Origin of the sequence: Streptomyces sp. NPDC020780, from assembly GCF_044334475.1 — a bacterium.
GTDB lineage: Bacteria > Actinomycetota > Actinomycetes > Streptomycetales > Streptomycetaceae > Streptomyces.
Genome location: NZ_JBIRTB010000017.1, coordinates 57,672 through 149,134 on the forward strand (window position 1 = coordinate 57,672; position 91,463 = coordinate 149,134).

General features: G+C 71.3%; 86 protein-coding genes and 3 pseudogenes (1 of these 89 only partly in view). 32 read left to right on the forward strand and 57 right to left on the reverse strand.

All coding sequences use genetic code 11. From position 1 onward, the window contains the following. From ACH4VO_RS27555 to ACH4VO_RS27565, 3 genes are all read right to left on the reverse strand, one after another. Positions 1-50 carry the start of an aspartate aminotransferase family protein gene (locus ACH4VO_RS27555; RefSeq protein ID WP_360993542.1) on the reverse strand. Its footprint begins 1,234 nt before the window's first position, so the window shows 50 of its 1,284 coding nt (coding positions 1-50); the start codon lies at positions 48-50; the stop codon falls past the left edge of the window. Continuing rightward, positions 47-889: a nitrilase-related carbon-nitrogen hydrolase gene (locus tag ACH4VO_RS27560; protein WP_360993539.1), complete on the reverse strand. Its 843-nt coding sequence runs from the start codon at positions 887-889 to the stop codon at positions 47-49. The genes ACH4VO_RS27555 and ACH4VO_RS27560 overlap by 4 nt, the downstream gene beginning before the upstream one ends. Before the next feature lie 631 nt (positions 890-1,520). Continuing rightward, positions 1,521-2,921 (reverse strand): NAD(P)-binding domain-containing protein, encoded by a 1,401-nt coding sequence (locus ACH4VO_RS27565; RefSeq protein WP_360993536.1) that lies wholly within the window; start codon positions 2,919-2,921, stop codon positions 1,521-1,523. Positions 2,922-3,085: 164 nt separating this feature from the next. Between ACH4VO_RS27565 and ACH4VO_RS27570 the strand changes: the two genes are divergently transcribed. Then, the gene (locus tag ACH4VO_RS27570) at positions 3,086-3,460 is read left to right on the forward strand and encodes a metalloregulator ArsR/SmtB family transcription factor (protein WP_360993533.1); all 375 of its coding nucleotides are present in this window, start codon (positions 3,086-3,088) and stop codon (positions 3,458-3,460) included. A gap of 329 nt (positions 3,461-3,789) precedes the next feature. On the opposite strand, the gene ACH4VO_RS27575 is transcribed toward ACH4VO_RS27570, so the two are convergent. Genes ACH4VO_RS27575 through ACH4VO_RS27585 form a run of 3 tightly spaced genes read right to left on the reverse strand, consistent with a single transcriptional unit; the run spans position 3,790 to position 6,268 of the window. Beyond that, positions 3,790-4,848 carry an ArsO family NAD(P)H-dependent flavin-containing monooxygenase gene (locus tag ACH4VO_RS27575; protein WP_360993530.1) on the reverse strand — a complete coding sequence of 353 codons (1,059 nt, stop codon included), beginning with the start codon at positions 4,846-4,848 and terminating at the stop codon, positions 3,790-3,792. Next, positions 4,845-5,963: an ACR3 family arsenite efflux transporter gene (gene arsB, locus ACH4VO_RS27580; RefSeq protein WP_360993528.1), complete on the reverse strand. Its 1,119-nt coding sequence runs from the start codon at positions 5,961-5,963 to the stop codon at positions 4,845-4,847. Before arsB ends, ACH4VO_RS27575 begins: the two co-directional genes overlap by 4 nt. After that, positions 5,960-6,268, reverse strand: coding sequence for a metalloregulator ArsR/SmtB family transcription factor (locus ACH4VO_RS27585; protein ID WP_360993526.1), 309 nt, complete (start codon positions 6,266-6,268; stop codon positions 5,960-5,962). The genes arsB and ACH4VO_RS27585 overlap by 4 nt, the downstream gene beginning before the upstream one ends. A gap of 94 nt (positions 6,269-6,362) precedes the next feature. Here ACH4VO_RS27585 and ACH4VO_RS27590 point away from each other — a divergent pair, with 94 nt between their 5' ends. After that, positions 6,363-6,776: an arsenate reductase ArsC gene (locus ACH4VO_RS27590; RefSeq protein WP_360993523.1), complete on the forward strand. Its 414-nt coding sequence runs from the start codon at positions 6,363-6,365 to the stop codon at positions 6,774-6,776. A gap of 159 nt (positions 6,777-6,935) precedes the next feature. Here ACH4VO_RS27590 and ACH4VO_RS27595 read toward each other — a convergent pair whose 3' ends face one another. Continuing rightward, positions 6,936-7,316, reverse strand: coding sequence for a PPOX class F420-dependent oxidoreductase (locus ACH4VO_RS27595; protein WP_360993520.1), 381 nt, complete (start codon positions 7,314-7,316; stop codon positions 6,936-6,938). Between the two features lie 227 nt (positions 7,317-7,543). Beyond that, on the reverse strand, positions 7,544-9,361 hold the full coding sequence (ggt, locus tag ACH4VO_RS27600; protein ID WP_360993517.1) for a gamma-glutamyltransferase: 1,818 nt from the start codon (positions 9,359-9,361) through the stop codon (positions 7,544-7,546). A 363-nt stretch (positions 9,362-9,724) separates the two neighbouring features. Here ggt and ACH4VO_RS27605 point away from each other — a divergent pair, with 363 nt between their 5' ends. Then, entirely contained in the window at positions 9,725-10,279 is a 555-nt protein-coding gene (locus ACH4VO_RS27605) for a M23 family metallopeptidase (protein ID WP_360993514.1), read from the forward strand. Between the two features lie 118 nt (positions 10,280-10,397). Here the strand turns inward: ACH4VO_RS27605 and ACH4VO_RS27610 are convergent, their stop codons facing one another. After that, entirely contained in the window at positions 10,398-11,960 is a 1,563-nt protein-coding gene (locus ACH4VO_RS27610; protein ID WP_360993511.1) for a N,N-dimethylformamidase beta subunit family domain-containing protein, read from the reverse strand. Positions 11,961-12,296: 336 nt separating this feature from the next. Here ACH4VO_RS27610 and ACH4VO_RS27615 point away from each other — a divergent pair, with 336 nt between their 5' ends. Beyond that, positions 12,297-13,082, forward strand: coding sequence for an SAM-dependent methyltransferase (locus ACH4VO_RS27615; RefSeq protein ID WP_360993508.1), 786 nt, complete (start codon positions 12,297-12,299; stop codon positions 13,080-13,082). A 383-nt stretch (positions 13,083-13,465) separates the two neighbouring features. On the opposite strand, the gene ACH4VO_RS27620 is transcribed toward ACH4VO_RS27615, so the two are convergent. The 5 genes from ACH4VO_RS27620 to ACH4VO_RS27640 all read right to left on the reverse strand — a co-directional run bounded on the left by ACH4VO_RS27620 (position 13,466) and on the right by ACH4VO_RS27640 (position 17,225). After that, on the reverse strand, positions 13,466-14,338 hold the full coding sequence (locus ACH4VO_RS27620) for an amino acid ABC transporter permease (RefSeq protein ID WP_360993505.1): 873 nt from the start codon (positions 14,336-14,338) through the stop codon (positions 13,466-13,468). After that, positions 14,335-14,979: an amino acid ABC transporter permease gene (locus ACH4VO_RS27625; protein ID WP_360993502.1), complete on the reverse strand. Its 645-nt coding sequence runs from the start codon at positions 14,977-14,979 to the stop codon at positions 14,335-14,337. The genes ACH4VO_RS27620 and ACH4VO_RS27625 overlap by 4 nt, the downstream gene beginning before the upstream one ends. Before the next feature lie 13 nt (positions 14,980-14,992). Then, positions 14,993-15,907: a glutamate ABC transporter substrate-binding protein gene (locus ACH4VO_RS27630; RefSeq protein ID WP_360993499.1), complete on the reverse strand. Its 915-nt coding sequence runs from the start codon at positions 15,905-15,907 to the stop codon at positions 14,993-14,995. Between the two features lie 11 nt (positions 15,908-15,918). Continuing rightward, entirely contained in the window at positions 15,919-16,662 is a 744-nt protein-coding gene (locus ACH4VO_RS27635) for an amino acid ABC transporter ATP-binding protein (protein WP_360993496.1), read from the reverse strand. 101 nt (positions 16,663-16,763) lie between these two features. Then, complete coding sequence (locus ACH4VO_RS27640) at positions 16,764-17,225, reverse strand: DUF6278 family protein (protein ID WP_360993493.1); 462 nt, start codon at positions 17,223-17,225, stop codon at positions 16,764-16,766. A 105-nt stretch (positions 17,226-17,330) separates the two neighbouring features. Between ACH4VO_RS27640 and ACH4VO_RS27645 the strand changes: the two genes are divergently transcribed. Then, entirely contained in the window at positions 17,331-18,110 is a 780-nt protein-coding gene (locus tag ACH4VO_RS27645; RefSeq protein WP_360993491.1) for an SDR family oxidoreductase, read from the forward strand. A gap of 219 nt (positions 18,111-18,329) precedes the next feature. Here the strand turns inward: ACH4VO_RS27645 and ACH4VO_RS27650 are convergent, their stop codons facing one another. From ACH4VO_RS27650 to ACH4VO_RS27680, 7 genes and pseudogenes are all read right to left on the reverse strand, one after another. Further along, positions 18,330-19,109 (reverse strand): exodeoxyribonuclease III, encoded by a 780-nt coding sequence (locus ACH4VO_RS27650; RefSeq protein WP_360993489.1) that lies wholly within the window; start codon positions 19,107-19,109, stop codon positions 18,330-18,332. Between the two features lie 55 nt (positions 19,110-19,164). After that, positions 19,165-19,812, reverse strand: coding sequence for an MBL fold metallo-hydrolase (locus ACH4VO_RS27655; protein WP_360993486.1), 648 nt, complete (start codon positions 19,810-19,812; stop codon positions 19,165-19,167). A 12-nt stretch (positions 19,813-19,824) separates the two neighbouring features. After that, entirely contained in the window at positions 19,825-21,108 is a 1,284-nt protein-coding gene (locus tag ACH4VO_RS27660; protein WP_360993483.1) for an alpha/beta fold hydrolase, read from the reverse strand. A 264-nt stretch (positions 21,109-21,372) separates the two neighbouring features. Beyond that, positions 21,373-21,543: pseudogene (locus ACH4VO_RS27665) on the reverse strand (transporter); the annotation flags it as partial. Positions 21,544-21,771: 228 nt separating this feature from the next. Continuing rightward, on the reverse strand, positions 21,772-22,248 hold the full coding sequence (locus ACH4VO_RS27670; protein ID WP_360993480.1) for a hypothetical protein: 477 nt from the start codon (positions 22,246-22,248) through the stop codon (positions 21,772-21,774). Positions 22,249-22,481: 233 nt separating this feature from the next. Beyond that, positions 22,482-23,501: an aldo/keto reductase gene (locus ACH4VO_RS27675; RefSeq protein ID WP_360993477.1), complete on the reverse strand. Its 1,020-nt coding sequence runs from the start codon at positions 23,499-23,501 to the stop codon at positions 22,482-22,484. A 33-nt stretch (positions 23,502-23,534) separates the two neighbouring features. Next, positions 23,535-24,431 (reverse strand): helix-turn-helix transcriptional regulator, encoded by an 897-nt coding sequence (locus ACH4VO_RS27680; RefSeq protein ID WP_360993475.1) that lies wholly within the window; start codon positions 24,429-24,431, stop codon positions 23,535-23,537. Positions 24,432-24,817: 386 nt separating this feature from the next. Between ACH4VO_RS27680 and ACH4VO_RS27685 the strand changes: the two genes are divergently transcribed. The 5 genes from ACH4VO_RS27685 (at position 24,818) to ACH4VO_RS27705 (ending at position 30,936) form a co-directional block, all read left to right on the forward strand. Next, positions 24,818-26,359 (forward strand): MFS transporter, encoded by a 1,542-nt coding sequence (locus tag ACH4VO_RS27685; RefSeq protein ID WP_360993472.1) that lies wholly within the window; start codon positions 24,818-24,820, stop codon positions 26,357-26,359. Beyond that, positions 26,359-27,243, forward strand: a complete 885-nt coding sequence (locus ACH4VO_RS27690; RefSeq protein ID WP_360993469.1) for an aldo/keto reductase — start codon at positions 26,359-26,361, stop codon at positions 27,241-27,243. Before ACH4VO_RS27685 ends, ACH4VO_RS27690 begins: the two co-directional genes overlap by 1 nt. Positions 27,244-27,578: 335 nt before the next feature. Next, positions 27,579-27,950, forward strand: coding sequence for a DUF2255 family protein (locus ACH4VO_RS27695; protein ID WP_360993466.1), 372 nt, complete (start codon positions 27,579-27,581; stop codon positions 27,948-27,950). 43 nt (positions 27,951-27,993) lie between these two features. Beyond that, complete coding sequence (locus ACH4VO_RS27700) at positions 27,994-29,028, forward strand: zinc-dependent alcohol dehydrogenase family protein (protein ID WP_360993463.1); 1,035 nt, start codon at positions 27,994-27,996, stop codon at positions 29,026-29,028. Between the two features lie 306 nt (positions 29,029-29,334). Beyond that, positions 29,335-30,936 carry a Na+/H+ antiporter gene (locus ACH4VO_RS27705; protein ID WP_360993460.1) on the forward strand — a complete coding sequence of 534 codons (1,602 nt, stop codon included), beginning with the start codon at positions 29,335-29,337 and terminating at the stop codon, positions 30,934-30,936. A 168-nt stretch (positions 30,937-31,104) separates the two neighbouring features. On the opposite strand, the gene ACH4VO_RS27710 is transcribed toward ACH4VO_RS27705, so the two are convergent. The 5 genes from ACH4VO_RS27710 to ACH4VO_RS27730 are packed head-to-tail and all read right to left on the reverse strand — an operon-like array spanning position 31,105 to position 35,653. Then, a complete protein-coding gene (locus ACH4VO_RS27710) occupies positions 31,105-32,373 on the reverse strand; it encodes a cytochrome P450 (RefSeq protein ID WP_360993457.1) in 1,269 nt (422 codons plus the stop codon). Between the two features lie 21 nt (positions 32,374-32,394). Further along, a complete protein-coding gene (locus ACH4VO_RS27715; RefSeq protein ID WP_360993455.1) occupies positions 32,395-33,588 on the reverse strand; it encodes an FAD-dependent oxidoreductase in 1,194 nt (397 codons plus the stop codon). Further along, positions 33,585-33,785, reverse strand: a complete 201-nt coding sequence (locus ACH4VO_RS27720; protein ID WP_360993452.1) for a ferredoxin — start codon at positions 33,783-33,785, stop codon at positions 33,585-33,587. The genes ACH4VO_RS27715 and ACH4VO_RS27720 overlap by 4 nt, the downstream gene beginning before the upstream one ends. Before the next feature lie 12 nt (positions 33,786-33,797). After that, a complete protein-coding gene (locus ACH4VO_RS27725; RefSeq protein ID WP_360993449.1) occupies positions 33,798-34,451 on the reverse strand; it encodes a TetR family transcriptional regulator in 654 nt (217 codons plus the stop codon). An 11-nt stretch (positions 34,452-34,462) separates the two neighbouring features. Next, complete coding sequence (locus tag ACH4VO_RS27730; protein ID WP_360993644.1) at positions 34,463-35,653, reverse strand: cytochrome P450; 1,191 nt, start codon at positions 35,651-35,653, stop codon at positions 34,463-34,465. Between the two features lie 485 nt (positions 35,654-36,138). Here ACH4VO_RS27730 and ACH4VO_RS27735 point away from each other — a divergent pair. Continuing rightward, positions 36,139-36,654 (forward strand): annotated as a pseudogene (locus tag ACH4VO_RS27735) (transposase); the annotation flags it as partial. A 15-nt stretch (positions 36,655-36,669) separates the two neighbouring features. Here the strand turns inward: ACH4VO_RS27735 and ACH4VO_RS27740 are convergent. After that, a complete protein-coding gene (locus ACH4VO_RS27740) occupies positions 36,670-37,848 on the reverse strand; it encodes a PP2C family protein-serine/threonine phosphatase (RefSeq protein ID WP_360993446.1) in 1,179 nt (392 codons plus the stop codon). Between the two features lie 321 nt (positions 37,849-38,169). After that, a complete protein-coding gene (locus ACH4VO_RS27745; RefSeq protein WP_360993444.1) occupies positions 38,170-38,262 on the reverse strand; it encodes a DUF397 domain-containing protein in 93 nt (30 codons plus the stop codon). Positions 38,263-38,725: 463 nt separating this feature from the next. On the opposite strand from ACH4VO_RS27745, the gene ACH4VO_RS27750 reads away from it, so the two are divergent. Then, complete coding sequence (locus ACH4VO_RS27750) at positions 38,726-39,805, forward strand: MarR family transcriptional regulator (RefSeq protein WP_360993442.1); 1,080 nt, start codon at positions 38,726-38,728, stop codon at positions 39,803-39,805. Positions 39,806-40,003: 198 nt separating this feature from the next. Beyond that, on the forward strand, positions 40,004-40,483 hold the full coding sequence (locus tag ACH4VO_RS27755) for an ATP-binding protein (RefSeq protein ID WP_360993439.1): 480 nt from the start codon (positions 40,004-40,006) through the stop codon (positions 40,481-40,483). A gap of 262 nt (positions 40,484-40,745) precedes the next feature. On the opposite strand, the gene ACH4VO_RS27760 is transcribed toward ACH4VO_RS27755, so the two are convergent. From ACH4VO_RS27760 to ACH4VO_RS27770, 3 genes are all read right to left on the reverse strand, one after another. Then, on the reverse strand, positions 40,746-41,114 hold the full coding sequence (locus ACH4VO_RS27760; protein WP_360993436.1) for an immunity 53 family protein: 369 nt from the start codon (positions 41,112-41,114) through the stop codon (positions 40,746-40,748). 74 nt (positions 41,115-41,188) lie between these two features. Beyond that, positions 41,189-42,166 carry a transposase family protein gene (locus tag ACH4VO_RS27765; protein WP_360993433.1) on the reverse strand — a complete coding sequence of 326 codons (978 nt, stop codon included), beginning with the start codon at positions 42,164-42,166 and terminating at the stop codon, positions 41,189-41,191. A 76-nt stretch (positions 42,167-42,242) separates the two neighbouring features. After that, a complete protein-coding gene (locus ACH4VO_RS27770) occupies positions 42,243-42,806 on the reverse strand; it encodes a GNAT family protein (protein ID WP_360993430.1) in 564 nt (187 codons plus the stop codon). Between the two features lie 130 nt (positions 42,807-42,936). On the opposite strand from ACH4VO_RS27770, the pseudogene ACH4VO_RS27775 reads away from it, so the two are divergent. Together ACH4VO_RS27775 and ACH4VO_RS27780 are read left to right on the forward strand one after the other, a co-directional pair. Continuing rightward, a pseudogene (locus tag ACH4VO_RS27775) lies at positions 42,937-43,619 on the forward strand (helix-turn-helix domain-containing protein); the annotation flags it as partial. 278 nt (positions 43,620-43,897) lie between these two features. After that, on the forward strand, positions 43,898-44,314 hold the full coding sequence (locus tag ACH4VO_RS27780) for an SMI1/KNR4 family protein (RefSeq protein WP_360993427.1): 417 nt from the start codon (positions 43,898-43,900) through the stop codon (positions 44,312-44,314). 93 nt (positions 44,315-44,407) lie between these two features. Here ACH4VO_RS27780 and ACH4VO_RS27785 read toward each other — a convergent pair whose 3' ends face one another. The 6 genes from ACH4VO_RS27785 to ACH4VO_RS27810 form a co-directional block, all read right to left on the reverse strand. Continuing rightward, positions 44,408-44,797 carry a hypothetical protein gene (locus ACH4VO_RS27785; RefSeq protein ID WP_360993425.1) on the reverse strand — a complete coding sequence of 130 codons (390 nt, stop codon included), beginning with the start codon at positions 44,795-44,797 and terminating at the stop codon, positions 44,408-44,410. 326 nt (positions 44,798-45,123) lie between these two features. Next, on the reverse strand, positions 45,124-45,762 hold the full coding sequence (locus ACH4VO_RS27790) for a hypothetical protein (protein WP_360993423.1): 639 nt from the start codon (positions 45,760-45,762) through the stop codon (positions 45,124-45,126). 71 nt (positions 45,763-45,833) lie between these two features. After that, entirely contained in the window at positions 45,834-47,000 is a 1,167-nt protein-coding gene (locus ACH4VO_RS27795; RefSeq protein ID WP_069169556.1) for an ROK family glucokinase, read from the reverse strand. Positions 47,001-47,131: 131 nt separating this feature from the next. Next, positions 47,132-47,992, reverse strand: coding sequence for an ATP-binding cassette domain-containing protein (locus tag ACH4VO_RS27800; RefSeq protein ID WP_360993418.1), 861 nt, complete (start codon positions 47,990-47,992; stop codon positions 47,132-47,134). Then, positions 47,989-49,041, reverse strand: coding sequence for an ABC transporter permease (locus ACH4VO_RS27805; RefSeq protein ID WP_360993416.1), 1,053 nt, complete (start codon positions 49,039-49,041; stop codon positions 47,989-47,991). Before ACH4VO_RS27805 ends, ACH4VO_RS27800 begins: the two co-directional genes overlap by 4 nt. Beyond that, positions 49,038-50,021, reverse strand: a complete 984-nt coding sequence (locus ACH4VO_RS27810; protein ID WP_360993413.1) for a sugar ABC transporter substrate-binding protein — start codon at positions 50,019-50,021, stop codon at positions 49,038-49,040. Before ACH4VO_RS27810 ends, ACH4VO_RS27805 begins: the two co-directional genes overlap by 4 nt. 348 nt (positions 50,022-50,369) lie before the next feature. Between ACH4VO_RS27810 and ACH4VO_RS27815 the strand changes: the two genes are divergently transcribed. After that, a complete protein-coding gene (locus ACH4VO_RS27815; protein ID WP_360993412.1) occupies positions 50,370-51,374 on the forward strand; it encodes a Gfo/Idh/MocA family oxidoreductase in 1,005 nt (334 codons plus the stop codon). Between the two features lie 59 nt (positions 51,375-51,433). Here the strand turns inward: ACH4VO_RS27815 and ACH4VO_RS27820 are convergent, their stop codons facing one another. From ACH4VO_RS27820 to ACH4VO_RS27830, 3 genes are all read right to left on the reverse strand, one after another. Further along, on the reverse strand, positions 51,434-52,630 hold the full coding sequence (locus tag ACH4VO_RS27820) for a cytochrome P450 (protein WP_360993409.1): 1,197 nt from the start codon (positions 52,628-52,630) through the stop codon (positions 51,434-51,436). Positions 52,631-52,641: 11 nt separating this feature from the next. Continuing rightward, positions 52,642-53,061: a PaaI family thioesterase gene (locus tag ACH4VO_RS27825; RefSeq protein WP_360993406.1), complete on the reverse strand. Its 420-nt coding sequence runs from the start codon at positions 53,059-53,061 to the stop codon at positions 52,642-52,644. A gap of 339 nt (positions 53,062-53,400) precedes the next feature. Continuing rightward, entirely contained in the window at positions 53,401-54,321 is a 921-nt protein-coding gene (locus tag ACH4VO_RS27830; protein ID WP_360993404.1) for a DMT family transporter, read from the reverse strand. A 222-nt stretch (positions 54,322-54,543) separates the two neighbouring features. Between ACH4VO_RS27830 and ACH4VO_RS27835 the strand changes: the two genes are divergently transcribed. From ACH4VO_RS27835 to ACH4VO_RS27845, 3 genes are all read left to right on the forward strand, one after another. Further along, positions 54,544-55,188 (forward strand): TetR/AcrR family transcriptional regulator, encoded by a 645-nt coding sequence (locus tag ACH4VO_RS27835; RefSeq protein ID WP_360993401.1) that lies wholly within the window; start codon positions 54,544-54,546, stop codon positions 55,186-55,188. Positions 55,189-55,435: 247 nt separating this feature from the next. Continuing rightward, complete coding sequence (locus ACH4VO_RS27840; RefSeq protein ID WP_360993398.1) at positions 55,436-56,173, forward strand: SDR family oxidoreductase; 738 nt, start codon at positions 55,436-55,438, stop codon at positions 56,171-56,173. Positions 56,174-56,249: 76 nt separating this feature from the next. Beyond that, positions 56,250-57,086 carry an aldo/keto reductase gene (locus tag ACH4VO_RS27845; RefSeq protein WP_360993396.1) on the forward strand — a complete coding sequence of 279 codons (837 nt, stop codon included), beginning with the start codon at positions 56,250-56,252 and terminating at the stop codon, positions 57,084-57,086. 248 nt (positions 57,087-57,334) lie between these two features. Here ACH4VO_RS27845 and ACH4VO_RS27850 read toward each other — a convergent pair whose 3' ends face one another. The 3 genes from ACH4VO_RS27850 to allB all read right to left on the reverse strand — a co-directional run bounded on the left by ACH4VO_RS27850 (position 57,335) and on the right by allB (position 60,424). Beyond that, a complete protein-coding gene (locus ACH4VO_RS27850) occupies positions 57,335-57,664 on the reverse strand; it encodes a putative quinol monooxygenase (protein WP_360993393.1) in 330 nt (109 codons plus the stop codon). Between the two features lie 283 nt (positions 57,665-57,947). Next, positions 57,948-59,063 (reverse strand): allantoicase, encoded by a 1,116-nt coding sequence (gene alc, locus ACH4VO_RS27855; RefSeq protein ID WP_360993390.1) that lies wholly within the window; start codon positions 59,061-59,063, stop codon positions 57,948-57,950. 2 nt (positions 59,064-59,065) lie between these two features. Beyond that, complete coding sequence (gene allB / locus ACH4VO_RS27860; RefSeq protein WP_360993641.1) at positions 59,066-60,424, reverse strand: allantoinase AllB; 1,359 nt, start codon at positions 60,422-60,424, stop codon at positions 59,066-59,068. Between the two features lie 397 nt (positions 60,425-60,821). Between allB and ACH4VO_RS27865 the strand changes: the two genes are divergently transcribed. Next, the gene (locus tag ACH4VO_RS27865) at positions 60,822-61,625 is read left to right on the forward strand and encodes an IclR family transcriptional regulator (RefSeq protein ID WP_360993388.1); all 804 of its coding nucleotides are present in this window, start codon (positions 60,822-60,824) and stop codon (positions 61,623-61,625) included. 252 nt (positions 61,626-61,877) lie between these two features. Here the strand turns inward: ACH4VO_RS27865 and ACH4VO_RS27870 are convergent, their stop codons facing one another. Then, entirely contained in the window at positions 61,878-62,558 is a 681-nt protein-coding gene (locus ACH4VO_RS27870; RefSeq protein ID WP_360993385.1) for an ABC transporter ATP-binding protein, read from the reverse strand. Continuing rightward, positions 62,555-63,637, reverse strand: coding sequence for an FtsX-like permease family protein (locus tag ACH4VO_RS27875; RefSeq protein ID WP_360993382.1), 1,083 nt, complete (start codon positions 63,635-63,637; stop codon positions 62,555-62,557). The genes ACH4VO_RS27870 and ACH4VO_RS27875 overlap by 4 nt, the downstream gene beginning before the upstream one ends. A gap of 110 nt (positions 63,638-63,747) precedes the next feature. On the opposite strand from ACH4VO_RS27875, the gene ACH4VO_RS27880 reads away from it, so the two are divergent. Both ACH4VO_RS27880 and ACH4VO_RS27885 read left to right on the forward strand, forming a co-directional pair. Next, positions 63,748-65,073, forward strand: coding sequence for a sensor histidine kinase (locus tag ACH4VO_RS27880; protein ID WP_398441588.1), 1,326 nt, complete (start codon positions 63,748-63,750; stop codon positions 65,071-65,073). Continuing rightward, on the forward strand, positions 65,070-65,702 hold the full coding sequence (locus tag ACH4VO_RS27885) for a response regulator transcription factor (RefSeq protein WP_360993376.1): 633 nt from the start codon (positions 65,070-65,072) through the stop codon (positions 65,700-65,702). Before ACH4VO_RS27880 ends, ACH4VO_RS27885 begins: the two co-directional genes overlap by 4 nt. 51 nt (positions 65,703-65,753) lie before the next feature. Here ACH4VO_RS27885 and ACH4VO_RS27890 read toward each other — a convergent pair whose 3' ends face one another. Further along, the gene (locus ACH4VO_RS27890; protein ID WP_360993373.1) at positions 65,754-66,068 is read right to left on the reverse strand and encodes a DUF5955 family protein; all 315 of its coding nucleotides are present in this window, start codon (positions 66,066-66,068) and stop codon (positions 65,754-65,756) included. A 252-nt stretch (positions 66,069-66,320) separates the two neighbouring features. Between ACH4VO_RS27890 and ACH4VO_RS27895 the strand changes: the two genes are divergently transcribed. After that, a complete protein-coding gene (locus ACH4VO_RS27895; protein WP_360993370.1) occupies positions 66,321-66,926 on the forward strand; it encodes a nucleotidyltransferase family protein in 606 nt (201 codons plus the stop codon). 264 nt (positions 66,927-67,190) lie between these two features. After that, positions 67,191-68,813, forward strand: coding sequence for a malate synthase A (gene aceB / locus ACH4VO_RS27900; RefSeq protein ID WP_360993367.1), 1,623 nt, complete (start codon positions 67,191-67,193; stop codon positions 68,811-68,813). Between the two features lie 218 nt (positions 68,814-69,031). Here aceB and ACH4VO_RS27905 read toward each other — a convergent pair whose 3' ends face one another. Next, complete coding sequence (locus ACH4VO_RS27905) at positions 69,032-72,499, reverse strand: ATP-binding protein (RefSeq protein WP_360993364.1); 3,468 nt, start codon at positions 72,497-72,499, stop codon at positions 69,032-69,034. A gap of 720 nt (positions 72,500-73,219) precedes the next feature. On the opposite strand from ACH4VO_RS27905, the gene ACH4VO_RS27910 reads away from it, so the two are divergent. Beyond that, positions 73,220-74,056, forward strand: a complete 837-nt coding sequence (locus ACH4VO_RS27910) for a helix-turn-helix transcriptional regulator (RefSeq protein WP_360993361.1) — start codon at positions 73,220-73,222, stop codon at positions 74,054-74,056. Further along, entirely contained in the window at positions 74,053-74,259 is a 207-nt protein-coding gene (locus tag ACH4VO_RS27915) for a DUF397 domain-containing protein (protein ID WP_079159345.1), read from the forward strand. The genes ACH4VO_RS27910 and ACH4VO_RS27915 overlap by 4 nt, the downstream gene beginning before the upstream one ends. Positions 74,260-74,841: 582 nt before the next feature. On the opposite strand, the gene ACH4VO_RS27920 is transcribed toward ACH4VO_RS27915, so the two are convergent. Next, positions 74,842-75,276 carry a DUF2267 domain-containing protein gene (locus tag ACH4VO_RS27920; protein WP_069169536.1) on the reverse strand — a complete coding sequence of 145 codons (435 nt, stop codon included), beginning with the start codon at positions 75,274-75,276 and terminating at the stop codon, positions 74,842-74,844. Between the two features lie 186 nt (positions 75,277-75,462). Here ACH4VO_RS27920 and ACH4VO_RS27925 point away from each other — a divergent pair, with 186 nt between their 5' ends. Next, positions 75,463-76,752, forward strand: coding sequence for a M48 family metallopeptidase (locus tag ACH4VO_RS27925; RefSeq protein WP_360993357.1), 1,290 nt, complete (start codon positions 75,463-75,465; stop codon positions 76,750-76,752). A 254-nt stretch (positions 76,753-77,006) separates the two neighbouring features. Here ACH4VO_RS27925 and ACH4VO_RS27930 read toward each other — a convergent pair whose 3' ends face one another. Beyond that, positions 77,007-77,984, reverse strand: coding sequence for a fibronectin type III domain-containing protein (locus ACH4VO_RS27930; RefSeq protein WP_360993355.1), 978 nt, complete (start codon positions 77,982-77,984; stop codon positions 77,007-77,009). 138 nt (positions 77,985-78,122) lie between these two features. Here ACH4VO_RS27930 and ACH4VO_RS27935 point away from each other — a divergent pair, with 138 nt between their 5' ends. Next, positions 78,123-78,737 (forward strand): TIGR03086 family metal-binding protein, encoded by a 615-nt coding sequence (locus tag ACH4VO_RS27935; RefSeq protein WP_360993352.1) that lies wholly within the window; start codon positions 78,123-78,125, stop codon positions 78,735-78,737. Between the two features lie 205 nt (positions 78,738-78,942). On the opposite strand, the gene ACH4VO_RS27940 is transcribed toward ACH4VO_RS27935, so the two are convergent. Further along, on the reverse strand, positions 78,943-79,626 hold the full coding sequence (locus ACH4VO_RS27940; protein ID WP_360993349.1) for an alpha/beta hydrolase: 684 nt from the start codon (positions 79,624-79,626) through the stop codon (positions 78,943-78,945). Between the two features lie 294 nt (positions 79,627-79,920). Between ACH4VO_RS27940 and ACH4VO_RS27945 the strand changes: the two genes are divergently transcribed. After that, positions 79,921-80,799, forward strand: coding sequence for a chitosanase (locus tag ACH4VO_RS27945; protein ID WP_360993346.1), 879 nt, complete (start codon positions 79,921-79,923; stop codon positions 80,797-80,799). A 61-nt stretch (positions 80,800-80,860) separates the two neighbouring features. On the opposite strand, the gene ACH4VO_RS27950 is transcribed toward ACH4VO_RS27945, so the two are convergent. The 7 genes from ACH4VO_RS27950 to ACH4VO_RS27980 form a co-directional block, all read right to left on the reverse strand. Further along, positions 80,861-82,327 (reverse strand): nucleobase:cation symporter-2 family protein, encoded by a 1,467-nt coding sequence (locus ACH4VO_RS27950; protein ID WP_360993344.1) that lies wholly within the window; start codon positions 82,325-82,327, stop codon positions 80,861-80,863. A 218-nt stretch (positions 82,328-82,545) separates the two neighbouring features. After that, on the reverse strand, positions 82,546-83,934 hold the full coding sequence (locus ACH4VO_RS27955; RefSeq protein ID WP_360993341.1) for an 8-oxoguanine deaminase: 1,389 nt from the start codon (positions 83,932-83,934) through the stop codon (positions 82,546-82,548). Between the two features lie 245 nt (positions 83,935-84,179). Beyond that, complete coding sequence (gene pucL / locus ACH4VO_RS27960) at positions 84,180-85,103, reverse strand: factor-independent urate hydroxylase (RefSeq protein WP_360993339.1); 924 nt, start codon at positions 85,101-85,103, stop codon at positions 84,180-84,182. A gap of 6 nt (positions 85,104-85,109) precedes the next feature. Continuing rightward, on the reverse strand, positions 85,110-85,502 hold the full coding sequence (gene uraH, locus ACH4VO_RS27965) for a hydroxyisourate hydrolase (protein WP_360993336.1): 393 nt from the start codon (positions 85,500-85,502) through the stop codon (positions 85,110-85,112). A 92-nt stretch (positions 85,503-85,594) separates the two neighbouring features. Then, a complete protein-coding gene (gene uraD, locus ACH4VO_RS27970; RefSeq protein WP_360993333.1) occupies positions 85,595-86,101 on the reverse strand; it encodes a 2-oxo-4-hydroxy-4-carboxy-5-ureidoimidazoline decarboxylase in 507 nt (168 codons plus the stop codon). 255 nt (positions 86,102-86,356) lie between these two features. Beyond that, entirely contained in the window at positions 86,357-86,758 is a 402-nt protein-coding gene (locus tag ACH4VO_RS27975; RefSeq protein WP_360993332.1) for a helix-turn-helix domain-containing protein, read from the reverse strand. Continuing rightward, positions 86,755-87,006 carry a thiamine-binding protein gene (locus ACH4VO_RS27980; protein WP_360993329.1) on the reverse strand — a complete coding sequence of 84 codons (252 nt, stop codon included), beginning with the start codon at positions 87,004-87,006 and terminating at the stop codon, positions 86,755-86,757. The genes ACH4VO_RS27975 and ACH4VO_RS27980 overlap by 4 nt, the downstream gene beginning before the upstream one ends. Positions 87,007-87,327: 321 nt before the next feature. Between ACH4VO_RS27980 and ACH4VO_RS27985 the strand changes: the two genes are divergently transcribed. From ACH4VO_RS27985 to ACH4VO_RS27995, 3 genes are all read left to right on the forward strand, one after another. Next, positions 87,328-88,170: a TIM barrel protein gene (locus ACH4VO_RS27985; protein ID WP_360993638.1), complete on the forward strand. Its 843-nt coding sequence runs from the start codon at positions 87,328-87,330 to the stop codon at positions 88,168-88,170. 449 nt (positions 88,171-88,619) lie between these two features. Then, positions 88,620-89,513 carry a 2-hydroxy-3-oxopropionate reductase gene (locus tag ACH4VO_RS27990; RefSeq protein WP_360993326.1) on the forward strand — a complete coding sequence of 298 codons (894 nt, stop codon included), beginning with the start codon at positions 88,620-88,622 and terminating at the stop codon, positions 89,511-89,513. A 184-nt stretch (positions 89,514-89,697) separates the two neighbouring features. Further along, positions 89,698-91,155: a catalase gene (locus ACH4VO_RS27995; protein WP_360993323.1), complete on the forward strand. Its 1,458-nt coding sequence runs from the start codon at positions 89,698-89,700 to the stop codon at positions 91,153-91,155. Positions 91,156-91,463 lie beyond the last annotated feature (308 nt).

Below are 91,463 nucleotides of genomic sequence, written 5' to 3' on the forward strand. Positions count from 1 at the left end.
GCCAGCCAGTCGGGGCTGACGGCGCGGTGCCGCTCGTACAGTCCGCTCACGGCTCCACCAGCCCGTCGTACGCGTCCGGCCGGCGGTCCCGGTAGAACGCCCACTGCCGGCGGACCTGCTCGATCATCCCGAAGTCGAGGTCGCGTACGAGGAGTTCCTCCTCCTTGTCGCTGGCCACGTCGCCGACGAACTGTCCGCGCGGGTCGACGAAGTAGCTGGTGCCGTAGAAGTCGTTGTCGCCGTACTCCTCCTGCCCGACCCGGTTGATCGCGGCGATGAAGTACTCGTTGGCAACGGCTGAGGCGGGCTGTTCCAGCTGCCACAGGTAACCGGAGAGGCCGCGCGAGGTGGCCGACGGGTTGTAGACCAACTGGGCTCCGTTGAGGCCGAGTTGACGCCAACCCTCGGGGAAGTGCCGGTCGTAGCAGATGTATACGCCGACCTTGCCGACCGCCGTGTCGAAGACCGGCCAGCCGGCGTTGCCCGGCTTGAAGTAGTACTTCTCCCAGAAGCCCTTGACCTGGGGGATGTGGTGCTTGCGGTACTTGCCGAGGTAGGAGCCGTCGGCGTCGATGACGGCGGCGGTGTTGTAGTAGAAGCCCGACTGCTCGAACTCGAAGACCGGCACGACGATCACCATGCCCGTCTCACGGGCCAGGTCCCGCATCCGCCGGACGGTGGGACCGTCCGGGACCGCCTCGGCCCACCGGTAGTGCTCGGGGTCCTGCACCTGGCAGAAGTAGGGGGCGTTGAACACCTCCTGGAAGCCGATGATCTTCGCTCCCTGCCGGGCGGCTTCGCGGGCATGGTCCTCATGCTTGGCGATCATGGATTCGGTGTCGCCGGTCCAGGTCGCCTGGACGAGTGCGGCGCGTACGACGTGGGACATGAGCTGCTCCTTCGACGTGGCGTCAGAGAGCCTCAACACATGCTCTACGCACGTAGACACAGTACGTAGGAGGAGAACGTAAGCCCCGCCACACGGCGGGGCAAGACCATCGCCGTGAACCGGCGGAGTCGATCATGTTTCACACCCGAGCGGTCCACACCCGCCCGGGGGCATGAGCGGCACCCATGCGCGGCCGTACCGCACGGGGACGTGACGCGCTCGGGCGGCGACGCCGCGTACCCGACCCGCTGCCACCCCGCGCACGGGCGAGTACGTGGCCCGGTGATCTCCGCCCACGTGGAGGCGGAGGGCCGGGAGTGCCGGGGCGGTGGCGGCTCCGAGTGTGGACGGGTCAGTCCGGGGAAGCCCGCGCACGGGGTGCTGAACCGGCCGCCGCGCGGAACACAGGCGAGCCTCCGAGCGGGGCGCAACGGACGGAGCCCCCGCTCAGGATCTGCGGGACGCCCAGGGCGGACAGCGCGGCGCGGGGGCGCGACCGGTACCCCGCAGGCCGGTCACGGCCCCGCGTGCCCACGTGCCCAGGCCGGTCACGGCCCCACGTGCCCACGTGCCCAGGCCGGTCACGGCCCCATGTGCGCAGGCCGGTCACGGCCCCACGTGCCCACGTCTGTCAGGAGCCGCAGCAGCCGCCCGCCGGGGTCTGATCGGCAGCCGCTCCGGCCGGGGCGGGGGCGGCGAGCCGGATGAGTTGCGGGGCGGGTGTGCAGCAGCCGCCGTCGCCCTGCTGGGCCTCGGGGACGTCGAACAGGCCGGCGCCGCCGCACACCCCGGTCTCCGGGAGGGTGAGTTCCACACGGTCGGCGGAGGCGAGGTCGCCGGCGATCGCGGCGGCGACCGAGCGGACCTGCTCGTAGCCGGTCATGGCCAGGAACGTCGGGGCGCGGCCGTAGGACTTCATACCGACCACGTAGAGGCCCTGCTCGGGGTGGGAGAGCTCGCGGTGGCCGTGCGGGTGGACGGTGCCGCAGGAGTGCTGGTTGGGGTCGATCAGCGGAGCCAGTAGGGCCGGCGCCTGCAGGCGTTCGTCGAGGCCCAGACGCAACTCGTCAAGGAAGGACAGGTCCGGACGGAAGCCCGTCAGCACGATCGCCTCGTCGACCGCGTCCAGGCGGCGCCCACCCTCGCCCACCAGAACCAGGCGGCCGTCCGCGTCGCGCTCGATCTCCTCGATGCGGAAGCCGGTGACCGCGTCCGCGTGACCGGCGTCGACGGCGGCCTTCGCCGCCAGACCCAACGCGCCGCGCGCCGGGAGCTGGTCGGCTTCTCCACCGCCGAAGGTGGAACCCGAGATGCCCCGGCGCAGGACCCACACGCCCTTCGTCCCCGCGCCTCCGTCGGACTTCGCCAGGTCGGCGAGGTAGGCGAGGGCCGTGAAAGCGGAGGCGCCGGAGCCGATCACCGCGGTGCGCCTGCCGGTGTAACGGGCGCGGACGGCCGGGTCCTTGAGGTCCGGGACGCGGTAGGTGATCCGGTCGGCCGCCGCGCGCTCGCCGAGGGCGGCAAGGCCACTGCCGCCGGCCGGGGACGGCGTGGCCCAGGTGCCGGAGGCGTCGATGACGGCGCGCGCGAGGACGCGCTCCTCACGGTCGCCGGCGAGGGCGACGTGGACGACGAAGGGCTGCCGCTCGCGGTCGGCGTCGACGATCCTGTCCCGGCCGGCCCGGGAGACACCGGTGACCGTCGCGCCGAGGTGGACGCGGTCGCCGAGCACGTCGGCGAGCGGTTGCAGGTAGAGGTCGGCCCAGTCGCGACCGGAGGGGTAGGCAGCCGGGTCGGGCCGCGTCCATCCGGTGGGGGCGAGGAGCTCCTCCGCGGCCGGGTCGACGATCTCCCCCCAGGGGGAGAACAGGCGCACGTGCGACCACTCGCGCACCGCGGCACCGGCGGTGGGCCCGGCTTCCAGGACCAGAGGCTCGAGACCCTGGTCGAGCAGGTGGGCGGCGGCGGCCAGCCCGGCGGGTCCGGCCCCGATCACGACGACGGGCAGCTCGGTGGTGGCGAGCGCGTTCACGGCGACTCCTTGCGTATTTCGACAATCGTCGATGGCTTGCGGAGCCCAGCATGGCACCTGCATTGACGGGCGTCAACATAGACAGACTTCGAAATGATGGGCTCGCCGGAGGAGCGCCACGACGGGTCCTCCCGCACTGATTCGACGTGTGTCAACATAGGCGTATGTCGCATGTGAAGGTGCCGCCGCTGCTCGAAACCGCCGACGGCCGAGGGGGAGCGCCTTGCTGTCCGCCCCTGGCCGAGCGCCCCATGAGCGCCCCGGAGGCCGAGACTGCCGCGCGGATGTTCAAGGCGCTCGGTGACCCCGTCCGGCTGCGCCTGTTCTCCGCCGTGGCCTCGCACGAGGACGGGGAGGCGTGCGTGTGCGACATCAGCGATGTGGGCGTCTCCCAGCCCACGGTGTCCCACCACCTGAAGAAGCTCAAGGAGGCCGGTCTGCTCACCTCCGAGCGGCGCGGCACGTGGGTCTACTACCGGGTCGAGCCGTCCGTCCTGGCCGCGATGGGCAAGCTGCTTACCCTTCCGGCCGCCGCCTGACCGCAACGGCGAAGGGAGGGGGCTCCTTGCCGGGCCGCCGCCGAGCAGGTCCCGGAGCGGCACGCGGACGCGGGCGTGGACGAGCGCGCGGTCCTCGTCCACGCCGCCCGCCCGCGGGTCACCTCCGCCTCGTTCGAGGTGCTGGTCGGCTCCCCCGGGCAGGCGGGGTCCGGAGCGTCCGGGCCGGGATCATGCCCGGGCGCACCGGGGGTCCTGCCGTTCACCGGCGGGCCTGATCCCGTGTCATCGGCATCCGGGGGCGGGCACCGGCGCGACGGCCTGCGCGACCTCGGCTTCGTCGAGTCCCGCAGCCCTGTCATCCGTGGCCGTCAGCTCAGTCGGGCGATCTCGCGGGCGGCGTCGCGGGCGGGGCGGCCTACGCCGATGAGGGTGGCGGAGGCCGGGCCGGTCCAGTCGCCGTAGCCGACCAGGTGCAGCCGCGGCTCGCCGAGCGCGCGGGTGCCGTCGGTGGGGATGTGTCCGCGTGGGCCGCGCAGGTTCAGCGGGGCCAGATGGGCCAGGGCCGGGCGGAAGCCGGTGCACCAGATCACCGCGTCCACCTCCGTGTGGCTGCCGTCGGCCCATCGGACACCGTCGGCGGTCAGCCTCGCGAAGGCCGGCTCCGCCTGGAGGAGTCCGGCGTCGCGGGCCGCGCGTACGGGCGGCACGGAGACGATGTCACCGAGCGAGGCCACCCCGCCGGTGTCGCCCCGGCCTGCTTCGAGGGCGCGGCGGCGGGCGGTGGCGACGTCGAACAGGGCGCGGCCGTCGATGTCGTCCGGCAGGAAGCGCGGCGGCCGCCTGGTCACCCACCTCACATCGACACCGCCGTCCAGGGCGAGATCGGCGGCGATCTGCGCGCCGGAGTTCCCGCCGCCGACCACGATGACGCGTCGGTCGGCGAAGTCGGCCGGAGAGCGGTAGTCCACCGTGTGCAGCTGCCGTCCGGTGAAGCCGCCGCGGCCCGCCGCGGCGGGGAGGAAGGGCCGTGACCAGGTGCCGGTGGCGCTGATGACCGCGCGGGCCAGCCAGGTGCCGGAGTTCGCTTCGACCAGGAGCCGGCCCGCCTCGCGGCGTACGGAACGCACGCGGGTGCCGTGCTGGACGGGCAGGCCGTAGCGCTTCTCGTAGTCGGCGAGGTAGTCCACCACGTGTCCGGCGTCCGGGTAGGTCTCGCCGGGCTGGGCGGGCATGAGGCGGCCGGGCAGGGAGGAGTACCCGGCCGGGGAGAACAGGTGCAGGGAGTCCCACATGTGCTGCCAGGAACCGCCCGGTGCCGCGTCCGCGTCCAGGATGACGTGGTCGAGCCCCTGCCGGCTCAGGTGATAGCCGGCGGCGAGCCCTGCCTGGCCGCCTCCGATCACCACCACGTCCGTGCGCCGCGTCATGGGGCCGTCGTCACCGCGTCGGCGGCGAACTTCCTCCGCCAGGCGAGCGCGACGTGGACCAGGCCGATCAGCACCGGGACTTCGATGAGCGGGCCGACGACGCCGGACAGCGCCTGCCCGCTCGTGACGCCGAAGGTGGCGACGGCGACCGCGATGGCCAGCTCGAAGTTGTTGCCCGCCGCGGTGAAGGCGAGGGTCGCGGTGCGGTCGTAGGCCAGCCCGAGGCCCCTGCCGAGCAGGAACGTACCGAAGAACATGATCGCGAAGTAGACCAGCAGCGGCAGCGCGATCCGGGCGACGTCCAGCGGGCGGGAGGTGATGGTCGCGCCCTGCAGGGCGAAGAGGATGACGATCGTGAAGAGTAGCCCGTACAGCGCCCACGGGCCGATCTTCGGCAGGAACCCCGTCTCGTAGCCGGAGCGGCCCAGCTTCCGCTCGCCGACGCGGCGGGTGACGAAGCCGGCCAGCAGCGGGATGCCGAGGAAGATGACGACGTTCAGCGCGATGTGCCACACGGACACGTCCAGGCCCTGGCCGTCACCGAGGTTCATCCAGCGCGGCAGCAGGTCGAGGTAGAACCAGCCCAGCAGGCCGAAGGCGAGCACCTGGAACACCGAGTTCAGCGCGACCAGGACGGCGGCGGCCTCGCGGTCACCGCAGGCGAGGTCGTTCCAGATGATGACCATGGCGATACAGCGGGCGAGCCCGACGATGATCAGGCCGGTGCGGTACTCGGGCAGGTCCGGCAGGAAGATCCAGGCGAGGGCGAACATCACCGCGGGGCCGACGATCCAGTTGATGACCAGCGAGGAGACCATCAGCTTCCGGTCGCCGGTCACGCGGTCGAGCCGGTCGTAGCGGACCTTGGCGAGGACCGGGTACATCATGACGAGCAGGCCGAGCGCGATCGGCAGGGAGATCCCGCCGATCTCGATCTTCGCGAGCGCGTCGTTCATCCCCGGGATCAGGCGGCCCAGGCCCAGGCCGACGGCCATGGCGAGCAGGATCCACACCGCGAGGTAGCGGTCGAGGGTGGAGAGCTTCCTGACGACCGAGTCGTCCCCGGAGAGACGCGCACCCTGGGCGGGGGCGGTGGTGGGCTCCGTGGCCGTCACGGGCACGCCCTCCTGTTCCCGGCAGCGGTGCGGGCGGAGGCGGCGAGTGCGGCGAACCGCTCGGACAGGCCGGCCAGGACCTCGGGCTTGAGTGTGTAGTAGACGAAGCGGCCGCACGGCTCGGTCTCCACCAGTCCGGCCTCGCGCAGCACCTTCATGTGGTTGGACAGGTTGGTCTGCTTAGCTCCGGTCTCCTCGACCAGGTGCGTCATGCAGAGGGTCTCGCGCGCCAGCAGGGTCACGATCCGGAGGCGGAGCGGATCGCCCAGCACCCGGATCACATCAGGATCGACTGAAGTCAGCATGCGCTGATACTGTCACATCGTCACTGCTGCCGCCATCAAGGGCTGAAGTCATCGGCGGCGGGGTTCCGCCGTGCGACGGGAGAGAACGATCACCATGGCCGACAAGCCGTCCGTCCTGTTCGTCTGCGTCCACAACGCCGGCCGCTCCCAGATGGCCGCCGCGTGGCTGAACCACCTGGCCGGAGACCGCGTCGAGGTTCGCTCCGCCGGCTCCGACCCCGGAGACCGGGTCAATCCGGCCGCCGTCGAGGCCATGGCCGAGGTCGGCATCGACATCTCCGAGGAGATGCCGAAGATCCTCACCGTCGATGCGGTACGCGAGTCGGACGTGTGCGTCACCATGGGCTGCGGTGACACCTGTCCCGTCTTCCCCGGCAAGCGGTACCTGGACTGGAAGCTCGCGGACCCGGCCGGCCAGGGCGTCGAAGCCGTGCGCCCGATCCGCGACGAGATCAGGGCTCTGGTCGAGGGCCTGATCGCCGAGACCGCCCCGGAGGAGACGGCGTGAGCGGGATACGCGGCTGGTGCTCCGTCACGTCGCTTTCACCGGCCCGACGCCCGGGAGCCGTTCCGGCCGACGGCAGCGCACCGCCGGCCTGTGACGGAAGGACCCCGCGCGCTCCACGGCCGTGGGACACCTGAGGGCGCGGGGTCCGGCGCGTCCCGCTCAGAAGGTGACGGCGATCCCGGTGTGGGGCCGCTTGCCGAACCGTACGAGGGCGGCCGGAAGGTCCACGATCCAGAACTTCCAGGTGTACTTGCGGGCCAGTACCTTGCGGACCGCGGCGGTCTCCGCCGCGTCGAGCAGGCGGGCCGTGCCCTCGGCGCTGGGCGCGCCCTCCGCGATCCGGCCACGGACGTCGCAGACGGTGACGCGCACCCGGCTGTCGCGGCGCAGCCGCTTGACCTTCCAGGAATCGGACCGGGTCCAGATGTACAGCACGCCGTCCTCGGCGGCCGCCCAGACCGGGGTGGCCACGGGGGTACCGTCCTTGCGGTAGGTGGTCAGACTGACGTACTCGCTGCGGGCGAAGTCCTGGAGAGTCACGGTGGCGACCCTACTCCGTTTCCCGTCCGCGGAGTTGGGGGACCTCCCGCCCGCGGCCCTGCCCGCGCCCGGTGCGGCGCCCCGGGCGCACGAGTCCGGCAGGTCCGGACGGAACGCGGCTCGCAGGCCCGTCCTGGCCGACGTGGCCGACGTGGCCGGAGGGCCCCGGGCCGGTGCGCGGGGCTGCCCCGTCGCACCGGCCCGGCGTCACGGAGCGGACCGTACTGTCACGGACGGCCGCCCGGCCGCACCACCATCGCCGAGCCACCGCCCCTGCGCACCTTTTCCGCGGCCGCGAGCCAGCGTCCGTCCGGCAGCCGCTGGACACCCGTGGCCGCCCCGATCTCCGGGTTCGCCTTGAAGACGTGGCCGAGCGCCTCCAACTGCCCGCGCACCGGGCTGTTCCACAGCCCCGGCTCGATCTCGGTGGTGGCCGAGTTGCGCTGGCTGGCACGTGGCGCCGCGATCGCCTCGACGAGGGGAAGCCCCCGGTCCAGGTGGCCGGTCAGCGACTGCAGCACGGTGGTGATGATCGTCGCGCCGCCCGGCGAGCCCAGGGCAAGCACCGGCCTGCCGTGCTCCAGCACGATGGTCGGCGAGATGGACGACCTCGGCCGCTTGCCCGGACCGGGCAGGTTCGGGTCGTGCACCGCCGGAGCGGCGGGCGCGAAGGAGAAGTCCGTCAGTTCGTTGTTGAGCAGGAAACCCCGCCCCGGCACAGTGATGCCGCTGCCGCCCGTCGACTCGATGGTCAGCGTGTACGCGACGACGTTGCCCCACTTGTCGGCCGTGGTCAGGTGGGTCGTGTTCTCGCCCTCGAACGTCGTCGGGGCAGCCGTGCCACCGGCCGCGCAGCGCGTGGGGTGGCGCGGATCGCCGGGGGCGAGCGGGCTGGTGAGGACGGCGTCGTCCTTGATGAGGCACTCGCGCGAGTCGGCGAAGCGCTGGCTGAGCAGCCCACGGGTGGGCACGTCCTCGAATGCCGGGTCGCCGACCCAGCGCCCCCGGTCGGCGAAGGCGATCCGGCTCGCCTCGATCAGCCGGTGCAGGTACCGCGCCTCGCTCGCCTTCGAGAGGTCGGTGGACTCGAGGATGTTGAGTGCCTCGCCCACACTCGTACCGCCCGAGGAGGAGGGGGCCATGCCGTAGACGTCCAGGCCCCGGTAGCCGACCTTCGTCGGCGCCCGGTGCAGTGCGTGGTACGCCTTCAGGTCGTCGGCCGTGAGGTCGCCGGGGCGCACCACCCGGGTCGCGTCCGGGGCGACGGGGGGCTTGCGAACCGTCGAGACGATGTCCCGGGCCAGTTCGCCACGGTACAGCTCGTCGATACCCTCACGGCCCAGGGTCTCGTACGTCCGGGCCAGGTCGGGGTTCTTGAAGACGGAGCCGACGGCCGGGAGTTCACCGCCCGGCAGGAAGAGCTTCGCGGAGGCCGGGAAGTCGGCGAACCTGGCCTGGTTGCCCGCGGTCTGTGAGCGGAAGGTGTCGTCGACGACGAACCCGTCGCGTGCCAGCCGTTCGGCCGGTTTCAGCAGCGTGCCCAGCGGGACGCTGCCCCACGCGTCGAGCGCCTTGTCCCAGGTGGCCGGTGTGCCCGGGGTGCCGACGCCGAGGCCGCTGGTGACGGCGTCGTTGAACGGGATCGGCCGCCCGTTCTCCAGGAACAGCGAGGAGTCCGCGCTGCGTGGCGCGGTCTCCCGGCCGTCGATGGTCCGTACGGTGCGCTCGGCGGCGTCGTAGTGGACGAAGTAGCCCCCGCCTCCGATGCCCGCCGAGTACGGCTCGGTGACCCCCAGGGCGGCAGCCGTCGCCACGGCCGCGTCGACGGCGTTGCCTCCTTTGCGGAGCACCTCGATACCGGCCGCCGACGCGTCCGCGTCGACGCTCGCCACCGCTCCCCCGTATCCCACCGCCACCGGTGACTTGGGGGGTGGTGGTGCGAGGGGTGACGCGGCCGCAGGGGCTGCGGGGGCCGCGGCACCGAGCGAGCTGATGACGGCGATCACACTCAACAACGACACATTCCGGCCTGCGGAACGACGCATCCGTACCTCCAGTGGAGAATCGTCCGCGCAGGGTAACGCCGCACCGGCCGGATCGTCAGGACCGCCTCGGCCGGTCGTCCCGACCACCGCCGGCTCGCACGCCGTCCGCGCGCCGGGTACCGAGCCGGGTGAGCGCGGCACGGCGATCGGTGGCGCGGCTCGAACCGGCCCGCGGCCCCCGCCGTGGTCCGCAGCCCTGAGCACCCGACGGCGTTTCTGCGCACGGGCGTTGCGCTGATGGCAGGGACCGGCCACAGGCCCCTGGGGCCCTTGTGCGACCCTCCGCGCGCACCCGACGCTTGCACTCGTCCGCTCCGACGGGAAGCGGATTCCGGTGCTGGTGGAACATGAACGGAGACGCACATGAGCGGAGTCAAGAGGGGTCTGCGCCGTCTGGCGGTGGGGGCGAGCGCACTGCTGACGGCAGTGGGCATCACGATGACGGGGGCCTCCCCGGCCGCGGCCGTGGACTACTACTACGAACTGCCCTACCCGGCGGGTGAGGCGTACACGGTCACCCAGGGGCCGGAGGGTACGTACTCGCACACCGGCCCGTACAACGAGTACGCCTGGGACTTCGGCCTCCCCGCCAACTACGAGGTGTCCGCGGCGCAGGCGGGCACCATCGTCTTCTCGAACTGGTCGCCGTACTGGCAGAACGGCATCGAGGTGCTCATCCGTCACTCGAACGGCCAGTGCACCCACTACGCGCACCTCAACAGGTCGTTCTACGAGCCGGGTGACTGGGTCCCGCAGGGCCGGATCGTCGGCTGGTCGGGCAGCACGGGCAACTCCACGGCACCGCATCTGCACTTCCAGGTGATCGACTGCAACAGCCGCGTGGGCCTGCCCGCCACCCTCCAGGGCTGGACGCCGTACACCGGGACCCGTCCGGTCAGTGTGAACGCGTACGCCTGACCCGGCGGGCCGCCCCCGGCAGTCCCCGGCGGGAGGGGACTGCCCTGCGAGGACGGCGGCCGACCGTGTCCCGTGCCGTCGGGGGCGGTCCTGACCGGCCGGCGCGTGCGCGTCCGGCTCACGCCGAGCCGTAGACCTCGCGCACGTTGTCGCGAGGTGCCGGCCTGACCTTCGCGGCCGGTCCCTCCGCGAAGGCACGGAGCAGGTTCTCCGTGGTGCGCGTGACGAACGCTCCGGTCCGTGCGTCCATGCCGTGGTTGCGGCCGTTCTCCTTCGTTCCGGCCAGGAGGCCCTCGACCCAGCGCATGGTCCCGGACGCGAAGACGCCGGCCCCGCTCGGCACCGTGTAGTACGCCGAATCGGCGTGGCTCCGCCTGCCGTTGCAGACCAGGGGCGAGTGGGCGACGACCTCGATCGGCGCGTCGGGAAGGGCACCGGGGGTGACGCGGTCGTATTCGACGCCGACGAGGTGGGGGAAGGCGTCGCCCCGCTTCGCTCCGGTCCCCTCGAAGAGCCAGTGACCGGCCTCGTGGACGACGTAGGGGGCGTCTGTGGGATAGCCCTCGTAGAGGACCCCCGTCAACGACGACTCCGGGTCGGGAGCGGGGTCCTGGCGGAAGTCGGTGGTCACCAGGGCGCCCTGGCGGGGGTACAGGGGATCGTGGCGGTAGTCGGTCTTGTAGCAGACCACGGTGCGTTCCCCTTCCTCGAGCCGGATCCGGCGGAAGCAGGTGTTGGCACCGAGGAAGGCCAGGTTGGTTCCGGCGTCGCGGGCGCGGGTCATGGACTGCCGCTGCTGAGGTGTCCAGTACTCGTCGTGGCCGAGCGTGACCGCGCACACGGCGTCCCGCAGCACCGTCGGGTCGCGGTGGATGTCGATGCCGGTGCTGTACGCCAACGGCAGGCCCAGCCGCTCCGCAAGGACGACCGCGGCCCGCTCGTACACCAGGAACTTCTCGGCTCCGTTGCTGTCGTAGGGCCGGGCGAAGGAGACCGCCAGGGCGCGCTTCCCGTAGGATCCGCCCTCGCCCTCGTAAAGGCTGGAGCCACCCCACAGGTTGTACGCCTGCCACGTCGCCGGCGCATGGACCAGCAGGGTCTTCCCCCTGGCGTTCACCGAGCGGACGATCAGGGGGACGTATCGCTGGTGTCCGCCCTCCGCGTCGAGGCGCAGCAGATAGGCACCCTCCGGCCAGCCGTCCGAGCGTACGAGGACCGTACGCTTCCAGCCGGCCCGCACCGTGCGCGTCCCCGGAGCCGAGGCCGGCTCCCCCTGGACCCGTCCGGCCACCCTGCCGGAGCGCCAGACCAGGCGTGCCTGCGCGCCGCCGTACCATCCCATCCGGTACGCCGAGACGCGGAACCCCGGTGCGGTGGTGGACACGTACAGTCCGAAGGTCTCGCCCGGCAGGACGCTCACCTTGTCGGTGTAGCCGAGAACGGCCTCAGGCGGACCCGTCGAGCGGATGCGCCAGCCGGAGTCGCCCGGGCGGGATGACTCGGAGGGGCGAGCCGAAGCGCCCGGGGCGCGGCCCGGGGCCCTGTCGCAGCCCTGCGTGGTCATGCCCGCGGCCGAGACGCCGGCCGCCGCGGTCACCCCGAGGAACCGCCTGCGGGCCAGGCCTCCTCCACCGTCGCCGCGGCCCGGGCCTTCCCGCTCCGCATCCGTCGGAACATCCATCGGAATCATTCCCCTGCCGAAGGTGTCACATGCTCTTGCCGTCATCGTGGGCCAGCACCACACCTCCGGCCACCAGAGAGGGGCCGGACGCCCGGCAGGGATCCGGGACGGGCCGCCGGCTGTCCCTGGCACGGCGGAGCCGGGCGGCGTGGACGTCCTGACCGCCGACTGAGCGCGTGCGGGGCTGCTCGCTCCGCGCGGCCGGAGATCCGGCCGGCGACCGGGGCCCCGGCACCGGGCGCTCCCCCGTGTGGTAAGGGTACGGTCGGGTGGTGAGCGCGATCCGCTGACCTCTGGGCCCAACTGCGCAGAGTGCGTGGCTAGTAGGAGAAACCGATGACTTTTGACGACGCCGAGTTCCGCAAGCAGATCCGGTCGGACATTCCGCATTCGGCGCGGGTGTGGAACGCGTGGCTGGGCGGGAAGGACAACTACCCGGTGGACCGGGAGCTGGCCGACGCGGTCACGTCCGCCTATCCGCAGATGGCCGACATCGCGCAGGCCTCGCGCGCCTTCCAAGCCCGCGCGGTCCGGCACCTCGCGGGCCTCGGCGTACGCCAGTTCCTGGACGTGGGGACGGGCCTGCCCGTGGAGAACAGTACTCACGAGGTCGCGCAGGCCGTCGCCCCGGACTCCCGGATCGTCTACGTGGACAACGACCCCATCGTCCTGGTCCACGCCGCCGCCCTGCTGACCAGCGCCCCGGAGGGCAGGACGGCGTACGTCGACGCGGACCTGTCGCACACCGACGAGGTGGTGGACGAGGCGGCGAAGACCCTGGACCTCTCCGAGCCGGTGGCCGTGCTCCTGCTGTCGACCCTGGGGCATCTGACCCCCGCCGACGGGATGAGCGTGGTGCGGCGGTACATGGCCCGGATGGCTCCGGGGAGTTACCTGGTGCTCTGCGACACGGTGAAGACACCGCAGACGCTCGCGGCGCAGGAGGCGTACGACTCGGGCGACAACCCGCCCTACCTGGTGCGTGAGCCGGAGGAGATCACGGGGTGCGCGGAGGGGCTCGATCTGCTCGAGCCCGGCTTCGTCTCGATCGCGTACTGGCGTCCGACCGAGGAGAACCCGACAGCCGTCGACCAGTGGGGGCTTGTCGCGCGCAAGCCGTGAACTGCCCTGCCCGCCGCCGGCACCCGTCTGTCGCCGGCACGCGCGGGCAGGCCCCGGTACCAAGGAGAGCGGCACCCGCGTCGCCGTGCTCGGCGACGCGGGTGCCGCCCGTCCTCGGCATGGTGGTCGGCAACGCCCCCTACGTGTTCCACGGGCGGTCACCGCACCAGCCGTTCCGGCGTAGACGCGGAAGTGTTCTCCGCCGCCTACGCCGTCCCGGCCGGTGACCGCCGGCCCTGGTGATCGACGCCGTCGATCCTCTGTACTTCCGGCACATTCCGCCCGGCTCGCAGCTGACCTTCTCCCCGCCGACGGGACCGGCTGTCCCGGGGCGAGGGGTGATCACCGGCCGCTGCCGTGCGGGCTCGGGTCCGATGTGCGGATCAGGCCCGAGGCTCCTGCGTACCCGGCAGCAGCGTTCCTGGTTCGGCGGGGGCGACGCCCACCGCCTTCGTCTTCGGATTGCGCCGCTGCCGTCCGCCCACCCAGTTGGCGAACCAGGAGAGCAGCATGCACATCCCGATGTAGATCGGCGAGATCACCATGACCACGGGGATGAACGGCAGATCGTAGTCGAGGTTCGAGGCGATCAGCTTGCCCGCGTGGAGGAACTCCTCGTAGGTGATCAGGAAGCCCAGAGACGTGTCCTTGAGGGCCACGACCAGCTGACTGATGATGGTGGGCATCATCGCGCGGACGGCCTGCGGGGCCAGGACGTACGTGGTGACCTGCGTCTTGCGCAGGCCCAGCGCGTACGCCGCCTCCCGCTGGCCCCGTTCCACGGAGTTGATGCCCGTGCGGAAGACCTCGGCGAGTACGGAGCCGTTGTAGAGGGTCAGTCCGGCGACCAGCGCGGGCAGCGGCTGCACCTTCAGCGCGACGAAGATGAAGAAGATCATCACCAGGACGGGCATGGCCCGGAAGAACTCGACCAGCAGCGTGGAGACCCAGCGCACCGGCCGGTGCTCGGAGAGGCGCCCGGCGGCGAGCAGGGCCCCGAGCGCGAGGGAGAGCACCGCCGCGTATGCGAAGGCCTTCAGGGTGTTACCGAGGCCGCGCAGCAGCAGTTCCTGGATGCCCTTGTAGGTGAACGGCGACCATTTGGCCGCGGTGAACTGGTCCGTGTCGAAGAGGAGGTACAGCAGCCAGCCGAGGGCCGCGAGGATGAGCACCGTCGCGGCGACCCCGTAGACGAAGTGGCGTCTGCGGGTGACGGGCCCGGGGATGTCGTACAGGGCGGTGGCGGAATGGGTCATCGGGCGACTCCCCAGCGCTTCTCCATCAGGTTGAAGAGCGCACTGATGGACAGGGTGATGATGAGATATCCGACGGCGATCCAGACGAACGACCAGATGATGCTGTAGCCGAGTTCGTTGAGCGGCTTGTAGGTGCCGAGCAGCTCGGTGACGCTGAAGGCCCCCGCGATCGCCGAGTTCTTGGCCAGGGCGATGAGGGTCGAGCCCACGGGCGGGATCACCGACCGGAAGGCCTGCGGAAGCACCACGTTGCCCAGTGTCTGCCCGAAGGACAGACCGAGGCTGCGGGCCGCCTCGCCCTGGCCCGTGGGCACCGTGTTGATGCCGGAGCGGAGGGCCTCGCAGATGAAGGCCGAGGTGTAGCAGCCGAGGGCGAGGACCGCGAAGACCTTGAAGGGCAGCACCAGGCCGAACCGCGGCAGCCCGAGCAGTACGGCGAAGAACAGCAGGGTCAGCGGCGTGTTGCGGAGCACCGCGACCCACACGGTGCCGATCACCCGGAGCGAGCCCACGGGCGCGACCCGGAAGGACGCCATCACAAAGCCGAGCAGCAGGGCGAGGACCGAGGAGTAGACGGTCAGCTCCAGGGTGCCGAGGAAACCCTTGCCGTAGAGCGAGAAGTTGTCTGTCAGTACGTACACGGTGGCCTGCCCCTCAGCTCGCCGGGTAGCGGTCGATGGGCGGCGGCGTCGGCGCGGGCACTCCGGAGAGCCCCAGGGTGGCCTCGAACGCCTTCTTCCAGTTGCCGTTCTTCTCGTTCGCCTCCAGGGCGTCGTCGAGGGCGTAGCGCAGCGTGTTGTCCGCGCGCGGCACGCCGATGCCGTACGGCTCCTCGGAGAAGGGCTTGCCGACGAGCTTCATCTCCTTCGGGGCCTTGGCCGCGAAGCCGAGCAGGATGGCATCGTCGGTGGTGACGGCGTCGACCTGGAAGGTCAGGAGATTGTCGACGCAGATCGAGTAGGTGTCGTAGGCGACGAGCTTCGCCCTGGGGTAGTCGGCGGCGATGCGCTGGTACGGCGTGGAGCCGGCGGCCGAGCAGACGGTTCTGCCCGCGAGGTCCTGCGGCCCGTGGATGTCGTTCTCGTCGGTGCGTACGAGCAGGCTCTGGCCGGCCAGGTAGCAGGGCCCGGCGAAGCCCACCAGCTTCTTGCGCTTGTCGTTGATGGTGTACGTGCCGACGTAGTAGTCGATCTGGCCGTTCTGGAGGGCTGTCTCCCGGTTGGCGGAGGCGATGGTCCGGAAGCGGATCGTCTTCGGTTCGAAGCCCAGGGAAGCCGCCATCATGCGGGCGATCTCGATGTCGAAGCCGGAGTAGACGCCGGTGGCGGGGTCCTTCTCGCCGAGATAGGGCTGGTCCTCCTTGGCGCCGACGACCAGGTAGCCGCGCCTCTTGGCCTGTGTCCAGGTCTTCGACCCGGGCAGCCGGAAGCCCGTGTCGACGGTGTAGTGGGGCAGTTGCCCGGCTTTCGGCCCCTTGACCGGCGGGCTGCCCTCCCTGCCGCAGCCGGCGCCGAGCGCGGCGAGCAGCAGGCCCGCGAGCAGGGCCGCGATGTTCCTCGTACGCAACACGGTGCCCCCTGTCAGTGCTTGAGGATCTTCGACAGGAAGTCCTTGGCGCGGTCGCTCTCGGGAGCGGTGAAGAAGTCCTCCGGGGTGCGGTCCTCGACGACGCGGCCTTCGGCCATGAACACCACGCGGTTCGCGGCCGACCTGGCGAAGCCCATCTCGTGGGTGACGACCACCATGGTCATGCCCTCGCGGGCGAGCTGGCGCATCACCTCCAGCACCTCGTTGATCATCTCCGGGTCGAGCGCCGAGGTGGGCTCGTCGAAGAGGAGGGCCTTCGGGTCCATGGCCAGGGCCCGGGCGATGGCGACGCGCTGCTGCTGACCTCCGGAGAGCTGGGCGGGCAGTTTGTCCGCCTGGGAGGCCAGCCCGACCCGCTCCAGCAGTTCCCGGGAACGCCGGTCCGCCTCGTCCTTCCGGCGCTTGCGGACCTTGAGCTGGGCGAGCGAGACGTTGGCCAGCACGGTCTTGTGCGCGAACAGGTTGAACGACTGGAAGACCATGCCGACTTCGGCCCGGAGCTGCGCGAGGCCCTTCCCCTCCTCCGGGAGCGGCTCGCCGTCGATGGTGATGCGACCGGACTGGATGGTCTCGAGTCTGTTGATCGTCCGGCAGAGCGTGGATTTGCCCGATCCGGAGGGGCCGATGACCACCACCACCTCCCCGCGGCCGACGGTGAGATTGATGTCCTGCAGGACGTGCAACTTCCCGAAGTACTTGTTGACGTCCCGCAGCTCGATCAACGGATCGACTGCCATACGCTGCCCTACCCACTTTTCGCTGTGCCGAGGTCAGCGCAAACTATCCAGGCCGGACCGGCGCTTCGGAGCCGACACGCACCGGCAGCGTATAAGGCTGCTTATCGCGTTTTGCCGATCGGCCCGCTCTCGGCCGACTCCGCGTACATCTCGGACAGCTCGGGGCTGCCCGTCATCGCCCAGTCCAGACCGGCCGCGACGACATCGATCTCGCGCCCCGAGGCCAGCCGCACCACGGGCTTCCCTCCGGCGAGGATGTCCCACACGGCACCGGGGACGGTGCGTACGAGGACGGTGCCGAGGTAGAGGCCGGCGTCGTTGCCCAGCCAGGGAAGCTCTTCCGGGTCGTCGCGCCACAGCGGCGGCAGCTGGTCGAGCGCGGACAACGAGGCGGGGCTGTCGTCGAGTTCGAGTCCGCACTGTCCCGCGCGGGCGCGCAGGAGTTCGCATTCCGCGAGCAGTTCGGCCACGCCGTCCGGATCGGTCTCGACGGCGGCCGCGAGAGCCACCCCCTGCGTACCGCCCTGGCGCTTGCGCCAGTTGTCCAGGAAAGGGATGTTCATGCCACAAGGGTCCCATCCCGGGCGGGCTCCGCACCACAGGGCGCGCGACCGTTCGGGGCAGAAGGCCGGGGCCGGGTACACGGAAACAGCCCGTAAGCTGCGGAGATGACGTCGCGCGACTATCTCTCCGAACTCTTCTCGCTGGACGGCCGGGTCGCCGTCGTGACCGGTGGCAGCTCCGGCATCGGCCGGGGCATCGCCGGGGCGCTCGCGCACGCCGGGGCGAGCGTGGTGCTCGTGGCGCGCAGGGAGGCGGAGCTGGCGCGCGCGGCCGGCGAACTCACCGCCGCGGGCTGCCGGGCGGCCTGGGTGAGCGCCGACCTGGGGAGCACCGACGGTGCGCGGGCGGCGGGCGACTCGGCGGCCGCGGTCTTCGGGGAGCCGGACATCCTGGTCAACTGCGCGGGAATCAACCTGCGTCCGCCGATGGGCGAGCTGGAAGAGGAGGTCTGGGACACCACCATGACGGTGAACCTCAAGGCCCCTTACCTGCTGGGGCTGCGGTACGGGCCGGGCATGGCCGAGCGTGGGTACGGGCGGATGATCCACATCACCTCGCAACAGGCGCACCGGGCGTTCGTGCGGAGCGGGGCGTACGGGGTCTCCAAAGGCGCACTGGAGTCGCTGGCCCGCTCGCAGGCCGAGGCGTGGTCGCCGCACGGCGTCACCTGCAACACCCTGGTGCCGGGGTTCGTGATGACGCCGCTCAACGAGCGGCTGTCGTCCGATCCCGACCAGGTGGCGGCGCTGGCCGCGCGCACGATGGTGGGACGCAACGGCCTGGCGGAGGACTTCGCGGGAGCCGCGGTCTTCCTGGCGAGCGCCGCGTCGTCGTACGTCACCGGGCAGTCGGTCTTCGTGGACGGCGGCTTCTCCGTGCACTGACCCGGCCCCGGCTCGCGGGCGCACGGAGAAGTGCGCGGCGCTCGCCCCGCGCGGGCCTGGACGACGCGATGTCCTTGCCCGGCGGGGCCGTCGGGCCGTCGCTGTCCACTGGTCACTGGTCACTGGTCACTGGTCACTTCAAGTAATCACCGCAGCGCATGGGGACGGAGGCAGGGCCGCTCCGGTCCGCGGCCGGGGCGCGGGCGCGGCGTGGGGCCGTCAGAGGTCGAGGTCCACGACCACCGGTGCGTGGTCGGAGGCACCCTTGCCCTTACGCTCCTCCCGGTCGACGTAACTGTCCTTGACGGCGGCCGCGAACGGGGCGTTGCCCAGGACCAGGTCGATCCGCATGCCCCGGTTCTTCGGAAAGCCCAGCTGGCGGTAGTCCCAGTACGTGTACGGCCGGTCGTACTTCAGCGGGCGCGGCATCACATCGGCCAGGCCCTCCGCGTGGAGCGCGGCCAGGGCGGCACGCTCGGCGTCGGTGACGTGCGTGGCGCCCTCGAAGAGCGCCGGGTCCCAGACGTCCTCGTCCGTCGGCGCGATGTTGAAGTCGCCGAGGACCGCGAAGGGCCGCGCGGCGGCGGCGTCCACGGCGACGTCCTTGCGGAGCGCCTCCAGCCAGCGCAGCTTGTACGCGTAGTGGTCGTGCCCGACCTCACGGCCGTTCGGCACGTAGACCGACCGGACGCGGGCCGGGCCGCAGGTCGCCGCGATCGCCCGGGGCTCCTGCACGCCCTCGTAACCGGGGCCGTCGGGCAGGCCCGTGACGACGTCGGCGAGACCGACCCGGGAGAGCAGCGCGACGCCGTTCCACCGGCCCGTGGCGTTGACCGCGCTCTCGTAGCCCAGCTCCCGCAGCTCGTCGGCCGGGAACTGCTCGAGCGTGCACTTGGTCTCCTGGACGCACAGCACGTCCGTGCCGCTGCTCTCCAGCCAGGCGAGCAGCCTCGGGAGCCGGGCAGTGATCGAATTGACGTTCCAGGTGGCAATACGCATAGCTCAAACCTAGCGGCTCCCACTGACAGCCGGGCCGGAGCGGGGGCGCACCGCTTCAGAGCCGGGCGGCGTCCCCCGGGGTCATCCGACGGTGGTCCGCGCCGCCGAGGCTGCCGATCTGCCTGTCGTAGAGCGGGCGGGCGAGGTCGGTGAGCAGGGCGTCGTGGATGTCGATCGCCCGCCGCGGCTTCACTTCCCGTACGTAGTCGATGACCTCGGAGATCTTGTTCCAGGGGGCCATGACCGGCAGCATCAGCGTGTCCACCGGCCGGTCGGGCACGGTGAGCGCGTCGCCCGGGTGGAAGACCGAACCGTCCACCAGGAAACCGATGTTGGTGATCCTGGGGATGTCCGGGTGGATCACCGCGTGCAGTTCGCCGTGCACCTGTACGTCGAACCCGGCCGCCGAGAAGGTGTCACCGTGGCCGACGGTGTGGACCCGCCCCGGGAAGGCCGCCGAGAGCTGTTCGGCCACGCTCCGCAGGGTCCACACATGCACCCCCGGGTCGGACTCCATTCCGGCGCGGATCCGGGTCTCGTCGAAGTGGTCCGGGTGTTCGTGGGTCACCAGGATCGCGTCGGCGCCTACCGCGGCGTCCTCCTCCGTGAAGCCGCCTGGGTCGATGACGAGCGACTGCCCGTTCCGCTCCAGACGGACGCAGGAGTGCTTCTTTTTGGTGAGGGTGAGAGCCGAGTCGTTCATGCTTCCATCCTGCTACGCGGGCGGGGTCGTTTCCTCCTGGATCACGGACTGCGCGATGCTGAAGGCGGCGCCCGCGGCGGGGATGCCGCAGTAGACGGCGGTCTGGAGCAGCACCTCCTTGATCTCGGGGGGCGTGAGTCCGTTGCGCAGCGCGGCCCTGACGTGCTGGGCGAGGCTTGCGAGGTGTCCGGAACTGACGACCGCGGTGAGCGTGACACAGCTGCGGGTCCTGCGGTCGAGGCCCTCCCGGGACCACACCTCACCCCAGGCGTACCGGGTGACCAGGTCCTGGAAGTCGTCGGTGAAGGCGTCGGACCCTGCCGTCGCGGCGTCGACGTGGGCGTCGCCCAGCACCTCGCGCCGGACCCTCATCCCGCTCTCGTACCGGTCGCGGGTTTCTGCGGGGGCGGCCTCGGGAGTCACGGGCGCGGGGGCGATCTCTGCCACCGGCACGACCGGGACGAACGACGCGGTACTCCCCTGCGCGGGCAGTACGGGGATCGACGCCAGGGTGTCCTGCCAGGACGTCGAGAAGTGCGTGAGGAGCAGGTCGGTGACGGCGCCGGGCTGCTCGACGGGGCACAGGTGGGACGCGCCGGGGACCAGGGCCAGCCGGGAGTCGGGGATGCCCGCCACGAGCGTCCGGGCCTCCGCCGGCCCGGTGACCTTGTCCTCGGCGCCGACCAGGACGAGCGTCGGCACGCCGATACGGGGCAGCTCCGCACGGATGTCGAAGGCGGCCAGGGCTTCGCAGGCGGCGATGTAGCAGCCGGGGTCGGTGGTGCGGACCATCTGCACGGACCACTCGACGATGGCCGGCTGGGCGGCGACGAACCCGGGGGTGAACCAGCGCGCGGGCACGGCGCGCGCGATCGGCTCCAGGCCGTTGCTGCGGACCACCACCCCACGCTGGCGGAACTCGTCGGCGCTGCCGAAGCGGGGCGAGGCCGCGACCAGGGCAAGCGAGGCGACCCGGTGCGGATGGCGCAGGGCGAGGACGGCACCGACGGCGCCGCCGATGGAGCAGCCCGCGTACCCGAAGCGCTGGACGCCGACGCTGTCCAGCGTGGCGAGCAGTCGGTCGGCGAGGTCGGCGACCGATGCGGCGGGGTGGGCAGGGGCCCCGCCGTGGCCCGGCAGGTCGTACCGGAAGATCCTCCAGTGCTTCGACAGCTCGGGTATCTGCCGGTCCCACATGTGCCAGGAGGTCCCGAGGGAGGCCCCCAGGACCAGGACGGGTAGGTGTTCCGGCCCGTCAAAGCGGTATTGCAGCGTCTCGGTCTTGCCTTCGGTCACGGGTTCACACCTTCATCTGTCACGAACTGTCACACGCCCCCTACGAGACCTCCCCACGCCTCCTCCGCCGCCGGAAGCAGGTCCGCTACGTCTGGCTTCACGTACCACTTCTTCGTCGTCTTCACGTTCGTGTGCCCGGCCCACCTGGCGAGCCGGTGGTCCGGCACCCCGTTGTCGGCGAGGTACGTGAGGCAAGACGCCCGAGCATCGTACAGAGGGACCCGCACGGCCTGATCCCGGTCTGTCCTGTGGCCCGGCGCGACACGGGGCCTCGGTCCCGTCCGACCCCGGGGAAGCGATCCGGCCCCCGTGTACCGGCCCGTGCGTACTCGCTCGCCAGGAACCGCACCCCCAGCAGCGTCTCCCTGTGCGCCTCGACGAGACCCTGCACCTATCGGCCTCGATCTCGGCAAGACGCGGCACGACCTCGGTCATGCCGCTATTCGCCGTATCCGTGCGGAACAGCTTTCAGACCCGACAGCTTCCCCGCTTTCCGAGCGCCTGCCCTCTCTTTCTGAGCGGGAATTTCGCCCCGCCTCGGCAGTCGAACTGCCTCGCCGCCGAGGGAATCGGCATGCCAGGCTCCGAACCGAGGTCCGGCGCGCGTCTCCGACAGCTCCCCCTTGCGGCTGTCCCTCAACGATCTTCGAGGGCGACGGTGTGCTACCCCATGACCGTGCGGGCCGCGTCCAGAAACGCCAGCCGGTTGTCCTCCAGGTAGTCCCGCACACTTTCGCCGTCAGGCAAGCCTTCCCACACCGTCCGGTTGAGGTCGAGGAAGTACGCGCGTGCCGCGTCGTGCACGGGCAGGGGGAACTGGATACGGACGAGCCGCTCCGCGACCCACAGCCTGTTCATGACGTCCCGGGTCGTGAGGAACCAGGCGTCGGTGTCCTCCCACTCGGAGGGCCGGCTGAAGGCGGAGCGTTCGGCCTCGGCCCCCACCTCGATGAACCGCTCCAGCAGCGCCAGCCGCTCCCCGCGCCGGGCCTCCGACAAGGCGATCTGCTGCCGTTGTTGTTCAGCGCGTTCCGCCGAGAGTTGAGTCCTGTGCTGGACGAGGTAGGACAACGAGCCACCGAGGACAACGCCGCCCAGCGATATGAGTGACACCCAGACCTGACCTGACATGGCGGTCATCGTGCCATGCCGTCGGTCTCGTGTCGGTGGCCACCCCGAACGGTGCCCTCCGCGCGAGCGGAGGCGAACCGCATCTCCTCGATCTTCGACACGAGCGGGACTGATCACACCGCCGAGCCGAAGGAGAACCCCGACAGTCCCACCTGCTGCACCCAGGGGTGGTGCGCCCCCACACCTGGAGATGACCTGCGCGGTCGACCTGGTGATGCCGTGTCGGAGCGCGTGTCCTCGCCTCAGCGGCGCCGCTGGTCGGCCCGCAGCTCGAAGTCTCCGTAGCTGTCGTCGACCGGATTGACGGTGACGCCGGGGGCGACGATCTCGTCGATGGCGTCGAGGACGTCGGAGGATAGGGTGATGTCGGCGGCGGGCAGGAACGCCTCCAGCTGCTCCATGGTGCGCGGCCCGATGATCGCCGAGGTGACGCCGGGGTGGTTGACGACGAAGGCGACGGCCAGCTCGATGAGTGTGAGGCCGGCCTTCTCGGCCAGGAGCGCGAGTTGTTCGACGGTGTCGAGCTTGCGCTGGTTGGCGGGGGTGTTCATGTCGAAGCGGGTCTGGGGGCGGGCTGCGGAGGCGGGTCCCCCTGGGGCGTTCTTGCGGTAGCGGCCTGAGAGCCAGCCGCCGGAGAGCGGGCTGTAGGTGAGCGTGCCCATGCCGTGGCGCCGCACGGTGGGCAGCACGTCCTCCTCGATGCCGCGGACGAGGATCGAGTACGGCGGCTGCTCGGTCACGAACCGCTCCAGGTTTTGTTCGCGGGAGGCCCACTGGGCCTCGACGATCTGCGAACCGGAGTAGGAGGAGGAGCCGATGTAGCGGACCTTGCCCTGGCGGACCAGGTCGGTGAGGGCGCCGAGGGTCTCGGCGACGTCCGTATCGGGGCTGGGGCGATGCACCTGGTAGAGGTCGATGTGGTCGGTGCCCAGGCGCCGCAGCGAGTTCTCGACCGCGCGCATGATCCAGTGGCGGGAGCCGCCGCGCTGGTTGGGGTCGTCCTGGTCCATCGGCATGAAGAACTTGGTCGCCAGGAAGACGTCCTCGCGGCGGCCCTCGAGTGCCTTGCCGACGATCTCCTCGGAGACGCCGGCGGAGTAGACGTCGGCGGTGTCGACGAAGTTGACACCCGCGTCGAGGGCACGGTGGATGATGCGGATCGAGTCGGTCTCGTCCTCGTTGCCCCAGGGGCCGAACATCATCGCGCCCAGGCACAGGGGGCTGACGTGGACGCCGGTGCGGCCGAGCGGTCGGTACTGCATGAAGCCGTTCTCCTCGAATCGTGGGGGGTGTGGTCAGTCGCTCGCCGTGGGGACGGCGCTTTTGGTGCTGGTCCAGCTGGCGAGGAGGCCGAGGGCCTGCCGCTCCGGGGAGTCGGGTTCCGGGGTGTAGAAGTTCAGGCGCAGGCCGGGATCGGACGGCAGGTCCATCGCCTCGTAGGGCAACGACAGATCACCGACGAGCGGGTGGTGGAGGTTCTTCACGCCGGAGCGGTGGAACTTGACGTCGTGCCGGGCCCAGCGCCGGGCGAAGTCGTCGCTCCGCGTGGTCAGCTCGCCGATCAGGTCGGTCAGCGCCTTGTCGTGCGGCGAACGGCCCGTCTCGGTGCGCAGGAAGGCGACGGCGTCGTTAGCCCCCTTGTCCCAGTCGGCCCAGAAGTCCCTGCTCGTGGGGTCCAGGAACATGAAGCGGGCGCTGTTGACCGGCCCGCGCTGCGCGAAGAGCGGCGAGTCGTACACCGGCGCGTACAAAGCCCGGCCCAGGGTGTTGGCGGCCAGGATGTCGAAGCGGCCGTTGCGCACGTAGGCCGGCACGTCGGCCATGGAGTCCAGCAGACGCATGATCGTGGGCCGTACCCGCGACGAGGTCGCCGCCGGTCGTCGTCCCGACGGGGTCGCCGCGCGGGCCAGGTCGTAGAGGTGGGTGCGCTCGGCCTCGTCGAGCTGCAGGGCGTGTGCGAGGGCTTCGAGTACGGAGTCCGAGGCACCGGAGAGGTTCCCGCGCTCCAGCCGCACGTAGTAGTCGACGCTCATGCCCGCCAGCAGGGCGACCTCCTCGCGGCGCAACCCTGTGACGCGACGCTGTCCTCCGTAGACCGGGAGCCCGGCCTGCTGCGGTGTGAGCCGTGCACGCCGGGTTCGCAGGAACTCCCGCACCTCGGCGGACATGTCCTTCTTCGTGCTGTCGGTCATGCTCGGTTCCTGGTGTTCTCGTCGGTGCCGGCCTCGGCGGAGAGCGTCACGCGCAAGCCGGTGCGGAACGTGCTCGCCCCGGGCCGCGTCGGCCGGCCGGCAGGGTGGTCCGGGAGCGGGGGGACAGCGCCGGGAGAGCCGGTCGCTCGGACCGCCTTGCCGGTTCTGACATCGGGGACGGGGACACGGCGGCCTCCTCTCGATCGGTCCGCGTGGGTATGCCGGTCCCTTCACCGTAGGTCCGTCCCGGCGGGTCTGCGAGGTACTGCCAGTACCCGGAAGAGCAGTGACTCCCACTGACCCGTCCAGGTGCCGTTACCTGGGAAGGGCCAGAGACTGGCGGCCCGGGACCGGGCCCCGTTCCACAGCAGACGCGAAGGAAGACCGTGCGCACAGCATCGACCCAGGAGACCGGCGACGCCCCGGCCGGGCGCGTCATCGACCCGCGCCGTCCCGGCACGCCGGGTGCTCCGGGGATCACCGCACCCCACCCGCCGACGCATCCGGATCGGCGCGCACGGCCCGGGGCCGCGAGCAGCTCGACGCTGATCCTGACGATCATCTGCGTCAGCTACTTCATGGTCATCCTGGACAACTCGATCGTGTTCACCGGGCTGCCGCAGATCCGCTCCGACATGGGCTTCTCCGAAACCGGCCTGTCCTGGATCACCAACGCCTACGTCCTGGTCTTCGGCGGACTGCTGCTCCTGGGGGCGCGCGCCGGTGATCTCTTCGGGCACCGCAGGGTCTTCCTGTTCTCCCTGGTCGTCTTCTCTGCGGCCTCGCTCCTGGTGGGCGCCGCCCGGACCCCGGGGTGGCTGATCGGTGCCCGGGCGTTGCAGGGCGTCGGCGCGGCGGTGCTGGCCCCCTCCGCCCTGTCCCTGCTCACGCGGAGTTTCGCCGAGGGCCGGGCACGCAACCGGGCCATGGCCGCGTACAGCGCCGTGGCCGGCCTCGGCACTGCCTTGGGGCTGGCCATCGGGGGACTCGTCGCGGACCTCGTCTCCTGGCGAGCCGGGTTCTTCCTGAACGTCCCGGTCGGCGTCGTGATGATGGTGCTCACCGTGCGCTTCCTGCCCGAGACCGCGCGCCGGCGGGGCCGCTTCGACGTGGCCGGGGCCCTGCTGGCGACCCTGGGGGCGACCGCGCTGGTCCTCGGCATCGTGAACGCCGCCGACCACGGCTGGACCACCCCGGCCACTCTGCTCCTCCTGGGGGCGGGTGCGGCGATGCTGACGCTGTTCGTCAAAGTGGAGCGGCGGGCCGCGCAGCCGATCGTGCCGTTGCGGCTGTTCGCGAGCCGTGAGCGTGTCGGCGCCTACGTCACCCGGATGCTCTACATGGGCGCGATGATGGGGTTCTTCTTCTTCACCGCGCAGTTCGTGCAGAGCGTGTACCACTGGTCGCCGCTGCGGGCAGGGCTCGCCTTCCTGCCGATGACGCTGGTCAACTTCGTCTTCGCGGTGCGGGTGCCCCGGCTGCTGGAGAGGTTCGGCCGGCCGCGGGTACTCACCACGGGGGTCGTGCTGACGACCCTGGGGATGGCCTGGATGAGCCGCCTCGACCTGCACACGCCCTACCTGACCGGTGTGGCACTCCCGATGGTCCTCATAGGTGCCGGGCAGGGCCTGACCCTGGCCCCGCTGACCTCCAGCGGCGTGGACGGCGTCGCTGCCGGGGACGCGGGGGCCGGCTCGGGTCTGGTCAACACCGTGCACCAGATCGGCAGCGCGCTGGCCCTGAGCATCCTGACCGCCGTGGCCGCCACCGTCTCCGGCGGCCACGCCGCGTCCGACATCGCGGCCCGCTCGGGAGCGACCCTGACGGGCTCCACCGTCCTCCTCGCCCTGGCCGTCACGACCGTTCTGATCCTCATCGTCCCCTCACGGGCGTCCCGCGAGGCCGCCCTCACGGAAAGGACCCTCTGATGCAGACCCTCACCCTCAACAACGGCGTCGAGATGCCCGCTCTCGGACTCGGCGTCTTCCAGACCCCGCCCGATGAGACCCGGGCCGCCGTCACGGCCGCGCTCGACCTCGGCTACCGGCACATCGACACCGCCGCCGCCTACGGCAACGAACGCGAGGTCGGCCAGGCACTGCGCGAATCCGGCGTCCCACACGAGGAGATCTTCGTCGAGACGAAGATCTGGATCAGCGACTACGGCTACGACGAGACTCTGCACGGCTTCGACAAGAGCGCCGGCAAACTCGGCGTGGACCGGATCGACCTGCTCATCCTGCACCAGGCCCTCCCGTCGGACTTCGACAAGACCGTCGCCGCCTACCGTGCCCTGGAGAAGCTGCTGGCCGACGGCAAGGTCCGCGCGATCGGTGTCAGCAACTTCATGGTCGACCACCTGACCTCCCTGCTCGAGGCCACCACCGTCGTCCCGGCCGTCAACCAGCTGGAGATCCACCCTTACTTCCAGCAGCGCGCCGTCCTGGACTTCGACGCGTCCCACGGCATCCTCAACCAGGCGTGGTCCCCCATCGGGGGCATCACCTTCTACCGGGGCCAGGGCGACGACCGCAGGAGCGTCCTGGAGGACCCGGCCGTCACCGCGATCGCCGGAGCGCACGGCAAGAGCCCTGCCCAGGTGCTGCTGCGCTGGGGGCTGCAGCAGGGCCGTTCGGTCATCCCCAAGTCGACCAGGCGCCACCGCATCGCCGAGAACATCGACGTCTTCGACTTCGAGCTCACCCCGGACGAGTTGACGGCCCTCGACGCCCTGGAGACCGGCCGCCGCGGCGGCCCCGAGCCCGAGGCCGTCACCCTCGCCGACTTCGGCCGCGCCATCCCCGAAGCCTGACAACGGCCGCACCACGCGCACGAAGGAACCGCATGTCCACCACCGTCAACGCGTTCGGCGCTCACGCAGCAGGCTAGCCGCTCGCCCCGTCACCATCGAGCGCCGCGACGTCGGACATCGAGCTGATCGGCGCGCAGTACATCAACACCGCCTACCAGCGGATCCACGCCTCCGACGTCCGGAACCGGTTCGTGGTGGACGGCTCGGCCTTCGCCGACCCTGAAGGCATCACGCCCCTTCGCTGACAGCCGGCGGCAATCCTCCGGACGCCCGGAACTCGTGCGCCGGGCGCCCCGGAGGATACCGCCACACCCCGCACACGGAAGGTGAGAACCATGACGAACTGGACCGATTCCGAGCTGCGGAGCATCGGCGCCGCCGAGGAACTCGACCTGGAGTCCGAACGCGGCGACGGTGCCCTCCGCGCCCCCGTGACCATGTGGGTCGTACGGGCCGGTGACCGGCTCTACGTCCGCTCGGTCAAGGGCGTCGACGGCCCCTGGTTCCGGGGCACCCGTTCCCGCCATCGGGGCCGGGTGGAGGCCGGCGGCGTCCGGGCCGACGTCACCTTCCACGACGCGGACCCCGAAGAGTACGCCGCCGTGGATGCCGCCTACCGGGAGAAGTACGGCCGGTACACCGCCATCGTCGAACACGTCCTGACCGGCCGGGCCCGCGCCTCCACCCTGCGTCTCGAACGCCGCTGACCCCCTCCCGAACCTTCCCCGCCCACTGCCGAGGAGCACCACCGTGCGAGCCACCCTGATGTACGCCGCCGAGGACGTCCGCGTCGAGGACGTGACCGACCCGAAGATCCAGCAGCCCACCGACGCGGTCGTACGGATCGTGCTGTCCTGCGTGTGCGGCAGCGACCTGTGGCCCTACAAGTCACTTCAGCCCACCGACAGCCCCCGCCACATGGGCCATGAGTTCCTCGGCGTCGTGGAGGAGACCGGTGCCGACGTACACACTCTCGAGCGCGGGGACGTGGTCGTCGCCCCGTTCGTCTGGGCCGACAACACCTGCGCCTACTGCCGCGAGGGCCTGCAGACCTCCTGCCGGCACGGCGGCCAGTGGGGCGTGAACGGCGTCGACGGCGGCCAGGGCCAGGCCGCCCGCGTCCCACAGGCCGACGGCACCCTCGTCAAGCTGCCCGTCGCCGAGGACTCCGACCTGCTGCCCGACCTCCTCACCCTGTCCGACGTGCTGTGCACCGGTTATCACGCCGCCCGCACCGCCGACGTCCGCCGCAGCGACACCGTCACCGTCATCGGGGACGGCGCGGTCGGCCTGTCCGCCGTGATCTCCGCCAAGCTGCTGGGCGCCGACCAGATCATTCTCATGGGCCGCCACCAGGCCCGCACCGACCTCGGCCGCGACTTCGGCGCCACCGACGTCGTCGCCGAACGCGGGGACGAGGGCGTCGCCCGGGTCCGCGAGCTGACCGGTGGCGAGGGCACGCGCAAGGTCCTGGAGTGCGTCGGTCTGAAGGACGCGCTCGTGCAGAGCTTCGGCGTGGTCCGCGACGGCGGCGCCGTCAGCCGCGTCGGCGCCCCGCAGTTCACCGACGTACCCTTCGGCTTCGCCGACTTCATGCGCAACATCACCCTCACCGGTGGCGTCGCCCCGGCCCGGGCCTACATCGAGGAACTGATGCCGCACATCCTCGACGGCTCGATCCGGCCCGGCCGCGTCTTCGACCACACCGTCTCCCTGGAGGGCATCGCCGACGGCTACCGGGCCATGAACGACCGCGAGGCCCTGAAGACGCTGGTGCGCCCGTGACCGCCCGCAAGCCGAACCCCGCCGCCGCGGCCACGCACCGGCGCCTGTTCCCCGGCCACGTCTCCACCCTCGCCGTCACCGTTCCGGAACTGATCGCCTACCTCGACGACTTCACCTTTGCGGACAGCCCGTTCGGCTTCCCCACCGACCCGCTCCGCCGAACCGGCTGCACCAGCCCTCGGCGGACTGCGCGGGGCCGAGCACCGTGTGAGCATGACGCTGCGGACGAAGACCGCTCTCCCGGCCCGGCATATCCACACCGCCACTGACCCCCGCCAGCCCGACAGCCCCCTTGGAGGAAGGCTCATGGCCGCGCTCGAGTTCGTCGTGATCCTCGGGTGCACACTGCTCGTGAGCGGGGCCCTCGCCCATCGGCTGCGGGTGGCCGTACCCGTGATGCAGCTCGCCGCCGGCGTCCTGCTCGGCTTCGTGCCCGCCCTGCGCAGGACGGAACTGCCGCCGGACGTGCTGCTGCTCGTCTTCCTGCCGGTGCTCCTGTACTGGGAGAGCGTGACGACCTCGCTGCGCGCGATCCGGCGTGACCTTCGCGGCATCGTGCTGACCGGTACCCTGCTGGTCGTCGTCACCGCCTGGGCCGTGGCAGCCCTCGCCCACGCGCTCGGCCTGCCGTGGGGCCCGGCCTGGGTGCTGGGCGCCGCCGTCGCTCCGACGGATGCCACCGCCGTCGGCGTCGTGTCCCGGCTGCTGCCGCGGCGCAACGTCACGTTGCTGCGCGCCGAGTCGCTGATCAACGACGGCACCGCGCTGGTCGTCTACAGTCTGGCGGTCGGTGTCACCGTGGGCTCCGAACACCTCAGCGCCGCCCACGTGAGCGGCCTGGTGGCCCTGTCCTACGGGGGCGGCATCGCGGCCGGCGCACTGGTGGCGTGGCTGGGCATCCTGCTGCGGCGCCGGGTGCGCGGGTTCGGGGACACCCTGCTGGACAACCTGACGATCATCCTGATCCCGTTCAGCGCCTACCTGGTGGCCGAGCAGGTCGAGGCGTCGGGGGTACTCGCGGTGGTGGTGTGCGGGCTGATCATGAGCCAGGCCGCCCCCGGCCTGGGCCGGGCGGAGGCGCGGCGGCAGACGGAGGCGTTCTGGCCCCTGGCGATGTACCTGCTCAACGGTGCCCTGTTCGTCCTGGTCGGGCTCGAAGCCCAAGCTGCGGTCCGCGGCCTGTCCAGCACCGCCCTGACCGAGGCGGTGGTGATGGTGGCCGCGGTGGCCTGTGCGCTGGTCCTCGTCCGCTTCACGTTCCTCTTCGTCTCGGTGTACACGATCAGGACACTGGACCGGCGCCCGCGGCAGCGCGAACGCCGGATGAGTCATCGGGCTCGCGTCGTCAGCGCCCTGGCCGGATTCCGGGGAGCCGTCTCTCTGGCCCTGGCCCTTTCCGTGCCCTACACGCTCGACTCCGGCGCACCGTTCCCCGACCGCGACACGATCGTCTTCGTCACCGCCGGCGTCGTCGTCGCCACCCTCGTGGTGCAGGGGCTGGTCCTTCCGGCCGTCGCCCGCTGGGCACGGCTGCCCAGCGACACGGACTCCCGGCGAGAACTCGCCCTCGCCCGGAACGCTGCCGCGAGGGCCGCGCTCGACGCCCTTCCCGCGACAGCGGCCGACCTCGGTACCGACACGGAGGTCACCGAGCGGCTGCGCGCCGAGTACGAGACCCACCTGCACACGATGCACGACGCCGGAACCGCGAGCGACCCGAAGTCGGGACCGCTCGTGCGGCGCCGAAGACAGGAGACCTCCCTGCGCATGGCCCTCCTGCAGCACAAACGCTCCGCCGTCATCGCCCTGCGCGACCAGCACCGCATCGACGACGCCGTTCTGCTGCGTGTGCAGGAACAGCTGGACGCGGAGGAGGTACGCCTCGCGCAGGTGAGGGACGACGAGTAGGAGCGGGCAGTCTCGCATCCTCGTGACGACGGAGCCGGACCTGAAAGCTCCGGTGCGGCTCCGCCGTCTCACGGCTCCGTTCAGCGGTCCCGGCGACGGAGCCCGGCGGGGCCCCTCCGTATCACCTGCCTGTCCCCCGGCCGCCCAGCGGTTTTCGGTGCGCCCCGGTCACCAGGTGACGAGCAGTTCGTGGGCGCCGTAGATCACGGCGTCGTACTTGAACGGGACCTCGTCCAGGCGGGTCGCCAGGCGGAGGGTGGGGATGCGGCGCAGCAGGGTGGGGTAGATGACCTGAAGTTCCATGCGGGCCAGGGGCTGGCCGACGCAGTGGTGGGTACCCGCGCCGAATGCCTGGTGCCGACGGGCGTCGTCGCGAGTGATGTCGAGTCGGTCCGGGTCGGCGAAGACGGCGGGGTCCCGGTTGGCGAGTTCACCGAGCATGATCACACCCTCGCCCGTGTGGATGGTGTGCCCGGCGATCTCGATGTCCTCCAGGGCTGTGCGGCGTCGCCCGAGGTGGGCGATGGTGAGGAAGCGCAGCATCTCCTCGACCGCGTTGACGACGACCTCGGAGTCCTCGGCTTCGCGGACCAGGGCGGCCTGTTCCGGGTGCCGGAGCAACAACATGGTGCCCAGGGTGATCATGTTGGCGCTGGTCTCGTGTCCGCCGAGCAGCAGCAGGACCCCCATGGCGGCGGCTTCGCGGCGGGTCAGCTCACCCGCTCCGACCCGGTCGGCGAGCCGGGAGAGCAGGTCCTCGGCGGGATGGTCGAGTTTCCTGCCGACCAGCCGGTCCAGGTAGGCGGTGAGCGCGGTGTGCGCGGCGCCCCGCTCGGCGGGGGTGGCGGTGAGGGAGACCAGGAACTTGCTGTTGTCCTGGAAGAACGCGTGGTCCTCGTAGGGCACCCCGAGCAGTTCGGAGATCACGAGCGACGGGATCGGCAGGGAGAACGCCTGCACGAGGTCGACCGGCTTGGGACCCTCCAGCATGCGGTCGATGAAGCTGTCCACCGTCCTCTGCACTGCCGGGCGCATGGCCTCGACCCGCTTGATGGTGAACGCCCCACTGACCATACGGCGCAGCCGGGCGTGCTCGGGGTCGTCCATCCCGACGAAGCTCAGGTCGAAAGCGCCGTGGTTGTCGCCCCCGCCGCCCTCGGCGTGGCTCTCACCACCGTGATGGGGGACGGGGCTGGGGAAGTTGGGGGCGGCGAAGTCCACGCTCAGCCGGTCGTCGGAGAGCAGCGTCTTCTGCTCGGCGTGGCCGGTCACCACCCAGGGGGCCTTGCCGTCCCAGGTACGGGCCCGGAACACCGGGCCGAACGCGGTCAGCCCGCGCATCTGCGGAGAGGGGTCGAACGGGCAGCCGGCCGCCCGTGGTTCGGGGAAGTCCGGTATGCCGGTCGATGCCGGTTCGTTCTCGAGCGAGGTGGTCATGTCGTTCTCCCTGGAAGGCTCTCAGCGGTTCGACGCCGGGGAGGCGTCGGCCGCGTCGACGACGGCCTGCCGGCGCAGGCGGGTCTGCTTGGGCATGTTCCAGCCGAGGACGGCGGTGGGCCTGCCGCCTCGGCGGTAGAGCGCGACGAAGCGGCGGTCGGCCTCGCTTCCCTCGACGATCTCCACGTCCGCGTCGGCGCCGGGTATCCCGTGGACCTGGATCCTGGCGTCGTACTGGTCGGTCCAGAAGTACGGGACGGGGGTGTAGGGACGGTCCTCGCCGAGGAGGTTCCCGGCCACGATGCCCGCCTGTTCAGTGGCGTTGGTCCGGTTCTCCAGCCGCAGCGAGGTACCCAGTTGCTCATGGTGCCAGCGGGCGACATCGCCGGCAGCGTAGACGCCCGGCGCGGAAGCCCGGCAGCGGGAGTCACAGAGAACGCCGTCGTCCAGCTCCAAGCCGCTGCCCTCGAGCCACTCGGTCATCGGCACGGATCCTACGGCGACGACCACCACGTCCGCGGGCACCACCTCACCGGTCGCCAACCGCACTCCCTGCACCCGCCCGTGCTGTCCCGTCAAGGCGTCGACCGCCGTATCGGGCACCAGCCGAACGCCGTGCTCGGCGTGCAACTCGCCGAGGAGTGCGGCAACGCGCGGCCCCAACTGGCTTGCCATCAATGTGGGCTGAGGGCCGACGAGGGTGACGGTGACGCCCAGGGCGCGTGCGGTGGCGGCGATCTCGGCGCCGAGCACGCCGTCGCCGACGACCACCGCGCTCGCCGCCGTGAGCAGGTCGGCGCGCAGGTCCGCGGCGTGCTTCAGGCTGCGCAGCACGTGGACGCCGTGCAGCCCGTCGCTGCCGGGCAGGGGTCGTGGGTGGATGCCGGTGGCCAGGACGACCGCGTCGGCGGCCAGCGTGTGCCCGGCGGCGGAGGTGACGGTTCGGGTGGTGGCGTCCAGGGAGGCCGCTGGATCGCCGAGCAGGAACTCGGCGTCCAGCGCGTCCAGCGCCCGCTGCGGGCGCAGCCGTGTCCGCTCGGGCGGCCAGGTGCCGGACAGTACCTGTTTGGACAACGGCGGCCGGTCGTAGAGCGGGTGCGGCTCTGCGCCCAGCACGGTCAGTGTGCCCCGGTAGCCCTTGCGCCGCAGTGCCTCGGCGGTGGCCAGCCCGGCCGTGGAGGCGCCGACGACCAGGACGCTGCGGGGCGAGCTCACGCCTCCTCGCCGAGAAGGATGGCGGCTGCCGGGCAGACACTCGCGGACTCACGCACGGCGGCGTGCCGCTCGACTGCGGGTTCCGCGTCCAGCAGGACGACGATGCCGTCCTCGTCGCGCTGGTCGAACACCTCGGGGGCGATGAGGGCGCACTGGCCGGCGCCGCAGCACTTGTCCTCGTCGACGGTGATCTTCATGAAGGGGCCTCCTCAGGATCCGGCGGTGGGGTGGGAAGTGACAGGGGCGAGCAGCAGACCGGTGACCGCGTCGGTGAGTGATGTCGCCGTGTGTTGCCACAGAGGCTGGAGGGAGCTGGTCCCCCCGGCCAGGGCGCGCTCCCGTTCGGCGCATGTGTGGACGATCAGCAGCCGGGCCATGTCGGACCGTTCGTGACGCACAGTCCGCGGCAGGTCCGGCAGACGGCGACCCAGCTCGTCCAGGGTCCTGCGCAGTGGCGGCCGGTCGACCGCCGCCGCACTGACGGCCTCCCGCAGGAGGGGGTCGGACATCACCTGGGCCACGAAACGCGCGTGCCAGGACGGCGTACCGAGCGAGGCGAGGTACTCGGTGACCGGGCGTACCAGGCAGCCGACCCAGTCACGGACGTCGTCGCTGTCACCGGCCTCCGCCATCGTCCGCTCCCGGATCTGCTCGATCTGCCCGGTGCTGCGCTCGATCATCGCCCGGATCAGGTCGGTCTTGCTGCCGAAGTGGTAGCTCACTGCGGTGTTGTTGCCCTGCCCGGCCGCCTCGCTGATCCGACGGCTCGACACCGCGGCCAGCCCGTGCTCGGCGAAGAGCCGCTCCGCCGCCGCCATGATCGCCCCGCGGGTCTCCGCGGCCCGCTCTGTGCGCACGCTCATGCCGCTCACCCTCACCACCTGACCGGGAGTTCGCGCAGTGGTGTGGTGATGAGCCCCTCGACGCGCCGCAGTTCCGCCGGGGCGACAGCGAGGTCGAGCGTGGGCAGACGCCGCAGCAGCACCTTGAGCACGGTCTGCAGCTCGGTGCGGGCGAGCGGCTGGCCGAGGCAGGAGTGCGGGCCGGCGCCGAAGGCGAGGTGGGGGTTGGGGGTACGCGCCGGATCCATGTCGTCGGCGTGCTCGAACGCGTCGGTGTCGCGGTTGGCCGCCGCCATGCTGCACACCACGGTGGTGCCCTGAGTGAGCACGACGCCGCTGGGCACCTCGGTGTCCTCGTGCACGTAGCGGAGCATGCCGAAACCCGTGTAGGGCTCGTAGCGCAGGACTTCCTCCACTGCGGAGCGGATGAGCGCGCGGTCCTGCAGCAGCCGCGCCCAGCGCTCACGGTCGGCCAGGAGCACGGCCGCCATGGTGGTGAGGAAGCCGGCGGTGGTCTCGTGCCCGGCCAGCAGCAGCGCCTGGCCGGTGGCGGCGAGGGCCAGGTCGGACATCGGTCGGCCCTCGGTGTCGGTGGCGCTGATCAACTGGCTGATCAGATCGTCCTGGGGGGCCCGTCGCTTCTCCTCCGTCAGGCCGGCCATGTAGGCGCCGAAGTCGCGGTGCGCCTGGGCCGTCTCCGCGGCGGTGTACGTGGTGAGGTTGAGGAAGGTGTCGGACCACGTCTTGAAGTCGTCGCGGTCGCTCTCCGGGACGCCGAGCATGTCGCAGATGACGTACACGGGCAGCGGGAAGGCCAGGTGCCGTACCAGGTCGGCGGGTTGGCCGTGCTCCAGCATGCGGTCGACCAGCTGGTCGGTCATCGCCTCGATCTTGGGCACGAGAGCTTGCATGCGCTTGGCCGTGAACCACTTGCCGACCATGCGCCGCCAGCGGTCGTGCCCCTCGGCGTTGAGCGCCCTGGCCATCGGGCTGTCGAAGATGCTGCCCGCTTCGGCGGTGATCCGGGCGGCGTCGGGCCGAGCCAGGCCCTCACGGCTCAGGCGAGGGTCGGACAGCGCGAGCCTGACATCCCCGTAACGGGTCAGCAGCGTCGCCCTGTCGCCGCTTGGCAGCGTCACGTGGGCGACCGGGCACTTTCGCCGGAGTTCGGGCCACTCCACGGGGGGCTGGAGCGCCGCTGGGGCGGCGAGCGGGTAGCTCATCGTGCGGTCGTGCTGCCGAATCTCACTCACAAGGGCTCCTCGGTCCGTGTCTGGCAGACCGGCTCAGCCAACCTCAGGACACTTTCTCATTCAAGCGACTGACTTAAAATGGCGTGAAGTCTCCGTGGGGACGGCGGTCCCGCACCTACCTCGTTGCAGCGAACGAGAAGGAGGGCGTCGAGGTCGGACACGCCATCACCGAGCCGGTCCGCCGAGCTGTCCGGACCATGCCCGACCGTCTCCGGCATCCCGCCCTGAACCTGGACGGCACCCTGCGTGACGGCGCCGAGGCCGCCGAACTGACCGGGCATGGTCGATCTGGCCGGATACCCGGACGGCACCCGCATCATCGTGCGCCGCAAGCGGCCGCATCCCGGAGCCCAACTGTCCCTGTGCGGCCAGGATGAGGACCTGCGGCATCAGGTGTTCCTCACCGACACCCCGTACACCGGGGCGGATCCGCCAAGTTCCTCAAGGTCCGCCACCGCAGGCATGCCACCGTCGAGGACCACATCCGGTGGGGCAAGACCACCGGCTTCGGCCGCTTCCCCTCCCACCATTTCCCCGTCGACGCCGTCTGGCTCGAACTCGGCCTCGCGGCGATCGACCTGACGGCCCGCGCCCCCGTCCTGCTGCCGGACGGCGAACTGGCCTCTGCCGAGCCGAAGAAGCTCCGCTATCGGCTATTGCGCGTCGCCGCCCGCCTCACCTGCGGCGGCCGCCGCCTGCGCTTGCGGATATCGGCGACCTGGCCCCGAAGACATGAACTGGCCACGGCGTTCCACCACCTTGCCGCACTGCGCCGTCCCGCCGGGCTGACCGGCAACCCCCTGACCGCCCATGGCCCGAAGTCTTCCGGTCGTGGCACGCAGGGGTCCCACCCGGTCGGCCGTCAGGGGCGGGGCGACTGTGACGCCCGGCCGACCGTACGGGCGGACGCTGCGGCACAGCCGTCGGCCATGTCACGCACGCGGCAATCGGGAGCGGGCTGGGGTGGCTGACCGGCGGGCCGGGCCCTACCCGTCTTCGCGCCGCGGACCGTGCCAGTCCAGTATGAGGACCGTGGCGTCGTCCCTGAGCTTTCCCCGACAGGCGTCCAGCACCGCGTCGGTGAGGGCGCGCACGGCTTCCCTGGGATGTGCGGCGCGGGTGTCCCACACGACGGATGCCAGGTCCACGGCTCCGGCCCCACGTTCCTGCATGCCGTCGGTGAAGAGAACCAGACGGTCGCCGGGGAGGAGCCGGATTACCTGGAGGCGGTAGGAGGCGGGGGCGGTCACGCCGAACGGCAGGTCGACCGCGAGCGGGACCTCCTCGACCTCTGTGGCACCTGCGCGCAGGCGCAGCGGCAGGGGATGCCCCGCGTTGACCAGTTCGCAGGTGCCCGTCGCGAGGCCGACGCAGAACAGCTGACCCGTGGCCAGGGCGCGGCTGTGGGTCAGCAGGGCCTCATGGGCACGTTGCGCCTGCTGGAGTGCGTCACACCCACTGCGGCGGGCGCCGCGCATAGCGCCGACCAGGAGTGTGGCCAGCAGCGCGGAGTTGGTGTCGTGGCCCATGGCGTCGGTGATGGACAGGTGCAGTGTGTCGCGGTCGAGAGTGTAGTCGTAGGTGTCCCCGCCGATGTCGTCGGCCGGCACCAGCCCTGCCGCGAGGGTGAACTGGGGAGCCTCGCAGCAGGAGGACGAGGGAAGCAGTTGGTGCTGGATCTCGGCGGCCAGGCTGGTCCGGGTGGTGCGCCGGCCCGCGTGGTACAGGTCGGTGAAGCGACGGTCCGTGACGATGATGTAGGCCAGCGCGTGCGCCGCGTCCTCGATCTGCGCGAGCACGGTGTCGTCGGCGTTCTGCATCGTCGCCTCCAGCAGGCCGATGCAGTCGCCGCGGTTGGTCACCGGCGAGATCACCCGCCGCCCGCCCTGGCCGTCCGGTTCCACGTGCTGGCGCTGTCTTCGCAGGACTCCGTCGTAGACGCTGCCCTCCAGCTCGATCCGCTCGGGAGCGCTCCCCGTGTCGTCCTCGTCCTGCGTGGTCAGGCGCAGCAGCTGCCGCCCGACGAGATCAGCGAACAGGAACGACACACGCTCCGCCCCGAAGCGCTTGCGCAGGTCCTTCGCGAGTACCTCGACGGACTCCCCCGGCGGTGCCGCCTCAGCGGCAGCCAGAAGCTGCCCCAGTTCCAGATCCCCGCCACCCATGACGACCTCCTATCGTTGCCGCTCCTTCTTCCCCGGGTTCGGCTCTCGTCACCTGGTACTTCCGGTCGAGCTCCGGTGGAGTGCGGACGAGCGGGCAGACCCCGGGGGCGGGGGTCTGCCGGTAAGGGGCTGTTCCCCGGCTCCCGGTGGGCATCGGCGCGCGGCGTCAGATGTGGCGCGTCCCACGGCGGAGCGACATCCACATGCCGACTGCGTGTGGCGCCGCGAGGAGAACGTGGACGAGTAGTCCCCGCACGTACAGGGAGGGCCCGGCCGCAACGCCGTAATCGGCGCACGGCGGGACCCTCCCCCGTACGTTGCTCAGCCGGCGACGAGCCCGACGAACCCGGCCCACGTGTCCGGCCCGACCGGCAGCATGGGGCCGCCGGCCTGCTTGGAGTCCCGGATGCGCATCGAGGGTCCGGCATACGCGCGCTCGGGCGTGTGCTTCGATCCGGTCGTAGTCAGGGTCGGCGGACCGGGTGCGCGCCAGCCCTTCGCTCCCTCGACCGAGGCATGGCCCGGGCGGGCTCGCCGCTCGGGGCTCAGGCGCCGAGCTTCGAGTGTCGAGGGCGGATCGGTCACCCGTTGGAGGGACGTCATCCGGGGGCCGAGCCCGGCGCTTGAGCTTCGGGATTCGGGGGTCGGGACGCGAGCGCCGAGGTTCGAGCGATGTTGTTCACCCGGTAGGTAAGAGGGGGGTTGGGAAAAACCTTCCCACCCTCCCCATCCCGCCACGACCAGCTCATATGACTAAACGTGGTCAGCTTGCGGCGCACGGTCACGGCTGCTTACGGTGCCCCCGACGAAACGACCCCGACGCGGTGCAGCAAACACCGGGCCGGGGTCTCACCTCAAGATCGAAACGGACGATCTCGTGGCTACCGAGCACCTTAGTCCTGCCCTTCGCGCACCCGCATCCTCGCGCCCGTACGCGAAAGCCCGCCCCGGCTACGGCAAACGCACCGCATCAGGCCAACGCCCGGCCCGCCCGGACGACTTCGCCCTGATGCCGGAGCGCGAGCGGTACATCGCCGCCTACCTCGACCGGCTCCCCGACGGCGCCGCGATGGACATCAAGTCCCTGGCCAAACACCTCCCCCTGTACGGGCAGATGGCCGTCTCCAGCGCCCTCAAAGCCCTCGGAGTGGCCGGGCACCTACGGCGCGTACGCTGCCTCACCGGCGAACGGGACCAGGTCCGCTGGGTCTCCCGCACCTACTGGTCCCGCACCGCCCGCGACAACGAATGGTGGGACACCTTCCTGACCACCGCGAACAGCACTCCCCCACGTGAAGCGGCACCCACTCCCCCGCCGACCGACACCGGCGCAGGCCCACGGCCGGTGTCACCCCAGCCTGCGCACGCGTCACCGGCCACCCCGCCCGAGCCCGCATCACAGCCCACCGAGGGCCCCGAGACCGCCCCCGCAAGCGTGTCGCACCCCGCACCCACAACGCCCGTAGCACCCTCCGTGCCCGCGCAGCGCACCCCGGCGACGGCCCCGGCCGCGCCCTCCCCCGCCTACCTCGCCCTGGCCCGACTCGGCCGCGCAGACACGCGCCTGACCCTCTCCGCAGCCGACTGCCACGCCCTCGAACCCCTCGCAGCCACATGGTTCGCACGCGGCGTGAACGCCGACTACCTCATCCAGGCCCTGTCGTCGGGACTCCCCACACAGGTCGACTCCCCCATCGGCTTCGTACGCCGCCGCCTCACCGACAAACTCCCCCCGCACCAGCCCACCAACCCCACCCACACCACAGCCCCCACCCCAGCCCGCCGCCTCCTGGCCGAATGCACCGAATGCGGCCGCCCCGGCCCACCCGAAGCACTCCCCGACGGCCTCTGCCGCCCCTGCCGCACCACCACCCCAGCCCCTGTTGCCGTGCCACCCGCCGAACGCGACGTCCACACACTGGTCAGCCAACTCCGCGACCTCACCCGACTGCCCTGACCACCGCCAACGTGGAAGAGCACGAAGGGCTGGGGCCCAGGGCCCCGAAGCGGCTACTTCTTCCCCCGTCGGGCAAGGACTGCCATGCCCACCCCCTGCCCTTCCCGCGTACACATCCCACGTACACCGCGTACAGCCACCCGGCGACAGCACGTCATCCCTGGTCACACAGGGCCACGATGCGTCAGCGTCAAGCACATGACCAGTAAGAAGCCGCCTCTTCCCGTGCGCCCCGCGCATTCAGCGCGCACCTCTCACGCCCGTTTTCCGTGGCACCAGTTCACGATGCGTTTCAGCTCGACCCCGCGCGGCGCCCGACTCGCCCGGCGCCTGACCGGCGAACGTCTCGACGCCTGGGGCATCCCGTACGGAAGCGATCCGCACGACGCGCTGACACTGGCCGTCGCCGAACTCAGCAGCAACGCAGTGCGCCACGGTCACGTGTCCGGCCGCGACTTCCGCCTCCGCCTCTCCGCCGAGGGCACGGCCATCCGCATCGAGGTCACCGACACCCGGGGCGAGTGCCTCCCCCGTCCCACCGCCGAACCCGCGTCGCCCGACCAGGACGGCGGCCAGGGTTTGCTTCTCGTCGCCGCCCTCACCGACCGTTGGGGCTGGTATCCCAGCCCGGACGGGCCGGGCAAGACGGTATGGGCGGTCCTGGAGATCTCCCCGTGACGCATGCCGCGGAGCGGGAGCCATCATTTCGAGGTCGTCATGCGGCCGATGCCGGGGCCGCATCGTGGCGATCGAGGCGCCTGGGACTGTGACACCGTCCACGACTGGTTCGTACGGTTGCCGGCCATCACCGCCGACCCGGTGGGAGAGGCTCAGATGGCCACCGTCCATGTGGCAACGGCCAAGCGGTACCTCGGCGAAGGCGAGGATCACGCCCCGCGCCCCCGTAGCGTTAGCTGCCTATTGGGCTGACCGCATAGGTTCACCGGCTTGGGGTGGTGTCCGGAGCTGGAGGGATCGGGCTGTGATCGTCTTGCCGTTCGTTGGGGGTGTTCTGGACTGCCCACTTGCGGAAGAGGGTGAGTGCCTCGGTGAGGTTGCCTGGTCCGCACGCGGCCTGGAAGGTCATCTCGGAGGTCCAGGCCATGACCCAGTCGTCCTTGCCGCGCTTGAGATCGTGGCGGGGGAAGTCGTGTCCTTCCAGGTCGGTCTCCTCCAAGTCGATGCGGACTGACCAACCGGGGTTATCGAGCGTGGCGATCTTGATGCCCCACTCGTGCTCCCAGTCCTCGTTGCACTGGGCGGAGTACCAACCCTGCAGCCAGTCCAAGACGTTCTCGGCTTCTTTCATGGCACGAGATGCTAACGAGTAGCCGCACGATAGGGCTTGGGACGTACTGGCCTGGCGGTTCGGCTCGGGGTGGATCAGCAGGCCGTCACGCGGACGAGGTCGAGTTCCGTGCTCGGCCTGCTGCGGGTCGGGCGCTTGGCACTGCGGTCGGAGACCAAAGCGCCGATTGCGGCGATGACATCAGGCAGGTCGTCGCGCTCGCCGGTCCAGCGTTGCAGCGACCGCCACTGCTTGATCTCTGCGTTGGCGTGCTCGACCATGATCCGCCGTTGGGATTGGCGGCGGCGCGCGTGGTCGTAGAAGTTGCGTTCGGACGGCCCGGCGTCCGCCGCTGGTTTTTTCGGCGGGGCACTGACCTGGCCGGGGAAGTCGCGGGCCAGGCCGACATAGCCGGAATCGACTTCGGCCTTCACCTTCGGGTGCAGCCGCAGCTGCTCCTCGATGCCCTCGGTGCGTACTGCGGTGGCATCGTGCATCCGGCCCGGGCGGATCGCCCCGAGCCACAGCTCCCGCCCCTGATCGTCGCTGATCATCGTGGCCTTCTCGGTGTTCTGCCTCTTCTTGCCCGACACGAACGCCTTACGGCCCGGCCGCCCCGCCTTCGGGCGGCGTACCTGCACCTCGGTACCGTCGATCCGCAGCGTGATCCCCTCGGCCTGGGCATAGGCGAACACATCCGCGAGGGTCCTGAGCCTGATCCCGGGCCGATCCGGCACCGCGAAGCCGCGAGCGGCCAGCAGCGGGCGCACCTCTCCGACCGCCCGGTCGATCGTGGAGGGTGAGACTCCGAACAGCGCCGCGAGCACCCTGTGCGACAGCGCCCAGCGCAGCACCACCAAGGTCACCAGCACCCGGTCCACGAAGACCAACTGGTGATCCGGCCCAGCCCCGGCCGCCCGCAGTCGACCGTGGCCACGCCGTTTGGCAAGCTCAGAGTCTCGGGCGGCGGTCCACGGCCCGGCCAACTCGGTGATCAGCGCACCCAGGTGTTCCTTCGAGATCCCGCACAGGGCAGAATCAGAACAGGCCGCACGGGCCCAGCTTGACTTCACACGCCAGATGATCCCGCGCGGATCTTCGCCCTCCGACACCAGGGCCGCTGCCGGAGCCTGGCCACCGATACCCCGATCATTCAGGCCCGGGCCGGTGCGCCCATTCCTGGTCGAGGATGCTGAAGACGTCGGAGTCACGCCAGCCGTCCCGGATCCGCGCCGTGTGCCGGTGCCGGCCCTCGTGGGTCATGCCGAGCTTGCCCAGCACCCGGGCCGATGCGACGTTGCGAGGATCGCAGGTCGCATAGATCCGGTGCAGTCCTATCAGCCTGAACCCTCTGCCGAGAAGTTCCCCGCCGATGGCTGTGCCCGCGCCTCGACCCCACGCCCGAGGATGGACGAGATAGGAGATCTCGCCCTGACGGTGGGCCAGGCTACGAACCTTCAACTCGCCGATACCGACGAGTTCACCGTCGAGGCAGGCCGCATACACGAATCTCGCCCGCGGGGACTGCAACCGGGCATCCACCGCGCTTTGGACGAAGTCCCGCGTCTGTTCCTCGGTGTTCGGCCCCCACGCCTGGTAGCGGCAAGCCTCCGCCAGGCTGGCGAAGGCATGCACAGCGTGGCAGTCACCGACAACAAGCTCACGCATAGTCACCGAGGTTTTCATCACGAGCTGATCCTGCCAGGCCAGCATCGCCACAAACCAGCGCTCAAGTCGCGGGGCTCCCACACGATCAAGATCGCGTCACTATCGTGCGGCTACTCGTAAGTCAGCCGCGAGTCCAGGACCGAACGCGGCTGGTTCAACTTGCCTGGGAGTCGCGATGGCCGAGCCGGTGCGCGTGCGAAGACTGACCGATCAGGAGGGGCAGCGGCTGCAGCAGATCGTGCGGCGAGGCAGCACCAGCTCGGTGCCTACCGGCGCGCGATGATGCTGCTGGCTTCGGCCGGCGGGAACCGCGTGCCGGTCATCGCCCAGCTCGTGCAGGCGGACGAGGACACGATGCGCGACGTCATCCACTGCTTCAACCAGATCGGCCTGGCCGCGCTGGACCCTCAGTGGGCGGGAGGCCGTCCCCGCCTGCTCAGTCCTGACGACGAGGACTTCGTCGTCGCGACGGCCACCAGCCGCCCGACCAAGCTGGGCCAGCCCTTCACGCGCTGGTCCCTGCGCAAACTCGCCGCCTGCCTGCGGAAAGTCCACGGCCGGGTCATCCGTATCGGCCGCGAGGCCCTGCGCTGCCTGCTCGCCCGACGCGGCGTCACCTTTCAGCGCACCAAGACGTGGAAGGACTCCACAGACCCCCAACGCGAAGCCAAACTGGACCGAATCGAACACATCCTGGAGCACTTCCTGAAGCACTTCCCCGACCGGGTCTTCGCCTTCGACGAGTTCGGCCCGCTGGGAATCCGCCCCACCGCAGGCTCCTGCTGGGCCGCCCAGACCAAGCCCGACCGCATCCCGGCGACCTACCACCGCACCCACGGCGTCACCTACTTCCGCGGCACATGCATCGGCCAGTACTGACCGGATTCAACCGGTCGCTGCAACACCGGTTTGGTGGAGCAACAGTAGCTGGTCATTGAACGCCTCGGCCAGAGTCTTGCGGGGTCTGAGGATTTACGGATCGGACGGTTTCGAGTTCACTCAGCACAGAAGTACGGGAATCGCCGAGTCGGGAAATACCGCATTTATACGCAATAAGCAAAGGGGACTGACAAGGTCAGGCGAACAAAATAACTCGCCCTTCATGGAAAATTTTCGGACACCAGGAAAGGACCCCGATGCCCAACGCCCTGACTCGCCTTCTCGAAATCTTCCCAGCGCCGAGCGAGCCCTGCCAGAAGGATTGGCCTGCGGTCGAGCGTGATCTTGGAGTCGAGCTTCCCACCGACTACAAGGAACTCGTCCGCGTCTACGGAGGGAGCAACTGGGACGACTACCTCTACGTCCTAGAGCCTGGGTGCCCAAATGAGAACTACGACCTTCTCGAATGGACAGCGAACCAGACCGAAGACCTCGAAGACCTATGGGAATTCGAGAAGAAGCCAACGGAACTGGAGATCGAGGGGGCCCGAGTAATCCCTTGGGCTACCACCGACAACGGAGAGTGCCTCTACTGGCTTATCCGGCCAGACCTCGAACCGGATAGGTGGACCGTCATGGTGAACGAGGCGCGCGGTGACCGGTGGGAGCATTAACGGCGCGAACGCGCACGTGTCCGCAGTGAGAGGGGAATGCGGTGGGGCGGCCGACCACAGGCGGCAGCGGTCTGACGGGCCCGCCACGGCGGTCTACCCGGCCATCTCCTCGGGAGAACGACGGGTGATTTTCTTGCCCGCTTCGGTCTCCACCAGGGTCACCGCACCGATCCAGTTGCCGTCATCCGGGTACTCCCAGTTGGCCGCATCTTCGAGGACCGCCGGAAGCTGACCGCGAGGCACCAGCTCCCCAGGCTGGAAGCCCTTCTCCCCTGACGGCGACGTCCACGGGGCGACTCGACGAACCTCGATCCATCCACGATCGATGAGAGTGAGCAAGATCCCTGCCAGCTCGTTCACAGGCCGGGACTGATCGGCTTCGTCGAGGTCGCCCCAGACACCAGCCAGGATGTCGATCTCATACGAATTGACCATGAACGCTTCCTCGGACTTGGACAACGCCTGCCACTCACGCTCACTCACTCATTCACCGATCATCGCAGGACACTCCGGTGATCGTTTCCGGTCAGAGCAGTGGTGTAGCCGTACTTCGAACCACACGGCTGGGCTGGCAGAGCATGGGTGGCATGCTGATGTGCACAGTGGGTGTCGTGCGGCGGTCTCGCTCAGGTGGTGGGAGGTGGCGGCCCCTGTGGGGCACTGAACCTGGGGGCCGCGAGCAACGGGCGTTTGGTCGCCGCCGGACGGTGGCCGCCGGGTGCCGTCGCCGCCGTACGGACCGGATCGGGCGTCACGTGCGGGCTGCCCGCTCCGGGCAGCCGAGGAGGTCCGGGCCGGCGGCCTGGCCGTCAGGGGGTGGCCGAGGACACCACGTAGACGACCGGTGCCGCCGGGTCCGTCATGTTGACGGTGATGTCCTGGGTGGGGCGGGGCTTCTTGTTCTTGTGGACCGTTCCCGCCCAGTCGACACCGGGGCCGAAGTACCACCCGGTGATCTTGATGTCGCGCTCGCCGATCGTGATCCTGCCGGTCTCCAAGGCGGCGCGGCCGGTTCCGACGCCACTCAGGAACCGGTCGAGTCCTGCGGATGTCGTACGGAACTTCACGTACATCCTGCTGGCTTTCCAGTTGTTCGTCTCGTAGTACTGGACGCCGGTCGCATTGCCCGGGATCGGCAGTTCGAAGATCCGGCGCTGCATCCCGGACGGCCAGTCCTCGCGCAGCCCCTGCGCGGCGGCCTCCGCTTCCTTGTCCTTGCCGGAGCGCCGGCTCTGCCCGGCGGAGATCACCAGGTAGCCCGCCGGGATACCGATGAGCAGCACGATGATGGTCAGCGTGATCAGCCGCCTGCGCACGACCTTGCGCCGGTCCCGCACAGGCGTACCCCCACCGTCACCGTCGCCGGAGGAACCGGAGGAACCGGAGGAACCGGAGGAACCGGAGGCCGGGGGCCGGCGCGGCAGGACGTGTTGTTCGGCTGCGGTCATGGTCGGTGATTCCTCGGGGCTGCGAGTGCGGAGTTCTGGTGGCCGGGAGGGGCGGGCGGGGCCGCCCCGGATCAGTCCGCGGTCCGGGTGCTGCGCGTGTTGCGGATGGTGCTCGCGGCCTGGTCGTAGAACTGGGCGTAGCGCTCATAGCGTTCGACGCGCCGCCGGTTGGTCCGCCGGAATCTGCGGGCGACCAGGCGGGCCAGGTCCGCGGCGCCGACCATACCCGCCTCCGGGCCGAGCTGAGCCTTGGCGATACGGGCCTCCGGACGGTAGCCGCGGCCCGTGAGGTGGCGCTTGAAGGCGTCCCTGGCCGGGCCGATCAGCAGGTCGTCGGCCGCGCTGACCCCGCCGCCGATGACGAAGCAGGAGGGGTCCAGCGCGGCGGCCAGATTGGCGATGCCCACACCGAGCCACTGGCCGATGTCCTGGAGGAGCTCGACGCACATCGCGTCACCCTCACGGGCGAGTTCGGTGATGAGCGGTCCGGAGATGTCGGCGATGTTGCCCTTGACGCGGTCCAGCAGGAAGTGCGCCACCGGGGAGTCCGCCGCGGCCAGCTCCCTGGCCTCGCGCACCAGGGCGTTGCCCGAGCTGTACTGCTCCCAGCAGCCGCGGTTCCCGCAGGGGCAGCGGTGCCCGCCCGGGACCACCTGCATGTGGCCGAACTCACCCGCCACGCCGTACTTGCCGCGCTTGACGTGCCCGTCCTCCAGGATGGCGCCGCCGATGCCGGTGCCCAGCGTGATCATGACCAGGTGGTCCTCGCCGCGCCCGGCGCCGAAGCGCCACTCCGCCCAGGCCGCAGTGTTGGCGTCGTTGTCGACCATCACGGGGACGACGAGCCGCGAGGCCAGGGCGTCCCGGAGGGGTTCGTCGCGCCAGGCGAGGTGCGGGGCGAACAGCACCTTGGAGCGGTCCGCGTCGACCCAGCCCGCCGCCCCGATGCCCACGGCGTGCACGTCGTGGCGGTCGGAGAGGTCGAGGACCAGCTCGACGATGGTGTCCTCGACGACCTGGGGGCTCTTGGACTTGTCGGGCGTCTCCGTGCGCAGGGTCTCCAGGATGTTGCCGTCGGCGTCGACGACCCCTGCCATCACCTTCGTGCCGCCGATGTCGATGCCGACGGTGGGGACACGGGGCGCCGTGAGGTGCGAGCGCCGCTCCTTCGTGCCGACGGTCCGCAGGACGGTGGCGCGGGCGGAGCCGCGGTGGGTGAAGTCGCGGTACGTGCTCATCGTCCCTGCGCAGGTCGGGGGGCCGGCGGTCGTTCTTCCGGCGGCGGACGGTGTCCGCCGTGCTCGATTCTGCCATTTCCCCGCCCCCGTGACCGGCGGACGGCACGGGGGGCGGGTGCCGTGAAGCAGGCCTATGGGGCGTCCTCACCGGGCGGACGGGCACCGGGACCACCCGGCGCGGAGACGCGCTCGAGCTCGTGGCTGAGCTCCTCCAGCTCGCTGCCACCCGCCATCTGACGGGTCAGTTCGTCCAGCGTGACGCCGTCCTTGGTGTGGCTGCCCGACATCGCGCCCCGCTTGAGGAGCACGAAGCGGTCGCCCACGAGATACGCGTGGTGCGGGTTGTGCGTGATGAGGACCACGCCGAGTCCGGCGTCCCGGGCCGCCGCCACGTACTTCAGTACGACACCGGACTGCTTGACGCCGAGCGCCGCGGTCGGCTCGTCCAGGACGAGGACCTTGGCGCCGAAGTGCACGGCCCGGGCGATGGCCACGCACTGGCGCTCGCCGCCGGACAGGGTGCCGATCGGCTGGTCGACGTCGCGCAGGTCGATGCCCATGCGCAGCAGCTCCGCCCGGGTCGTCTCGCGCATCTGCCGGACGTCGAGGCGCTTGAAGGGGCCTCGGCCCTTCGTCGGCTCGGAGCCGAGGAAGAAGTTGCGCCAGACCGGCATCAGCGACACGACGGCGAGGTCCTGGTAGACCGTGGCGATGCCGCGGTCGAGGGCGTCGCGCGGGTTGGCGAGCGCCGCTTCCCCGCCTTCGATCAGGAAAGCCCCGGAGTCGTGCCGGTGCAGCCCCGCGATGATCTTGATGAGGGTGGACTTGCCGGCGCCGTTGTCCCCGAGCACGCAGGTGATCTCGCCGGCGTGGACCTCCAGCGACACGTTCTCCAGGGCTCTGACGTTGCCGTAGTACTTGCTGACGTGGTCGAGCTCCACGAGTGCCGGGGAGGAGGCCGCGTCCTGGGCGGGAGTCCGGGGGGCCGTCATGTCGTCGCCTCCGCGCGCTTGCGTACCCATGCGTTGAGCAGGGTGGCCAGGAGCAGCATCGCTCCCAGGAAGAACTTGAACCAGTCGGGGTTCCACTCCGCGTAGACGATGCCCTTGCTGGTCATACCGAAGATGACCGCGCCGACCGCGGAGCCGATCGCGGAGCCGTAGCCGCCGGTGATCAGACAGCCGCCGATGACGGCCGCGATGATGTACGTCAGTTCGTTGCCGACGCCCTCGCCGGACTGCACCACGTCGTAGGAGAAGAGCAGGTGCTGCCCGGACACCCAGGCGGCGAAGGCCACCCCCAGGTAGAGCCCGATCTTCGTACGGATGACCGGGACGCCGACCGCGCGGGCCGCGTCGGCCTCGCCGCCCACGGCGAAGATCCAGTTGCCGAAGCGGGTGCGGAGCAGGATCCAGGTGGCCACGGCGACCAGGACCGCCCACCACAGGATGGTCACCTTCAGTTCGACGTCGCCGAGGGTGAGGTGGGAGGCGAAGACCTTGCGGGCCGACGCGAAGCCCTCCATGTCACCGATGGACTTGGTGGACACGGTGCCGCTGATCAGCTTGGTGAAGCCGAGGTTCAGGCCGGTCAGCATCAGGAACGTGCCGAGCGTGATGATGAAGCTGGGCAGTTTCGTACGGGTCAGCATGAAGCCGTTGAACGCGCCGAAGCCCAGGGTGACCAGCAGCGACACGAGGACGCCGACCCAGACGTTGGCCGTCATCTGGTAGCTGAACATCGAGGAGACCAGGGCCGAACTGGTCACCATCACACCGGCGGAGAGGTCGAACTCCCCGCCGATCATGAGGAGGGCCACCGGCGCGGCCATGATCCCGATGGTGGAGGCCGCGTACAGCACCGTCCCGAGGCTGGACGCCTGCAGGAAGCTGTCGGCGACGACCGCGAAGAAGAGGAAGACGGCCACGGCCCCGACGATCGAACCGAGCTCGGGTCGGCCCAGCAGCCTGCGCAGCGGGGAGGTGCGCAGCAGCCGCTCGTCGCTTCCCACCGGTGCCGCCGGTTGCCCGGTCGCCGTCATCGGGTGCCCCGGTTCGTGTACGCGGCGAGCGCGTCGGCGTCTTCGGCGGTGATGACCTGGGGACCGGTCAGGACGGGCCTGCCGCCGCCGAGCACGTTGCGGTTGTAGCGGTAGAGCCAGAGCAGGTCGACGGCCTCGTACCCCTGGAGGTAGGGCTGCTGGTCGACGGCGAATCCCAGCGTCTTGTCCTTGAGGGCGGTGGCGACGCTCGCGTTGAGGTCGAAGGTGTCGACCTCGGCGTCGCTGCCGGCTGTCTTCTTGGCCTTGACGGCCGCGGCGGCGAACGGGGCGCCGAGTGTGACCACGGCGTCGATGCTCTTGTCGGCGTCGAGCTTGGCCTCTATGGACGCCTGGACGTCGGGCATGTTGGTGCCGTCGACGTAGAGGTTCTGCATCGTGCCGTCGAAGGTCTTCTTCGCCCCGGCGCAGCGCTGCTCGTGGCCCACGTTGCCCTGCTCGTGCAGGACGCAGAGGGCCTTCTTGCGGCCCCGGGCGGTCAGCTCGTCACCGACGGCCTCGCCCGCGATGGACTCGTCCTGCCCGATGTGGGTGAGCGCGCCGAACTTCTCGGACTCGGCGGAACCGGAGTTCACCGTGATCACGGGAATGCCGGCCTTGACGGCCTTGGCGACGACGGTCTTCATCGAGTCGGGCTTGGCGAGCGAGACGATCAGGCCGTCGACCTTCTTGTCGATCGCCGTCTGGACGAGTTCGGCCTGCTGCTGGCCCTCGTCGTTGTGCGAGTAGAGGAAGTTGATGTTGTCCTTGACGGCCGCCTGCTTGGCGCCCTTCTGGACGATGTCCCAGAAGGTGTCGCCGTCGCCCGAGTGGGTGATCATGGCGAACGTCCAGCGGGGCGTGTTCACCGCGGACCGGCCCTCCGCGGCCTGTGCGGCCGCGCGCTCCTCCGCCCGCTTGCCGCCGGTGCTGCTGCATCCCATGAGGGAGGCGCCCAGCACCGCTGCCAGCACGGCGCCCATCGCGCGTACCCCTGTCCGAACCCTTGCCACGACGCCGTGCCCTTCCAGTGCTGCTCGCTGTGCTGCCTGTGGTGCCGGGGAGCGCCACTCGCGACCCGGCCGCCCAAGTATCCCCGAGCGGGATCGGGACCCGTCCGGCAGGGGCGTGGGCCGTGCCCTTCCGCCGTTGTAAGCGACACAGCATGACCACGTCAACGCCCCGGCGCGTACGCGTGTCCGCGCCCGCGCACCCGGGGCGGGCCGGACCGCCGCCGCAGGGTGGGGCGTACGTCCTGAATGCGCACCGTAGCCCTTGATTTGTCAGGACAAATAGTTGACAGGGCACCGGGCGGACGGCACGTTGGGTCCATGCGCATCGGACTCATCGGCACGGGCCGGATCGGTTCCTTCCACGCGGGCGTCCTGGCGCGCCACCCCCAGGTCGCCTCGCTGGTGGTGACCGATCCCGACGCGGACCGCGCCGCACGGGTCGCCGGGCGCACCGGTGCCGCGGTCGTCGCGGACGCGGCGGACGTCCTCGCCGCGGGCGTGGACGCCGTGGTCGTCGCCTCCGCCACGGCGGCGCACGCCGAGCTCATCGGCCGGGCGGCCCGGGCGGGACTCCCGGCCTTCTGCGAGAAGCCGATCGCGCTGGACCTGCCGGGGACGCTGGGCGCGCTGCGTGAGGTCGAGCGGGCGGGCAGTGTGCTCCAGCTCGGTTTCATGCGGCGCTTCGACGCGGGCTACGCGGCGGCGCGGGCGGCCGTCCGCGGCGGCGCCCTCGGCCGGCTGCACACCGTGCGGGCGGTGACCTCCGACCCCGCTCCCCCGCCCGCCGCGTATCTGCCGCTCTCCGGCGGCCTGTTCAGGGACTGCCTGGTGCACGACTTCGACATGGTGCGCTGGGTGACGGGCCGCGAGGTGACGGAGGTGTACGCCACCGGCTCGGACGCCGGGCACCCGATGTTCCGCGCCGCGGCCGACGTGGACACGGCGGCGGCCCTGCTGACCCTGGACGACGGCACGCTCGCCACGGCGACGGCCACCCGGTGCAACGGGGCGGGCTACGACGTACGCATGGAGCTGGCCGGCGAGCAGGACCAGATCGCGGTCGGGCTGGACGACCGCACCCCCCTCACCTCGGTGGAGGACCAGGGCCCGCCGGCACCGGCCGAGCCGTGGCCGGGGTTCCTGGAGCGCTTCGCTCCGGCGTACGAGGCCGAACTGGACGCGTTCCTGCGTGTCGTACGCGGGGAGGCGGCGAACCCCTGCGACGGCCGGGAGGCGCTGCACGCGCTGCGCGTCGCGGAGGCCTGCGAGCTGTCGCGCGCCGAGCGCCGCCCCGTACGCCTGACGGAGATCCCCGGCGCCTGAGCCACCGTCCCCGGCGGTGGCCCCCGTCGCTCCCGGCGCCGGGGCCCAAAACCCTTGCGCTACCAGGCCACCGGCAGCGTCACCGGCCCCCTGATCAGCATGCCCGTGCGCCAGGACAGACCGGCCGGGTCGGTGTCCAGCCGCAGTTCCGGGCAGCGTTCCAGGAGCGACCGGATGGCGATGCGGGCCTCGATGCGGGCCAGCGGAGCACCCAGGCAGTAGTGGATGCCGTGACCGAAGGCGACGTGCCCGCGGGCGTCCCGGGTGATGTCGAAGCGGTCGGCGTCCGGGTAGCGGGCCGGGTCGCGGTCGCAGTCGGCCATCGCGATCAGGACGAGTTCGCCGCCGCCGGGGATCACCGTGCCCCCGACGTCGATCGGCTCGGTGGTGAAGCGGTACGTCGGGGTCTCGACGGGGCCCTCGTAACGGAGTGTCTCCTCGACCGCGTTGTCGATGAGCCCGAAGTCGGCCCGTAGGGAAGCCAGTTGCTTGGGGTGGGTGAGCAGGCTCAGGACACCGTTGGAGATGAGGTTGACCGTGGTCTCGTGCCCGGCGACCAGCAGCAGCCAGGCCATGCCCATGAGTTCGTCGGGAGAGAGCCGGTCCCCGTCACCGTCCGCCGTGTGGATCAGTGCGCTCATCAGGTCGTCACCGGGCGCCGAGCGCTTCTCGGCGAGCAGTCCGCCCAGGTAGCCGGTCATGGCGGCAGTGGCCCTGCCGCGCGCCTCCGCGTCCAGGGAGGACACCGCCGTGTTGGACCACTCGCGGAAGGCCTGCCGGTCCAGGGTCGGCACCCCGAGCAGTTCGCAGATGACGGCCATCGGCAGGGGGAACGAAAGCGCCTCGACCAGGTCGGCGCTCCGGCCGGGTCCTTCCAGCATGGAGTCGAGCAGGGCGTCCGTCATCTCCTGGACGCGCGGGGCGAGCCGTTCCATCCGGCGCGGGGTGAACTCCCGGGCGACGAGCCGGCGCAGCCGGGTGTGGGCCGGGGCGTCCGAGCTGAGCATGGACGTCCCCGCGGACACCTTGCCGACGCCGAGCGCGGGCGAGGCCCTGTGCCATTCCTTGGAGAGCCGCTGGTCGGCGAGGAGGGCACGCCCCGCCTCGTACCCGACGACGAGCCAGGCCGTGGAGCCCTCCGGGATACGGACCCGGTGCACGGGCCCGCGGGCGCGTAACCGGGCGTAGACGGGATAGGGGTCGCGGATGAAGTCGTCACCGAGTGCACCGAGGTCGAGCAGGACTTCCGTGGTCACGGCTGTTCCCTTCAGGTCGGTTGAGCGGAGAGTACGGTCCCCTGGGCCACCGCGCACAGGGTCTCGGTCCCGTCGTCGCCGACGGTGTGGAGGTCGCAGCGCACGACGGCCTGCCTGCGGCCGGTGTGGACGACGGTGGCGCGGGCGGCGAGGGTGCGGCCGGTCGCCGGGCGGACGTACTGGATCGAGAATCCGCCCGTGAGCACGGCGGGCCCGAGGGCGGTCCCGGCGGCGAAGGTGAGGGAGTTGTCGGCGGCGTAGGCCAGCACCCCGCCGTGCAGGAAGCCGTTCTGCTGCAGGAGTTCCTCGCGGATGTCGATCTCGAGGGTGGCCGCGCCGTCCCCGAACTCCGTGAGCCGCGCCCCGAGGAGCCCGCTGAAGGGCTGGCTGTCGAGGACCTTCTGTGCGGTGCGCAGGGAGAGTTCAGTCATGGTGGGCCTACTGTCTCACCGGCGCACGGCTGGCGGCGGACTTCCGGGCCGGCATCCGGGGAAGCCGGTGGACTCCCCGCCGTCCGGGCCCCTCACCGGCCGGGGTACCGGTCGAACGGGCGCGCCGGCCGAGCCCGCACCCTCCGGCCGGGTACGCCGGTGAGTGCGCGGACCACGGTCGTCGGCAGCGAAGGGCGAGCGCGCCGGACGGGCACCGTGGCGTCGAGGAGTCCGGCGGTGATCCCTCGACGCACGGGTGGCGCGCCTCCCTACGGCCCGTCGCACCTGCTCGTCGGCAGGGGGCGCCTCGTGATGCTCGGACCGGCGTGGCGAGCGCTCTCAGGACCTGCGGTCCGCGCTGCGGCGCCCCCACGCCGTACCCGCCAGGATGAGCACCGCACCCAGCACCCCCGGGAGGCCGAGCCGCTCGCCCCCGAGGAAGATGCCCACGGCGGCGGCCCAGAGGGGTTCCGTACCGAGGAGCAGGCTGACCCGGGACGGTGAGGTGCGGCGCACCGACCACATCTGCACGAAGAATCCGAACAGCGTGCAGAAGACGGCGAGGAAGACCAGCCCGGCCCATGCGGCGGGGCCGAAGTCCGCCGCGGCCTCCCAGGGCGCCCGCCCGGTGCCGGGGACGGCGGCCAGCACGGCGAAGACGGCGACCGCGCTGCCGAGCTGGACGGTGGTGAGCGAGAGGGAGTCGGCGTCCTTGACCGCCTTGATGCGGGCCATCGCCAGGACGTGGACCGTGCGCGCGAGGGCGGCGAGCAGCATCAGCAGGTCCCCTGCCGAGGGGCCGGTGAAGCCGCCGCCCTGGGTCAGCAGGACCACGCCGGCGACCGAGAGTCCGGCGGCGGCGAGGAAGGCGCCGGACGGCCGCGACCGGGTCACGGCGGCCTCGGCGAGCGGGGTGAAGATCATCGTGAGGCTGATGACGAGTCCGGCGTTGGTGGCGGACGTGTGGACGACGCCGTACGTCTCCAGCAGGAAGATGCCGCTGAGCACGAGACCCAGCAGGGCAGCCCCCCTCCACTGCGCCGCGTTCAGGGCGCGCAGTCCGCGCCACCCGACGACGACCAGGGCGGGCAGGACGATCGCGAAGCGGAGCACGAGGACGGCCACCACGGTGTGGGTGGTGGTGATGCCCTTGGCCGCCAGGTAGCTGGCGCCCCAGACGGCGGCGACGAGCAGGACGGGCAGGTCGGTGACCCACGCGCGGCGGGTCGGAGCCTGCGCGGGCAGGACGGCAGCGGACACCTGGGCTCCTGGTTCTCCACAGCGGGAACGATGTGGAGACCTCGCCGGCTCACACGGGGAGCGATCACCGTACCGAACGCACGGCCCCCTCGGGAACCTCCGTCCGCAGGCCGGTCCGGCCCCCTGTCCCCGGGGGCGCTCCCCGGCCGAAGCGGTCCTCGGAGGGGGCCGGGTCCTCCTAGAATGTCGGTCTTGGGACCCTCGGACACACGGAGTTGGCACATGGCTGGAGCGCGGCTGGACGGCCGGGTCGAGCGGGGGAACCAGACCAGGCAGCTGGTCCTGGGACGCGCGGTCCACGTCGCCTCGATCGAGGGTCTGGAGGGCCTGTCGCTGGGACGGCTGGCCACGGAGCTGAAGCTGAGCAAGAGCGGTGTGTTCGCCCTCTTCGGCTCGAAGGAGGAGTTGCAGCTCGCCACCGTGCGCGCGGCCGTGACCCTCTTCGTCGGGCACGTCCTGACCCCGACCAGGGCGGCGGCGCCGGGACTCGGCAGGGTCTGGCGGATGTGCGAGAGCTGGCTCTCGTACTCGCAGCGGCGGGTGTTCAGCGGGGGCTGCTTCTTCTACGCGACCATCGCCGAGTTCGACTCCCGCACGGGCAGGGTGCACGACGCGCTGGCGGCCACGCAGACGGGGTGGGTCACCTTCGTCGAGGAGACGATCGAGGAGGCCCGGGTGCGGGGCGAGCTCGCCCAGGACACCGATGTCTCCCAACTGGCCTTCGAGTTGATCGCGTTCATGGAACTGGCCAACGCGGAGTCCGTCCTGCACGACAACAACCCGGGCTACACCAAGGCGGCGCGGGCGATCCTGGGGCGGCTGCGGGGCGCCGCCACGGACCCTTCCCTGCTGCCTCCCGCTCCCTGAGGACACCCGGGGGTTCGGGAGGTCTCGCCGAGGCACTCCCCGGGCCGGTTGCGCCTCGGGAAGTCACCGCACGAGCGTGGCCGGCCTCGCCGCCGGCCGGCACTCGTCGATCCGCGGGGGAGCCGCCCCCGCGCCCGTCCCGGGGTTGCCGTCCGTTTCCCGCCGGTGTCCGGGGGGACGGGGGACTTTGCTTGTCCTTGTCGCCGCCACATCGGTGCGGCGGCTCTCCTAGGACAGGGAACCCGACATGACCAGCAGCAACAGGACCGCGCTCGTGACCGGCGGAAGCCGCGGCATCGGTGCGGCGACCGCCCTCCGCCTCGCCCGCGACGGCGTCGACGTGGCGCTCACCTACGTCCGGGACAAGGAGGCCGCCGAGGCGGTCGTCCGCCGGATCGAAGGGTACGGGCGCCGCGCGCTCGCCCTGCGCTCCGACGCGGCCGACGCGGACGCAGCCGGCGGGGCGGTGCACGAGGCGGCAGATGTGCTGGGGCGGCTCGACATCCTCGTCAACAACGCGGGTATCGGCGTCCTCGGGCCGATCACCGGTCTCGCCCCGGCCGAGGTGGACCGGGTGCTCGCCGTCAACGTACGCGCGGTGTTCCTCGCCTGCCGTGCCGCGGCGGACAGACTGGCCGACGGCGGTCGCATCGTCTCGCTCGGGACGGCGCTCAGCAGGTACGCGGGCGGCCCCGGCGGCACGCTCTACGCCATGAGCAAGTCCGCCCTGGCCGGCCTCACCAAGCCGCTGGCCCGGGAGCTCGGCCCGCGCGGCATCACGGTGAACCTGGTCCAGCCCGGGCCCGTGGACACCGACCTGAATCCGGCCGACGGCCCCTTCGCGGACGGGCAGCGGGCCGCCACCGCTCTGGACAGATTCGGGAAGGCCGACGAAGTGGCCTCCCTGGTGGCCTACCTGGCGAGCGCGGAAGCCGCCTACATCACCGGGACGGAGGTGGTGGTGGACGGCGGCCACGCCGCGTAACCCGCCTCGCGCCGCTCCGCCCCGGCCCGCTCTACGCTGGCGGGCACGGGACGGTACGCGAACGAAACGGGAGATTATGAGCCAGAACCCGACACCGGTGCACACCCTCGTCGACGGCCGCACCGTCCCGGCGGTGGGCCTCGGCACCTGGCCGCTGGACGACGAGGCGGCCGAGAAGGCGGTGGCCGGGGCGCTGGGCCTCGGCTACCGGCTCGTGGACACCGCGCTGAACTACCGCAACGAGAAGGGCACCGGGCGGGGGATCGCCCGGAGCGGCGTCCCGCGCGAGGACGTCTTCGTCACGACCAAGGTGCCCGGCCGGCACCACGGTTACGAGGAGACACTGGCCTCGTTCGAGGAGTCGCGGAGCAATCTGGGGCTGGAGTACGTCGACCTCTACCTCATCCACTGGCCGCTGCCCGGCGTGGGGAAGTACGTGGACACCTGGAAGGCGATGATCAAGCTCCAGGAGGACGGTCTCGTGCGCTCCATCGGCGTCTCCAACTTCACGGCGGACCATCTGGACCGGCTGGAGCGGGAGACGGGGGTCGTGCCCGCAGTGAACCAGATCGAGATGCACCCCCTGCTCCCCCAGGCGGAGCTGCGGGCGGTACACGCCGCCAGAGGCATCCTCACGGAGAGCTGGAGCCCGCTGGCCCGGGGGCGCCAGGTGCTGGAGGCCCCGGAGGTGGTCGCCGCCGCACGGGCGCACGGGGTGACGCCGGGTCAGGTGGTGCTGCGCTGGCACACCCAGCTCGGTGCGGTGCCGATCCCGAAGTCCGCCGATCCGGGACGGCAGCGGGAGAATCTCGACCTGTTCGGCTTCGAGCTGACGCCGCAGGAGCTGGAGCGGATCGGCTCGCGGCCCCCGCACCGCTTCGGGGGCGAGCCGGAGACGCACGAGGAGTTCTGACGGGGTGGCACGGGGCGCGGTGACACGGGGCGGGCCGGCCGGTGACCGGTGGCCTGGGGCGTCCCGGTGACCGGCGGGGCGGGGCGGCGGGCGACCGGTTATCCGGGACTCCCGGTCGGCACATGCGCGGGGCGGCCGGTCACCGGCGGCGCCGGGCGCGGTGGCACGGGTCGGGGCAGCCGGTGACCGGTGGTACCGGGCGACCGGTTATGCGGGACTCCCGGCCGGCAGGTACGCGGGGCGGCCGGTCAGCGGTTGCGCGGGGTGACCTCCGACATGCGGGACCAGTCGTCGCCGGGCACCTCGACGTTGATGATCTCCGGCACCTCGGCAACCAGATCCGACATCGTCTCGATCGCGGCCTTGAAGTGCGCGGAGTTCACGTGCTCCACGCCGGCCTCCTGCGAGGCGAACGCTTCGAGGAGGACGAACTGGTCGGGGTTCTCGACACTGTACGACCAGTCGAAGAACAGGTTGCCCGGCTCCGCCCGGGTGGCGAGGGTGAAGGCGTCGACGGCCGGGAGCCAGTTGTCGCGCTCGGCACTGCGGACGGTGAACTTGACGGCGATGAAGATCATGGCGACTCCCGGTCGGCGTGGCTTCCCGCACGGTGCGGGCGTCGACCAGCGTCCCACAGGCCGTCGAGCCCGGGCATGCCCGGCACACCGCGTGCCGGGCATGCCCTCAGGAGTGCTTCGGGCGCAGTGCCGTCTGCCCGCGGGGCAGGCCCGGCGGTGTCCGGCCGGCGCGATCGCACGGCGCAGGGCCTGCCCCGATACCGGATGTACCGGGCCGCCCCCGACGACGCGGCCCGTGGGTGTGCCGGGCGCCGCCGGGTGGACGTGACGTCCCCAACCCGCCCTACCCGCCGAGCGCCTCGTGCCGGGAGGCCAGCCGGCCGGCGCCCTCCTCGGTCAGGGAGCCGAAGAGCCGCAGCCGGGAGATCCCGCCGTCCGGGTAGATGTCCATCCGGACGCCGGTGGCGCGTACGGGCTCCGGCAGGACGAAGCGGTGGGCCGTGTCGGGTTGCAGCCGGGTGCGCGGCAGGAGCTCGGACCAGCCGCCGCCCTCACCGTCACTGACCGAGAGCGCCGCCCAGCCGGCGGCGTTGCCCTTGAGGTAGGCGGTGTCGATCTCGACGGCCCGGATCTCCGACTGCTCGGGCAGCCGGTAACGGATCCAGTCGTTGCCGCTGTCCCGTCGGCGGCGGGTCTCCCAGCCGTCGTCCATCTTGCGGGAGCGGCCCGGCGCGATGGTGTGGGTCGCCGGGGAGTAGAAGCGGTCGGAGGCGTCCTCGACCTGTCCGCCGTTCTCCAGGGCCAGCAGGTCGAACGTACCGAGGGCGGCCAGCCAGGCGGGGTCAGGGGCCACTTCGCCGTGGACGCGCAGCCGGGCGATACCGCCGTCCGGGTGCTGGTTGATCCTCAGGTGGGTGAAGCGCCGGCCGGCGTCGATGGCGAAGCCGTTGGCCGCGTGCCCGCCGACCGCGGTACGGGGCACGAGCGTCGTCCACCGCACGCCGGGGGCGAGGAGGTCCTCGGGGGACGGGGAACCGGACAGCGAGGTCGCCTCGACGGAGACCGACTGCGGGTAGTTGCCGCGGAAGTGGGCGGTGTCGACGACCAGTCCGCGTACGACGCCGGGCACGCCGAGGCGTACGAGGGCCCAGTCGTGGTCCTCGGCGGCGGGGTGCGGCTCGGCGGCGCCCCTACCGCGCCTGCGGCGGGTCTCCCAGCCGTCCATGATCTTGCCCTTGTGCCCGAAGCGTTCTGGGTCGAACTCCGCAGGCTCCGGTTTCAGCAGGTTCTCGCGCTCGGCGAAGAACTCGTCGTTGGCCGCGATGACGCCGCCGCCGAGCCGCCGGTCGGCGAGGTCGACGAGGTGGGTGAAGGGGAATGCGGCGGTGCGGTAGTCGGCGTAGGGGTCGCCGCCGCCGTAAGGGCTCGCGTCGCCGGTGAAGAGCGGGGTCCCGCTCATCGTCAGTGGTTCCTCTCGAGGAGACGGCCGGTGGGTTCGGTGAGCACGCCGTCGGCGGCGATGCGGGTGCCCCGCAGCCAGGTGGACCGGACGACGCCGTGCAGCGTCCGTCCCGCGTAGGCGGTCACCTGATTGCGGTGGAAGAGCTCCGCCGGGTCGACGGTGAAGGTCTCCTCGGGGGCGAGGACCGCGAAGTCCGCGTCCCGTCCCGCCTCGATGGCGCCCTTGCGGGTAAGCCCGGCGAGCCCGGCGGGGGCGGTGGACATCCAGCGGGCGACGTCGTCGAGGGTGTGGCCGCGCCGGCGGGCCTCGGTCCAGAGGGCGGGCAGACCCAGCTGGAGGGAGGAGATCCCGCCCCACGCGGAGGCGAAGTCGGGGGTCTTGAGGTCGGTGGTGCACGGCGAGTGGTCGGAGACGACGCAGTCGATCGTGCCGTCGGCGAGCCCCGCCCAGAGGGCGTCCTGGTTCGCGGCCTCACGGATGGGCGGGCAGCACTTGAACTCGGTCGCGCCGTCCGGGACCTCCTCGGCGGTGAGGGTGAGGAAGTGCGGGCAGGACTCGACGGTGACGCGCACGCCCTCGCGTCGGGCGGCGGCGATCAGCGGCAGGGCGTCGCCGGAGGAGAGGTGCAGGACGTGGACGCGGGCGTTCAGCCGCCTGGCGTGGGCGATGAGGCCTTCGATGGCGGTGTTCTCGGCGTCGCGCGGCCGGGAGGCGAGGAAGTCGGCGTACGCGGGTCCGCCCCGCTGCGGCGCGGCGGCCAGGTGGTGGGGGTCCTCCGCGTGGACGATCAGGAGTCCGCCGAAGCCGGCGATCTCGGCCATCGAGCGGGCCAGCTGCTCCTGGTCCAGCTCGGGGAACTCCTCGACCCCGGAGGGCGAGAGGAAACACTTGAAGCCGAAGACCCCGGCCTCGTGCAGCGGGCGCAGATCCTTCGTGTTGGATGGGACCGCCCCGCCCCAGAAGCCGGTGTCGATATGTGCCTTCGGGGCGGCTACCTGCTGCTTGACGCGCAGGTGCTCGACGGTGGTGGTGGGCGGCAGGGAGTTGAGGGGCATGTCGAGCAGGGTCGTGATGCCACCGGCCGCGGCGGCGCGGGTGGCGGTCCAGAAGCCCTCCCACTCGGTGCGGCCCGGGTCGTTCACGTGGACGTGGGTGTCCACCAGCCCGGGGAGCAGCACGTCGTCGCCGAAGTCCTCCAGGCGTGCGCCGCCGGGCACCTCGGCGTCGTACGGCAGGACGGCCTCGATCGTCCCGCCCGCGACGAACACCGCTGCGGCGCGGGTGCCCTCCGGGGTGACGACCCGCGTCGAGCGCAGGACGAGCGTCACGCCGGCCTCGCGTTCCGCCGTCGCGTCCATGTGCCTGTCCGCCTTCACGTCCGCACCGGACACGCGTGCTCCTCACTCGGGCCCCCTCGGACCCACCAGAAATTCAACGAACTGTTGAAGGAGTCTTCACTCGCGGAGGCGGCCCGTCAAGAGCCGCCCTGCCCCGGCGCCCGCCCGCCGCCGCACCCGGGAGGCCGGCGGACATCGCGACATCAGATTTCCACCCAGTAGAAGTCTGATTTCGCCAGGCGGAACGTAGAATGGGCCCAGGAGCGACCCCACCGGGGGCGGCCGACCACGCGCCCGGCCGCCGACACCGGGACAAAACAGGTTCTGACCGGCAAGGACGCTACACCTGGAGCAGTGGGCCGATCGGGAACAGCCCGGTAGGCTGCTGCCTTGCCTCCGCTTCGAAAGGACCGTTGACGTGCCGCCGTCCCACGCCAGCACTCCCGACTCCAGGCCCGCCGGTCCTACGGGCGGGGTGCAGTCTCTCGAACGTGCCTTCGATCTTCTGGAGCGCATGGCGGATGCCGGGGGCGAGGTCGGGCTCAGCGAACTCTCCGCGAGCAGCGGTCTGCCGCTGCCGACCATCCACCGGCTGATGCGCACGCTGGTGGTGTGCGGATACGTACGCCAGCAGCCCAACCGCCGCTACGCGCTGGGCCCGCGCCTGATCCGGCTCGGCGAGTCCGCGTCCCGACTGCTGGGCACCTGGGCCCGTCCGTACCTCCAGCGCCTGGTCGAGGAGACCGGGGAGACGGCGAACATGGCCCTGCTCGACGGGGACGAGATCGTGTACGTCGCCCAGGTGCCGTCCAAGCACTCGATGCGCATGTTCACCGAGGTGGGCCGCCGGGTGCTCCCGCATTCCACGGGCGTCGGCAAGGCCCTCCTCGCGCACACCCCGGCCGACGAGGTACGGGCGCTGCTGGCCCGTACGGGCATGCCGGCGGCCACCGAGAAGACGATCACCACTCCGGACGGCTTCCTCGAGGCCCTGGAACAGGTGCGCAGGGCGGGCTACGCGGTCGACGACAACGAGCAGGAGATAGGAGTCCGCTGCCTGGCGGTCTCGGTGCCCGACTCCCCCACGTCGGCGGCCATCTCCATCTCGGGCCCGGCGGGCCGGGTCACGGAGGCTGCGACGGAACGGATCGTGCCGACCCTGCAGCAGATCGCCAGGGAGCTCTCGGAGGTGCTGGCCAGCAGCGGCGGCTCAGCCGGCTGACCCGGCGGGGGCGGGCCAGCGTCCGGGGAGGGCCACCGCCCGGGGAGGGTCCTCCTGCCAGCTCGTACTCCCGCATCTGGAGGGGCTCTTGGACCCGAAGGGGCCCTTGGGCGGTGACAGCCGCCCGGGCCCGGACGGCCCCCGACCGGGCAGGTTTCCGGCGCTCCCGCCCTTCCTGACCGGGGCGGATTCGGGGTAGTACCCGGCCGGGCTCCCGGCTCCGGACCCGGTTGCCCGGTCCCTCTCCCCGGCTCAGACCGGGGCAGCCGCCGTGAGGCGTCCGTCCTCCATGGTCACCGTCCCGTCCACCCGCGCCAGGTGCGCCCGGTCGTGGGTGACCATGACCGTGGCCGTGGAGCGTTCCCGGGTCAGGCGGAGCAGCAGGTCCAGGACCGCGGCACCCCGTTCGTGGTCGAGCGCGCTGGTCGGTTCGTCCACGAGCAGGACCGCCGGTTCGTTCATCAGGGCCCGGGCGATGTTGATCCGCTGGCGCTGGCCGCCCGACAGCTGGTGCGGCCTGCGGTCCGCCGTGGCGGCCAGGCCGACCGCGTCCAGGAGGTCCAGCGCACGCCCCCGGGCCCCGCGGACCGGCCGCCGTGCCAGGTGGGCCATCACCTGGAGCTGTTCCACGGCCGTGAGGGACGGCAGCAGGTTCGGCTGCTGGAAGACGATGCCGATGCGGTCCCTGCGCAGGGCCGCCTGCTCGGCCCGGCCGAGCCCACCCGTCTCCGTACCGGCCACGACGACGCGTCCGCGGTCCGGGGTGACGAGCGTGGCAGCCACCGCCAGCAGGCTGGACTTGCCGGAACCGGACGGCCCCACCACTGCGGTGAGTGTGCCCGCCGGCACGTCCAGCGAGACCCGGTCGAGCGCCGTGAGCCGGGTGTCGCCGTCGGGGTAGGTGAGGGTGACATCGGTGAGGGTCAGGGTCATCGGGCACTCCCGAGTGCGGTGAGCGGGTCGACGGCGGTGATCCGCCGGATGGACAGAGCGGCCCCGAGCGCGCCGAGGGCGATCATCACGCCGGCCGGTACGAGCACGGTCGACGCGTCGAGGACGAACGGCACAGCGCCGTCCCCGCCGCCGATCAGCGCCCCGGCGCCCGCGGCGAGCGCGGTGCCCAGACCCGTACCGGCGGCGAGCATCACCACGGCCTGTCCGAGTGCGTCCTTCAGCAGGTAGGAGGTGGAGGCGCCCAGCGCCTTGAGCACGGCGACATCACCACTGCGCTGAATGGTCCAGACGGTGAAGAAGGCCCCGATGACGAGCGCGGAGATGACGAAGAGGAAGCCGCGCATCAGCTGGAGCGAGCCGTTCTCGGACTGGTACGAACCGATCGCCGTGAGGGACTCCTCCCGTGTCAGCGTGCTGGTGCCCGCCGCTTCGTCCCCTGCGGCGAGATCGGCGCCACCCGTCGTGGTCAGCGCGATCACGGTGGCCTGCTTCCCCGCACCGCCGATCCGCTGCCAGTCGCCGAGCGAGGCCCACACCACCGGCGTGTGACTGTACGAGGCGTCGCCCCTGACCGCGGCGACGGTCACCCGCCGGCCGCCGAGACCGAGCGAGTCACCGGTACCGGCGCCGAGGTCCTCGGCCGCCTGCTCGGAGAGCACGACCCGGCCGGCGTCCACGGGGGCCGGCGCGAGCCCACCGTCCGGTTCCACGCCGAACGCCGACACCGCGGTCGTGCGCTCCGCTCCGCCGACGGTGGAGGCGTTCAGCGTCCGGATCCCCAGGGGCTGTGCGGCACTCACCCCCGGCTGCTCCGCCCAGGTGCGCCAGGCGCCCTCCTCGACGGTCGAATCGGTGAAGGAGACCGACTGGCCGTCGGCCGGGGCGGCGAACGCGATGTGGTCGGCCTTCAGCCCGGTGACGGCCGAGGTGTTCTCCCTGCCCAGGCCGGCCGTCAGGCCGGACAGCAACCCCACAAGCAGTGTGATGAGCACGACGACCGTGCCCATGAGGGCGAATCTGCCCTTGGCGAACCTTAGATCTCTCCATGCGACGAACATGACTCCAGGCTCGTCCCACGGCCTCGGGGAAACATCGCGCGCCGGACGGGGCGGGCATCAACCTTTCGGTTGACCGGCCCGGCGCCCCACGCGTCTACGCTGGAACAACCATGGACGCTCCCCCGCACACCCACGTCACCACCGCGCTGCGGCTCTGTCTGCACGCGCTGCTGGTGGGGCTGCTGGTGCTCGCCGCGCTGCGCACGGCCGGCGACGGTGCCCAGCAGGCGGCGGCCACCGTCGTGCTGGCCGGGGTGATGGCCGCGCTGTACGCGGCGGGCGCGCTCGCCCCCGTCGTCCGGCCGCACACCCGGGCCGCCGCCGTCTGGCTCGGCGCGCTGGGCGCCGTGTGGCTGGCCCTGCTCGCCGTGTCGCCCGACGCCCTGTGGGTGGCCTTCCCGCTCTACTTCCTGCAGTTGCACCTGCTTCCGGTGCGGTGGGGCCTGCCCGCGGTCGTGGTCACGGCCGCCGCGGCGATCGCCGGGTTCCTGCTGCACGGGCAGGAGGTCACGCCGGGCACGTTCATCGGCCCCCTGCTCGGTGCGGCGGTGGCCGTCGCCACCGTACTGGGCTACGACGCGCTGTTCCGCGAGAGCGAACGCCGCCGCGAGCTCATCGACGAGCTCGTCTCCACCCGGGCGGAGCTCGCCGACGCGGAGCGGACCGCGGGGACCCTGGCGGAGCGGGAGCGGCTGGCCCGGGAGATCCACGACACCCTCGCCCAGGGCCTGTCCAGCATCCAGCTGCTGCTGCGGGCGGCCGAGCGTTCGCTGCCCGGGGACGCGCCGGCGACCGCGCACGTCCGGCGCGCCCGCGAGGCCGCCCAGGACAATCTGGCCGAGGCCCGCCGCTTCGTCCGGGCGCTGACCCCGCCGGACCTGGAGCACGGCTCCCTGGCGGCGGCCCTCTCGCGCCTCTCCTCGCGTACGTCGGCACCGGAGCTCGCCGTGCGGTTCGCGGTCAGCGGCAGCCCGGTGGAGCTGCCCACCCCGTACGAGGTGGCGCTGCTGCGTACCGCGCAGTCGGCGCTGGCCAACGCGGTGCGGCACTCGGGTGCGCGCCGGGCGGAGATCACGCTCAGCTTCATGGAGACGTCGGTCTCCCTGGACGTGGTGGACGACGGCCGCGGTTTCGATCCCGCCGCCGGACCGGTGGCTACGGACAGCGGGGGGTTCGGGCTCCCCGCGATGCGGGCGCGGGCCCGGTCGCTGGGCGGGACCCTGAGCGTCGAGTCGGGACCGGGGCAGGGAACGGCCGTCGCCGTCACCCTGCCGCTGCCCGCCGCCGACGGACGCGACGGACGCGACGGAGCGAAGGTGCCGCGGGAAGCGCGGGCGCCGTACGGAACGCAGCTCTCGGACGGGACGCAGCTCTCACGGGAGTCGCGGGGCAGGGGAACAGCGGGTGCGGACGGCGAGGAGGGCAGAGCCGCATGAACGACCCGATCAGGCTGCTGCTCGCCGACGACCATCCGGTGGTCCGGGCCGGGCTGCGCGCCGTCCTGGACACCGAGCCGGACTTCGAGGTCGTCGCCGAGGCCTCCACCGCCGAACGGGCCGTCGCCCTGGCGGCGACCGGAGTGTGCGACGTGGTCCTGATGGACCTGCAGTTCGGCCCGGGCATGCACGGGGCAGAGGCCACCGCGGCGATCACCGCCGTGCCGGACGCGCCCCGGGTGCTGATCCTCACCACGTACGACTCGGACGCCGACATCCTGGCCGCCGTCGAGGCGGGAGCGGGCGGCTACCTGCTGAAGGACGCCCCGCCGGAGGAACTGGCCGCCGCCGTGCGGACGGCGGCGGCCGGCCGCTCCGCGCTCGCCCCGGCCGTCGCCCACCGGCTGATGGACCGGATGCGGACACCGGCCCAGGCGTTGACCAAGCGTGAGCTGGAGGTGCTCCAACTGGTCGGCGAGGGCCTGTCGAACCAGCAGATCAGCAAGAAACTCTTCCTGAGCCAGGCGACGGTGAAGTCCCACCTCGTGCACATCTACGCCAAGCTGGGTGTCGACTCCCGCACGTCGGCGGTGGCCGCGGCGACCGCACGCCGTCTGCTGCGCCGCTGACCGGCGCGGAACCCCCCACTTCAGGCGTTCCTCCCCTCGCGGGCGCCGTCCTCATCCGCGTGGCGGTTCCCCGAAGAGGTCGACGGCGGCCCGTACGTCCCGCAGGCCGGGGGCGAGGGCGCTCACCGAGCCGATCGCCCCCGCGACCAGCAGCAGGGAACGACGCAGCCGGGGGACCTCCGGCGCCCCGCCGACCGCCATGGCGGCCAGCGCCGCGAGCTCCTCCTCGGCGATCCCCCGGTCGGGGAACTCCGCCGGATGCCCGGCCAGTTCACGCCGCAGCCGGGAGACGGCCAAGCGCAGCCCGGCCACTCGCGGGTCCTCGTCGCTGCCGGTCCACCGCGTCTGCCCCACACTTCGCAACACAGCACTCCCCCTCGCGCGTCCTTGTGTGCCGGTGAATCGAACGACCCCGGGTGGTGTGCAACTCCCCCGGGGCCGCAGGCAAGTTAACGCCATGGGAGGCGGCGTGCGCCACCGCGCGGACACGAATCGAGGGCGCCCCCCGGGGTCCGCGTCCGGAAACCATCGCACCCGCTCCGGGCGGCGGCGTCCGGGTACCGCGCGCGGACGACGTCCCTGTCGCCGGTCCCCCGGGGGCGGTGGTATCCAGGGCTCATGGCTGACACCGGACGGATTCCCCAGGTCGCCGCGCTGCTGCTCGCCGCGGGCGGCGGCCGGCGGCTGGGCGGCCGCCCGAAGGCACTGCTGGAGCACCACGGCCGCCCCCTCGTCGACCACGCGGTACGGGCGCTGCGTGACGGCGGGTGCGGTCCCGTGCATGTGGTGCTGGGCGCCGGGGCCGACGACGTACGAGCGCGCGCCGACCTGGGCGGATGCGTGGTCGGTGTGAATCCGGCCTGGGAGACGGGCATGGGGTCGTCGCTGCGTACGGGGCTCGGGGCGCTCGCCGGTTCGGGCGCCGACGCGGTCCTCGTCCTCCTGGTCGACCAGCCGGGCATCGGTGCGGAGGCGGTGGCGCGGGTCCGGTCGGCGTACCGGTCCCGGGCGGCCCTGGCGGCCGCCGCGTACGACGGGGAACGCGGCCATCCCGTCCTCATCGGAGCCGACCGCTGGGCGGAGGTCGCGGCAGGCGCCGTCGGCGACCAGGGGGCACGGGCCTACCTGCGCACCCATCGAGACGCGGTCACGCTCGTCGAGTGTTCCGACGTGGCGGAGGCCTTCGACATCGACACGGAACAGGATCTCGGGCGCCTCGCCTGAACGGACGGTGCGCGGCGTGGCACGGTGGGCCACCGGAGCCGCACCTCTGTCGACCCGGAGAATCTCGACATCAACAAACCATTGAACTTCCACCATGAGGAAACTAATATCCACTGTTCAGAAGCGCGCAGCACGTACGCAGCGTCGTTTCCGCACCCAGACGGCACCCGCAGCCGTATCTCGGAGCCTGGGCACGCAGTGCCGGCCCAGACGACCCGGCAGCTGCGGACGCCGCCGCGCCGCCCGCTGAAGGAGTGACAGCTCATGTCCGCACCAGCGCCGTCCCCGCTGGCCATCGTCGATGCCGAGCCCCTGCCGAGGCAGGACGAGGTCCTGACCGATGCGGCCCTCGCGTTCGTGGCCGAGCTGCACCGGCAGTTCACACCGCGGCGCGACGAACTGCTCGCCCGCCGCGGCGAGCGCCGCGCGGAGATCGCCCGCACGTCCACGCTGGACTTCCTGCCCGAGACGGAAGCGATCCGCGTGGACGACACCTGGAAGGTCGCACCGGCCCCGGCCGCACTCGCGGACCGCCGGGTGGAGATCACCGGCCCGACCGACCGCAAGATGACCGTCAACGCCCTGAACTCGGGCGCCAGGGTCTGGCTCGCCGACTTCGAGGACGCCTCCGCGCCCACCTGGGAGAACGTGGTCCTCGGCCAGCTCAATCTGATCGACGCCTACACCCGGTCCATCGACTTCACCGACCCGAGGTCCGGCAAGTCGTACGCCCTGCGCCCCGCCGAGGAGCTGGCGACCGTCGTCATGCGCCCGCGCGGCTGGCACCTCGACGAGCGCCACCTGCGGCTGGACGGAACGCCGGTACCCGGCGCGCTCGTCGACTTCGGTCTCTACTTCTTCCACAACGCCCAGCGCCTCATCGACCTCGGCAAGGGCCCGTACTTCTACCTCCCGAAGACGGAGTCCCACCTGGAGGCCCGCCTCTGGAACGACATCTTCGTCTTCGCCCAGGACTACGTCGGCATTCCCCAGGGCACCGTCCGGGCGACCGTCCTCATCGAGACGATCACCGCCGCGTACGAGATGGAGGAGATCCTCTACGAGCTCCGCGACCACGCTTCCGGGCTGAACGCGGGGCGCTGGGACTACCTCTTCTCCATCGTCAAGAACTTCCGTGACGGCGGACCGAAGTTCGTCCTGCCGGACCGCAACCTCGTCACGATGACCGCCCCGTTCATGCGGGCGTACACCGAACTCCTGGTCCGCACCTGCCACAAGCGCGGCGCCCACGCCATCGGCGGCATGGCGGCCTTCATCCCCTCCCGGCGCGACGCCGAGGTCAACAGGATCGCCTTCGAGAAGGTCAAGGCCGACAAGGACCGCGAGGCGAAGGACGGCTTCGACGGCTCGTGGGTCGCCCACCCGGACCTGGTGCCGATCGCGATGGCCTCGTTCGACGCGGTCCTCGGCACCAAGCCGAACCAGAAGGACCAGCTGCGCGACGACGTGTCGGTGGCGGCCGGCGACCTGATCGCCATCGACAGCCTGGACGCGAAGCCGACGTACGACGGCCTGCGCAACGCGGTCGCGGTCGGCATCCGGTACATCGAGGCGTGGCTGCGCGGCATGGGCGCGGTCGCCATCTTCAACCTGATGGAGGACGCGGCCACCGCCGAGATCTCACGCTCGCAGATCTGGCAGTGGATCAACGCGGACGTCGTCTTCGAGAGCGGGGAGCACGCCACGGCGGACCTGGCCCGTAAGGTCGCGGCGGAGGAACTCTCCACCGTCCGCGCGGAGATCGGCGACGAGGCCTTCGCGGCCGGCCGCTGGCAGGAGGCCCACGACCTGCTGCTCCAGGTCTCCCTGGACCAGGACTACGCGGACTTCCTGACCCTGCCGGCGTACGAGCGCCTGCGCGGCTGAGCCCTCCCGTCGGTGCCTCCGCCCCCGGCGCCGTCAGCGCCGGGGGCGGCGTACGTCACGAGGCGATCGACGTCAGGACGGCGTCAGGGTGACAGATCTGACCGGCTCTTCCACAACGGCGCGTGCACGTGGGCTGGGCGCCCCGTTGCGTGCTGTACGCAGCGCGGAGCGTGGCAAGCCGAACACGGAGGGCACGACCCCTGGATTTGCGCCCTCGCCTACCGGCAGCGGCACCCCTCGGCAAGCGCGGTCGGGGCGAGTGCCCGCATGGCCTCCTGCTCGGCCTCCGAGATGCACGGCAGTTGACGTGCGAGTACATCGAAGTGCTGATGTCCACGCCATGCGTCGTGGTCACCCACGACGAACAGCCGCCGACGAGCACGGCTCACCGCGACGTTCAGCAGATTCGGCGCGGAGGCCGCCCAGGCTCGCGGGCCCGCTTTGTCCCCGCCCGCACCGAGGACCAGCAGCACCACGTCGGCTTCCTTCCCCTGGGTCGTATGCACGGTTCCCACCCTGTCGCGTGGGACGACCTGGCACAGGCTGCGGCGGAGTCCGGCCACGACATCCCGGAACGGGCTGATGACGAAGAGCTCACGCTCCGGGTCGAGTCCCTGGTCGACCAGCCGGTGCACGATGACGTTCGCGCAATCCCCCTCCTCCGCTGACCACTTCCCCTGCGATGCCCTCCCTCCGCTCACCGGCCACCACACACCGCGCCGGGCCACCGCGTAGTCGTCGTCCCGGTGCACCCCGTGCACCATGAGTCCGTCGTAGGCGATCTCGTTACTGATCGTGAACATCGGGTCGTCGCAGCGCCGGTGCACGCGCAGGGGCGAGCCCACCCACACCCGGTCGTCCTCGGAACCCTGGGGTGCCGGCAGCCAGGTGCCGTAGCTGTTCAGCCGGTCCGCGACGCGCTGCGCGGAGGTGCGGGACGGCTCCCACTCCTCGGCCACGCCGAAGGTGCGGCGCAGTGCCTGCTGCCCCGTGTGCGGCAGCGTCACCACGGGTTCCAGCTGCAGCGGATCGCCCACGATGACGCCTCTGCGGGCCCGCCACAGGGCGCCCACCGGCATCTGTGCGGTCGCCTGGCCGGCCTCGTCGATCAGCATCCAGCCCAGCGACCGGGGCCCCAGTCCGGTGAACATCCGGTCCAGTGAGGCGAAGGTGGTGGAGACGACGGGCACCGCGAGGAAGAGACTCTGCCAGGCCGCCAGCACCACCTCCGGTTTCAGGGTCTTGGGAGCGTCGCCGCACAGAACGTCCATCGCAGCGTCGAGGTTTTTACGCATCCGGTCGGCCGCGCCCTCGATGAAGGCGCGGTGCAGGTCCATCGCAGCGAGGAAAAGCCGGGTGCGGGCTCGGGTGAACTCCGGATCGGACCAGGGCGACGACAGCTCCCGCGCATCCTCCTTTGTGCGCTCGCCGGGCTCCTCGTTGCCCGGCACGAAGGTGCCCCAGCGCTCCGCCCCTGCGACCAGGGTCGTCGAGAGCTGGGCATAGCGACCTTCCGCTGCCTGGAGCGTCCGCCGGGCTTCGTCCAGGACGCCCCTGTGGGCCGCTTCGGCCCGGTCGTACGCGGCGGCAGTCTGCGTGTGTGCCTCGTACGCGGCCCGAGCTGCCTGCTCCGAGGCGGCCAGCAGTTGGTCCTCCGCCTGCCAGTCGCGCTGTGCCGAGCCGAGGGTGAAGAGGCCCGCGGTGAAACCGGGACGGTGCCGGCGGTGCTCCGCCCTTCGGCCCGCAGGGCCCGCAAGGTCCCTCTGCGCGTTGTTGCGGGCCGCACGGGCGTCCGCAGCCGGTTGCCGGAGTGCCTCCAGATCCTGCTCGGCGCCGGCAACCGCCTCCTGGGCGGTGTGCACGGCCTCCCGCGATCCGCTGAAGTGCAGGAGCGCTTCATACGCTCGCTGACGCTCGTCCCGCAGCGCCTCCACCGTCCGCCGCGCGTCCCGGAAACGGTTCACGTACTCACGCCACGACATCAGGTCGAAGCCGCGCGAAGCAGCCGCCTTCAGGACGTCCCGCATGCCCTCGCCGCGCTCGGCCCGCTCCGCGCGCGGAGGGCCGAACCAGTACGTGTTGCGGAAATCCGAACGGTTCCCCTTGTTGCCGAGCTTCGCGGCGAGGGTTCCCCACGCCGGTGCGCCGTCGAGGAGGAGGCGTCCCTGTTCCGGAAAGAAGGACGCTGCTTCCTGCCACTCCTCAGCAACGGACGCGAGTGCCGGGATCTCCTTGGAGACGTTCTCGACGGCGCCGTTGTTGGCCGACGCGATCACCATCTCGTAGCCGGCCAGTTCCGGTTTGAGCGGGGCGACGGACCGCTGGTAGGTGCCGGTGCTCCAGCGGTGCGGCTGACCGGTGAACGCGTCCTCGGGCCGCCGAAGTTCGGCCAGGTGCTCTGCTCTCATGACGAGCACGGAGGCGATGAGGTCCCGCAGCTGTGTGGTCTTGCCCGTACCGGGCGGACCGTTCACCGCGTACAGGCCGTCGGTGCCGCCGAGTTGCTCCACGATCCGGTTCACCGCGAACTGCTGGCTCAGCACCAGCGGATGTTCCGTCTTCGCGGGCCAGCGCCCGAGCGGGAAGTCAGCCGGCTGCACGCCGGCGAGCACCGCTCCGGGTTCCTGCTTGAGATCGACGCGCGCACGGCCACGCAGCGCGGCGGAAGCGGTCAGGTAGTCCCGCAGCGCAGGCCCCGGTTCGTCCTTGGTGAGGCTGCACGCGACCAGGCCGAGGTCCGCCGCGATGAAGCTGTTCAGGAAGTCCGACCCGCCCGTCCGGCCGGCCTTCCGCCGGGCCACAGACCTGCACTGGACGCGAATCGTCTCCGGCCGCAGGTCGTCGGTGACGCCGAACTGTTCCGCGACCCATCGGGTGACGGCCGACAGGTCCCTTACGGTCAGCGGCTTCTCACCCAGCTGGGGCGGGGCCTCCTCGTCGTCCTCCACATCGGCCCCGCCCTCGTCCAACGGGCTTTCGTCCGCCGCCCCCTCGTCCTCGCGACCGGCGGAACGGCTGGCGCCGCGGTTGACCAGGGCCTCGGCCGCACCGGTGACGGCGCCGGCCGCAAGGTCACCCAGCACCGGCCCGAGTGCGGCGTTCAGGGCACCGCCGGCCGCGCCGACCGTGATCTCGCACAGCAACCCCGCGAACGGCCGCTGCCGCCGCCCTGGCGCGGCGTCGGCGATCGTCACCTTGCCGTCTCCGATGCCCAGCACGACGCTTTCACACGCATCGGCGTCCGCCTCGAAGCCGTCGAGCCAGTCCCGGGCCCCCGGACCGGGCTTACGGCTTCGCCCTGTTGCCCAGGCGCAGGCGGAGAAGGTGATGGAGTCCTGGACCAGCAACCCCTCGTCCGTGACCTCGAAGGCCAGCACGGCACTGTCACCGTCCACCCGGCCGTCGTGGTCCTCATCACTGCCGCCGAAGACGTCGAGCAGGACATCGCGGACGGACGCAACCGGGTACACGCCGCAGTAGACGGTGTGCTGTCTGACCATGTTCCGGCCCGGGTTCCGGCGCCGTACGGGATGGCCCTCCTCCCACGGCAGAGGGCGCCCGGCCTCCACGGGATACATGCCTTTCGGCGGCGAGGCCTTCTCCACCTTCTGCGGGCTGAACATCTCCACCGCGCGCCAGTAGCGCACGATGTCCGCCCTGCGCCGCCGTTCGCCACTCGCCGCCATACGGCCCGCCCCCTCGTTCCGGTCCGCCAGGAAGGATCACCCTAGCCAGCTCCGCGCGTTGCGCGCAGAGGACATTGGCGCATATGCGACCTCGGGTCGAGCACAGCGAAATCGACGGCTGCCGCGATGCCATCGACAAGGCCACCGCCATTCTGCTCGACCAAGGCGGGCGGCGGACGTGGCGATTGAGATTGCCCGTGACAAGGTCGGCCCGGTGGTCGTCTTCCCCGCGCTGTCCGCGTAGGGCGATGTGGTGTCCGCCGAGGACGCCTCCACCGTCCGCACCGGCAGCGCGCCGCAGGCTGCCGATGGCCGCTTCGCGCAACCTCGCCATCGGGAGCTGCGGCGGCTCGGAGCGGACAACACCGCGGCCTGCGTCTGGCGCAGCACCGGCATGCCGACCCTGCCGGGGAGGTGAAGTCACCTTGGCTCTGATGGCCAGGATCACGTGCTTGCCGAGGGACAAGTTGGGCGATGCGCACCGCACGTTCCTCACTGCGCACTTCTGGGGGGACTACTCAGTTCGGGCAGTAAACGATCTCGGTGCGTGCCTACCGTTGACCAGGAAAGACGCGCCGACGGGCCCGTGTTGTACGTGTCCGCGCGCGGGCTGTACGCGGTGCGGGGCATGACCGGCCCCAGGGGACTGCGTTGGCCGATGCGTAGGCGGACGTTCGAGGCAGGCAGGGCGACGCGGCACGGTAACGGGAGGCGTGAGACGTGGACGATCAGCGACAGCAGCCGGAGCAGGAGTACGAGGTCGGGTCCGGCATCTTGCATGTGTTCGGCCAGCACTTGAAGCTGTTCCGGGTGCGGGCAGGGTTGGAGCGGGCGGAGTTCGGGGCGTTGACCGGGTACGCGGCGTCATCCATCGCGTCGTTCGAGCAGGGCCGCCGCATCCCGCAGCCGAAGTTCATCGACCAGGCGGACGAAGTGCTGGACGCAGGTGGGGTACTGAAGGCCAGCAAGGAAGAGGTGGCTCGGGCTCAGTACCCGGCGTTCTTCCGGGATGCGGCGCGGCTGGAGGCGGAGGCGGTCGAGCTGCATGTGTACGACACGCATGTGGTCAACGGCCTACTGCAGACAGAGGAGTACGCACGGGCCGTGTTCACGATGCGCAGGCCGTTGCTGGACGAAGAGACCGTAGAGCAACGTGTGACCGCACGATTGGCTCGGCACAGGATCTTCGAGCGACGGCCTCTGCCCACTATCAGTTTCGTCATCGAGGAGTCGGTACTCCGCCGCCCCTTGGGTGGGGCGAACGTCATGCGCGGACAGCTGGAGCAGTTCCTCCTTTACGGACAGCAACGCAACGTCGACATCCAGGTGATGCCGACGGCGCTCGTAGACCACGCTGGTGTATCCGGTTCTTTCACCTTGATCGAAACGAAGGAAGGGCGCAGGATCGCCTACGTGGAGGTGCACAAGGAGAGCCGCCTCTATACAGAGCGGAGGGTGGTCCGGGAGTTCGAGGAACAGTACGGTCTCCTCAGAGCCCAGGCGCTCACGCCGCGTGAATCGCTGAACCTCGTAGAGAAGCTGCTGGGAGAGACATGAACGTCGAAGAGCCTGTGCCGTCCCTGCCCGATTGCGCCTGGGTGAAGAGCAGTTACAGCAGCGGTGAGGGCGGGCAATGCATCGAGGTGGCCACCTCCCCCGGCATCGTCCATGTCCGGGACTCCAAGGACAGAACGGGGCCTGCACTGGCTCTCGCATCAGGCAGCTGGACCACGTTCGTAGACTTCGCTACGCAGGACTGAGTACCTACGCAGTGTGGGGAGAGCCCGGATTCCCCGGTCTGCCCCACTGCGCTTCGGCTACTCGGCCTTCTTCGTCCTGCCACGGGGCTTCTCCGGCCGCCAGGCCCTGAGGTCCTCCGCCGAGAGCCCGTGCTTGGCGCGCTGCTCGTCCAGGGGATGAGCGGCGTCAGGCGCGGCGTCTCCCGACCAGCCTGTTGAGTCCGGTCGTTGACCATGTTGATCAGGGCCTTCACCTGGTCCTTGTGATCCCAGCCGGCCCAGCCGAGCAGGGGGTGGGCGGGTCCGAGTCGGGCGACGCCTCGGGGTAGGAGATGAGCCGCTCCTTCGGGACGGAGGGCTTCCTTCTCCTTCCTCTCCCAAGGGCCTGCAGGCTGATGCGCGTGACGGCGGGTACGGGGTTATGCCTACGGCCACCATTGCCCTCACACGGGGAGGTGGCGGGCCTACCGTGTAGCCGATCGGCGCGCCCCATGCTGATGAAGGGCAAACCCCTGAGGATGACCTGGGCGTCCAGCGCGCTGAACACCGCGCCGTTGAGGACAGCGAGCGTCTGCGCCTCGGTCGACCGGCCCCCTCGAACCATCAGTCGGTGTCGGCGACCCGTGCGGTGGGCAGCAGCTTTCCGATGTCCGCCGGCAGGGCGGCCGTCAGCTTCTCCATCAGCTCGGGGGCGACGGCCGCGTCCAGGACCTCGAAGACCGCGGCCGTCTGCCGCAGCGCCACGTCCTCGGAGACACCGGCCCGCCAGGCGACCCGGCCTACGAACGCGGTGAGGTCGAAGCGCTCGCCGGATCCGCCGGCCTCCGGCTCGTGGGCGGGCGACCCGGCCTCCCCCGCCTCCCCGGACACCGAGGCTGCCAGCGCCGACGGCAGCTGGGCCAGCAGATGCCCGGCCAGCCCGTCGGGCACCCGCTCGGCCAGCGTCCGCAGCACCGCACCCGTCAGGCGTTCGGCAGGACCCCGGCCGGGCAGCTGGGCCCTGGCCTGCACTTTTCCGATCAGCTCCTCGTACTGCATGGCCTTCCATCCCTTCGGTCGGAGCGGCTCGTCCGGGGAGGGCCCGGACCGGCCGGGTACCCGGAATCGGACGATTACCACGAAGGGGATGCCGGGCTTTACGCCGGCCGCCCCGCGTGATCAGCTGCCCCCTGTCATGTACAAGCGGCTTCTGGGGAGTGGCCGCAGGGGAGGGGAAACGTTTCGATGCAGGTCGTCACGGAGGAAGAGTCCCGGCCGTGTCCTGAGTGCGGCACGGAGATCCGGACGGACCGCCGCTTCACCACGTGGTGTGCCGCGTGCGACTGGAACGTGGATCCGGAGGGGGACGAGGAGCGGCACGTCCAGGGGCGGCTGGGCCGGGCGCGTCGCGTCGCCGCCCGCCGCCACGGCGAACGGCTGCACGCCGAGGTCGGCGGGGACGACCACGCGCCTACCGCCCGGACCCTTCCCGCGCTCTGCGCCTATGCCCTCGCGTGCGCCGTGCACGGTGTGACACTGGCCCTGGTCGTCGGCGGAGTCTGGTGCGTGGTGTACGGATGGGGCGGCCTCGGCATGCCGTTCGGCCTGTTCCTCCTCTTCCTCGCGTGGACCCTCAGACCGCGCCTGCCCCGGTTGCCCACGGAGGGCCCGGTGCTGCGCCGTGGCGACGCGCCCGCCCTGTACGGGCTGGTCGACGACATCGCCCGGGTCGCCGGAACCCGCGGCGTGGACGTGATCGCGATCGATACGGGGGTGAACGCGAGCGTGACCACCTGTGGCGTGCGCGAGCGCCGTCTGCTGACCATCGGCCTGCCGCTGTGGGAACTGCTCACCCCCCAGCAGCGCATCGCCCTGCTGGGCCACGAACTCGGCCACTACAGCAGCGGGGACACCCGCCGCGGGATCGTCCTCGCGACCGCGTACCGATCGCTGACCGCGTGGCGGTACTTCCTGGCGCCGGCGGAGGACCCGTCCCCCACGGAGATGGCGGTCGCCCTCGTCTGCTTCGTGCCGCGCGCCCTGGTCCAGGGCGTGCTGACGGTACTCGACGGGCTGACCCTGCACGCCGGCCGGCGTGCCGAGTACCTCGCCGACTCGTCGGCCGCTCGCGCCGGTTCCACCGAAGCGGCGGTGGGCCTCCTGGACCGGATCCTGGTGGCGGACTCGGCTGAGGTCACGCTGCGGCGCGAGGCGAACGCCCCACGCTCCGCACGACGGGGCACCGGCCGGCCGGAGGAACGGGCCGAGCGGCTGTGGGACGCCCTGGCGGCGGACGCCGGGTCGATCCCCGAGCACGAGTACGAGCGCAGGCGCCGGGCCGGCGCCCTGCGGGGACACCGCGTCGACTCGACCCACCCGCCGACGCATCTGCGGCGCGAACGGCTCCTGTCGGCTACGCCGGTACCGGCGGCCGTGGTCGTGGACGAGGAGCGGGAGCGACGGATCACCGGGGAACTCGCCGACGCCCGCAGCCGGCTGGCCCGCCAGATCCTCCGGGACGGCTTCGCCGGGTAGCTGTTCCGCCGGGCTCCCGGCGCAGGCGGCCGGAGGAACTGCGCCGCTCCGCAGGGCCGTTGCCCGGCGCGGGCGCTGCCCGCAACCGGGCGGATCGACGACGAGCCGAGTGTTCCGCGCCGCCCGCCGGACCCCCTCCTGCACGATCGTCACCGCACCGATCGGCCTCTCGGCCCTGCCCGCACCGCCGTGGGCGGAGACCGTACACCTCCCCGGATGGGCCCGGCGCGCGGGGCGCCGGGCCGGTTCCCGGGTCAGCCGCCCAGGACCACCGTGCGCTGGGCCGAGAAGTCGCCCCACGTCCCATCGGGGAGCTTGGGCCGGATCTTGAGGGAGTACCGCGTGCCGGGCGGGTCGGTGAGGGTGAGCCGGTAGGTGGCGCGGCCGGCGGGCGGGGTGCCGCCCCAGACGATCGTGGTGGTCATCTTCCCGTTCAGGAAGAGCTGGTACGCCGGAACGGTGCCGCCGGTGTCCGGCTGGTCCCAGGACAGGTCGACCGCGAACTCCGTGCCCTGCGCCTTCGTCGTGGTCCGCAGGCCGGTGGGCGCGGTGCTCGCTGGGGCGCCGGGGGCCGACGGGGTGGTGAGGTCCAGGGAGTTGCTGTCCGGTGAGGACTTCTCGGACGCGTCCCGGGCCCGGACGGTGAAGGTGTAGACGGTGCCGGGCCGCAGCCCGGTGAGGCGGGCCGTGGTCCCGGTGCCGGCGACACTGTGGATCCGGGAGTCCTCCTGGTAGACGTCGTACGAGGTCACGCCGACGTCGTCCGTGGAGCCGCCCCAGGACAGGGTGGCCGTCCGGCCGCTGTCGGCCGTGCCCCGTAGCTTCACGGGGGCGGTCGGCGGCGCGGCGTCGGCGGGTGGCGCGGCGGGGGTGGTCACGGGAACGGCGGCGCTCGCGGCGGAGAGGTTCCCGGCGGCGTCGCGGGCCCTCACCGTGAACGTGTAGGCGGTGGAGGCGGTCAGCCCGTCGACGTCCGTCATCCGTCTGGCCGCCGGGACCGAGACGCTCTTCCGGCCCTCGCGGTAGACCTCGTAGCCGGTGACGCCCTTGTCGTCGGAGGCCTGCTCCCACATGACGTGCACAGAGGTGGCACTGCCCGCCTGCGCGGTGACGCCCCGGGGCGGCGTGGGCTTCTCGGTGTCCGCCTCGGCGGAGCCCGCGCAGGCGGTGAGCGAGGCGAGGAGCAGGACGGCGGAGCAGGTCGTCGCGGTGCGCGCGTGGGGGCGTTGCACGGAGGTGCCTTCCGTCCGGAGCAATGGTCCAGACCTGTATGCCATGGGGGCGGGGGTGCCGACAAGGGGGCGGTGGGGAACGTTCCGCAATGTCCCGCTCCAGCGATGAGTTCCGGGCCCGGGAGCGGTCCCCCAGGTATGGACACGCACAGCGGAACCACACCCGTGATCGATCTTGAACCGGCGGCCCGGGAGATGGGCGCACTCGCCGCCGCGGTCGACGACCGCCGGCTCACCGGCCCGACCCCCTGCCCCGACTACGCCGTACGCGATCTGCTCGCGCACATCGTCGGGCTGACCGCCGCCTTCGGCGACGCGGCGCGCAAGCGGTTCGGGCCGACGACCGACACCTCCCCGGCCTCGGGGCTGCCCCCGCTCCCCGACGACTGGCGCGAGGCGCTGCCGCCGCTGCTGGACGAACTGGTCGCGGCATGGCGCTCGCCCGGCGCCCAGGAGGGCATGACCCGGGCGGGCGGGGTGGAGCTGCCGGGCGCGGTCGCCGCCATGGTCGCGCTGAACGAGCTGGTCGTGCACGGCTGGGACCTGGCCCGGGCGACCGGGCAGCCGTTCCGGGCGGACGAGGCGAGCCTGCGCTCGTCGCAGGCGCTGCTCACGCCCGCCGACGGCGACAGCCCGCTCTTCGGTACCCCGGTCCCCGTCCCGCCCGACGCCCCGCTGCTGGACCAGGTCATCGGGCTGAGCGGACGCCACCCGGACTGGCAGCCGGACGGGCGGCCGGGCGGGCGGGGCTGACGTCCCGTCACCCCGGCCGAACACACCGTCCCCGCCGAACACCCCGTCCCGCCGAAGACACCGTCCACGCCGGAGCGGCGGAGCTGCCGGGCCCGCCCTGTCCGCCCGCGCCGCCCCCGGCGGGTTCTCCGACCGCGGGCACGGTCCTCCTCGTCGGAGGCCTGGGCTCCGCGACGGTCCCCCTCGCCGCTGAAGCCCCCACGGGTCAGCTGGTGAAGAACTCGGTGATCTGCTGGGCCACCTGGTCCGGGTGGCGCGTGTGCACCTGGTGGCCGCCGCCCAGGGTGATGAGCCGGCAGTCCGGGACGAGCGAGGCCATGTCGGGGAGCCTGCCCTGCGGCATCCCGCTCTCCGGGCCGCCCGCGATCATCAGGGTCGGCGCGACGATCTGGCCGAGCTCCTCCTCCCACCGCGGGTCGGGCTCCGCGATCTGGGCACGCACGGCCGGGACGGCGTTCTCGTCGTAGTCCACGGGTCCCGGCGGGGTGCCATCGGCGACGAGCTGCCCGGGGAAGGGCGGCGGGGTCTCGACCAGGACCAGCCGCTCCACCCGGTCCGCGTGCTCCTCGGCCAGGAGGTAGGCGATCACCCCGCCCATCGCGTGCCCGACGAGGCCGACCCGGTCGAGGTCGAGCTCGTCGAGGAAACCGAGGACGTCGTCCCTCATCTGCTCGAATCCGTACTCGTCCGGCCAGTCGCTCTCGCCGTGCCCCCGCAGGTCGAGGGCGTACACCCGCCACTCCTCGCCCAGCAGGCCGCCCACCGCCTCCCAGCTCGCGGACGAGCCACCGAGGCCGTGCAGCAGGACGACGGGCGAGCCGAACGGGTCGCCCCAGGCCCGGTACGCCAGCCGGACATCGCCGACATCCACAACAGACTGATCTTCCATGCCCCGAACGCTACAGCCGCCGGACCCCCGCCGGCTCCGGCCCCCGGCCCGGCAGGCGGTGCGCCGGTCAAACACGGAGCGACATGCCGAAGGCCGTCCAGCGGTACGCCGAGGCCCGCCCCCCGGCAACGCACCGGAGCGTCTTCGGCCGGCGCGGCGCGGCACCTGCGCGGCACCCGCGCCCCCGGAGGCGTCTCGACTCATCCGTGCCGGGGGCCTGTACGGCACGCCCAGCACCTGATAGGAAAGCTTCCTAACAGAACAAGGGAACGACGAACTTCCTTTGGAGGTCTGGTGCTTCACCCCCACAACAGCACCGCACGTCGCACCATCCGTCTCACACGCTTCACCCGCCCCGCCGGTCTCGCCGCGGTCGCCCTCGGGCTGGCCCTCACCGCGCTTCCGGTCACCGCCCACGCCGGCGCCCCCACGCCGCCGGCCGCTCATCACCTGGAGACAGCCACGACCGGGCTCGACGACCCCGCGAAGAAGGACATCGCGATGCAGCTGGTCTCCAGCGCGGAGAACTCCTCGCTGGACTGGAAGGCGCAGTACGGCTACATCGAGGACATCGGCGACGGCCGCGGCTACACCGCCGGCATCATCGGTTTCTGCTCCGGCACCGGCGACATGCTCGACCTGGTGGAGCTGTACGCGCGCCGCGCGCCGGGCAACGTCCTGGAGAAGTACCTGCCCGCCCTGCGCGAGGTGGACGGCACCGACTCGCACGACGGACTCGATCCCGGCTTCACCCGGGACTGGGCCGAGGCGGCCGCCGATCCCGCGTTCGAGCAGGCGCAGAACGACGAGCGGGACCGGGTGTACTTCGATCCGGCCGTCCGCCAGGGCAAGGCCGACGGACTGGGCACGCTCGGGCAGTTCGCGTACTACGACGCCCTCGTCATGCACGGCGGGGGCGACGACAGCGCGAGCTTCGGCTCCATCCGGCGGGCGGCCCTGGACCGGGCCCGGCCCCCGTCGCAGGGCGGTGACGAGGTCGCCTACCTCGACGCGTTCCTGGACGCCCGGGTCCGGGCCATGAAGCAGGAGGAGGCCCACTCGGACACCAGCCGGGTCGACACGGCCCAGCGGGTCTTCCTGCGGAACGGCAACCTGGACCTCGACCCGCCGCTGGACTGGCGGGTGTACGGCGACAGTTACCACATCGGCTGACGCCGGCCGCGGTGCGCGTACGGCGGTTTCCCGTGGGAACCGCCGTACGCGCACGGGCCTGTCAGGGGGCCACGGGCAGAGCCATCGGGTCCTTCGGTTGTGCGCCGTCCGCGGCGTCCCCACCCGCCGTCCGCCCGCCCGGGGTGCTGTCCGCGTCGGGTTTCCGGCCCAGGTGGTTGAAGGCGAGGTTCAGCACGATCGCCACGACACAGCCGGTGGAGATGCCCGAGTCCAGGACGACGAGCAGGTCCTTCGGGAAGGCGTGGTAGAAGTCCGGCGCGGCGATCGGGATGAGGCCGACCCCCACGGCGGCGGCGACGATCAGCGCGTTCTCGCCCTTCTCGAGGGCGGCGGCCGCCAGGGTCTGGATGCCGCTCGCGGCGACCGAGCCGAAGAGCACGATCCCGGCGCCGCCGAGCACCGGCAACGGTACGAGGGCGATGACGGACGCGGCGACCGGGACGAGCCCGAGGACCACCAGGATGACGCCGCCCGCGGCGACGACGAACCGGCTGCGGACCTTGGTCATCGCGACCAGCCCGATGTTCTGGGCGAAGGCGCTGCACATGAACCCGTTGAAGAGAGGACTGAGGGCACTGCCCAGGGTGTCGGCGCGCAGGCCGCCCTCGATGGTCCGCTCGTCCGCCGGCCGGCCGACGATCTTGCCGAGGGCCAGCATGTCGGCGGTGGACTCGGTCATGCAGACCAGCATCACGATGCACATCGAGACGATGGCGGCGATCTCGAACTGCGGGGCGCCGAAGTGGAACGGCGTCGGGAAGCCGACCAGGTCCGCTTCGCCGAGCGCCCCGAAGTCGGTGATGCCGACGGGTACGGCGATCACGGTGCCGATGACCAGACCGAGCAGGATCGCGATCTGCTGGAGGAAGCCGCGCAGCAGTTTGCGCAGGGCGAGCACGATCACGAGGGTGACAGCGGCCATGGTGATGTTCGTCGTCGAACCGTAGTCGTCGGCGGTCGCGTTGCCGCCCTGCGACCAGGTGAAGGCGACCGGCAGGAGCGAGACACCGATCAGCGTGATGACGGTGCCGGTGACGACCGGCGGGAAGAACCGTACGAGTTTGCAGAAGTACGGCGCGAGGACGAAGCCGAGGAGGCTGGCGACGATGATCGCGCCGAAGATGACGGCGATGCCGTCGTGCCCCCGGTCCTTGCCGATCGCGATCATCGGGGTCACCCCGGCGAACGAGACGCCGTTGACGAACGGCAGCCGGGCGCCGACGCGCCAGAAGCCGAGGGTCTGGAGCAGGGTGGCTATGCCCGCGGTGAAGAGACTCGCCCCCATGAGGAAGGCGGTCTCCTTGGCGCTCAGGCCCACGGCGGGGCCCACGATCATGGGCGGGGCCACCACGCCCGCGTACATCGCGGCCACGTGCTGCAGACCGCTGGTGAACATCCTGAGGGGCGGGAGTGTCTCGTCGACCGGATGTTTCCGGCCGGTTCCGGCGGCGTCCTGCCTGCCGCGTTCTTCGACTGCTTCCTTGCGAAACCTGGGCGTAGCTGCCACGGCTTCCTCCGGTCGGGTACACGTCGGCGACGTGGTTGTCAGGGAGGTGGTGCTGAGTGGTGCGTTGGTGCAGGTCGTGCAGCTGGTGCGGGCAGCTGGGTGCACCCGCGCGGGGCGCGTACGCAAGGTACGCGCACCCGCGCGGGCTGCCGCGGACCGCGGTCCGCGGCGGCCGGACGAGGGCCGTCCCCCTCGGCCGGCCTGTCAGGGGGGAGCCGTCAGGCTCCGGCGGCGATCCGTGCCAGACGCCGCGCCTCGTCGCGGGTCGCGCGTGCGAGGGCGTCCTCGTCCACCGTGGTCAGGTGGCCGGCCTCGACGACGGGCTTGCCGTCGACGAGGGAGAGGGTGACGGGGGCCGCGGCGCCGAGGACGAGCGCGGTCACCGGGTCGGCGATGGAGGCGTGGGCGAGGGTGTCCAGCTTCCACAGGACGAGGTCGGCGAGCTTGCCCGCCTCGAGGGAGCCGATCTCCCCGGCGCGGCCGAGGACCTGGGCGCCACCGTACGTACCCAGGCGCAGGGCCCGGCGCGTGTCCAGGGCCTTCTCGCGGTGGGCGCCGAGGCGGTTGATCAGGAGGGCGTTGCGCAGCTCGGTGTGGAGTTCGCCGGACTCGTTGGAGGCGGTGCCGTCGACGCCTAGGCCGACCGGTACCCCGGCGGCGAGCATGTCGGGCACGCGGGCGATGCCCGCGGCGAGGCGGGCGTTGGAGGACGGGCAGTGCGCCACGCCCGTGCCCGTGCGGGCGAAGGCGGCGATGTCGGAGTCGTCCATGTGGATGCAGTGCGCCATCCACACGTCGTCGCCGAGCCAGCCGGCCGATTCGAAGTAGTCGGTCGGTCCGCACCCGAACAGTTCCTTGCAGAACCGCTCCTCCTCGACGGTCTCCGAGCCGTGGGTGTGCAGCCGCACGCCCCGGCGGCGGGCCAGTTCCGCGCCCTGCGTGAGGAGTCGGGTGGAGACGGAGAAGGGCGAGCAGGGCGCGACGGCGATCTGTGTCATCGCGTCGAAGGAGGCGTCGTGGTGGGCGTCGATGACCGCCTCGGTCGCGCCGAGCGCTTCTTCGAGGGACTCGACGGCGAAGTCCGGCGGCAGCCCCCCGTCCTTCTCACCGCGGTCCATGGACCCCCGGGCGAGGGTGAACCGCACGCCCATGTCGCGGGCCGCGCCGATGATGGCGCCGGAGAGGTCGCCGGAGCCCCGCGGGTAGACGTAGTGGTGGTCCATCGCGGTGGTGACGCCGCCGCGGGCCATCATGGCGAGCGAACCCTGCGCGGCGGCACGGACCATCGGTTCGTCGATGCGCGCCCACGCGGGGTACAGGGCGACCAGCCAGTCGAAGAGGTTGTGGTCGGTGGCCAGGCCTCTGGTGATCCACTGGTAGAAGTGGTGGTGGGTGTTGACCAGGCCGGGCGTGGCGAGGTGCCCGGTGCCGTCGATACGCCGTACGACGTTCTCGAGGCCCTCCGGGGCCCTGCCGGCGCCGACGGACTCGATGCGGTTGCCCGCCACGACGATGTGCCCGCAGGCGTACTCGGTGTCGTCGGCGTCGACGGTGGCGACGGCACATCCCTCGATGACGATGCGCTGCCGGTCTGCCGGTGCTGCCATGGCGCTTCCTTCTTCGTTCCGGGGAGGTACGGGCACGGCGGGACAGCCCTCAGGGCGTGTGCCGGAGGGAGCGTCGTCCGCCCGGAGGGCGTACGGGACCGCCACCGGGTGAACTGCCGCGCCGTCAGTGGCCGTCGCTGCGGTACACGGGGCTTTCGCCGCACCCGTTGCAGGCCGCGCCATGGAGTGTCCCTCCGGGATGACCGGCCCTCGCCCGCACGGGCGGGGGTCGGTTCAGCACCGCGTCAGAGGTTGGTCATGTCGACCGGGATCTTCGGCTCGACGCCGTCCCGGAGGACCGTCGCCTCGATGAGGCCGTACGGCCGGTCGGCCGCGAAGTACACCTCGTTGTCGTTCTTGAGGCCGAACGGTTCGAGGTCCACCAGGAAGTGGTGGTTGTTCGGCAGCGAGAAGCGGATCTCGTCGATCTCGCTCCGGCTGTTGATGATGCGTGAGCCCATCTGGTACAGGGTCTGCTGCAGCGAGAGGGAGTACGTCTCGGCGAAGGCCTCGAGCATGTGCGTGCGCGCCTGCGCGTACGACTTCTCCCACCGCGGCATGGGCTGCTCGTCGTCGGTCCAGTTGTAGCGCCACCTGGCGGAGACGTCGGTCGCCAGGATGCGGTCGTACGCCTCCTTGAGCGTGGTGTACCGGTCCTTGACGTAGCCCCAGAACTCGGAGTTGGTGGAGTTGAGGACCGTGAGGTCCTTGAGGCCGGAGATGACCTCCCACTTCTCGCCGTCGTAGGTGATCTGGGCGGTGCGGGTCTCCTGGCCCTTGCGGACGAAGGAGTGCCTGACGTCCTCGGCGCCGATGAACTTCGAGTTGCCGTCGGACGTCGCGATGCGCTCCCAGGCGTACTCCTCGATCCTGATCCGGGCCACCTTGATCGGCTCCTGCGAGCTGACGAAGTGGCGGGCCAGGTGGATGCCGAACTGCTCGGCGGACTCGACGCCGTGCTCCTTGGCGAAGGCGAACACCGTGTTCTTGGTGGTGTCGGTCGGCAGGACGTTGGCGTTGGAGCCTGAGTAGTGGACGTCGTCCATGTCGCCGGAGAGGGCGACGGAGACGTTGAGGTCCTTGATGTGGTGGGTGTCGCCGTCCCGCGTGATCCTGACGACGCGGTTCTCTGCTTTGCCGTACTGGTTCTGGCCGAGAATCGTGGGCATGGCCTGCTAGCTCCCTCGGTAAACGGAGTAGCCGAACGGGTTGAGCAGCAGCGGTACGTGATAGTGCTCCCCCGGGGTGACGGCGAACGCGATCGCCACCTCCGGGAAGAACGTGCCGCTGTCCCTTGCGCGGGGGGCGTCCTGCTGCACCTCGGCTTGCTTCTTCGTGGTGAAGTACGACTCGGTGTCGAAGACGAGCCGTACGTGGGTGGTGCCTTCCGGCAGGGCCGGCAGGTCTGTGCAGCGCCCGTCCGCGTCGGTCACGGATCCGCCGAGCGTCACATACCGCGGCTCGCTGCCGCCGCGGGCGGCCAGGGAGACGGTGACGGCTTCGGCAGGACGGCCGATGCTGGTGTCCAGGATGTGGGTGGACACCGAGGCGGTGGTGTCGGTGCTCAAGACCGTCACACTCCTTGTTCTCACGGGTGCGGTACGAGGCCTTCTGCCATACGAAGCCCTCTGCGGTGCGGGGTTCTCGGCGGTGCGGGGTCTCAGGAGTCCTGTACGAGGCGGGTGAGCCGGATACGGTTGATCTTTCCCAGTTCGGTGCGGACGATCTCGCGTTCCCGCTCGGGCGGGTTGCCGATCCGGGCCTTCACGGCATCGCGCATCTGTTCACCGGTGGCTCCGGTGGCGCAGATCAGGAAGACGTGCCCGAACCGTTCCTGGTAGGCCAGGTTGAGTGCGAGCATCTCGGCCCTGAGCTCCTCGGACGCGCCCGCCATTCCCCGCTGTTCGCGGGCGGAGGCCGGATCCCCTGGCGTGGGGCGGCCGATCGGCGGGTGTCCCGCCATCGCCTCGGCCAGGTCCTCGGGACCGAGTTCGGCCATGGCGGCGTCACTCGCCGAGAACAGGGCTTCCGCGCCGGCGTACGGCCGGTGGGCGCTGACGATGCTTCCCCACCGCGCACTGGCACACACCTCGTGCAGCGCGGCTGCGGCCTCTTCGGCCGTCAGGGTGTTGAACCGGGCGAGGCCCGGTGTCGAGCTCGAAGTCACGGGAGCCTCCGTGGCTGTTCTTCGCTGTGCGTGGTCGGGCTGCGGATAGCTAACGCCCTCCGCAACACCACGTCAACAGTTTGTTGAAATTCCACGAACAGAGGATGCCGCCGCCCGGCTTCCGGACGACGGCATCGGGCCGCATACGTGTGACTGAGGGCCGGCCCGCACATGCGCACCGGCCCGGAGGCAGGCGTTCCGGCGAAAGGGCGAGGTGCCGCACCAGCCGCCGGAACGCCCACCTCGGGGCGGCCCTCACTCCCCCTTGGCGGCGTTCTCCCTGTTCAGGTAGTTGTAGACGGTGAACCGCGAGACCCCGAGGGCGCCGGCCACCGTCTCCACCCCGTGCCGCACGGCGAAGGCGCCGCGCGCCTCGAGCGTGCGCACCACACGCTGCTTCGTCCTGCGGTCCAGTTCGGCCAGCGGCATCCCGTGCCGGCGCTCCATCGCGGCCAGGATGTGGTCGAGCGATTCGGAGAGCTGCGGGAGCCGGACGGCTATGACGTCCGACCCCTCCCAGGCGAGCACCACGTCCTCGTCGGTGGCCTGCCGCGGGTCCAGCAGCTCGGCACCCATGGCGTCGACGAGCGGCTTCACCGCCGCGACCAGGGGATGGTCGGCGGGCACGGCCGGGGGATGGTCGGCGGGCACGGTCACGGGGCGCTCTCCCCGATCACGTTGACCTGGAGGGAGACCCGGGTCGCTCCCGCGGCCAGCACCTCGCGGAGCAGGGAATCCACCGCCGCGAGGACCTGGCTGGCCTCCCCTTCGGCCGTGTTCCCGAAGGGACCCACGTCCACCGCGTCCAAGTCGGCGGTCCGGATGACCTCGCGGGCCGCCACCGCGTGAGCGGGTGCCTCGTCGAGATCGAACGGCTCGGTGGTGAATTCCACCCTCAGGCGCACGGTGCCTCCCTCATGTCCCGCCGCGTGTGTCGGCTCGCACGGCTCGTCCCGACCTTAAGGCACCGCCTCCGGCGCGGGGCCGGACCGCTCCCGGGGCCGGACACGGCCCCCGGGGGCACCCGCACGGGAACCCCACCGCCCCCGCAGGGGGCCGCCACCCGCGGCCGGGTACGGACCCGCGGGCACCGGCGCGATTCCTCACGCCCCCTCCTCCGTTCCCCGGGCGTCCGGAATGCGGGTCACCCCTTGACAGCCCCGCCACCTGCCGGGCAACCTTCCGTTAAGCAGAAACTAACTTCCGCAATACGGAAGGAGCGCATGATGGGTTACGCGGACCAGCGCTTCGATGTGAACCTCTCGATCCTCTTCACCGAACTCCCGCTCCTGGAGCGCCCCGCGGCAGCCGCCGCGGCGGGCTTCACCGCGGTCGAGCTCTGGTGGCCGTGGACCGGGACCCCCACCCCCGCGCAGGCCGAGCTCGACGCCCTGAAGAAGGCGCTCGACGACGCGGGCACACAGCTGGTGGGACTGAACTTCTACGCGGGGCAGCTGCCCGGCCCCGACCGCGGCGCGCTCTCGGTGCCGGGCGAGGAGTCGGACCGCTTCCGGGCCAACATCGAGGTGGCGGCCGGCTTCGCCGCCTCGGTCGGCTGCAAGGCGCTCAACGCCCTGTACGGCAACCGCGTCGAGGGAGTGGACCCGGCGGTACAGGACGAACTCGCCCTGGACAACCTCGTCCTGGCGGCCCGCGCGGCCGACCGGATCGGGGCGGCACTCCTGATCGAGACCCTCAACGCACCGGAGTCGCCGCTCTACCCGCTGGTGAGCGCACCGGCGGCCGTCGAGGTCGTCGACCGCGTCAACGCGGCGACCGGTCTGGGCAACGCCGCGTTCCTGCTGGACCTTTACCACCTGTCGATGAACGGCGAGGACCTCGGCCAGGTGATCAGGACGTACGCCGCGCAGACCGGCCACGTCCAGATCGCCGACAACCCCGGCCGCGGAGCGCCCGGAACCGGTTCCCTCCCCCTGGAACGGCTCCTCGACGAACTGGCTCAGGCCGGTTACGCGGGCTGGGTCGGCCTGGAGTACAAGCCGGGCGACCGGCCCAGCGCCGACTCCTTCACCTGGCTCCCGACAGAGGACCGCGCAGCGGTCCGCTAGGCCGTCATGCGGCCCGCAGGCCGTGGTGCGAAAGTCTCGTCCGCCTGGCGGCGCCTGGCACGCACAGTCGCCGCGTTGTCGGGCACATCCTGATACGTCCAGTATCGGGCCGGCCCTCCGCCGTGCGATCGCACGCACCAGACGCCGCCGGGCCCGCCCGCCGGGCAGACGACGCCACTTCCGCAGCACGGCCGGCATGTCCCGCACCTCCCGACGGACCGGCACGCGGCGTCGGATGATCCCGCGCCTCGCACGGCTGAGAGAGGCCCGCCTCCGGGGCCGTACGCGGACGTCCCGGCCAGGCGGCGAGGTGCCGCAGCGGCCCTCGCGCGTCCGCCGGGAGTCACAGGACAGCCCTCAGGGCACGCGAGCCCGGCGTGATCCGGGACAGCCCCCGGCCCCCGGCCCCGGTTCCCCTCGTACACACGCTCACTCGGAAGGCACCCCTCATGAGCAGTAACCTCCCCAAGATCGCCTGGATCGGCCTCGGCATCATGGGCTCGCCCATGTCGGAGAACCTGGTCAAGGCCGGTTACGACGTGACCGGTCACACCCTCGAGAAGGACAAGGTCGACCGGCTGGTCGCCGCCGGCGGCAAAGGCGCGGCTTCCATCGCCGAGGCGGTGCGCGACGCCGACGTCGTCATCACCATGGTCCCCGCCTCCCCGCAGGTCGAGGCCGTCGCGTACGGCCCCGACGGCATCCTGGAGAACGCCCGGCGGGGCGCCCTGCTGATCGACATGTCCTCGATCACCCCGCAGACCTCCGTCGACCTCGCCGAGAACGCGAAGGACAAGGGCATCCGTGTGCTGGACGCCCCCGTCTCGGGCGGCGAGGCCGGCGCGATCGAGGCGGTCCTGTCCATCATGGTCGGCGGCGAGCAGACCGACTTCGACGAGGCGCAGCCGCTGCTCCGGGCGCTGGGCAGGACGATCGTGCTCTGCGGCCCGCACGGTTCCGGCCAGACGGTGAAGGCCGCCAACCAGCTGATCGTCGCCGTCAACATCCAGGCGTGTGCCGAGGCCGTGGTCTTCCTGGAGAAGTCCGGGGTCGACCTGGCCGCCGCGCTCGACGTACTGAACGGCGGGCTCGCCGGCTCGACCGTCCTGACGCGCAAGAAGGACAACTTCCTCAAGCGGGACTTCGCCCCCGGCTTCCGCATCGACCTGCACCACAAGGACATGGGCATCGTGACGGACGCCGCCCGCACCGTCGGTGCCGCCCTGCCCGTCGGCGCGGTCGTGGCCCAACTGGTCGCCTCGCTGCGCGCCCAGGGCGACGGCGGCCTGGACCACTCGGCTCTGCTGCGCTCGGTCGAACGGCTCTCCGGCTCCCAGGTCTGACATCCCCGGCCCCGCACAGGCCCCCCGAACTCCGGGTCGCGGTGGCGCTGACACCTGTCCTGTCGCGCCCAGGCGCCGCCGCGGCCCGGAACCATCTCCTCCGCATTCAACAAACTGTTGACGCTGTGTTCCCGGCGAATCTACGCTCCTGGGGCCGTCAGCAGCCCCCGTACGGAAGGTCCCCATGTCCCAGCGTGTGCTCACGACCGAGTCAGGCGCCCCGGTCGCCGACAACCAGAACTCCGCCACCGCCGGCGCCGGCGGACCGATCCTCCTCCAGGACCAGCACCTGTTGGAGAAGCTCGCCCGCTTCAACCGTGAGCGCATCCCGGAGCGCGTCGTCCACGCGCGCGGCTCCGGCGCGTACGGCTACTTCGAGGTGACGGACGACGTCACCGGCTTCACCCGCGCCGACTTCCTGTCCGAGGTCGGCCGCCGCACCGAGACGTTCGTCCGCTTCTCGACGGTCGCCGACTCCCTGGGCGGCGCCGACGCCGTGCGCGACCCCCGCGGCTTCGCGCTCAAGTTCTATACGCACGAGGGCAATTACGACCTCGTCGGCAACAACACCCCGGTCTTCTTCATCAAGGACCCGATCAAGTTCCCCGACTTCATCCACTCGCAGAAGCGCGACCCCTTCACGGGCCGCCAGGAGCCCGACAACGTATGGGACTTCTGGGCCCACAGCCCGGAGGCGACGCACCAGGTCACCTGGCTGATGGGCGACCGCGGCATCCCCGCCTCGTACCGCCACATGAACGGGTACGGCTCGCACACCTACCAGTGGACGAACGCGCAGGGCGAAGCCTTCTTCGTCAAGTACCACTTCAAGACCAACCAGGGTGTGCGCTCCCTCTCCGCCGAGCAGGCCGCCGACCAGGTCGGCAGGGACGCCACCTCGCACCAGACCGACCTGCTCCAGGCCATCGAGCGCGGGGTGAACCCGTCGTGGACGCTGCACGTGCAGGTCATGCCGGCCGCGGACGCGGCGGACTACCGCTTCAACCCGTTCGACGTGACGAAGGTGTGGCCGCACGCCGACTACCCGCTGCGGCGCGTCGGCCGCCTGGTGCTGGACCGCAACCCGGACAACGTCTTCGCCGAGGTCGAGCAGGCGGCGTTCTCCCCCAACAACTTCGTGCCCGGTATCGGCCCCTCCCCGGACAAGATGCTCCAGGGCCGGCTGTTCGCGTACGCCGACGCGCAGCGCTACCGGCTGGGCGTCAACCACACCCAGCTCCCCGTCAACGCGCCGAAGGCGGCCGACGTGGACAACTACGGCCGCGACGGCCTGCACGCGACGCGCCACGGCTCACGCCAGGACAAGAACTACGAGCCCAACTCGTACGCCGGCCCCGCCCAGACCGGTGCGGCCCTGGCCTCCCCGCTCGCGGTGAACGGCTGGACGGGTACCCACGAGGCGCCCCCGCACACGAAGGACGACGACTTCTTCCAGGCAGGCGAGCTGTACCGGCTCATGTCCGACGAGGAGAAGGGCCGGCTGGTCGCCAACATCGCCGGAGGTCTCTCGCAGGTCACCCGTGACGACGTCATCGAGAAGAACCTCGCCCACTTCCACGCCGCCGACGCCGAGTACGGCAGGCGCGTCGAGGAGGCGGTCCGCGCCCTGCGCGAGGACTGAGTCTCCCTCCCAGGACCCTGCCCGCGCCGCACACCCGGATGAGGGGTTGCGTGCGGCACGGGCAGGACGGGACCGCGGCGGCGGACGACGCCAGTGCGGTGGTGAAGGGCACGGCGGCCGGCTCCAGACCTGAAGGAGCCGGCTCCCGGCCGGCCCGCTCGCCGCCGCCGCGGTCGCTGTGACGACAGACACGAACGGCGCAGGGGTGCACCGCACGCGTGAGGCGTGCGGGGGCCCCCCGCGCCGGGCCGGGCCCCGGGCCTGGCCCCCCCCCGCCCCCGTCCCCCACGGACCCGCCGCCGCCCCGC

What these genes read in the sequence shown, in the direction of transcription:
- ACH4VO_RS27690 (WP_360993469.1), top strand. Translation starts at nt 26,359, where the DNA reads ATGCAGACCCTCACCCTCAACAACGGCGTCGAGATGCCCGCTCTCGGA.
- ACH4VO_RS27935 (WP_360993352.1), top strand. Translation starts at nt 78,123, where the DNA reads ATGGACACGCACAGCGGAACCACACCCGTGATCGATCTTGAACCGGCG.
- ACH4VO_RS27585 (WP_360993526.1), bottom strand. Translation starts at nt 6,268, where the DNA reads ATGCTGACTTCAGTCGATCCTGATGTGATCCGGGTGCTGGGCGATCCG.
- ACH4VO_RS27955 (WP_360993341.1), bottom strand. Translation starts at nt 83,934, where the DNA reads ATGGCAGCACCGGCAGACCGGCAGCGCATCGTCATCGAGGGATGTGCC.
- ACH4VO_RS27915 (WP_079159345.1), top strand. Translation starts at nt 74,053, where the DNA reads ATGAACGTCGAAGAGCCTGTGCCGTCCCTGCCCGATTGCGCCTGGGTG.
- ACH4VO_RS27810 (WP_360993413.1), bottom strand. Translation starts at nt 50,021, where the DNA reads ATGGGCGCCGTGCTGGCAGCGGTGCTGGGCGCCTCCCTCATGGGATGC.
- alc (WP_360993390.1), bottom strand. Translation starts at nt 59,063, where the DNA reads ATGAGCGGGACCCCGCTCTTCACCGGCGACGCGAGCCCTTACGGCGGC.
- ACH4VO_RS27905 (WP_360993364.1), bottom strand. Translation starts at nt 72,499, where the DNA reads ATGGCGGCGAGTGGCGAACGGCGGCGCAGGGCGGACATCGTGCGCTAC.
- ACH4VO_RS27590 (WP_360993523.1), top strand. Translation starts at nt 6,363, where the DNA reads ATGGCCGACAAGCCGTCCGTCCTGTTCGTCTGCGTCCACAACGCCGGC.
- ACH4VO_RS27675 (WP_360993477.1), bottom strand. Translation starts at nt 23,501, where the DNA reads ATGCAGTACCGACCGCTCGGCCGCACCGGCGTCCACGTCAGCCCCCTG.
- ACH4VO_RS27605 (WP_360993514.1), top strand. Translation starts at nt 9,725, where the DNA reads ATGAGCGGAGTCAAGAGGGGTCTGCGCCGTCTGGCGGTGGGGGCGAGC.
- ACH4VO_RS27760 (WP_360993436.1), bottom strand. Translation starts at nt 41,114, where the DNA reads ATGAAAGAAGCCGAGAACGTCTTGGACTGGCTGCAGGGTTGGTACTCC.
- ACH4VO_RS27815 (WP_360993412.1), top strand. Translation starts at nt 50,370, where the DNA reads ATGCGCATCGGACTCATCGGCACGGGCCGGATCGGTTCCTTCCACGCG.
- allB (WP_360993641.1), bottom strand. Translation starts at nt 60,424, where the DNA reads ATGGACGCGACGGCGGAACGCGAGGCCGGCGTGACGCTCGTCCTGCGC.
- ACH4VO_RS27885 (WP_360993376.1), top strand. Translation starts at nt 65,070, where the DNA reads ATGAACGACCCGATCAGGCTGCTGCTCGCCGACGACCATCCGGTGGTC.
- ACH4VO_RS27740 (WP_360993446.1), bottom strand. Translation starts at nt 37,848, where the DNA reads ATGGGTGGCGGGGATCTGGAACTGGGGCAGCTTCTGGCTGCCGCTGAG.
- aceB (WP_360993367.1), top strand. Translation starts at nt 67,191, where the DNA reads ATGTCCGCACCAGCGCCGTCCCCGCTGGCCATCGTCGATGCCGAGCCC.
- ACH4VO_RS27705 (WP_360993460.1), top strand. Translation starts at nt 29,335, where the DNA reads ATGGCCGCGCTCGAGTTCGTCGTGATCCTCGGGTGCACACTGCTCGTG.
- ACH4VO_RS27620 (WP_360993505.1), bottom strand. Translation starts at nt 14,338, where the DNA reads ATGACCCATTCCGCCACCGCCCTGTACGACATCCCCGGGCCCGTCACC.
- ggt (WP_360993517.1), bottom strand. Translation starts at nt 9,361, where the DNA reads ATGCGTCGTTCCGCAGGCCGGAATGTGTCGTTGTTGAGTGTGATCGCC.
- ACH4VO_RS27650 (WP_360993489.1), bottom strand. Translation starts at nt 19,109, where the DNA reads ATGCGTATTGCCACCTGGAACGTCAATTCGATCACTGCCCGGCTCCCG.
- ACH4VO_RS27710 (WP_360993457.1), bottom strand. Translation starts at nt 32,373, where the DNA reads ATGACCACCTCGCTCGAGAACGAACCGGCATCGACCGGCATACCGGAC.
- ACH4VO_RS27770 (WP_360993430.1), bottom strand. Translation starts at nt 42,806, where the DNA reads ATGCTGGCCTGGCAGGATCAGCTCGTGATGAAAACCTCGGTGACTATG.
- ACH4VO_RS27695 (WP_360993466.1), top strand. Translation starts at nt 27,579, where the DNA reads ATGACGAACTGGACCGATTCCGAGCTGCGGAGCATCGGCGCCGCCGAG.
- ACH4VO_RS27840 (WP_360993398.1), top strand. Translation starts at nt 55,436, where the DNA reads ATGACCAGCAGCAACAGGACCGCGCTCGTGACCGGCGGAAGCCGCGGC.
- ACH4VO_RS27800 (WP_360993418.1), bottom strand. Translation starts at nt 47,992, where the DNA reads ATGACGGCCCCCCGGACTCCCGCCCAGGACGCGGCCTCCTCCCCGGCA.
- ACH4VO_RS27645 (WP_360993491.1), top strand. Translation starts at nt 17,331, where the DNA reads ATGACGTCGCGCGACTATCTCTCCGAACTCTTCTCGCTGGACGGCCGG.
- ACH4VO_RS27895 (WP_360993370.1), top strand. Translation starts at nt 66,321, where the DNA reads ATGGCTGACACCGGACGGATTCCCCAGGTCGCCGCGCTGCTGCTCGCC.
- ACH4VO_RS27790 (WP_360993423.1), bottom strand. Translation starts at nt 45,762, where the DNA reads ATGACCGCAGCCGAACAACACGTCCTGCCGCGCCGGCCCCCGGCCTCC.
- ACH4VO_RS27870 (WP_360993385.1), bottom strand. Translation starts at nt 62,558, where the DNA reads ATGACCCTGACCCTCACCGATGTCACCCTCACCTACCCCGACGGCGAC.
- ACH4VO_RS27680 (WP_360993475.1), bottom strand. Translation starts at nt 24,431, where the DNA reads ATGACCGACAGCACGAAGAAGGACATGTCCGCCGAGGTGCGGGAGTTC.
- ACH4VO_RS27990 (WP_360993326.1), top strand. Translation starts at nt 88,620, where the DNA reads ATGAGCAGTAACCTCCCCAAGATCGCCTGGATCGGCCTCGGCATCATG.
- ACH4VO_RS27920 (WP_069169536.1), bottom strand. Translation starts at nt 75,276, where the DNA reads ATGCAGTACGAGGAGCTGATCGGAAAAGTGCAGGCCAGGGCCCAGCTG.
- ACH4VO_RS27745 (WP_360993444.1), bottom strand. Translation starts at nt 38,262, where the DNA reads ATGCGCATCCGGGACTCCAAGCAGGCCGGCGGCCCCATGCTGCCGGTC.
- ACH4VO_RS27795 (WP_069169556.1), bottom strand. Translation starts at nt 47,000, where the DNA reads ATGAGCACGTACCGCGACTTCACCCACCGCGGCTCCGCCCGCGCCACC.
- ACH4VO_RS27655 (WP_360993486.1), bottom strand. Translation starts at nt 19,812, where the DNA reads ATGAACGACTCGGCTCTCACCCTCACCAAAAAGAAGCACTCCTGCGTC.
- ACH4VO_RS27725 (WP_360993449.1), bottom strand. Translation starts at nt 34,451, where the DNA reads ATGAGCGTGCGCACAGAGCGGGCCGCGGAGACCCGCGGGGCGATCATG.
- ACH4VO_RS27720 (WP_360993452.1), bottom strand. Translation starts at nt 33,785, where the DNA reads ATGAAGATCACCGTCGACGAGGACAAGTGCTGCGGCGCCGGCCAGTGC.
- ACH4VO_RS27730 (WP_360993644.1), bottom strand. Translation starts at nt 35,653, where the DNA reads ATGAGCTACCCGCTCGCCGCCCCAGCGGCGCTCCAGCCCCCCGTGGAG.
- pucL (WP_360993339.1), bottom strand. Translation starts at nt 85,103, where the DNA reads ATGCCCACGATTCTCGGCCAGAACCAGTACGGCAAAGCAGAGAACCGC.
- ACH4VO_RS27825 (WP_360993406.1), bottom strand. Translation starts at nt 53,061, where the DNA reads ATGACTGAACTCTCCCTGCGCACCGCACAGAAGGTCCTCGACAGCCAG.
- ACH4VO_RS27880 (WP_398441588.1), top strand. Translation starts at nt 63,748, where the DNA reads ATGGACGCTCCCCCGCACACCCACGTCACCACCGCGCTGCGGCTCTGT.
- ACH4VO_RS27560 (WP_360993539.1), bottom strand. Translation starts at nt 889, where the DNA reads ATGTCCCACGTCGTACGCGCCGCACTCGTCCAGGCGACCTGGACCGGC.
- ACH4VO_RS27610 (WP_360993511.1), bottom strand. Translation starts at nt 11,960, where the DNA reads ATGGATGTTCCGACGGATGCGGAGCGGGAAGGCCCGGGCCGCGGCGAC.
- ACH4VO_RS27940 (WP_360993349.1), bottom strand. Translation starts at nt 79,626, where the DNA reads ATGGAAGATCAGTCTGTTGTGGATGTCGGCGATGTCCGGCTGGCGTAC.
- ACH4VO_RS27985 (WP_360993638.1), top strand. Translation starts at nt 87,328, where the DNA reads ATGGGTTACGCGGACCAGCGCTTCGATGTGAACCTCTCGATCCTCTTC.
- ACH4VO_RS27845 (WP_360993396.1), top strand. Translation starts at nt 56,250, where the DNA reads ATGAGCCAGAACCCGACACCGGTGCACACCCTCGTCGACGGCCGCACC.
- ACH4VO_RS27635 (WP_360993496.1), bottom strand. Translation starts at nt 16,662, where the DNA reads ATGGCAGTCGATCCGTTGATCGAGCTGCGGGACGTCAACAAGTACTTC.
- ACH4VO_RS27640 (WP_360993493.1), bottom strand. Translation starts at nt 17,225, where the DNA reads ATGAACATCCCTTTCCTGGACAACTGGCGCAAGCGCCAGGGCGGTACG.
- ACH4VO_RS27670 (WP_360993480.1), bottom strand. Translation starts at nt 22,248, where the DNA reads ATGACCGCCATGTCAGGTCAGGTCTGGGTGTCACTCATATCGCTGGGC.
- ACH4VO_RS27995 (WP_360993323.1), top strand. Translation starts at nt 89,698, where the DNA reads ATGTCCCAGCGTGTGCTCACGACCGAGTCAGGCGCCCCGGTCGCCGAC.
- ACH4VO_RS27805 (WP_360993416.1), bottom strand. Translation starts at nt 49,041, where the DNA reads ATGACGGCGACCGGGCAACCGGCGGCACCGGTGGGAAGCGACGAGCGG.
- ACH4VO_RS27780 (WP_360993427.1), top strand. Translation starts at nt 43,898, where the DNA reads ATGCCCAACGCCCTGACTCGCCTTCTCGAAATCTTCCCAGCGCCGAGC.
- ACH4VO_RS27835 (WP_360993401.1), top strand. Translation starts at nt 54,544, where the DNA reads ATGGCTGGAGCGCGGCTGGACGGCCGGGTCGAGCGGGGGAACCAGACC.
- ACH4VO_RS27850 (WP_360993393.1), bottom strand. Translation starts at nt 57,664, where the DNA reads ATGATCTTCATCGCCGTCAAGTTCACCGTCCGCAGTGCCGAGCGCGAC.
- ACH4VO_RS27755 (WP_360993439.1), top strand. Translation starts at nt 40,004, where the DNA reads ATGACCAGTAAGAAGCCGCCTCTTCCCGTGCGCCCCGCGCATTCAGCG.
- ACH4VO_RS27875 (WP_360993382.1), bottom strand. Translation starts at nt 63,637, where the DNA reads ATGTTCGTCGCATGGAGAGATCTAAGGTTCGCCAAGGGCAGATTCGCC.
- ACH4VO_RS27575 (WP_360993530.1), bottom strand. Translation starts at nt 4,848, where the DNA reads ATGACGCGGCGCACGGACGTGGTGGTGATCGGAGGCGGCCAGGCAGGG.
- ACH4VO_RS27925 (WP_360993357.1), top strand. Translation starts at nt 75,463, where the DNA reads ATGCAGGTCGTCACGGAGGAAGAGTCCCGGCCGTGTCCTGAGTGCGGC.
- ACH4VO_RS27615 (WP_360993508.1), top strand. Translation starts at nt 12,297, where the DNA reads ATGACTTTTGACGACGCCGAGTTCCGCAAGCAGATCCGGTCGGACATT.
- ACH4VO_RS27570 (WP_360993533.1), top strand. Translation starts at nt 3,086, where the DNA reads ATGTCGCATGTGAAGGTGCCGCCGCTGCTCGAAACCGCCGACGGCCGA.